Raw genomic sequence first — 114472 nt, forward strand, 5'->3', positions numbered from 1 at the left:
CGGGAAGTCGTAGCGCGCCACCATGTAGGCGAACGGCACGCCCACCAGGATGGTGCAGGTGGTGACCGCCAGGCCCAGCACCAGCGTGTTGCCGAAGGCCTCCAGGTATTGCGAGTCGGCCAGCAGGGCCTTGAAGCCTTCCAGCGAAAAGCCGCCGTCCTGGCCGGTGATGCTGTTGCTGAACAGCACGCCAAGCGGGTACAGCACGAAAAACAGCAACAGCGCCAGGCTGATTGCGGTCAGGATGCCCCAGGGCCACCATTTGATCTTCATGGCGCGGGCGTCCTCAGGCGTTCACGACGCGGCTGTCGGCGGGAATCAGCACCTGCACCGATTCGCCGGGCTGGAACTGCGCCACCATGTTGCCCGCGTGCAGTTCCACGCGAATTTCCGAACCGTTCTGCAGTTCGATGCGGTAGGCGGTCTTGAAGCCCAGGTACTGGCGCCGCAACACCTTGCCGGGCAGCGTGTTGGGTACATAGGGCGCCGGCGCCATCAGCGCCAGTTCTTCGGGCCGGGCGATCAGCACGGCACGGTCGGCCAGGTCGGCGCCGCCCAGGGTGCCGTCAAAGCCCAGTCCGCACAGTTCAAAGCGCACGTGGCCGGCCGGGGCGCCGGCCAGGCCTGCGCGGGCGGGCACCGGGATCACGTTGGCCGAGCCGATGAAGTCCGCCACGTAGGCATTGACGGGTGTGCCGTAAAGCTCTTCCGGCGTGCCCAGCTGGGCGATGTTGCCGCTGTCCATGATGGCGATGCGGTCGGACATGGCCAGCGCTTCTTCCTGGTCGTGCGTGACGAACACGGTGGTGATGCCGGCTTCGCGCACCAGGTCCAGGATGACGTCACGCATTTGCAGGCGCATCTTGGCGTCCAGGTTCGAAAGCGGCTCATCCATCAGCAGCACGCGCGGCCGGATCACCAGGGCGCGCGCCAGCGCCACCCGCTGGCGCTGGCCGCCGCTCATCGCGGCCGGGTAGCGCTCGGCCAAGGCCAGCAGGCCGACCTTGTCCAGCGCTTCGTTGACGCGGCGGGTGGTTTCCGCACGCGCCACGCCGCGGGCTCGCAGGCCATAGGCGACGTTGTCGAAGGCGCTTTTGTCCGGAAACAGCGCGTAGTCCTGGAACACCATGCCGATGTCGCGGCGGTGGGCGGACACGTGAGTGACGTCGTCCTGGTCGAACAGCAGGCGGCCGCCATCGGGCGCGTAGAAGCCGGCAATGCAGCGCAGCAGAGTGGTCTTGCCGCAGCCGCTGGGCCCCAGCAGCGTGTAGAACGCGCCGTCGGGAATGTGCAGCGACAGGTTGCGCAGCACTTGCTGGCCGCCGAAGGTCTTGATGATGCCGTCTACCGTGATGGATGCCATGTGAGGTTCCTGCCTGTGATTGACGGCATCATAGGCAGCCCCATCGCCCGCCACCAGCAGCGTTTTTTAAGGCGAGTCGTTAGATTTTCTAAGAGGTCGGCGGCGCCGCAATCCCCTAGAATGCGGCCAACAGCCACGGCGCTACACAATGCGCCGGGCAAAAAACAGACAGACAAGGGAAAACGTGGGTAACAGCAGCAGAGCCTTGCGCCATCGCGGCGCGCGGGCGGACGTCGCCTGAGATGGCGGGCCAGAGCCTGCCGCCGCTGAAGGCCTTGCGGGTGTTCGAGGCCGCGGCGCGCCTGCGCAGCTTCACTGCGGCGGCCGACGAATTGAGCATCACGCACAGCGCGGTCAGCCAGCAGATCCGTATCCTCGAAGACTACGTGGGCCAGCCGCTGTTCGCGCGCGAGGCCCGCGGGGTGACCTTGCTGCCTTGCGCGCAGGCGTATTTCCCCGAGGTGCAGGCCAGCCTGGAGCGCATCGCCGTGGCGACGGCCAAGCTGCGTTCGCCCAGTTATGGCGGCATGCTGCGCGTCAGCGCCACGCCGTCCCTGACCATGAAATGGCTGATCCCGCGCCTGTCGGCATTCCAGGCGCTGCACCCTGGTGTGGACGTGCAATTGAGCACCCAGGGACGTTCGTTCCTGGACCGCGGCGACGATGCGGGTAGCGACGTGCTGATCCGCCACGGTTACCTGGCGCATCCCGAGATGGCGTGCGTGCATTGCCTGGATGACTTCCACGTGCCCGTGGCGTCGCCGCGCTTCATCGAGCGCAACCGGCTGGCCACGCCCGCCGATTGCCTGCGCCATCCGCTCTTGAAGGTGGCGGGCGGCATGGACCACTGGCCGCGCTGGTTCGCGCTGGCCAAGGTGGATGTGCCGGCGCAATTGCCCGGGCCGGTGTTCGACCATCAGTTCCTGTGCATGCAGGCGGCCATGAATGACCTGGGCATTGCGCTGGCGCCATGGTGCCTGCTGCAGGACGATCTGCAGGCGGACCGGCTGCGGCCCGTGTTTCTCGAACCGCGCCTGCCCAATGCCGGCGTGCATGCGCTGTACCGCCAGGAAGGGCCGGCGGCTGCCGCGGCGCGGCATTTCATTGACTGGCTGGGCCGCGAGGCCGGCCATCCGCTGCCTGGGCAATAGCCTTTCGCACCCCGTTCACCCTCGACCCGACTGATCCAAGGACCGACTTCCATGCAAGCTTTCCCCGACGCCGCCGGCCTGCACTGGCGCGGCATCACGCCGCCGCTTTCGCTGTCCGACTACAAGGTCATTGCGTTCGACATGGACTCGACCCTGATCGCCATCGAGACCCTGGACGAGATGGCCGACCTGATGGGCAAGAAGGCCGAGGTGGCCGCGCTGACCGAAGCGGCCATGCGTGGCGAGATCACCGACTACAAGCAGAGCCTGCGCGAACGCGTGGCGCTGCTGGCGGGCATGCCGCAGGCGGGGCTGGATGAGGTCTACGAACAGCGCCTGCGGCTCAATCCGGGCGTCGAAACCCTGATCGCCGCGTGCAAGGCCGCGGGCCTGTTCTGCCTGCTGGTGACGGGCGGCTTCACCTGCTTCACCGACCGGCTGCGGGTGCGGCTGGGGCTGGACGACGTGCGCGCCAATGTGCTGGAAATCGAAGACGGCCGCCTGACCGGGCGGCTGCTGCCGCAGCCCTGGGGCGACCTGTGCGATGGCGAGGAAAAGCGCCGCAAGCTGCTGGAGGTGTGTGCGGTGCTGGGCGTGGGCCCTGAACAGGCGATTGCGGTAGGTGACGGCGCCAACGACCTGCCGATGCTGCGCACCGCCGGGCTGTCGGTGGCTTACCACGCCAAGCCCGCCGTGCGCCTGCAAGCCAAGGTCGCCATCGACACAGGCGGCCTGGATCAACTGCTGCGTCTGTTCGCCGCAAAATAAGCATTGAAACCGCGCGATCTGCGGATGTAATCTAGCCGCGACCACACGGATTTACGGCGTGACCGCAGCCTGCGCAAGACGGTGTCCGGCATGTTGCCGGCAACGGATTAAAGCTTGCTTCGAAAACGCCGTAAACAGAGAAGGAAGGGCATGCCGTCTTTCCTTGCTCGCTAGCGCGAAGGAAATGCCATGACCATTTCTCGATCCGTCCGTGCGTTGCTTGTCTCGTGTGCCTTGGCCCCCGCTGCCGCGCTGGCGGCGCCGTCCGGCGGCACCATCCACTTCCAGGGCATGATCACCGAGCCGGCCGACTGTCGGGTGCAGGTCGCGGGGCCGCCACAGGCGCCGACACCGCTGGCGCGTTGTCCGGCGCCGGCCGGGCTGGCGGCGGCCAACCATGCTGCCTGGCAGGCGTCCAAGGTGAGCGTCAGCACCCGCACGCTGGTGCTGCGGGCCGATGCCCAGGGCCGGCCGCTGCAATATGGCCAGGTCGTGACGCTGACCTACCAATAGCCAGCCCCATAGCCCGCCCCGGAATGCCCCGCCCACGGACCGTGGGCGGGCACATGCAGGCTCAGGCCGGGATCAAGCCCGCAATCTTGACGTCCGGGTTGACGTCGGCCTGGTAGTCCACGCCCTCGATCTCGAAGCCGAACAGGCGCAGGAATTCCTGCTTGTAGCCGGCGAAATCGGTCAGTTCGTACAGGTTGCCGTCGGTGACCTGGTGCCACAGGGCCTGCACCTGGGCCTGCACGGCCGGGTCCAGTTCCTTGTAGTCGGCGCGCAGGCGGCCTTCGGCATCCAGGATGGGCGCATCGCCGCACAGGCTGTCGCGATACAGGCCGTAGACCTGCTCGATGCAGCCTTCGTGGGTGCCTTGCTGCTTCATTACCTTGAACAACAGCGACAGGTACAGCGGCATCATCGGGATCGCCGAACTGGCCTGCGTCACCACGGCTTTCAGCACCGATACGCGGGCGTCGCCACCACGCGCGGCCAGCTTGGCGCGGATGTCCAGCACCTTCTGGTCCAGGTCTTTCTTGGCCGCGCCGATCGAGCCGTTCCAGTAGATGTCGTGGGTGATCTTTTCACCCAGATAGGTGAAGGCGGTGGTGGTGGCGCCTTCGGCCAGCACGCCGGCCTCGAGCAGCGCGTCGATCCACAGTTGCCAGTCGTCGCCGCCCATCACGGCCACGGTGCCGTCGATCTCGGCCTGGGTGGCCGGTTCCAGCAGCGATTCCTTGATGACTTCCTTATCGGTATCCAGCCCGCGCAGATTCACGGCGTGGCCGATCGGCTTGAGGGTCGAGCTGAAGACTTCGCCGGTCTTGGGGTGCGTGCGGCGCGGCGCGGCCAGGCTGTAGATCACCTGGTCGACCTGGCCCAGGTCGGCCTTGATGGCGGCAATGGTCTGGGCCTTGATGGCGTCGGAAAACGCGTCGCCGTTGATGCTCTTGGCATACAGGCCTTCGGCGCTGGCGAACTTGTCGAAAGCGGCGCTGTTGTACCAGCCCGGCGTGCCGGCCTTGGCCGCGTCGCCGGGCCGCTCGAAGAACACCCCCAGGGTCTGGGCGCCGCACCCGAAGGCCGCGCTGATGCGGGCGGCCAGGCCGTAGCCGGTGGACGCGCCGATCACCAGCACGCGCTTGGGGCCCCCGGCGATCGGACCCTGGGCACGGACGTAGTCGATCTGGTTCTTGACGTTGGCTTCGCAGCCGACGGGATGGGTCGTGACGCAGATGAAGCCGCGCACGCGGGGTTTGATGATCATGAAGACCTCGTTCTGGGAATGCCGGGAAGGCTTGCCGCCCGGCAGGCGGCAAGCGCCGAGCATTGTACGGGAGTGCGGCGGCCCTAGCGGGCGTCGGCGCCGGCTGCGGCCGCCGCCAGGGCTCGGCCACGACGCCATTCGACCAGGCCGATGCCCATGCCGCTGGCGCAGATGATGGCAATGCCCAGCCAGGTCAGCGGGTCGGGGAAGTGGTCCCAGACCAGCCAGCCGACCGTGGTGGCGCTGATGATCTGCAGGTAGATGAAGGGCGCCAGCGTGGACGCCGGGGCGCGGCGGTAGGCGGCGATCTGGAACAGGTGGCCCAGGCCGCCGGTGATGCCGGTGGAAATCAGCAGGGTCCAGTCCAGCGGCGTCAGCGCCTGCAGCACGGGCAGGGCGGGCGGCAGGATGAAGGGCAGGGCCAGCGTCAGGCAGCCGGTGCCCACGGCGCCGCTCCAGATCAGCGAGGTGAAGGGGTCATCGCCCGCCACGCGCCGCGTGGCGATGAACTGGGCGGCAAAGCAACAGGCCGTGATCAGGCCGAAGATCGTGCCTACCGGATGCAGGCCGCCGCCCGGGCGGATCACGATGACCACGCCGATGAAGGCGATGCCGGCCGCGACGAAGCGCGACAGGCGGGCGGGTTCTTTCAGTATCCAGGGGGCCAGCGACAGCACCAGCAGTGGCGCCAGGAAATTGATGGCGGTGGCTTCGGCCTGGGGAATGTAGCTGAGCGTGGTGAAGAACATCAGCGTGGCCAGGAACATCGAGCCGCCGCGCAGGATCTGTTCACGCGGCTTCTTGCTGCGCAACACGCCCACGCCGCGGGTGGGCAGCACCAGCGCCAGCACCAGCACCAGGTGCACGGCATAGCGGAACCACGACAGCACCAGCAGCGGCACCCCGGCATTCATGACCCATTTGCCGCTGGCATCCAGGCACGACAGCGTCCACATCGACGCCACCAGCAGCAGGATGCCGACGAGCGGACCGCTGGCGGCAGGGGCGCCGCGACGCGGGCGACCGGTATCGGCCGGGGACATGGACAGACTCCTTGCGCTAGGGGGCCGCGGGCGGGGCTCCGGGGCGGCTGACATGATACGCTCATCGCGCCGGGGGAAAAGGCTCATGATCGAACTACGCAACATAGAAACATTTTTTTGGGTGGCCACGCTGGGCAGTTTCCGCGCGGCCTCGGACAAGCTCAACACCACGCAGCCGGCGGTGTCGCAACGCATCGCCTCGCTCGAAGCCGACCTGGGCGTGCGGCTGTTCGAACGCGACGCCCGCGGCGTCAAGCTGACGGGCAAGGGCCACGAACTGCTGTCGCACGCCGAGCGCATGCTGCAGGTGCGGCGCGACATGTTTGAAGCGGCCCGCGCGCAGAACGTCATGACCGGCACCGTGCGCATCGGCGTGGCCGAGACCATCGTGCAGACCTGGCTGCCCACGCTGATCGAGCTGGTGCACACCACGTACCCCGCGCTGGTGCTGGAAATCGAGGTCGACACGACCCACGTGCTGCGCTCGCACCTGATGGCCCGGCAGATCGACCTGGCCTTCCTGATGGGGCCGGTGCTCGAGGCGCGGGTCGAAAACCTGCCGCTGTGCACGTATCCGCTGGCCTGGGTCGCCAGCCCGTTGCTCGAACTGGGGCCCGAGCCGCTGACGCTGGAACGCATCGGCCGGCTGCCCGTCATCACCTATCCGTCCAACAGCGCGCCTTACCGCGTGGTGCGCGACATGCTCACCCGCGCAGGCGTCACGTCGCCGCGCATGTATGGCAGCGCATCGATGTCGATGGTGGTGCGCATGACGCAGGACGGCATCGGCACCAGCGTCATCGCGCCGGTATTCCTGGGCAAGGAACTGGCGCGCGGCGAATTGCGCATCCTGCAGGTGGATGCCGATCCGCTGCCCGAACTGAGCTTCACCGCGACCTGGGTGCAAGGCCCGGACAGCCACGCGGTCAGGCTCATTGCACAGATGGCGCAGAAGGTCGCGGCGCAGGCCGGCGACAGCATTCCCGCCTAGGTGTTTTCCCCGAAGGGCGACGCGCGGCCGCTATGAATGGCGGCCGCGGCGCGTTCGCGCCCGGCACCTGGCATTCGCTGCAAAGCCGCATGGCTGCTGGCTTTGCGGCTAGCGGCCAGGGCGGCGGCAACGAGACCCAAGAAATATTTATACCCCCACATCGCAACATACGATTGGACGCTGCACGCCCCTGACGCTGCAATGGCGGCAGATCAGAAAAAGCCTGGATACACAGTGCGGGGGGATCCCATCACTCCTCTGACGTTTCGATTTCTACCCGCGCGCGATCAGGGTAACGGGGACCTGCGCGCGGCAGACCATCCCGCCAGCTAGGAGTTTCAGTCCATGAAGAAGTCACTTGTTTCAGCCGTCGTTGCCGTCGGCCTGCTTGCGGGCGCCGCCCAGGCGCAAGACCTGCCCAAGACCCACCTGAAGGTCGTGGGCGGCCTGTCCAACCTGACCGCCTACAACGATTACGAAAAGCCGTTCTGGACCAAGACCGTGCCGGAACAGTCCAAAGGCCAGGTGACGGCGGACATCAAGGGCTTCAACGAAATGGGCTTGAAGGGCCCGGAACTGCTGCGCCTGATGTCGACGGGCGTGGTCGAGTTCGGCACCGCCACGCTGTCGTACTTCGCCAGCGACAACCCCATCAACGAGGCCATCGACCTGGCGGGCCTGGCGCCCGACGTGCAGACTGCGCGCGCCGTGACCAACGCGTTCGAGCCGGTGTATGCCCGCCTGTACGGTGAAGGCAACAACGTCAAGCTGCTGGGCATTTCCACCTATCCGGCCCAGGTGCTGTTCTGCAACGCCGAGATCAAGGGCCTGGCCGACATCAAGGGCAAGAAGGTGCGCACCAGCAGCCGCACGACGGCCGAGTTCGTCGAGGCGCTGGGTGGCTCCAGCGTCACGATGGCCTTCGGCGAAGTGGTGCCGGCGCTGCAGAACAAGGTGGTCGATTGTGCGATTACCGGTTCGCTGTCGGGCTACTCGGCCAAGTGGTACGAAGTGTCGACCCACCTGGTGGCGTTGCCGATCAACTGGAACCAGCAGATCCACGCCGTCAACCAGAAGGCCTGGGACAAGCTCGATCCCAACGTCCGCACGTTCGTGCAGGCGAGCGTGAAGACGCTGGTCGATCAGATCTGGGATGCCGCGGCGGTGCAGACCCAGGAAGGCTATGACTGCAACACGGGGGCCGCGGCTTGCCCGTTCCCCGTCAAGGGCAAGATGGTGCTGGTGCAGCCTTCGGACGCCGATCAGGCGCTGCTCAAGAAGGTCACGCAGGAAGCCGTGCTGCCCAAGTGGGCCGCCCGCTGCTCGGCGCAATGCGTCAAAGACTTCAACGCCACCGTCGGCAAGACGCTGGGCGTGACGGCGAGCAAGTAAGAGATCCTGCCCATGACCCGATCCGAACACCTGCGCCTGCTGGGCGGACTGCTGCGGCGCGCCGAGACCTTCTCGCGCGCGGCAGTATGGGCGGGCGGGGCGCTGACCATTGCCAGCGTCCTGCTCATTTCCTTTGACGTTCTGGCCCGCAAATTCCTGGGCTTCAACACGGGCGGGGCGGACGAATTGTCCAGCTACGCCTTCGCCATCAGCACGTCATGGGCGTTGGCCTTCGCCACGCTGCAGCGCGCCAATGTGCGCGTGGACGTGCTCTACCAGATGCTGCCGGTGCGCGTGTCCGCACTGCTGGACTGGCTTTCCATGGTGACCCTGGCGGTCTTCATGGTGTTCCTGACGTACTACGCGTTCGAAGTGGTACAGACCTCCTGGGCGCAGAAGTCGGCGGCCAACACGCCGCTGGCCACGCCGTTGTGGATCCCGCAGGGCCTCTGGCTGCTGGGGCTGGGCTGGATGTGCGTGACCGTGGCGTTGATGCTGGCGCGCGCGTCGGCGGCCCTGGTGACGGGCGACCTGGCGCTGGTCAAGGAGATCTGCGGCGTGCGGTCGGCGCAGGAAGAGGCCGACGATGAAGCCGCCGCCGGTGAACGCATGGTCAAGGGAGCCGTCGCATGATCGCCACCGCCCTGACGCTGCTGCTGGTACTGATCGGCCTGTCCATCCCCGTGGGCGCTGCCCTGGGCGTGCTGGGCCTGATGCTGGACCCGCTGTTCTCGATGCTGCCGCTGTCGCGCGCCATCGGCGAAATCTCGTGGAGCACGAACAACGAGTTCCTGCTGGTGGCCATTCCGCTGTTCATCATGCTGGGCGAGGTGCTGCTGCGCGCCGGGTTCGCCGAGCGCATGTATGGCGCGATGAGCCTGTGGCTGTCGTGGCTGCCGGGTGGCCTGATGCACGCCAACATCGGTGCGTCCACGCTGTTCTCGGCCACGTCTGGCTCCAGCGTCGCCACGGCCGCCACCGTGGGCACCGTGGCGATTCCGCAGATCCGCAAGTATGGCTACAACGAACCGCTGTTCCTGGGCAGCCTGGCGGCCGGGGGCACGCTGGGCATCCTGATCCCGCCGTCCATCAACCTGGTGATCTACGGGGTGCTGACCAACTCGTCGGTGCCCAAGCTGTACCTGGCCGGCATCATTCCGGGCCTGGTGATGGCGCTGCTGTTCATGGTCACCGTGGGGATCGCCTGCCTGGCCAAGCCGGCCTGGGGCGGCAAGAAGATCCATGCGACCTGGGGCGAACGCTTTGCCAGCCTGGTCCATCTGGCGCCGCCGCTGGGGATCTTCCTGCTGGTGGTGGGGTCGATCTACGGCGGCCTGGCCACCCCGACCGAGGCCGCGGCCCTGGGCGTGTTGGGCGCCTTGCTGCTGGCCGCCTGGTTCCGCCGCCTGACCTGGGCCATGCTGCGCGAATCGATGGAAGGCACCATGCGCTCGACCGCGATGATCATGCTGATCGTGGTGGCCGCCAGCTTCCTGAACTTCGTCATGTCGGCCACCGGCCTGACCGATGCACTGACCCGCTCCATCACCAGCCTGGGCCTGTCGCCGGGCTGGATGCTGCTGATCGTGATCGTGTTCTACCTGGTGCTGGGCTGCTTCATGGAGACGCTGTCCATGATGATCACGACCATCCCCATCGTGGCGCCCATCATGATCGCGCTGGGCTACGACCCCATCTGGCTGGGCATCATCATCATCATCCTCGTCGAGGCCGCGCTGATCACGCCGCCGGTGGGCCTGAACCTGTTCGTGGTGCAAAGCCTGCGCAAGAGCGGGTCGATGGGCGCGGTGATCGTCGGCAGCCTGCCGTTCGTGCTGGCGATGTTCGTGATGCTGGCGCTGCTGTCGTGGTGGCCGGACCTGGCCTTGTGGCTGCCGCGGGTGTTCGGCTAGCGCCGGCCTCGCATTGCCCGGGGCGCGGCCAGGCGCCGCGCCCGATTCCCTTCCTTTTCCATTCGCAGGATAGTCATGAAAGCCGTATTCCAGATCGACGCCGACACCCCCCGCCAGGTCGCGGTGGATTTCAACACCCTGATCGTGGCCGGCTGGGCTGGACGCGATAGGGCCGCGATCGAGCACCATATCGAAGAACTGGCCGCCATCGGCGTGCCGCGCCCCAGCAGCGTGCCGCTGTACTACCGCATCGCGGATAACCAGCTGACCCAGGGCGAGCGCGTGCAGGCGCTGGGCGGCGACTCGTCGGGCGAAGTCGAGACCTTCGTCTTTGCCGCGGGCGGCGAGATGTACGTCAGCATCGCGTCCGACCACACCGACCGCAAGCTGGAGACGGTCAGCGTGGCCATGTCCAAGCAGGTCTGCGTCAAGCCGGTGGCGGACAAGGCCTGGCGCCTGGCCGACGTGGCCGGCTACTGGGACGAACTGATCATCCGGTCCTGGATCGTCGAGAACGGCGAACAGGTGCTGTACCAGGAAGGCCCGCTGGCCTCGTTACGCACGCCGCAGGAACTGATCGCCGGCTATACCGGCGGGGCCGCCATGCTGCCAGAAGGCGCCGGCATGACCTGCGGCACGGTGGGTGCCATCGGCGGCATCCGCGCCGCGGCCGAGTTCACCATGGAACTGCATGATCCGCGTCGCCAACGCAGCCTGCGCCACCGTTATCATGTCGAAAGCTTGCCCGTGGTGGCCTGACCTGCGGCCATCCTTTTGACAGGTACGGCGCGCCCCGGCGGGGCGCGCCAGCGCTATTTCCATCCGTATTCTTCACGCCGCCCGGCGGCACCTGGAACCTTATGCTTGCGACCCTGAACGACTTGACGGCAGCCCTGAACGACGGCCGCACCACCTCCGTGCAACTGACCGAGGCCGCGCTGGCCCGCGCCGCCGATCCGGCGGGCGAGGGCGCGCGCGCCTTTACCCGCCTGTACGCCGAATCGGCCCTGGCCCAGGCTCGCGCCTCCGACACGCTGCGCGCCGCCGGCATCGTCCGCTCGGCCGTGGAAGGCTTGCCGATCAGCATCAAGGACCTGTTCGACATCGAAGGGGAAACCACGATGGCCGGTTCGGTGGCGCGCGAAGGCGAGCCGGCCGCCGACGCCAACGCCGAAGTGGTGCAACGCCTGATCGCCGCGGGCGCGGTCATCATCGGCCGCACCAACATGACCGAATTCGCCTATTCCGGCCTGGGCATCAACCCGCATTACGGCACCCCGCTGAACCCGTGGGATCGCGCCACCGGCCGCATTCCCGGCGGTTCGTCGTCGGGCGCGGCCGTGTCGGTGGCCGATGGCATGGCCGTGGCCGCCATCGGTTCGGATACCGGCGGCTCGGTGCGCATTCCAGCCGCGCTGTGCGGCCTGACCGGTTTCAAGCCCAGCGCCTGGCGCGTGTCGATGCAAGGCGTGCTGCCGCTGTCGGCCAACCTGGACTCGATCGGCCCCATCGCCGCCAGTGTGCGCTGCTGCGCCGAGCTGGACGCCATCCTGTCGGGCGAGGGCGGCCCGGTGCCCGATGCGCTGCCGCTGCGCGGCCTGCGCCTGGCGGTGCCCAAGACGCTGGCGCTGGACGCCATGGACAAGCACGTGTCCGACACCTTCGCCCGTACCGTGGCCCGCCTGGTCGAGGCCGGCGCGCTGGTCGACGAGATCGCCATCCCTGAATTCGCCGAACTGGCCAACATCAACGCCAAGGGCGGCTTCACGGCCGCCGAGGCCTGGGCCTGGCACCGCGGCCTGATCGAACGCGCCGGCAAGCGCTACGACCCCCGCGTGGTCTCGCGCATCATGCGCGGCAAGGACATGAGCGCGGCCGACTACCTGGACCTGCTCGATGCGCGCGAAGCCTGGGTGGCCGCGGTGGACCGCCGCATCGCCGGCTACGACGCGCTGATCATGCCGACCACGCCCATCGTGGCCCCGCCCGTGGCCGACCTGGCCGCCTCGGACGAAGCCTATTACGCCGCCAACGGCCTGATCCTGCGCAATCCCACCCTGATCAATTTCCTGGATGGCTGCGCGCTGTCGCTGCCGTGCCACGCCGACGGCACGGCGCCGGTGGGCCTGATGCTGGCCGGCAGCAACGGCGCCGACCGCCGCATCCTGGCCATCGGCCAGGCGGTCGAAGACCTGCTGGCCGGACGTTGAGGCCGCGGCGGGGCCCGGGCGGCCCCGCCCACGGCTGGACACGCGCTGGGATACGCGGCAAGCTGGCTGCATGATCGACCTGCGCAATATCGAGACGTTTTTCTGGGTGGCCACGCTGGGCGGTTTCCGCGCGGCCGCCGAAAAGCTCAATGCCACCCAGCCGGCCATTTCCCAGCGCATCGCGTCGCTGGAATCCGATCTGGGCATCCGCCTGTTCGACCGTGACGTGCGCGGCATCAAGCTCACCGGCAAGGGGCGCGAACTGCTGTCCCACGCCGAACGCATGCTGCAGCTGCGGCGCGACATGCAGGAGGCCGCCCGCGCCAAGAGCGTCATGAGCGGCACGCTGCGCCTGGGTGTGTCCGAAACCATCGTGCATACCTGGTTGCCCACCCTGATGGAGTACCTGCACGACGCCTATCCGGCGCTGATGGTCGAGATCCAGGTGGACACCACCACCATGCTCAAGACCCAGCTGGCGTCGCGCCAGATCGACCTGGCGTTCCTGCTGGGCCCCATGGAAGAGCCGCGGGTCGAGAACCTGTACCTGTGCAATTACCCGCTCAGTTGGGTCGCCAGCCCCAAGCTGAAGGTCGGACGCCTGCCCATCAGCCTGAAGCGGCTGGCGCAGTGGCCCGTCATCACGTATTCATCCACCACCGACCCGCACCGCGCGGTGCGCCAGCTGATGCTTCAGGCCGGGGTGGAATCGCCCCGCATGTACGGCAGTTCGGCGCTGAGCGTGATCGTGCGGATGGCGCTGGACGGCATCGGCACGGCCGTCATCGCGCCCGTGATCCTGCAGAAAGAGCTGGTGCAGGGCGAATTGCGGCTGCTGGACGTCAAGGCGCCGGCCTTGCCGCCGCTGCACTACACCGCCTGCTGGATGCAGGGGCCGGACAGCCAGGTGCCGCGTGCAGTGGCCGAAGCCGCGCAGCAGATTGCGCGCGAAGAGGCGCTGCGCCATCCGGCAAAACCCTGATAAGGAATATTGATCGGGGTCTATCGCAACATGTGATTAGACGGTGTGCCCGAGTTCCTGTGCAATGTCCCCATACCAATACTGACGCAAGGGGAATTGACATGGCATTCGATCTGGCAGCCCGCAACAGCATCGAACTGGCGCGCCGCGCCCGGCTCGACGCCCGCAGCGGCAAACTGACCGGACCCACGGCGAACCTTGCGCCGGGGCACGTGCAGGCCAACCTGGCGATCCTGCCGCGCGCGCTGGCGGCCGATTTCCTGCATTTCTGCCAGCGCAATCCCAAGCCTTGCCCCTTGCTGGCCATGTCCGAACCGGGCGACCCTGCCTTGCCTGAACTGGGCCACGACATCGACATCCGCACTGACATCCCGCGATACCGCGTCTGGCAGAACGGCGAACTGGTGGCCGAGCCCACCGATGTGCGTGACATCTGGCGCGACGACCTGGTGTCGTTCCTGATCGGCTGCTCGTTCTCGTTCGAAGAGGCGATGCTGGACAACGGCCTGCCGGTGCGCCACATCGAGCAAGGCTGCAACGTGCCGATGTATCGCACCAGCATCCCGACCCACGCCGCAGGGGCCTTTGGCGGCCCGCTGGTGGTGTCGATGCGCCCGCTCAAGGCCGCCGATGCCATCCGCGCCATCCAGGTGACTTCGCGTTTTCCCTCGGTGCACGGCGCGCCGGTGCATATCGGCGACCCCGCGTTGATCGGGATTGCCGACATCAACCGGCCGGATTATGGTGACGCCGTAGAGATCCGTGCCGGTGAGTTGCCGGTGTTCTGGGCCTGCGGCGTGACGCCCCAATCGGTGGTGGCCGCGGTCAGGCCCGAATTCTGCATCACCCACGCGCCCGGCCACATGCTGGTCACCGATTTGATCAACAGCCGCATGGCCATTCTTTAAGCCGTCCGCAGTACCGGCGCCTGCTATCCGGGCGCGCCAAGCAGCTTTGGTTTTGCCTCCAGAACGATCCATGAAAGGACAAGGGGAAAAGGCGACAAAAGTTCAGGACCCACCGCCTTCCGGCATGCCGGAGGGTGGCGGGTTGCCGCAAGCCCGGAACCGCCGGGCCCGGGGCCGTGCGCCCCGCATATTGCATTGCTTTCACAGTGGGATTTTTCCAGGAGTCTAGTAATGAAGATGAAGCTCATTGCGGGTGTCGCCGCGAGTCTGGCGATGTTGGCTGCCGTGCCGCTTGCGGCCCAGGCGCAGGTCAAGACCGTCAAGATCGGCGCGATCTATCCCTTGTCCGGCGCGCTGGCGTCCACCGGCGCCGAGATCAAGGCGGCCGTGGAATTGGCCGTGGACATCATCAACAACCCGCATCCCGAGCTCGAGGGCATTCCCCTGGCCGCGGGCGCCGGGCTGCCGGCCCTGGGCGGGGCCAAGATCGAAGTGGTGTTCGGCGATTCGCAGGGCAAGCCCGAAGTGGGCCTGGCGGATGCGCAGCGCCTGATCGACCAGGAAAAAGTGGTGGCCCTGACCGGCGCCTACCAATCCGCCGTGACCAAGACGGCCAGCCGCATCGCCGAGCAGCGCGGCATTCCCTACCTGAACGGCGAATCCAGCAGCCCGGACCTGACCGAACGCGGCTACAAGTGGTTCTTCCGCACCTCGCCCAACGACGATACCTTCGTCGAAAACATGATGCAGTTCCTGGACACCATCAAGGACACGCCGACGGCCAAGATCGCCGTGGTGTACGAGAACACCGACTTCGGCGTCAACACGTACAAGGCCGTTGAAAAGTTCGCCAAGCAGTACAAGCGCGAAGTGGTGGCCAACATCGCCTACAGCGCCGGTTCGGCCTCGGTGACCGCCGAAGTGCAGAAGCTGGCCGCGGCCAAGGCTGACGTGGCGATCTTCGCCAGCTACACCTCGGATGCCATGCTGTTCGTGCGCACCATGCGTGAAAGCAAGTACGCGCCGCCCGTGCTGCTGGCCAACGACGCCGGCTTCATCGATTCGCGCTTCGTGCAGGAAGTGGGCCCGCAGGTGCAGGGCGTGCTGACGCGCGACGTGTGGGGCAATGACGTCGCCGCCGCCAAGGCCGGGCTGAAGAAGATCAACGACATGTACAAGGCCAAGACCGGCAAGGACCTGAACGGCAACAACGCCCGTTCGATGCAGGGCGTGCTGGTGCTGGCCGACGCCATCAACCGCGCCGGTTCCACCGATCCGGAAGCGATCCGCAAGGCGCTGGCCGCCACCGACCTGGGCGAGTCGCAAGTGGCCATGCCCTGGGCCGGCGTGAAGTTCGACGACAAGGGCCAGAACACCAAGGGTTCGGGCCTGATCCTGGAACTGAAGGGGTCGTCGTACCAGACGGTATGGCCGGAAAAGTACCGCACCGACAAGACGCTGCCCACGCTGCCGTTCTCCTGGAAGTAATCATCAGCCGTGGCGGGCCGCGGGGGCCCGCCACAGGAGCACTCCATGTTTGAAGCTCTCTCGGCAGGCCTGTTCAACGGCCTGATCTACGCCGCGGTGGCGGTAGGGCTGGCGCTGATATGGGGCATCACCGACGTCATCAACTTCGCCCACGGCGAATTCCTGATGCTCGGCATGTATGCCGCCTATTGGCTCTACACCCTGGGGCATATCGACCCCACGCTGTCCGCGCCGCTGGTGGCCATCATCCTCGCCTTCGTCGGTTTCCTGACCTATGCGCTGATCATCAAGCGGCTGCAGAAAGGCCCGGCCATGGCGGTCATCCTGGCCACCTTCGGGCTGGGCCTGGTGCTGCGCCAGCTGGCCTTCATCGCCTTCAGCCCCGACTACCGCAGCCTGCCCGACACGATGGTGTCCGGCAGCGTGACGCTGGCGGGTATCTCGCTGGGCCGTCCGCAAGTGGTGACCGGCCTGATCGCGCTGGTGGTGATCGTGGCGCTGTTCATCCTGGTGTACCGCACCCGCTGGGGCCATGCCCTGCAGGCGGTCGCCGAAGACCGCCAGGTGGCGGCGCTGGTGGGCATTTCGCCGGACCGGGTCAACGCCCAGGTCTGGATGCTGGGCAGCGCCGCGGTGGGGCTTGCCGGTGCGCTGCTGACCACCTTCTTCTACGTGTTTCCGTCGGTGGGCACGGTGTTCGGCCTGCTGGCATTCGTGGCGGTGTGCATGGGCGGCTTCGGTTCGCTGCCGGGCGCGTTCATCGCGGGCATCCTGATCGGCATCATCGAGGCAATGACGGGCTACTTCGTGGCGCCCGCCTTGAAGACGGTCAGCGTGTTCATCCTGTTCATTCTGGTTCTCTGGTACCGGCCGCGCGGCCTGTTCGGGCGGTGGTGACATGACGACGACACAGAAAATCGATGGCACGTCCTCGGGCGTGCCGAAATGGCCGGTGGCCGTGGCCCTGGGCGTGGCGGTGCTGATGGCGCTGGTGCCCTTGGTGATCACCGACTCGTTCACGCTGCAGGTGCTGCTGCTGGCCATCATGTTCGGCGCGCTGGGCGCATGCTGGAACCTGGTGGGCGGCTTTCTCGGGCGTATTTCCTTCGGCCATAGCGTATTCGTGGGCGTGGGCGGCTATACGACCTTGCTGCTGCTGCACCATCTGAAGCTCACGCCGCTGCTCGGCATTCCGCTGGGCGGCCTGATCAGCGCGGCGCTGGCCTGGCTGGTGGGCGGCCCCACGCTGCGCCTGTCCGGTCATTACTTCGCGATGGCCACCATTGCGCTGCTGCAGATCGGCTTGCTGCTGCTGATCAACTGGGAATGGGCGGGCGGGGCCGTGGGCCTGGAGGCGCCGATCGGCGATGCGGCCTGGATGCTGCTGTTTCGCAGCAAGGTGCCGTACTACCTGATCGCCGTGGGGCTGGCGTTCCTGACGTTCTGCGCGACTTATTTCCTGGTGCATTCCAAGATCGGCTTCTATTGGCGCGCGATCAACGGCGACGAGGCCGCCTCGCGCAGCCTGGGCGTGCCGGCCGACCGCTACAAGATGCTGGCGTTCGTGCTGTCGGCGGGCATGACCGGGGTCTGGGGCGGTTTCTTCGCCATGTATGTGGGCTTCATCGATCCGGAATCGATGTTCAGCCTGACCATGTCGGTGCAGGTGGTGCTCGTGGCCATTCTGGGCGGCGTGGGCACGCTGGTCGGTCCGTGGCTGGGCGCGGCGGTGCTGTTGCCGTTATCGGAAGGCACGCGCGTGCTGTGGGGCAGTTCGGGCCTGGGCCTGGACCTGCTGATTTTCGGGCTGGCGATTCTGCTCGTCACCCTGTTCCTGCCAGGCGGTCTGGTGACATTGAGGAGGCGCCGTGGCTCTGCTGGACGTTAAGGACCTGACCAAGCGCTTCGGCGGCCTGGTCGCCAACAAGGACATCTCGCTGTCGGTCGAGGCGGGCGAGATCGTCGCCATCATCGGCCCCAACGGGGCGGGCAAGAGCACGCTGTTCAACGGCCTGGTGGGCCATCACGAGCCCACCTCGGGCAGCGTGACGTTCGGCGGCGAATCCATGATCGGTCGGCGGCCCGAGCAGGTTGCGGCCATGGGGCTGGTGCGCACTTACCAGATCCCGCGCAGCTTCGGCCAGATGACGGTGCTGGAAAACGCCATGGTCGGCGCGCTGCTGCGCCATCCGCGGCTGCCCGATGCGCGCCGCGCCTCGGCCAAGGTGCTGCAACTGGTCGGCCTGGCCGACCGCGCCAACACGCTGGCTGCCGAACTGAACGTGGCGGGGCAGAAGCGGGTGGAACTGGCGCGCGCCCTGGCGACCGAGCCGCGCATGCTGCTGCTGGACGAAGTGGCGGGCGGCCTGAACCCGGCCGAAGCCATTGCGCTGGCGGAGATCCTGCGCGGCATTCATGCTGCCGGGGTCACGCTCATCATCGTCGAGCACGTGCTGGAAGTGGTGATGCGGCTGGCCCAGCGGGTGCTGGTGCTGAACTTCGGCCAGATGATTGCCGAAGGCGCGCCGCAGGACATCGTGCGCAATCCCGCCGTGATCGAAGCCTATCTGGGGAGAAAGCACCGTGCCTGAAGTGATGTTGAAGGTAGAGAACCTGAGCGTGGCCTATGGCGGCGTGCAGGCCGTGCGCGGCGTGTCCCTGGAAGTGCGCCCGGGCGAGATCGCCGCGCTGCTGGGCGCCAATGGCGCGGGCAAGTCCAGCACGCTGCTGGCCATCATCGGCTCGGTCAAGCCCAAGGAAGGCCGGGTGGTCTTCGAAGGGCGCGACATCACGGGCACCCCGCCGGACCAGTTGGTCAAGCAGGGCATCGCGATGATTCCGGAAGGCGCGCGGGTATTTGCGCGCCAACCGGTCGAGCAGAACCTGCGGCTGGGCGCTTACACCGTGCGCGACGAACGCATCTACCAGGAGCGGCTGGAGAAGGTCTACGCCTTGTTCCCGCGCCTGAAAGAGCGGCGCGAGCAACTGGCGGGCACCATGTCCGGCGGCGAACGGCAGATGCTCGCCATCGGCCGCGCGCTGATGAGCGGCCCGCGGTTGCTGCTGATCGACGAGCCCAGCCTGGGCCTGTCGCCCCTGCTGGTCGAGCAGGTCTTTGACGCCCTGGCCGCGCTGAACCGCGACGATGGCCTGTCGGTGCTGCTGGTCGAGCAGAACATGGCCCAGGCGCTGGAAGTGGCGGCGCGCGCCTACGTGATGCAAAGCGCGCGCATCGCGCTGTCGGGCGATGCGGCCGAGCTGGCGGCGTCTGATGAGGTGCGCCGCGCGTATCTGGGGATGTAGCCGGAATGTGACCCGCAATGCAGCCCGGGTCATGACCGGGGCTGCATTTCGAGCCTGGCCCCAGACGAAAAAAAGCCCATCGCTCACGCGATGGGCTTTTCACTATGCGGCCGGGGGTAGGCCTTGAGTCCGGTGAAGGACTTAGAAAATGTGGCGGATGCCCACGCCCGCACCGATCTGGCTGGTGCGGCCGGCGATTTCGCCGGTGACGGCATCGTTGACCTTGTTGTAGTCGACGGTGCCGTACACCTGGGTGCGCTTGGACAGCGCGTATTCGGCCACGGCCACCAGGGCGTAGCGCTTGCCCTTGTCGCCGTCTTCGACCACGTTCTTGCTTTGGTCGTAGTAGGCGGCGCCGGTGATGGCCCAGCGCGGGGTAGCTTGCCAGGTCACGCCGGCGAAGTAGCCGTTGTCCTTGCGGTCGAGCTGGGCGGTGGTGGTGCCACCCATGACGGCGTTGACCCAACCGGTCTGGTCGCGGCCATTGAAGTAGCCGGCGAAGATCTTGGCGCTTTCGAACTGGTACGAGGCGCTCAGGTTCCAGACTTGCTGGCGCAGGTCGGAATCGGTGCCTTGGTACGTCTTCATGAACGCGCCGCCCAGGCCGAGCTGACCGGCGGTGTAGCGCAGGCTGATGCCCATTTGCTGGCCAGCCTTCTTGTCGTCCCAACGGTCACCGTTGGCCCACGACGCGATCACGGCCAGGTCGCCGATCGTGTTCGAGTAGCGCACGGTGTTGTTGTTGCGCACGCGGCCCATGGCAGCGGGCAGCCACGAGTTTTCGTTGTAGTTACCGACGGTCAGCGGATCGAAGTAGTCCGCCATCAGGTCCTGGATCACCGTGTTTTGCAGACCCAGGGTCAGCGCGCCGATCTTGCCGCCGTCCAGGCCCACGTAGGCCAGGCGGTTGAAGGTCTTGCTGGTGTCGGAACCGCGACCGTTCTGCACGTTGAAGCCTTGCTCCAGGCGGAAGAAGGCGCGGTTGCCGTCGCCCAGGTCTTCCGAGCCGCGCAGGCCCCAGCGGCTGTTCGAGATGGCGCCGTTTTCCATCGAGATGCGGCTGCCGTCCACGCCGGTCGAGCCGGAGCTGGTGTTGACGTAGCGCATGCTGACGTCGGCGATACCGTACAGGGTCACGCTGGTTTCCGCCGAAGCGGCGCCGGCGGCAAGGCCGAGGCCGGCTGCAGCGAGAGAGAGGGTGATGCGTTTCACGAAGGCTTCTCCTAGATGTTTCTGTTCTTAGCGTGAGCCGGGCTTGTGACTCGGCTGGTCGCGCCTGGCGGTTCGCCTGGAGCTGGGCCGTCGCACCGACGCCAGGGTTGGCGCGGGTCCGGAGCGTTGGCCGTTTGTGCGTTCATGCGCCATCTTGGTGCGCAACCAGAACGCCACGGGGATTCTAAAAAAGTTACGGGTTGTGTTGTTGTTTTATCTTTTTGGCGTTTTCCCTGGGTTTACAGAAATCCAAAAAAGACGATTGTTGAAACAATCCTGCGATTGTCCCAAAAAAACCCCGTTGCAAGAACGGGGTTTTGAGGGGGGAGGGAGCGCTTACAGCGTCATGTGCAGGGGCAGCCACGTGGCGATGCCCGGGATGGCATAGAGCAGCAGCACGGCCAGGATCATCAGGAAGAACATCGGCAGCGAGGCCCGCGCGATGTAGGGCAGTTCGCGCCCGCTCATGCCCGACAGCACGAACAGGTTGAAGCCCACCGGCGGGGTGATCTGTGCCATTTCCACAACGAAAACGATGAAGATGCCGAACCAGATCAGGTCGATGCCGGCCGCCTGCACCGTGGGCAGCAGCACGCCCATGGTCAGCACGACAATCGAAATGCCGTCCAGGAAGCAGCCCAGGATGATGAAGAACACCATCAGCGCCATGATCAGCCAGAACTGCGACAGACCCAGTCCGCCGATCCATTCGGCCAGCGCCCGTGGCAGGCCGATGTAGCCCATGGCCAGCGTCAGGAACTGCGCGCCGGCCAGGATCAGCGCGATCATGCAGTACAGCCGGGTGGCGCCCAGCAGCGATTGCATGAAGGTGCTGCGGTTCAGCGACCCCTGCAGCGCCGACAGGATCAGCGCGCCCACCACGCCCACCGCCGCGGCCTCGGTGGCCGTGGCGATGCCGGTGTAGATCGAACCGAGCACGGCGCCGATCAAGAGCATCACGGGAATCAGGTGGCGCGAGCGCGACAGCTTTTCCCACAGCGTCAGGTCGGGGTCTGCCGCCGGCACCTGGCCGGGATTGCGGATTGCCCACCAGGCGATGTAGCCCATGAACAACAGCGCCAGCAGAATGCCCGGCACGATGCCGGCGATGAACAGCTTGGCGATGGACACGTCCGCCGCCACGCCATACACGATCATGATGATCGACGGCGGGATCAGCAGCCCCAGCGTGCCGGCGCCCGACAGCGTGCCCAGGATCTTTTCCTCGGGGTAGCCGCGGCGCGTCAGCTCGGGAATGGTCATCTTGCCGACCGTGGCGCAGGTGGCGGCCGACGACCCCGACACCGCCGCGAAGATCGCGCAGCCGATGACGTTGGTGTGCAGCAGCCGGCCGGGCAGGCGGTTCAGCCACGGCGCCAGCCCCTTGAACAGGTCTTCGGACAGCCGGGTGCGGAACAGGATTTCACCCATCCACAAAAACAAGGGCAGGGCGGTCAGGGTCCAGCTGGACGAGGCGCCCCAGATGGTGACGGCCATGGCGTCGCCGGCCGGGCGGCTGGAGAAGATCTCCATGCCGATCCAGGCGGTGCCCGCCAGCGTCAGGCCGACCCAGACGCCGCAGCCCAGCAGCACGAAGATCGAGACGACCAATAAGGCAATGACGAGAAGTTCATTCATGGGTTTGCTGCGAGGTGGCGGCGGCCAGGCCGCGTGAACGGCGAACCAGCTCATCGAGCAGGGCGACCAGGAACAGGAGCGTGCCCGCGGCCATGCTCAGCTGCGGAATCCACAGCGGCGTGGCGTCGTTGGACGTCGAAATGTCGTTGAACTGCCACGAGTCGTAGGCCAGCTTGACGCTGAAGAACGCGAAGGCGGCGGCCATCAGGCAGCCCATGCCCAGGGCAAACATGTCCAGGCGGCGGCTGCCGACCGGCGACAGCGCGTTCAGGAGCAGCGTCACGCGGATGTGCTCGCCGTGCTTGAACGTGCTGGCCAGCGCCAGGAAACCGGCCGCGGCCATGAAATAACCGGCATAGGCATCCGTGCCGGGGATGTTCAGGCCGAGCTGGCGCGCGATGATCGCGGCCAGCACCGACACCAGTACACCGATCGTGCACAGGCCGGCCAACAGGCCGGCCGCGCCGTAAAGACCATCTAGTAAGCGGCGCATGGCGATATCACTGCTTCCGGTAGGCGTCGACCATGGCCACGCCGTCGGCGCCGGCCTTCTTGAGCCAATCGTCCAGCATGCGCTTGCCGATCACCGACAGGCCTTCCTTGAGCTCGACGGTCGGCTTGATGGTTTCCATGCCATTCTTGGCCAGTTCTTCCTGGTACCACTTGTTCTTTTCCTGCGACAGCTTCCAGCCGCGTTCTTCGGCCTGCGCACCCGCCTTTTTCAGGGCTTCCTGGGTCGCCGGGTCCAGCGCCTCGAAGGCTTTCTTGTTCACGATCACGGCGTTCTTGGGCAGCCAGGCCTGGGTGTCGTAGAACTTCTTGATGTATTCGTACGTCTTGGTGTCGTAGCCGGTCGAAGCCGACGACATGTACGAGTCGATCACGCCGGTGGCCAGGGCCTGCGCCAGTTCCGCTTGCTGCACGGTCACGGGCTGGGCGCCGACCAGTTCGGCGATCTTGGCCGTCACCGGGCTGTAGGCGCGCCACTTCAGGCCCTTCATGTCGCTGATCTGCTTGATGTCCTTGTTGGCGAACACGCCCTGGGGCGGCCAGGCCACCGCGTACAGCAGCGTCATGCCGTGGGCGTTCAGCTTTTTCTCCAGGAACGGCTTCTGCGCCTGGTAGAGCTTGAACGACGCGTCGTAGCCGGTGGCCAGGAAGGGCAGGCCGTCCAGTTCGTAGATCGGGTCTTCGTTGGCGAAGTTGGTCAGCAGGATCTCGCCGATCTGCGCCTGGTTGCCTTGCACCGCGCGCTTGATTTCGGGCGCCTTGTACAGCGAGGCATTGTTGTGCAGCGTGATCTTGAGCTTGCCGTCGGACAGCGTGTCGACGTCCTTGACGAAGGTGGTCAGGTTTTCGACGTGGAAGTTGCTGGCCGGGTAGGCGCTGGGCAGGTCCCACTTGGTCTGGGCCTGGGCGGCCGCGCTGAATGCCAGGGCGAGGCTGCCGGTCAGCAGCGAGAGCTTCTTGAACATGATGGTCCTTCTTTGCAAATGGATGAGGCGGGCCGGGCCCGGCGGGCATTGCGAAAAAAAGAGCGCGGCGCAACATGACGCGTAGCTGAAAGCGCAGCCATTCTATGTTGCCAATCGGTCACAAAGTTCCATGAATCACGCATTTACGGGTAATTCCTAGGACCGTCACGCCGGAATGGTTGAAGCTTGAATCATTGAGACAGGGCGTTGCGCGATGCATCGCAGCGCGCGTTTTTCTTCTAAGATTCCAACGTCGAATCGTGCCGCAGAGGCTTGTGTGAATTTCGTTTTCCGTCGTGATGAGTTGCTGGTCGAAGAAGCGTCCAGCGTATTGCCCGACCTGGACGCCTGTGTCCGGGCGGGCGTGGCGGCCGAAGGGCTGCAACCGGTCTGGGCCGCGCCGGAATCGCCGGCTCGCACGGTCCATGTCGAACCGGGCGTCGAACCGCCGCACGGCTATGCCTTCAAGAAACTGCGTTCGCTGTTCGGCGTATTCGACGACGAACGCATGGCGCTGGCCGGCCGCGCTTACCAGATCGCGGAATGGGCGCGTACGCACCGTTTCTGTGGGGCCTGCGGCACCGCCACGGTGCGTGTGGCCGGCGAGTTCTGCCAGCGTTGCCCGGCCTGCAGCTTTTCGGCCTACCCACGCATTTCGCCCGCGATGATGGTGCTGATCCGCAAGGGCGACAGCATCCTGCTGGCCCGCCACACCACCAACGCGGCGTCGCGCTACACGGCGCTGGCCGGTTTCGTCGAGCCGGGCGAAAGCATCGAGCAGACGGTGCACCGCGAGGTCTACGAAGAAGTGGGCCTGAAGGTCGGCAACCTGAAGTATTTCGGCAGCCAGTCCTGGCCGTTCCCGCATTCGCTGATGGTGGCCTACACCGCCGACTACGTGTCCGGCGACATCCGGGTGCAGGAAGACGAGATCGCCGACGCGCGCTGGTTCGGGCCGGGCGACCCCATGCCTGACATCGCGGCGCGCATCTCGATTGCCGGTTCGCTGATCCGCGCGCACTTGCCCGCCGGTTGGGACGCGACGTAGCGCGCTTGCAGGGCAGGAAAGCGCGTCTGCCGCGCGCTTTCCTCTCAGGGTATTCCCTCGAAACGAGGGATTTTTTGCGTCCCTGATTTATTTTTTATTGATGAAATATAGATAAATTATTAGTATTTCGCACAGATAAACTTGTAGCCCGGCCTCTATGACCTCCACGTTGATTGCCTCGTCGGCCCACCTGGCCGGGGGCAGCGCGCCCGATCTGTCCGAAGTCGAATTCGGCCTGATGATCGCCAGCCACGCCTTTGACCGCTGGACGGTGCGCTGCATGGCGGCCGCGGGCCTGCCGGACCTGACGCCCACCGACGTCATGGTGTTTCACCACGTGTTCCATCGCCAGCGCCCCAAGAAGCTGGCCGACATCTGCTTCACGCTCAACGTCGAAGACACCCACATCGTCAATTACGCGCTCAAGAAGCTGGACCGCCTGGGCGTGGTCAAGGGCGAACGCGCCAGCAAGGAAGTGTTCTACAGCGTCACGCCCGAAGGCGCGGCCATCATCAAGCGCTACGGCGAAATCCGCGAGCAATGCCTGACTGCCGGCCTGGATGCGCCGGGCGGGGGCGGCCTGGAATTCAGCCGCCAGCTGGCGCACACCCTGCGCGCGCTGTCCGGCCTGTATGACCAGGCGGCTCGCGCGGCAACCTCCCTATAACCGATACGCGGGGCCAGCCCCCGCACCTGCAACCCGCCGTGACGCCTGCGCCGCGGCGGCTTCCCGTACCCGAGGATACTTATGAAGTGGCAATTCTGGATTGATCGTGGGGGCACCTTCACCGACATCGTGGCGCGCCGCCCCGATGGTTCGACCACCACCGCGAAGATGCTGTCGGAAAATCCCGAGCAGTACCGCGACGCCGCCGTGGCGGGCATCCGCAAGCTGCTGGGCATCGCGCCCGGGCAGCCGGTACCGACCGAGCAGGTCGAATGCGTGAAGATGGGCACCACCGTGGCCACCAACGCCTTGCTCGAACGCAAGGGCGAACGCACGCTGCTGGTGACTACCCGTGGTTTCCGTGATGGTCTGCGCATCGCTTACCAGAACCGTCCGCGCCTGTTCGACCGCAACGTCGTGCTGCCCGAAATGCTGTACGAAAGCGTGGTCGAGGCCGACGAACGCGTCGCCGCTGACGGCGAAGTGATCCGCGACCTGGACGAAGCCGGCCTGCGCCGCGACATGCAGGCCGCATTCGACAGCGGCATCCGTGCTGTCGCGATCGTGTTCATGCATGCCTGGCATGCCGCCGGACACGAGCAGCGCGCCGCCCGCATCGCCCGCGAGGTGGGCTTTACGCAGGTATCGGCCTCGCACGAGGTCAGCCCGCTGATCAAGTACGTCTCGCGCGGCGACACCACGGTGGTCGACGCCTACCTGTCGCCCATTCTCAAGCGCTACGTGGACCAGGTGGCCGGCGAATTGCCCGGCATCCGCCTGATGTTCATGCAGTCCAGCGGCGGCCTGACCGACGCCCACCGCTTCCGCGGCAAGGACGCGATTCTGTCCGGCCCGGCCGGCGGCATCGTCGGCATGGTCCGCACCAGCGAACAGGCCGGCTTTGACAAGATCATCGGCTTTGACATGGGCGGCACGTCCACCGACGTCTCTCACTACGCGGGCGAATTCGAACGCGAGTTCGAAACCCAGGTGGCCGGCGTGCGTATGCGCGCCCCGATGATGAGCATCCACACCGTGGCAGCCGGCGGCGGCTCGATCCTGCATTTCGACGGCGCGCGCCTGCGCGTCGGCCCGGATTCGGCGGGCGCCAACCCCGGCCCGGCCTGCTACCGCCGCGGCGGTCCGCTGGCCGTGACCGACTGCAACGTGCTGCTCGGCAAGATCCAGCCCGACTTCTTCCCCAAGGTGTTCGGTCCCGAGGCCAACGAGCCGCTGGACCGCGACGCCGTGGCGCAGCGCTTTGCCGCCATGGCCGACGAGGTGCGCGCGGCCACCGGGCGCGACATGTCGCCCGAACAACTGGCCGAAGGCTTCCTGGAAATCGCCGTGGGCAACATGGCCGAGGCCATCAAGCGCATCTCGGTGCAGCGCGGCCACGACGTTACGGAATACGCCCTGACGGTATTCGGCGGCGCGGGCGGGCAGCATGCCTGCCTGGTGGCCGACGCCCTGGGCATGACCACCGTGTTTGCGCATCCGTTGGGCGGGGTGCTGTCCGCTTACGGCATGGGCCTGGCCGACCAGACCGACATGCGCCAGAAGACGGTTGAAAAGGTGCTCGATGCCGACCTGATGCGCGAACTTGCCGGCGAGCTGGACGCGCTGGCCAGTCAGGCCGTGGGCGAACTGCGCCGCCAGCACGTGGCCGACAGCGACATCAGCGTGCAGCGCCGCCTGCACCTGAAGTACCGCGGCACGGATACCGCGCTGGAAGTCGCCTATGGCGACCTGGAGCAGGCCCGCCGCGACTTCGAGGCGGCCTACCGCCAGCGCTATTCCTTCCTGATGCCCAACCGCGAGCTGGTGGTCGAGACCATTTCGGTCGAAGCCACGGGCGGCGGCGAACGCGTCACGGAAACGCCCGCGTCGCGCACCCGCGACAGCGCGCTGGCCGCGCGCCGCACGGTTCGGATGTACAGCGGCGGCGCCTGGCGCGACACGCCCCTGTACGTGCGTGAAGACATGGCGGGCGGCGACGTGGTGGCGGGCCCCGCCATCATTTCCGAGCCCAACCAGACCACGGTCGTCGAACCCGGCTGGCAGGCCGAGCTGACGGCGCAGGATCACTTCGTGATTCGCCGCGTCGAGGCGCGTCCGCAGCGCCGCGCCATCGGCACCCAGGCCGACCCGGTGATGCTGGAGGTCTTCAACAACCTCTTCATGTCGATCGCCGAGCAGATGGGCTACCGCCTCCAGAACACGGCGTACTCGGTCAACATCAAGGAACGCCTGGACTTCTCCTGCGCCATTTTCGACGCCAAGGCACGCCTGATCGCCAACGCGCCGCACATGCCGGTGCACCTGGGGTCCATGGGCGAATCGGTGCGCACGGTCATGAATGCCAACGCTGGCCGCATGCAGCCGGGCGACGCCTACGTGGTCAACGACCCGTACCACGGCGGCACCCACTTGCCGGACGTCACGGTCATCACCCCGGTGTTCGACCGCAAGGGCAGCGATATCCTGTTCTACGTCGGTTCGCGTGGCCACCACGCCGACATCGGCGGCACCACGCCAGGCTCGATGCCGCCGGATTCCAAGACGGTGGAAGACGAAGGCGTGCTGTTCACGAACTTCCAGCTGGTCAAGGGTGGTGAATTCCGCGAACAGGCGGCGCGCGACATCCTGGGCTCGGGCCGCTGGCCGGCGCGCAATCCCGACCAGAACATCGCCGACATGCACGCACAGATCGCCGCCAACGAAAAGGGCGTGCAGGAATTGCTGCGCATGTGCGACCACTTCGGGCTGGACGTGGTGCGGGCCTACATGGGCCACGTGCAGGACAACGCCGAAGAGGCCGTGCGCCGCGTGATTTCGGTGCTCAAGGACGGCAGCTACGAGTACCCGCTGGACAACGGCGCAGTGATCCGGGTGGCCGTGCGGGTGGACAACCAGGCGCGCAGCGCCGTGGTGGACTTCACCGGTACGTCGCCGCAGCTGGACAACAACTTCAACGCCCCGGGCGCCATCGCGGTGGCCGCGGTGCTGTATGTGTTCCGCACCCTGGTCAACGACGACATCCCGCTGAACGACGGTTGCCTCGTGCCGCTGTCGATCATCCTGCCGGAAGGCTCGATGCTGCGTCCGAACCCGCCGGCCTCGGTGGTGGCGGGCAACGTCGAAACGTCCATGTGCATCGTCAACGCGCTGTACGGCGCGCTGGGCGTGCTGGCCTCCAGCCAGGGCACGATGAACAACTTCACCTTCGGCAACGCGCGCCACCAGTACTACGAGACCATCTCGGGCGGTACGGGCGCCGGGCCGGTGAAGATCGACGCCGCGGGTCCGCACGACGAAGGCTTTGCCGGCACGTCCGTGGTGCAGGCCCACATGACCAACTCGCGCCTGACGGACCCCGAAGTGCTGGAGTTCCGTTTTCCGGTGCGGCTGGAATCGTACGAGATCCGCCATGGCTCGGGCGGAGCAGGGCGCTATCGCGGCGGCGACGGCGGCGTGCGCCGCATCCGCTTCCTGGAAGACATGACCGCGGCCATCCTGTCGAACAACCGCCGTTTCGCGCCGTTCGGCCTGGCCGGTGGACAACCCGCCGCCATGGGTCGCAACTACGTCGAGCGGCTGGATGGCTCGATCGAGGAACTGGGTCCGCAGGACAGCGCCCAGTTGCAACCGGGCGACGTGTTCGTGGTGGAAACACCCGGGGGCGGCGGCTACGGCGCCGCCTGATCCCGGACGGTAGCCACCGTCGGCTGCGGACCTTGTCGCCAACGCGATGGGGTCCGCGACAGCCCGATTTCGCTTATGCGGGATCGGGCTTTTTTTTGTCGTCGGGGTCCGTCATGACGTCCAGCGCGATATCGGCGCGCGTCTTGCGGTCGTAGACCCGCAGCGTCACTTCGTCGTCGCGGATCTCGAAAATGGCGGTGGCCAGGGTGTTTTCGTCGTCCGGATCGTCTTTGGCGGTGCGCAGGATGGGCAGGTCGCCGCTGGCGTCGTGCAGCGCCGCCAGCAGCTCGGCGCCGCCGGTGGCCGGCGACCAGCCATCCACAATGCCTTCGATGCGGTTCTGGCGGGTGCGCGAGGAATCCGTGATGATCTGCGCCTGGCCCCGGGTTTCCTGGTGGATCATGTGGTTGGCGTGCCCGTAGCGGGTGCCGATTTCCAGGAACGAGGCGCCGCCCGGCGCGACCTCGGCGCTGAAGATGCGCGGGTCGGCGGCCGACCCCAGTGTATGGTGAAAACCGCCCGAGCGCGGTGCATCGCGCAGCAGCGCGATGGCCTCGTCCAGCGTGGTGCAATCGAGCACCGCCCGCGCCAGCAGCATGCGCGGCACGCCCGGGTGGCGCTGGCGCGTGCGCAGGTTGTTGATGGTCTGCACCAGGCCGGCGCGGTTGGCGGCAAAGGTGTGGCCGGGCAGCGACCCCGGGTAATAGAAGCTGAGGTAACCCGGCGCATCTTCCAGCGCCACGTCCACCAGGTGGCAGCGGCCGTACAGATAGGGGTCGCCGTCTTCGTTGTGGCCGATCCAGCGGGTGCCGTCCGCGGCCTTCAGGGCCACTGACGTGCAGCCGTCGCCGGTGCTGCTGTGCAGCAGGTCGCCGCGGCAATTCCAGAGCAGCACGTCGGCCAGCGGCATGCGCAACCCCTCGGCCAGGCCTTCCAGTTCTTCCCAGATGGCCGGCAGGGCGTCACGCGCGAATTGGCCCAGCTGATCCAGGTAGCGGTGGCCGCGCCAGGGGCGCAGGGCTTCCCAGGTGCCATTCTGTTCCAGATAGGCCGCCATCAGCGGCCGGGCGAGCTTGCCCAGGGCGACGCCGACCTGGCGGCGATTGCCGGCGATGCGTACATATTTGTAGGGCATGGGGATTCTCCGGGTGTCATGCGGATTGTAATTTTTCTAAGCTCTCTGCGGTGGGGACGGATGCGTTAAGATTTGCCGTAAGTTGCTCCGGCGATCCCGGCGTGACCGGCATCATGTCCCAACTACAACCCCGGGTACCAAAGGGTCCCCAAGAGGAGAGTTTCATGATTAAACGCAAAGTCGCCGCCGCCTTGGTCGGCCTGTCCATGGCCATGTTCGGCGCCGCTTCCGGCGCTTACGCCCAAGGCAAGGAATTGGTGGTGGCCACCGATACCGCCTTCGTCCCGTTCGAGTTCAAGCAGGGCAATACCTACGTCGGTTTCGACATCGACCTCTGGGCTGCTGTCGCCAAAGAGCTGAACCTGAAGTACAAGCTCCAGCCGATGGACTTCAACGGCATCATCCCGGGCCTGCAGACCAAGAACATCGACGCCGCGTTGGCCGGTATCACGATCCGCGACGACCGCAAGAAGGTCATCGACTTCTCCGACCCCTACTACGAAAGCGGCCTGGCCATCCTGGTCAGCGACAAGAACAGCGACATCAAGGACGCCAAGTCCCTGGCTGGCAAGACCGTCGCCGTCAAGACCGGCACGGCCACGGTGGACTACCTGAAAGCCCAGGTGCCGGACGCCAAGCTGAAACTGTTCCCCAACATCGATAACGCCTACCTCGAACTGGCCACCGGCCGCGTCGACGCCGCCGTGCACGACACGCCCAACGTCCAGTACTACGCCAACACGGCGGGCAAGGGCCGCGTCAAGGTGGTGGGTTCGCTCAAGAGCGGCGACTTCTACGGCATCGCTTTCCCCAAGGGCAGCGACCTCGTGCCGCAGGTGAACAAGGCGCTGGCCACCCTGAAGGCCAACGGCCAGTACGACGCCATCTACGAGAAGTGGTTCGGCAAGAAGCCCTGATCGTTCAAGCTTGATTGATTCTGCATTCGGGGCCGCCCGGCAGTCTGGGGCCTGGGCGCCACTTCGGTGGCGCCGGGTCCCGGCGGGCGGCCCCGAGCCGTTTGCCGCCCGGCATTTGCTTCATGCCGCGGCGCGGTTGCACGCTATTAAGGGGTAATTGTGGATTTTGACTGGAACGTAGTGACAGAGGCGTTGCCCAACCTGTGGGTGGGCACGCAAATGACCATCAAGATCACCTTCTGGGGCCTGTTCGGCGGCTTCCTGCTGGGCGCGCTATCCGGCGTGACGCGGGCCTACGGGCATCCCATCCTGTCGGGCATTGCGCAGGTGTACGTCGCGGTCATTCGCGGCACGCCGATCGTGGTGCAGGTGATGTTCATCTATTTCGCCTTGCCGCTTCTGGCCAACATCCGGGTGGATGCCGAGTGGGCGGCCATCGTCACGCTCATCATCAATTCCGGCGCCTACATCTCGGAAATCGTGCGCGGCTCGCTGCTGTCCGTGCACAAGGGCTTGAAAGAAGCCGGCCAGGCCATGGGCCTGCCGTTTCACAAGATCCTGTTCCACATCATCGGGCCGGTGGCGTTTCGCCGCATGATTCCGCCGCTGGGCAACCAGTGCATCATCAGCCTGAAGGATTCGTCGCTGTTCATCGTGATCGGCGTCGCGGAACTCACTCGCCAAGGCCAGGAAATCATGGCCGCCAACTTCCGCGCGGTCGAGATCTGGTCCGCGATCGCGATCGTCTATCTGATCCTGACGGGCACGATGGCGCTGGTCCTGCACCTGATTGAAAAGAGGATGCGCATACTATGAGTATGGTTGAATTTCATAACGTCACCAAGAACTTCGGCGAGTCCATGGTGCTCAATGGCATCTCGCTCAATATCGATGCGGGCGAGGTCGTGGTGGTGGTGGGCCCGTCAGGGTCCGGCAAGTCCACCTTCCTGCGCTGCATCAACGTGCTGGAAACCATCAACGACGGCGACCTGCTGGTCGATGGCCTGAGCGTGCTGGGCGATGCCGCGCAAGTGCGCGAGATCCGCCGCGAAGCCGGCATGGTGTTCCAGCAGTTCAATCTGTTCCCGCAGATGACGGCGCTGCAGAACGTCATGTTCGGCCCGGTGCACACGCGCGGCCTGGCGCGCGACGAAGCCCGCGAACTGGCCGAGCAGCTGCTGGCCAAGGTGGGGCTGGCCGAACGCATGAACCACTATCCTGGCGAATTGTCGGGCGGCCAGCAGCAACGCGTGGCCATCGCACGCGCGCTGGCCATCAAGCCCAAGCTGATGCTGTTCGACGAGCCTACCTCGGCGCTTGACCCCGAGCTGCGCCACGAGGTGCTCAAGGTCATGCGCGACCTGGCCGAAGAGGGCATGACCATGGTCGTGGTGACCCACGAAATGGAGTTCGCGCGCAAGGTCGGCAGCCGCCTGATCTTCATCGACGCAGGCAAGATCGCACACGACGGCCCGCCGGCCGAACTGCTGGACAATCCGCCCAGCCAGCGCCTGAAAGACTTCCTTCAGCACGTGGCCTGAAGGGGCAGAAGCGCCAGACCTTGTCTGGCGCTTCTGTTTGTCGCGTCTTGGCTTGCCCCCGGTTCAACGGCCAGGCAAGGCCACCCCTTCATCCGTCGTCATGATGTCGCCGAAGGTGTCCGCCCGCGCGGCTCGGCGCGGGTTGCATCGCCCGCGCCGGTGCGCGTCAGCCTTTCACGCGGACGATCTTCTGCACTTGCGGCACGTGGCGGATGGCGCGGATGACCTGGGCCAGGTGCTTGCGGCTGTCGACCTGGATGGTCAGGTGCAGGGATACCGTGGACACCGCGTCATCGTGCATCGTGACATGCATGATGTTGGCATCGGCTGCGGTGACTTCCGCGGCCAGCCGTCCCAGCACGCCGCGTTCGTTGCGGGTGACGATGTCCAGGCGGGTTGCCAGGTGCTTGGCGGTGTGGGTGTCCCACGCCACGTTGATCCAGCGTTCCGGTTCGCGCAGCCGCTGGCGCATGGCCACCGGGCAGTCGGCGGTATGCACCACCAGGCCGTGGCCCATGCGCATGCCGGCGATGATCGGGTCGCCGGGCAGGGGGCCGCAGCAGGGGGCCAACTGCACCGCCTGGCCTTCGTTGCCCTGGATCAGGATGGGGGCGCTGCGGGCCGAGGTCAGTTCGTCCACCGCGGCGGCGGTGGTGGCCACCAATTGATGCTCGGGCGCAAAACGCCGCGCCACCACGGCGGCCAGGCGCTTGCCCAGGCCGATGTCGGCCAGGATTTCCTCGCGTGAACTGGCGCCGGTGCTGCGCGCCAGTTTCTGCCAGGCCGGATCGTCGGTGGCCGGCAGCGGCATGTGCAGTTCTTGCAGGGCCTGGCCCAGCAGACGCTCGCCGAAGGCCACGGATTCTTCGTACTTGACCGTGCGCAGGTAGTGGCGGATTTCGGAACGCGCGCGGCCCGTGCGCACGTAGTTCAGCCACTGGGCGTTGGGGCGCGATGCGGGCGAGGTGACGATTTCGACGGTGTCGCCGCTGTTCAGCTCGGTGCGCAGCGGCACGAATTCGCCATTGACCTTGGCCGCCACGGCCTGGTTGCCGATGTCGGTATGGATAGCGTAGGCGAAGTCGACCGGCGTCGCGCCACGCGGCAGCGAGATGATCTTGCCGCGCGGGGTGAACACATAGACCGCGTCGGGGAACAGGTCGACCTTGACGTGTTCGAGGAATTCGCCCGAATCGCCCGTCTGGCTTTGAATGTCCAGCAGCGACTGCAACCACTGATGGGTGCGCTTTTGCAGGTCGTTCAGGGTCAGGTCGGCGCCCTTGTACAGCCAGTGCGACGCCACGCCTTCTTCGGCCACGTGATGCATGTCGCGGGTGCGGAACTGGAATTCCACCGGCGTGCCGTAGGGGCCCACCAGCGTCGTGTGCAGCGACTGGTAGCCGTTGACCTTGGGAATCGCGATGTAGTCCTTGAACTTGCCGGGCACCGGGCGATACAGCTGGTGCAGCGTGCCCAGCGCCAGATAGCATTCGGGCAGCGTGTGCACGATGACCCGGAAGCCATAGATGTCGAGCACGTCGGAGAAGGACTTCTTCTGGTCCACCATCTTGCGATAGACGCCGTACAGCGTCTTTTCGCGGCCGGTGACCTCGGCTTCGATGCCGGCGGCCGGCAGCGCGGCACGCACGGAGTCGGCAATCTTGCCGATGACCTCGCGGCGGTTGCCGCGCGCGGCCAGCACGGCCTTGTACAGCACCTGGTAGCGGTTGGGGTACATGGCCGCAAAGCACAGGTCCTGCAGTTCGCGGAACAGCAGGTTCAGGCCCAGCCGATGGGCGATGGGCGCGTAGATGTCCAGCGTTTCGCGGGCGATGCGGCGCCGCTTTTCAGGGTTGACCGCGTCCAGCGTGCGCATGTTGTGCAGGCGGTCGGCCAGCTTGATGAGAATGACGCGCACGTCGCGCGCCATCGCCAGCAGCATCTTGCGGAAACTTTCGGCCTGTTGTTCGGCCTTGGTGGCGAAGTCCAGGCGGTCCAGCTTGGACAGGCCATCGACCAGCTCGGCGACTTCGGGGCCGAATTTTTCGGCCAGCTCGTGCTTGGCGATGCCCTGGTCTTCCATCACGTCGTGCAGCAGGGCAGCGGACAACGCGTTGACGTCGAGCTTCCAGCCTGCGCAGATTTCGGTGACGGCGATGGGGTGCGAGATGTAGGGCGAACCGCTGGCGCGGAATTGGCCCAGGTGTGCCTGGTCGGCGAAGCGATAGGCTTCGCGAACGCGTTCTACATCTTTCTTGTCGAGATAGCTGCCGATGATTTCGGTCAGCGGCGCCAGCGAAGCGACCGGCGAGGCGGTCGCGTCAGCCGCTTCTTGCGCGGCGACGGATGCTGGCGTGGAGGGATTCTTGTCTTTCTTGCCCGTGCGGCGCCCAAGACGGGAGCCGGCACGTAGCGCGGCAAGCAGACCAGATGAAGCGTACTTCAGCCCGGGAAAAGCCATGCTTGCCGCCCCCCGGAGAGTATCAGGTGGGAACTTTACGCAGCATTTCCACGCCGGTTAGGCCGCCTGCGATTTCGCGCAGCGCAGTGACCGTGGGCTTGTCTTTGCTGTCCAGGCGCGGGGCATGGCCTTGCGCCAGCTCGCGGGCGCGGTACGTGGCGGCCAGCGTGAGCTTGAAACGGTTGGGGATCTGATTCAGACAGTCTTCGACGGTAATGCGAGCCATTAGGACACCTGGTGCTGATGGAGGATAGGGAGAATGCGGATTCGTTTCAGTGCGCGGCCGGGATGCCGAGTTGCGCAAACAATTCAGCGTGGCGGGCGGCCTGAGACGAAAAACGTAGCCGCGCGGCGCTGACGATTTGAGTCAGTTCCGACAAGGCTACGCTAAATTCTTGATTAATAATAACATATTCGCATTCAGGCGCGTGGGCGATTTCGCCCCCCGCGGCCATCAGGCGGCGCGCAATGACTTGCGGGGCATCCTGGCCGCGCGCCTTGAGCCGGCTTTCGAGTTCTTCGATGGACGGCGGCAGCACGAAAATGCCGATCGCGGCCGGAAAACGCTGGCGCACCTGGCGCGCGCCTTGCCAGTCGATTTCGAGCAGGACGTCGCGGCCTTCGCGGGTGGCGGCGTCGATGGGATCACGCGGGGTGCCGTAGAAATTGCCATGCACTTCGGCCCATTCCAGCAGGCGCTGTTCTTCGCGCAATTGCTTGAATTCGTCGGCGCCGATGAAGCGGTATTCGCGGCCGTCTTCTTCGCCGGGGCGCGGGGCGCGGGTCGTGCAGGAGACAGACAGGAGAATGGCGGGATCTTGCGAGAGCAAGGCCTTGACCAGGCTGGACTTGCCGGCGCCGCTGGGTGCGACGACCATGAAGACATTTCCGGGGTTGGCGTGCATGAATATGACGTGCGTGTGATGCTGAGACCCGAAGGATAGCAAATCGCGCGGCGCGGCAGGGGGAAAACCCGCCGCGCCGCGCGATTTTGCGTTGAACGCTGGCGATTATCTGTCGATGATTATTTGGCAGCCGCCTGCACCAGTTTTCCGCCCGGCGCGGGCGAGTCGCTGCCCAGCAGGTGGCCGTTGATTTCCAGGCCGTACAGCGAGTCGTCCGAGTCGTGATACTTGGCCCGGGTCTTGGCGACCGATTCGGTGTAGCGCGGGTCCTGCGGGCGTTCGTGGGCGTTCATGAAATACGCCACGTCCCAGGCTTCCTGGTCGTTCAGCATGCCGGCCTGGCCCAGCGGCATGTTGGCCTTGATGAAGCCGGCGGCGTTGCCGATCTGGTGCATGCCTGCACCCCAGTTGAACGAGTCCGGGCCCCACAGCGCCGGGAAGACCCAATGCGAACCGTTCTTCTGGCCCTGGCCCTTGTCGCCATGGCAGACGGCGCAGTACTGCCCGTAGACCTCGCTGCCGCGCACGTAATCGGCCTTCTGGGCCGGCGCAGGCAGTTTCAGGTAGCCCTGGCCCTTGAGCGCCACGCCGGTCGGCGCCTTGCTGGCCAGCCAGAACATATAGGTCTGCAAGGCGGTCAGCACAGGGTCGTCGGCGGCTGGCGCCTTGCCGTTCATGCTGAAGCGAAAGCAGCCTTGCAGGCGCTCGGCCAGCGTGTTGACGTGGCCATTCTTGGCGCGGTAGGCGGGATACAGCACGTAGGCGGCCCACATCGGCGCGGAATCCGCGCGGCGGCCGGCGTCCAGGTGGCAGCTGGCGCAGTTCAGGTCGTTGCCGACGAACTTGGCGGCGTTCTGCGGCGTGTGCAGGAAGATCTGTTCGCCCTGGCGCACGATCTTGCCGAACTCGCTGTCGGGCAGCGAGGCGGCGGTGGGCGGCGAGAAGGCGGGGCGGGCGTCGGTGACGGGACCGGCGGCGTGGGCAGCGGTGGCGGCGAAGCCGGCGGTCAGAGTCAGCGCAGCGAGCCGGGCGGTGGCGCGGCTGAGTCGGCGGGACATCGAATTCATGGCTTGGCTCCCGCGGCGGGGGTGGCTTGCGCGGCAAGCAGGTCGGCCGCCTTGGGCAGGCCGGCGTAATAGGCGGACACGGCGTCGATCTCGGCGTCGGTCAGGCGGGTGGCGACGGCGGGCATCAGGCCCAGCGGGCCGGGCGGACGCTGACCCTGGCGCCAGGCGCGCAACTGGCCGGCGATGTAGGCGGCAGGCTGGCCGGCCAGGCTGGGAAAGTTGGCGCCCACGCCGATGCCGCCGGGGCCATGGCACTGATTGCACGCGGGCACGTTCTTGTCCCAGGCGCCGCGGTTGGCGAGCCAGGCGCCGGTATCGTCGGCCTTGGCGGGCTGTTGTGCAGTGGCGGCCAGGCGGTCGATGTTCAGCGGCGAAGGCAACTGCGCGTAGTACTGCGCCACGGCCTGGCGCTGGGCGGGGTTCAGCGCCTTGGCCGTGGGCGCCATCACCGGGCTGACGCGCGAGCCATTGGCCATGGCGTCGAGCTGCTCGGCCAGGTAGGCGGCGCCCATGCCCGCCAGCTGCGGAAAACCGGCGACGGCATTGCCTTCGCCCTTGGCGCCATGGCAGGTGACACAGGCGGGCGCGCCGTTGGCGCCCTGGGTGCTGATCTGTTGGCCGTCAGGCGCGCTTTGGGCGCTGGCCAAGGCGCTGGCGCCCAGGGCCAGCGCGCCTACCCAGCGGGCGACGGTACAGGATCGCAGAAAGAAGGGCTGCAAATGGATGGGCAGGGGCCGCAATGGCTGGGGCCATGAAGACAGGGGCCGTGAAGGCATGGAGGAGGTCTCCGTCCGGTTATTGATTTTGGGTAATAAGCTAATTTCCAGAAATTATATAAAAGGTTGTGACAGATCAGGGCATCGCATCGTGATTGATGTGGCGCACGCCGTTTCATTTGCTTGCGTGGCAAGGGCGTCCGACAGGGAACGATGGAACGTTCGCTTGCAGCATGGCCAGATTGATTCGGGTAGCATTTCGCCGATCGATAACAAGGAGAATTCCATGCACACGAACGAGATCGACCCCCCGCGCGTAGCCCTGGTCACGGGCGCTGGCACCGGCATAGGCCGCGCGGTGGCGCTGGAGTTTCTGGCGCAGGGTTATCGCGTGGTGTTGGCGGGCCGCCGGCGCGAACCGCTCGAGGCTACCCGCACGGCAGCGGGCGAAGACGGCGTCAGGGCGTTGGTGGTGCCGACCGATGTGTCCGACGAACAGGCGGTGCGCGAGCTGTTCGATGCCACGCAACGCGAATACGGCCGGCTGGACGTGCTGTTCAACAACGCCGGGCGCGGCGCGCCCGCGATGCCGATCGAAGAACTGCCGGTGGCGCTGTGGCGCGAGGTGGTCGACACCAACCTGACCGGCATGTTCCTGTGCGCCCAGGCCGCGATCCGCGTCATGAAGGCGCAGACGCCGCAGGGCGGCCGCATCATCAACAATGGGTCGATCTCGGCGCATGCGCCGCGTCCGTTCTCGATCGCCTACACGGCCACCAAGCACGCGGTGACGGGCCTGACCAAGTCGATTTCGCTCGATTGCCGTCAGTACCACATCGCTTGCGGCCAGATCGACATCGGCAATGCCGCCACCGAGATGACCGAGCGCATGGCGGCGGGCATCCTGCAGGCCGACGGCAGCACGAAGGTCGAGCCGCGCATGGACGTCGCCCACGTCGCCCAGGCCGTCGCCGCCATGGCCCGCCTGCCGCTGGAAGCCAACGTACAGTTCATGACCATCATGGCCACCAACATGCCGTTCGTGGGGCGTGGCTAGGCAGCCGCCTGGCAAGGCAGCAAAAAAAGCGCCCGCTGGGCGCTTTTTTTATCGGCCGCAAGAAAGCCCGCCCCGCCGCCGGGCCGCCCCAAGGGCGGGCAGCCCCCTCGGGGGGCAGCAAGCACGCAAGGCGTGTGCGGCGTGGGGGCCCTTGCTCTGGGGCCTACATTTATCGGCCGGCGACCATCTGGCCTTGGGCCTGGTCGATGTAGCTGCGCGCGCCGACGTAGCGCTTGGACCAGTACGGGTTCTTCATTTCGTCCACGCGGACCTTGGCGCCGCGGCGCGGGGCGTGCACGAACTTGTTCTGGCCGATGTAGATGCCCACGTGCGAGGTGGTGCCGCGGCCGCGGGTGGCGAAGAACACCAGGTCGCCGGGCTTGAGCTGCTGCTTGTTGGACACCATGTCGCCGTGGGTGCGCTGCTGGCGGGCGGTGCGGGGCAGTTCCAGGCCCGCGATTTCGCGGTACACGAACAGCACCAGGCCGCTGCAGTCGAAGCCTTCGGCGGCGTCGTCGCCGCCCCAGCTATACGGCGTGCCGATGGCGGAGAGGCCGGCCTGCACCACGCGTTCGCGCAGGGTGGGCACGGTGGGTTCGTGTGCCAGGCTCAGGCCGGACAACGAGCCGCGGGCGGCATCGGCGGAAGGAAGGGAAGCCTGGGCAGCGCCAGGTAACCAGGAGAACGTCAGGGCCAGCAGGGGGGCGGACAGGAAGGCGGGGATGCGGAACGAGGCAAATCGTGCTTTTCGCGTGGGCGGCGTCATTACGTCACTTCAAAAATCGGAGTAGGCGGCATGGCTTTGCCCAGGGGGCAAGCCGGCGGAAAGGAGGCAGGTGAGCCTAGGGTCTGCCAACGCGAGCACGGTGCTTTTGCGGTGTTGGCAGGCCTTAGGCCCCACTGACTGCCACGGTATTGTAATGGAATAAAGTTTCATTACATTTGTAGTGCAATGCAGCATTCTGGTGGGGCGGCCGTTACGTTGCCCGGTCGGAAAAAGGTAACGGCCAGCCGTCGAAAATATCGGTGACGGGTTGGGGTGACCGAATCGGGCGGACGCAGCCATCGTCGCGCCCGATCCGTGCCTGGCCTGGCTCGTCAGAAACTGCCGCGCAGCCCGACCATCACCGCGCGGCCGCCCTCGGGGGCGACGTCGCGCAGGACAGACGTGGCGTAGCGGATGGTCTGGTTGGTCAGGTTGATGCCGCGAACATAGGCCTGCCACTGGACCGCCGCGACCTTGAAGCGATAGCCGGCGTTGGCATCCAGGCTGTAGTAGCCGGGGGTGGCGGTGTCGTTGTCGGGGCGGCTGTGCTGGGCGAAGGCCTTGGATACGCTGACGCCGGCGTTGTAGGCGCCGTAGCCGTAATCCAGCGCCACGCGCAGGCGCAGCGGCGGAATGCGCGGCAGCGAGCGGCCGGTGTCGTTGTTGCGCGCCACCGTGTAGTCGCCCGACAGGCCCAGGTCCAGCTTGTGGCCATTGCGCTGCAGGACGCGGGTGCTGCTTTCGGCTTCCAGGCCGTACAGGCGGGCGGACACGCCTTGGTAGCGGGCCTCGGGCAGCGCGCCGTCGTCGCCGGCCGCCACCACGTCGCCATCGTCATTGCGATAGCGGCCGGTATTGATTTCAGCGAGGTAGTTGGAGAAGCGGCTGTAGAACACGCCGATGCTGGCCTTGTCGGCATCCTTCTTGTAGCGCAGCGACAGGTCGCCGGACCAGGCGCGTTCCTTGGCCAGGTTCTGGTCGCCCACCAGGTACTGGCCGGTGGCGGCGTGCGGGCCGTTGGCGTACAGCTCGTAGAAGGTCGGGGCCCGTTCGGTGTAGGCGGCATTGGCCGCCACCGACCAGGCGCTGTCCAGCTTGTAGATGCTGCCCAGCGAGAAGCTGCCGGCCGTGAAGCTGCGGCGGCTGGCGCCGTCGAAGCGTTCATAGCCGCCGCCGGCCGGCGTCAGGCGGGCGTAGTCGGCGCGGGCGCCTGCGCTCAGGGTCAGGCGGTCGTTCACGGCCCATTCTTCCAGCAGGAACAGGGCGGCCGAATCGGTGTCGGTGGTGGGCACCAGGGCTTCGTCGCCCAGCGCCGAGAAGCGCGTCTGGCCCAGTTGCAGGCCCACGACGCCGTGCAGCGGGCCGATGTCGGCATGGCGTGCCTCGATGCGGGCCTCGTAGCCGCGGTTCTTGAAGATGGTGCCCGTTTCGCCGTCTTCGATTTCCTTGTGCTGGTAGTCGGTGTAGGCGAAGTTGAGCTTGACGCTGGTGAACAGGCCATCCAGGTCGCGCAGTTCGCTGGCGAAGCCGAAGCGTTCCTGGTGCATCTTGATGCGCACGTCCGGCTCGGCTACCGAGCCGTAGTCGGAGTCGTAGCCGCTGTAGGACAGGCCGGCATAGCCATGTTCGCCGGTCCAGGACATGCCCAGTGCGCCGCCGCTGGCCTGGCCGTCGCTGTTGGGCAGTTTGCCGCGCGGCTGGTCGCGGTCGGGGTCGTCGATGGCGCGTTGCTGCGACGAACGGGCGTAGCCGGGAATGCGCAGGTCGCCCGTCTTGCGGCTGAAGGCGTCGGCGTGGATGGCGAAGGTGCCGTCGCCGCCTTCGACTTGCACGGCGCCATTGCGGTCGTTGTTGGCGCCGCCGTAGCTGCCGGCCACGTCGCCGTGGATGCCGTCGATGGGTTCGGTGGGAATGCGGTTGTCGATCGTGTTGACGACGCCGCCGATGGCGTTGCCGCCGTAGAGCAGGGCGGCCGGGCCGCGCAGGATCTCGACGCGATTGGTCGACAGCGGGTCTTGCGGCACCGCGTGGTCGAACGACAGCGACGAGGCGTCCAGCGATCCGACGCCGTTGTTCAGGAGGCGGATGCGGTCGCCATCCAGGCCGCGGATGATGGGGCGGCCGACCATCGGGCCGTAGGTGGTGGTCGATACGCCGGGCAGGCCATTCAGCGTTTCACCCAGGTTCGAGCCGCGCCGCAGGTCCAGGTCCAGGCCCTGCACGATGGTGGACGGCGAAGCCAGCGCTTCGCTGCCCAGGGGGTTGGCGGTGATGACGACGGGGGACAGCGTGGGGGTGTCGGGGGCGGCCTGAGCGAGGGCGGCCTGGGGCAGGGCGAGCAGGCAGGCAAGGGCGAGCGGGGTCAGGGTCAGCGAGGCGCGGGCGGATGGCGAGCGGGCCGACGATGAAGCGGTGAAGGCGCGCAGGGACAGGCGCGTTCCCGCGGCGGAAGCAGCAAAAGGCATGGTGGCAATCCTGGGTGCCGGCCAAGAGGGCGGCGGCGGTTGAAATCGGGGCTAGGGGATTTCAAGCCGCGGCGGGCGGGGCGCGGGATTGGAACCAGCTGCCGGCGGCCACGGTGGCGCCGCCCGGCGCCGACGGCGTCGGTGCGATGCGGGGCGCCGTGCCGGCGATGAGCGGAAAGGACGCGGGCAAGGTGGCGTCCAGCAAGTCCCAGATGTGGCAGAGGTCGCAGTGGCCGAGCTTGTCGGCCGTGTGCACGTCGTCTGACACCGGGGCGGACGACGGGTTGGAGGCGGCCCCGGCGAGGGATGCCGCCAGGTTGCCGTGCGCTGGCGGCGCGCCGTTGTCCAGGTGCGTGAGCACGTGGCGCAAGCCGCCCAGCGGCGCCAGCAGCAGGCAGGCGCACAGCCACGTCAGCACGGCCCATCGGGTCAGGTGCTGAGGACTGCCTGGGCGGGGGCGATAGGCCGGCGGCATCGGGGAAGGGGGCAACGGAAACGGAAAAAACGGAATGATATATTGTTTCTATTGCGCTGGCGATGCCGGCTGCGGTGACCACGCGCCGAGAAGCGCGCGAATATGACACTTCATGCGGCCTCGGGGTCGTGCATAATCGTCGGCATCGGCCTCTTCCGGCTTGATTGCCGAGAGCGGCCGCTTAAAACAAGATAGATAAGAAAGCGGAGTAAAGCTCAATGATGAACGCAGTACACCCCCTGTCCTCCATGAACCGGCCCGAGGCGATTCCTTTCGCGCCCTACCATGACGCGGTGGCGGCGGTCGACCGGCTGGTGGAAATCTACGCGCGCAACACGGCCTTCCTGCGGTCGGCGTTTCGTGAAGTCCTGAAGGGCTCCGGCAACGGCCGCGAACGGGCCCGCGCGTATTACCCGGCCATCCGCATCCTCGTCGAAACCTACGACCCCATCGATACCCGTCTGTCGTACGGCCACGTGGCCGAACCCGGCATCTACCAGACCACCATCACCCAGCCGGGGCTGTTTCGCGACTACCTGATCGAGCAGGTGGGCCAATTGCTGCAGAACCATCGCGTGGCGGTCGAGGTGGGCGAATCCGATTCCCCGATCCCGCTGCATTTCGCCTTTCCGGAAGGCGCCTATGTCGAAGGCGAGCACCTGGAAGCGCTCAAGCGCCCCTTGCGCGACCTGTTCGACGTGCCCGATCTGGCCGTCACCGACGATGCCATCGTCAACGGTTCGTGGCGCGGCAAGGAAGGCGAACCCAAGCCGCTGGCGCCCTTCACGGCGCAGCGGGTGGACTATTCGCTGCACCGCCTGCAGCACTACACCGCCACGGCGCCGGGCCACTTCCAGAATTTCGTGCTGTTCACCAACTACCAGTTCTACGTCGACGAGTTCTGCGCCCGCGCACGCGCCCTGATGGCCAGCGGCAACGAAGACTACGAGATGCTGGTCGAACCCGGCAACCGCATCACCCGGCGCGGCGAATCGTCTCCGGCCGACGAAGGCCAGGGCCAGCGGCTGCCGCAGATGCCGGCCTACCACCTGGTGCGCGGCGACCATTCCGGTATCACGCTGGTCAATATCGGCGTGGGGCCGTCCAACGCCAAGACCATCACCGACCACATTGCCGTGCTGCGTCCGCATGCCTGGCTGATGCTGGGCCACTGCGCCGGCCTGCGCGATTCGCAGCGCCTGGGCGATTACGTGCTGGCCCACGGTTACGTTCGCGAAGATCACGTGCTGGATGCCGATCTGCCGACCTGGGTGCCGGTGCCTGCCCTGGCCGAGGTGCAAGTGGCGCTGGAACAAGCGGTGGAAGAAGTCGCGGGCCTGTCGGGCTGGGATCTCAAGCGCATCATGCGCACCGGCACGGTAGCCACCATCGACAACCGCAACTGGGAACTGCGCGACCACCTTGAACTGGTCGAGCGCTTCGCGCAGTCGCGCGCCATCGCGCTGGATATGGAATCGGCCACCATCGCGGCCAACGGTTTCCGCTTCCGCGTGCCTTACGGCACGCTGCTGTGCGTGTCCGACAAGCCGCTGCACGGCGAGCTGAAGCTGCCGGGCATGGCCAGCGCGTTCTATCGCCGGCAGGTCAACCAGCATCTGGAAATTGGCATCCGGGCGCTGGAGCGCCTGCGCGACATGCCGCCCGAACGGCTGCATTCGCGCAAACTGCGTACCTTCATGGAGACGGCGTTCCAATAAGGCGCGCTGCCTTTACCAAGGGGAAAAGCGCTTTCCGAGCGGCCCAAAGGCCTTCGGAAGGCGCTTTTCTTTTGTGGGCGGCCGCGGCGGCATTTCCCTGGGGATTTCGCCGACCGGGGGCAGTTGCGCTATGCTCCGCCGTTGCCGGGAAAACCCGCAGCCCCCGCCACCCGGCCGGCGGGGGGTTTTCGCTCTGAAGGAACACAACTTTGGCATTATCGGAACACGACTCGCGCCCGAGTGGCGGCAAGGCGGCGATACCCGCGCCGTCCGAACTGCGCCGCACCTTGTCGTCGCGCCACCTGACGATGATCGCGGTGGGCGGCTCCATCGGCACGGGCCTGTTCGTGGCCTCGGGCGCCACCATCGCGCAAGCCGGCCCCGGCGGCGCGCTGCTGGGCTACGTGCTGATCGGCGTGATGGTCTATTTTCTGATGACCAGCCTGGGCGAACTGGCCGCCAGCATGCCGGTGTCCGGGTCGTTCTCGACCTATGGCGCGCGCTACGTGGAAGAGGGCTTCGGTTTCGCGCTCGGTTGGAACTATTGGTACAACTGGGCGGTTACGGTGGCGGTGGACCTGGTGGCCGCGCAACTGGTGATGGCGTACTGGTTTCCGGACGTGCCCGGGGTGTACTGGAGCGCACTGTTCCTGGCGATCACCTTCGGCCTGAACGCCTTGTCGGCACGCGGCTTCGGTGAAGCGGAATTCTGGTTCGCCCTGATCAAGGTGGTGGCGGTACTGGCCTTCGTGGCAATGGGCGTGATGATGCTGCTGGGCATCATCCGTGGCGGCGAAAGCGGCGGCGTGGCCAACTGGACGGTGGGCGACGCGCCTTTCGCGGGCGGTTTCGCGGCGCTGATCGGCGTGGCCATGGTGGTGGGCTTCTCGTTCCAGGGCACCGAACTCATCGGCATTGCCGCCGGTGAATCGAAAGACCCCGCCAAGAACCTGCCGCGCGCCGTGCGCCAGGTGTTCTGGCGCATTCTGCTGTTCTATGTGGCGGCGATCCTGGTGATCGGCCTGCTCATTCCCTATACCGACCCGCACTTGCTGCGCAATGAAGTCACCGACATCAGCGTCAGCCCGTTTGCCCTGATCTTCGAGCGCGCCGGCCTCTTGGCCGCAGCCTCGATCATGAACGCCGTGGTGCTGACCTCGGTGCTGTCGGCCGGCAATTCCGGCATGTACGCGGCGACCCGCATGCTCTACAGCCTGGCGCGCGACGGCAAGGCGCCGGCCGTGTTCGGCCGTGTGTCGCGCTCGGGCGTGCCGCTGTGGGCGCTGGTGGCCACCACGGTGGTTGCGGCGCTGTGCTTTTTCACGTTCGTGTTCAGCCCCAAGGCCGTCTACATCTGGCTGCTCAATACCTCGGGCATGACCGGCTTCATTGCCTGGCTGGGCATTGCGATCAGCCACTACCGGTTCCGCCGCGGCTACGTCAAGCAGGGCCGCAACCTGGCCGATCTGCCTTATGTGTCGCCGTTCTTCCCGTTCGGCCCGATCTTCGCGTTCGCGCTGTGCTTGATCATCACGCTGGGCCAGAACTACCAGGCTTTCCTTGAGCAGCGCATCGATTGGGGCGGCGTTGCCGCCACGTACATCGGTATTCCGCTGTTCCTGCTGATCTGGCTGGGCTACCGACTGGCCAAGGGATCGCGCTTCGTGAGCTACAAGGACATGACCTTCCCGGACGCCCGGGCGCGCAGCGCGTACCTGGATTCAGCATTGCGGGGAGAGCCGGCGGCGGGCGTACCGGCTTCGGGCGTACCAGCGGCGGGCGACGCGTCTGGCCGCAATGCCTGAATGAATACCGGCCCAGGAAGGGCCGGTGTCTTGTGAAGGGCGCAGGACGCGCCCGGCCGCATGGTTATTCGATGTTCTGCGCCTGCTCGCGCATCTGTTCGATCAGCAGCTTCAGGTCCATGGCGGCGCGGGTGACTTCCATGCTGCCGGCCTTCGAACCCAACGTATTGGCTTCGCGGTTCATTTCCTGGAACAGGAAGTCCAGGCGCTTGCCGGCGCTGCCGGCATTTTTCTTGCCCGTGGCCTTGCCGCTGCCGTCGGTGAGCAGGTGGCGCAGTTCTTCCAGGTGCGAGCGCAGGCGCGACAGTTCTTCGGCGACGTCGATGCGCAGGGCGAACAGGTTGGCTTCCTGGGACAGGCGTTCGGACAGTTCGGCGCCCGTGATGTGGGTGAAGCCGCCGGGGAAGGCGGATTCGACGCTTTCGCGCAGCTTGGACGCGAGCTTGTCGCGGTGGTCGGCCAGCAATTGGGGCAGGTGGTGCTGGACCAGTTCGACGATGTTCGCGACGCCGTCGGCGCATTCGCGCATCATGCCGGCCAGGCGTTCGCCTTCGCGGGCGCGGCCGTCCTGCAACTGGGTCAGGGCTTCCTGGGCGGCCTGCAGGCAGGCGGCGCCCCAGACTTGCGGGTCGAGCGCGTCGTTGGTGCGCTGGCCGGGCCAGTTGAACAGTTCGACCAGGCGCGGCGCGGCGATGTCGGGCAGCACGCGGCGTGCGGCTTGCAGCTGTTCGGCCAGGGTCTCGAGCCAGGCGGGTTCGAGCTTGGACAGGTCGGTGCTGACGTTACGCGTATAAGACACCCGGATCTCGACCTTGCCGCGCGCCAGTTGGGCGGTCAGCAGTTCGCGCAGCGGCGTCTCGACGTGGCGCAGCTCGTCGGGCAGGCGGAAATAAAGGTCCAGGAAACGGCTGTTGACGCTGCGCAGTTCCAGCGCCAGCGTGCCTTGTTCCAGGTCTGCCCGGGCGTTGCCGAAGGCGGTCATGCTGCGGATCATGGTGTGAGTTTCCTTTTGCTGTTTTGGGGCCGGGCCGCGCCGGTTCCGCCGGCCCGCCGGGGCGGGGGCGGGTATATGCAGCCCGTATATCGCGGCAGGATACTCCAAACGCGCACGCCGCTGGGGCCGGCAGGGCCTGCGGTGACACGCTGCCCGTACAATGCCGCCAATCGAATCTGACTGGAGTCTTGCCCCATGACCACTGCCCCTGCCATCGCCCGCCCGTCGGGCCGCGCCGTCGACGAACTGCGGCCGTTCAGCCTGGAGCGCGGCTTCACGCGCTACGCCGAGGGCTCGGTGCTGGTCAAGGCCGGCAACACCCATGTGCTGTGCACGGCCAGCGTGCTGGAAAAGGTGCCGCCTTTCCTGAAGGGCAAGGGCGAAGGCTGGGTGACGGCCGAATACGGCATGCTGCCGCGCGCCACGCACACGCGCGGCGATCGTGAAGCCGCACGCGGCAAGCAAAGCGGCCGCACCCAGGAAATCCAGCGCCTGATCGGGCGCAGCCTGCGCGCGGTGTTCGACATGCGCGCGCTGGGCGAACGCACGCTGCACCTGGATTGCGACGTCTTGCAGGCCGACGGCGGCACGCGCTGCGCCAGCATCACGGGCGCCTGGGTGGCGGCGGCTGATGCCGTGGCGTTGCTGATGCAGCGCGGCGACCTGGCCGTGAACCCGATCCGTGACGCGGTAGCCGCCGTGTCGGTGGGCCTGGTGGATGGCCGCGCGGTGCTGGACCTGGACTACCAGGAAGACTCGGCCTGCGACGCGGACGTGAACGTCATCATGACGGGCAGCGGCGCGTTCGTCGAAGTGCAGGGCACGGGCGAAGGCGCCACGTTCACGCGCGCCGAGCTGGACGCCATGCTGGCGCTGGCCGAAGGCGGCATCGCCGGGCTGGTGCGCGAACAGCGCGCGGCGCTGGGCGGCTGATGCACGAAGCGGGATGGTGCCCGGGTGGGCGGCCATCCCGTTGAAATATCCGGCGGGTGCCGGCCCGGCATGCCGCCTTCACGACCGGGGCCAGGTTTGCGGTTACGGCAGCAGCGCGCCGATCCGTTCCGCTTTTTCCAGATTCCAGATCGCGCCGATCAGGCCGCGCAGTTCCGCGTCGGTCGCGGCATCGGCGTAACGGCCCAGGCTGAGCGTCTTGGCCTCGATTTCATCGCGCGACAGGGTATTGCCCGGATCGCCCTTGGGTTCGTCGACGCGGCCATGCAGGGTGCGGCCGTCGCGGGTGTGGACGGTGACCTTGCCGATCCAGCGCTGCGGGTAGGCGGCGTCGACCTCGGGGTCCAGTTCCATCGTGACGCGGGCGCGGAAGGCGGCGACCGCGGGGTCGTCCAGCGCGGCGTCGAATTCCGGCAGGCCGGCGCGGCCCTTGCGGGCGATCAGGCCCAACACCGTTCCCATTGAAAACTTGGATTGATGCACCGTGCGTGGGTCGACCACGGGCCCCAGCACGTCGATGGCGCCCTGGTGGACGTGCGCGACCACGCGGTCGATGGCGTCTTCGGTCAGGGGGTTGTCGCGCAGCACCTGTTGCAGGGCGTCGGCTGCCGGATGCGTGTGGCGGCACGAGGCGTGGAACTTGAACGAGGTTTCGGCTAGGGCCCAGCGCGTGCCCAGGCCGTCGGTCAGGCGCGTGGGGTCGGCGTCGCGGGACATGCCGGCGGCCATGCCCTGCGGGCCTTCCAGGATGTGGCGCGCGCCGGTGAAGCCTTCGCGGGCCAGGTAGGCGGCGGCAATGCCGTTGGCGGCGGCGCGGGCGGTGTGCAGTTGCTTGGAATCGGCCGCGTCGCGCAGGAATTCCCACAGGCCGGCGGCCTGGGTGCCGGCCGAGCCCAGCGCATGCAGCATAGCCTCGGGCGACAGGCCCAGCAGGCGGCCGGTGGTGGCCGCGGCGGCCAGGGTGCCGGCGGTGCCGGTGGTGTGGAAGATCTTGTAGTGGGAACGGCCCAGGAATTCACCGACCCGGATGCCGACTTCGTAGCCGGCGACGGCGGCCACCAGCAGGTCGCGGCCCGAGCTGCCCAGCGCCTGGGCCACGGCCAGCGCGGGCGGGAACACCACGGCGGCCGGGTGGAACACCGAGCCGTTATGCACGTCGTCCTGCTCGACCACGTGAGCGGCCGCGGCGTTGACCATGGCGGCGAACACGGGCGAGGTGCGGCGCCGGTTGATCAGGATTTCGCTGGGGCCGTCGGCCGGCCCCATGGCGGCGGCATAGCGGTCCATGGCCAGCACCGGACGGGCAGACGCGCCGGCCAGGATCGAGGCCAGGCAGTCCAGCAGCAGGTCTTCGGCGCGGCGCAGCACCGGGGCGGGAATGTCTTCGAAGCGCAGGTTGGCGGCGAAGGCGGCGAGTTCGGCGCTGAGGTGGGGGGTGTCTTTGGCGGCGGTCATGTCAGAAGGAGCGGGGCAGGCCCAGGATGTGTTCGGCGACGTAGGACAGAATCAGGTTGGTCGAGATCGGCGCGACCTGGTACAGGCGGGTTTCGCGGAATTTGCGTTCGACGTCGTATTCGGTGGCAAAGCCGAAGCCGCCATGGAATTGCAGGCAGGCGTTGGCGGCTTCCCAGGACGCGTCGGCGGCCAGCAGCTTGGCCATGTTGGCCTGGGCGCCGCAGGGCTCGTGGGCGTCGAACAGGCGGCAGGCCTCGTAACGCATCAGGCTGGCCGCTTCGACGTTGATGTGGGCCCGGGCGATGGGGAACTGCACGCCCTGGTTCTGGCCGATGGGGCGGCCGAACACCATGCGTTCCTTGGCGTAGGCGGTGACCTTGTCGACGAACCAGTAGCCGTCGCCGATGCATTCGGCGGCGATCAGGGTGCGTTCGGCGTTCAGGCCGTCCAGGATGTACTTGAAGCCCTTGCCTTCTTCGCCGATGAGGTTGTCGGCCGGGATTTCGAGGTTGTCGAAGAACAGCTCGTTGGTCTCGTGGTTGACCATGTTGGGAATGGGGCGGATCGACATGCCGTGCTTGACGGCGTCATGCAGGTCGACCAGGAAGATGGACATGCCTTCGGACTTGCGCGTCACCTGGTCCAGCGGGGTGGTGCGCGCCAACAGGATCATCAGGTCGGAATGCTGCACGCGCGAGATCCAGACTTTCTGGCCGTTGATGACGTAGCGGTCGCCGCGGCGCACGGCGGTGGTCTTGATCTTGGTGGTGTCGGTGCCGGTGGTGGGCTCGGTGACGCCCATGGATTGCAGGCGCAGTTCGCCCGCGGCGATGCGCGGCAGGTATTCGCGCTTTTGCGCATCGGAACCGTGGCGCAGCAAGGTGCCCATGTTGTACATCTGGCCGTGGCAGGCGCCCGAGTTGCCGCCGCTGCGGTTGATTTCTTCCATGATGACCGAGGCTTCGGTCAGGCCCAGGCCCGAACCGCCGTATTCCTGGGGGATCAGGGCGGCCAGCCAGCCGGCTTCGGTGAGCGCGCGGACGAAGGCGTCGGGGTAGCCGCGTTCTTCGTCGACTTTACGGAAATATTCAGCGGGAAATTGCGCGCAGAGGTCGCGCACGGCTTCGCGGATGTCCTGGTAGGCGTGGGAGGCGTCGGGCATGGATTTGTCGGTGTCTATGAATGAATCGGTACAGCATCGAATGTGCCGCAAGGGGCCGCGCCTGCCAATTCACCATTCATTAATACGGGGTTCCTGTTCGCAAAAGCGCATTTGTGTGACCGCCGTTTGTCATGCGGGGCCGGGGATGTGTCAAGAAATTGCCAAACTGCATCCCCATAATCGGCCCGTTACGCCTATGTGGCGATGCAACAGACGGATGGATATGCGGAAAAATCTCAGGGTGACGACAGCGGTTTCGGCGATTCTCGCGGTGTTTGTGGCGCTGTTTGCGCTGGCGGCGGCGGCCGGGATCGCCGTGCTGCGCGAGAACCGGGCCGATATCGAGGCGCTGGGCCGCGGCAGCATCGAGCGCGCCAGCGACCTGTCGGACATGACCAGCCGCCTGTTCCAGGCGCGCGCCGCGCTGACCGACGCCAAGACGGCCATGGAAGGCGGGCTGGAAGAAGCCCGTGACCAGTCGCTGACCCACGCCGACGCGCTGCTCAAGCAGGCCGCGGCCAGCCTGGCGCGGCTGCGCGCCAATGCGGACACCAGCGAGCAGGGCGCGCCCTTGTTCGACCAGGCGCTGGCGGCCAACGCGGCGTTTGCCGACCAGACGCTGGCGCCGATGTTCAAGGCCATCAAGGGCTGGAACGGCATCGAAGTGAACCGGCTGGTGGACAAGGTGCTGCCGGTGACGGGCGCCGCCTATGTGAAGCAGGCGGATGCCTACCAGGCCTATGCCCGCGAACGGGGGCAGGCCGCGGTGGCCGGCGCCAGCCAGACGATGCAGCGGGTGACGGTGGTGGCCGCGGCCGTGCTGGCCTTCGTGCTGGTGCTGGCGGTGCTGATCCGCCTGGGATTCCGGCGCCGCATCCTGCGGCCGCTGAACGAGGCGGGCGCGCATTTCGACCGCATTGCCGACGGCGACCTGACCGGCAACATCGCGGTGCATGGCGATAACGAGATCGGCGTGCTGTATTCGGCCATGCGCCGGATGCAGACGGGGCTGTCGGCGGCGGTGGCCTCGGTGCGCCACGGCGTCGAGGAAATCCATACCGGGTCGGGCGAGATCGCCGCGGGCGGGGCCGACATGTCGGACCGCACGGCGCGCCAGGCCGGCTCGCTGCAGGAAGCGGCGGCCAACATGACGCAATTGGCGCATACGGTGCAGATGACGGCAGGCAATGCCGACCTGGCCAGCCGGCAGGCGCTCAGCGCCACCCAACTGGCCCAGCGCGGCGGCCAGGCGGTGGAAGAAGTCGTGACCAGCATGCAGGGCATCGCCGACAGCGCGCGCCGCATCGGCGAGATCGTGGGCGTGGTCGACAGCATTGCCTTCCAGACCAACATCCTGGCGCTGAATGCGGCGGTGGAAGCCGCGCGCGCGGGCGAGCAGGGCAAGGGCTTTGCGGTGGTGGCGGGCGAGGTGCGCTCGCTGGCCCAGCGCAGCGCGCAGGCCGCCAAGGAAATCAAGGGCTTGATCGAGGATTCGGCTTCCCGCGTGCAAGTGGGCGTGCGCCAGGTGAACCTGGCCGGCGACACCATGCGCGACATGCTGGCCTCGGTCGACAAGGTGACTCAGATCGTGGCGGAGATCTCCAACGCCACGGCCGAGCAGGCCGCCGGCATCGCGTCGGTCAATGATGCGGTGGCGGACATCGAACGCTCGACCCATGAAAACGCCGCCATGGTCGAGCAGACCGCCGCCGCGGCCGCCGCGCTGGAATTGCAGGCGCAAGGCCTGCAGCGCGCGGTCTCGGTGTTCCAGATCGCCCAGGCGGCGCAGCACGCCGCCGGGCAGGCGTCAGGGAGTGAGCTGCGGCAGGGCGCCGCCGCTGTAGCGCTCGGACACCAGCGACAGGTTCCCATGCTTGACCTTGTGCTTGACATGGGCAGCGGCCGACGCGATGTCCTCCGGGCGGATGCGCTCGCATAGGGAAGGGGTGACGGTCAGCGCGCCGACACCCAGCGTCACGAATGGGAAGAAGCGCGGCACGCCGTAACGGTCTTCGGCTTCGATGCCGCCGTTGCGGCGGCCCTGGTCGTCGTACAGGTCGACGGCGCGTTCATTGAACTCGGCGATGATGCGCTGGATGCGTTCGGTCCAGTCGGGGCTGCGCAGCAGCACCACGAAGTCGTCACCGCCGACGTGGCCCACGAAATCGCGCAGCGGATCGCAGTGGCGCTTGATGACGTCGGCGGTCAGCATGATCATGTCGTCGCCGCGCCAGTAGCCATAGACGTCGTTGAACGGCTTGAAGTTGTTCAGGTCGCCATAGCAGATGGTGAAGTCGGCGGCGTCTTCCAGCAGCGTGGCGATATGGCGGCTGATGGGGATGTTGCCGGGCAGGGACGTCAGCGGGTTGGCATAGCGTGCGGCCTCGATGCGCATTTCGGTCACCGAGCGCACCAGCGTTTCGCCGGTGGCCAGGCCGTCGTAGCGGCCATCGCGGGTGATGATCAGGCCGTCCATCAGGTAGCGCTGGTCTTCCGAGATCAGCACGTGGCTCAATTGGTCGATGGACACGTCCAGGTCCACCAGCACCGGCTCGGCGTTCATGAAGGTCGAGCAGGCGTCGCGGCCGAACAATTCGCGGGTATAGCGCTGGGCGTAATGCTCGGAAAAGTCGCGCCGGTTGATGATGCCGACCGGGCGGTTGTCGCCGTCCACCACGGCCACGGCGTGCAGGCTCTTGTGTTCGATGAAGAGCCGATGCACGTCGTCGTTGGTGTGCTTGGTCAGGAGGGCGGCGGGGGCTTCCACCCGCAGGCTGGCCGCGGTGCCGCCGGCCGAGCGCTGCGACAGCGGAGCCGGCGCGCGCACCCGCAGCGAATCGCGCAGGGGCGGGGTCAGCTCGGTGAGCAGGGCCTCGTCGGGGCGGCCCAGCAGCCAGCCCTGGGCGTAGCGGATTTCCAGGTCGCGCACCACCGCCAGGTCTTCGGCGGTCTCGATGCCTTCGGCCACGATGGCGGTGCCCAGGTACTGCGCCACCTTCAGGATGGCGCGCACCATGTTCTGCTTGCGGTCGTCGTGGCCGATGCCATTGAAGAAGTAGCGGTCGATCTTGACCAGGTCGGGTTGCATCTCGGACCACAGCTGCAGGTTCGAATTGCCCACGCCGTAGTCGTCCAGCGCGATGCGCATGCCGTATTCACGCAGGCAGGCGAAGGCGCTGCCCAGCGTGGCCATGTGTTCGGACAGGGGGTCCTGCTCGGTCAGTTCGACGATGATGTTGGACGGCGCCAGCGTGCAATCCTTGAGCAGGCGCAGCGGCATTTCGTCGCCCCACAGCGTCCAGTAGTGGATCAGCGCCGAGCCCGACAGATTCAGGAACAGCTTGCCCGGCGCCTCGTTCTGGTTGAAGCCCTGGGCGCCGGCCCGGAAGCTGGCCAGTTCCAGCTGCGGATGCAGGCCCTGGCGGCGGGCTTCGGCGAACAGGGCGTCGGGAAAGTGCAGGGCGGTGTCGACCGGGCCGCGGATCAGGCTTTCATGGCCGTAGATGCGGCTGTGGGACAGGTCGATGACGGGTTGGAAGCGCGGGCGCAGCAGCCGTTCGCGCAGAATGCCCGCCAGGCTGACGGACGCGGACGCCGCGCCGCCAGGAATGGGGGGCACACCGGCCGCATACGGCCGGGGCAAAGCTTGAGGTGGGTTCATCGCCGGAGCGTTTGGATACGATCAGTGACAAGATTAGTGATATTGACCATCGAATATTTCTGTGTTGTTGCGGTTACACGTAACAGGCGGTCTGCAATCGCGACCGCGCCCTATACAATTTGGCCCTATGACATCCCCCCATATTCCCGATTCCCTGCGCCGCGTCGTGCTGGCCTCCAACAATGCCGGCAAGCTGCGTGAGTTTTCCGCCCTGTTCGCGCCCCTGGGCATCGAACTGGTGCCGCAGGGCGAACTGGGCGTGCCCGAGGCCGAAGAGCCGCACGTCACCTTTGTCGAAAACGCCCTGACCAAGGCCCGCCATGCCAGCCGCCTGACGGGCCTGCCCGCGCTGGCCGACGATTCCGGCCTGTGCGTGGCCGCGCTGGACGGCGCCCCGGGCGTGTATTCCGCCCGCTACGCCAAGATGCATGGCGGTGAAAAATCCGACCAGGCCAACAACGCGCTGCTGGTGTCCAAGCTGGCGTCGGTGACCGACCGCCGCGCCTGGTACGTCGCGGTGCTGGCCCTGGTGCGCAGCGAAAACGACCCGTGCCCGCTGATCGGCGAAGGCCTGTGGCATGGGGAAATCATCGACCAGCCCGAAGGCGCCAACGGCTTTGGCTACGACCCGCACTTCTACCTGCCCGACCAGGGGCTGACGGCCGCTTCGCTCGATCCCGAGGAAAAGAACGCCATCAGCCACCGCGCCCGCGCCCTGCGCGAACTGCTGGGCAAGATCAGCCAGGCTTGATGCAAGGCGGGCGCGTCCCGCCCAGGAACACCGCATGTCCATCACCATCCCCATCCGCCCCGACACGGGCGCCGCGCGTACGCGCCTGGTCACGCCGGCCGGCGCCACGCTGACCAGCCTGCCGCCCCTGTCGGTCTATGTGCACGTGCCCTGGTGCGTGCGCAAATGCCCGTATTGCGACTTCAATTCGCACGCGGCGCCGGGTGAAATTCCCGAGCGCGCCTATCTGGATGCACTGCGCAGCGACCTGGAGCAGGCGTTGCCGTCCATCTGGGGCCGCCAGGTGGTGTCGGTATTCATCGGCGGGGGCACGCCCAGCCTCTTGTCGGCCGCCGGCCTGGACGAGCTGCTGGCGATGCTGCGCGCCTGTTTGAACATGTGGCCGGACGCCGAAATCACCATGGAAGCCAACCCCGGCACCGCCGAGGCCGATCGCTTTCGCGATTACGCGGCCAGCGGCGTGACCCGGTTTTCGCTGGGTATCCAGAGCTTTGACGACGCCCAGTTGAAGAAGCTGGGCCGCATCCATGATTCGGCCCAGGCCCGCGCCGCCATCGAGATGGCCCAGCGCGCCGCGCCGCGCGTGAACCTGGACATGATGTTTGCCTTGCCGGGCCAGACGCGGGAGGCCTGTGTGGCCGATCTGCGCCAGGCCATCGGCTTTGGCACGGAACACCTGTCGCTCTATCACCTGACGATGGAGCCCAATACGGTGTTCGCCAAGTTTCCGCCCGAAGACCTGCCGGACGACGACACCAGCGCGGCGATGCAGGACGCGGTCGAGGACGAACTGGCCGCCGCCGGGCTGGCCCGCTACGAGGTGTCCGCCTACGCCCGGGCCGGCGCGCGCTGCCGCCACAATATGAATTACTGGGAATTCGGCGACTACCTGGGCCTGGGCCCGGGCGCGCACGGCAAACTGTCGTTCCACGACCGCATCGTGCGCGAGGCGCGGCTGCGCAACCCCGAATCCTGGATGCAGGCCGCCGCGGCCCGCGATGGCAGCCACCTGTCGGAAAACCGCCAGGTGGGCCCGGACGAACTGCCGTTCGAATTCATGCTGAACGCGCTGCGCCTGAAGGACGGCGTGGCCACCACGATGTTCAGCGAACGCACCGGCCTGTCGCTGGCCGCCATTGCGCACCAATTGGAGGCAGCCTCGAAACGGGGCTTGCTGGACGCCGATCCGACCCGCCTGCGGGCCACGCCCCTGGGCTGGCGTTTCCTCAATGACCTGCAGGAAATGTTCCTGTAGCAGTCTGGCACCAAAATGGGGCATTCGTGCCCCATGGTTTGCACCATAATGGTGCTACATTTTTCCCTGACCTGGCCAATCCTCGGGCAATCCCGGGGGTAGAACCTGGCACGCTTATTGCTTCCCTCTTTTATGCCAGTCGAGAGCGGCACAGCCCTCGACCCTTTTATCTAATGGAGATGACATGGCAAGCCCGAAAGACGTCCTGAAACAGATCGCCGATAACGAAGTCAAATTCGTGGATTTCCGCTTTACCGATACGGTTGGCCGTGAGCACCACGTGTCCGTGCCCACCACCGCGATCGACGAAGACAAGCTGGAAAGCGGGCAGGCCTTCGACGGTTCGTCGATTCCGGGCTGGAAGGGCATCGAAGCCTCCGACATGCTGCTCATCCCCGACCTGTCGACCGCCAACCTGGACCCCTTCCGCGAAGAGCCGACGCTGATCCTGTCGTGCGACGTGGTCGAACCGTCCGACCTGAAGGGCTATGACCGCGACCCGCGTTCGCTGGCCAAGCGCGCCGAAGCCTACCTGAAGGCCTCGGGCCTGGGCGACACCGCCTACTTCGGTCCGGAACCCGAATTCTTCGTGTTCGACGGCGTGACCTGGAACACCGACATGTCGGGCACCTTCGTCAAGATCAAGTCCGAAGAAGCCTCGTGGTCGACCGGCCTGGAATTCGAAGGCGGCAACACCGGCCACCGTCCCGCTGTGAAGGGCGGCTACTTCCCCGTGCCCCCGGTCGACTCGTTCCAGGACATGCGTTCGGAAATGTGCCTGCTGATGGAACAGATGGGCGTGCCGGTCGAAGTGCACCACCATGAAGTCGCCGGCGCCGGCCAGCTGGAAATCGGCACCAAGTTCAGCACCCTGGTGCAACGCGCCGACTGGACCCAGATCGTCAAGTACGTCGTGCACAACGTGGCCCATGCCTACGGCAAGACCGCCACCTTCATGCCCAAGCCCATCGTTGGCGACAACGGTTCCGGCATGCACGTGCACCAATCCATCTGGAAGGACGGCCAGAACCTGTTCGCAGGCAACGGCTACGCCGGCCTGTCGGAATTCGCGCTGTACTACATCGGCGGCATCATCAAGCACGCCCGCGCCCTGAACGCCATCACCAACCCGGGCACGAACTCGTACAAGCGTCTGGTTCCGCACTACGAAGCCCCGGTCAAGCTGGCTTACTCGGCCCGCAACCGTTCGGCCTCGATCCGCATTCCGTACGTCGGCAACCCGAAGGGCCGCCGCGTCGAAGCGCGTTTCCCGGACCCCCTGGCCAACCCGTACCTGGCCTTCTCGGCCCTGATGATGGCCGGCCTGGACGGCGTGCAGAACAAGATTCACCCCGGCGATCCCGCCGACAAGAATCTGTACGACCTGCCGCCGGAAGAAGACGCCAAGATCCCGACCGTGTGCTCCTCGCTGGAACAAGCGCTGGAAGCCCTGGACAGCGACCGCGAGTTCCTGACCCGCGGCGGCGTCTTCAGCAACGACATGCTCAACGCCTACATCGACCTGAAGATGGGCGATGTGAACCGTCTGCGCATGACCACGCACCCGGTCGAATTCGACATGTACTACAGCCTCTGATTTCGAGGCAGTAGCTGGGGGAGCGCGATGATGTAGGCAGCCAACCAGGGCCCACACCACGCGCACCGCCAGGTCGCTGACCGATGGCTTGCCCCGTCCGGCTTCGCGCCGGACGGGCAGGGCGCCGCCCTCGGGCGCCGTCTGGGTCCGCGTTCCGATTTCCCCCTGTAGTCATTCGGGTACGTTGAAAAATGAATGTAGAAGCTCTCGATCTGCTTGCCACGTCCGTTTTCCTGGTCAACGAACGCGGGCACATCGAATACGCCAACGCGGCCGCCGAAGACCTGTTCGGCCGCTCGCGCAAGCAACTGTGCGGCCACTCCGCCGCCACCCTGTTCGACAACCCTGAGAATATCCAGTCGTCCATCGACCGCGCCGCGGCCGGCCGATACGCCGACGTGCGCCAGCTGGCGTCGCTGCGCCGCGCCACGGAATCCGTGGAAGTGGCCGTGACCACGGTGGGCCTGAGCGGCCAACGCTGGCCCGCCCTGATCGAAACCCGCGAGATCGAACAGCGCGTGCTGGCCGACCGCAACCATCGCCTGGTCGACGAGATCGAAGCGCACCGCGAATTGCTGCGCAACCTGGCGCATGAAGTCAAGAATCCCCTGGGCGGATTGCGCGGCGCCGCGCAACTGCTGGAAGCCGAGCTGCCCAGCGCGGCCCTGGCCGAATACACCCAGGTCATCATTTCCGAAGCCGACCGCCTGCAGGCGCTGGTGGACCGCCTGAGCGGCCCGCAACGTGTGCCGCTGAACGCGCGGCCGGTCAACATCCATGAAATCTGCGAGCGCGTCTGCGCCCTGATCCAGGCCGAGTTCCGCCACGACGTCACGCTGGTGCGTGACTACGACGCGTCGATGCCCGACCTGAAAGGCGACGCCGCCCGCCTGATGCAGGCCGTGCTCAACGTGGCCCGCAACGCCGCCCAGGAACTGGTCGCGCGGCCGCAAGGCCCCGGCGTCGAACCCGGCGTCGTCACCCTGCGCACCCGCGTGGCGCGCCAAGTCATGCTGGCGCACCGCCAACACCGCCTGGCCCTTGAACTGTCGATCATCGACAACGGCCCGGGCGTGCCCGACCACATCCGCGACCGCATTTTCCATCCGCTGGTCACGGCGCGTGCCGGCGGCACCGGACTGGGCCTGAGCCTGGCCCAGGACTTCGTGCAGCAGCACGGCGGCATCATCGAATTTGAATCCCGACCCGGGCGTACCGAGTTTCGCCTGGTCCTACCGATGGAGCCCGCACACTGATGAAACCCGTATGGATCGTCGACGACGACCAGGCCATCCGCTGGGTCCTCGAAAAGGCCCTGGCCCGCGCCGGTGTCCCCACCCGCAGTTTCTCCCAGTCGGCCGACGTACTCGAGGCCCTGGCCCACGACACGCCCGTTGCGCTGGTGTCCGATATCCGCATGCCTGGCGGCAACGGCCTGGAATTGCTGCGCCAGCTCAAAGAGCGCCATCCCGGCTTGCCGGTCATCGTCATGACCGCCTTTGCCGACCTGGACAGCACCGTTTCCGCCTTCCAGGGCGGGGCCTTCGACTACCTGGCCAAGCCCTTTGACGTCAACGAAGCCGTCGCGCTGATCCAGCGCGCCATGCAGGAATCGGCCCAGCCCGAAAGCCCCGAAGGGCAGGGCGAGGCCCAGAACAACGAGCGCTGGATGATGACCCAATCGTCATCCACCGCCATGCAGGAAGTCTTTCGCGCCATCGGCCGCCTGGCCCAGTCCAAGGTCACCGTCCTCATCACCGGCGAATCCGGCACCGGCAAGGAACTCGTTGCCCGCGCCCTGCACGGCCACGGCGTGCGCGCCAGCGGCCCCTTCGTCGCCCTGAACGCCGCCGCCATCCCGCGCGACCTGCTCGAAGCCGAACTCTTCGGCCACGAGCGCGGCGCCTTCACCGGCGCCAACACCCTGCGCCGCGGCCGCTTCGAAGAAGCCCACGGCGGCACCTTGTTCCTGGATGAAATCGGCGACATGCCGATCGAACTGCAGACCCGCCTGTTGCGCGTCCTGGCCGAAGGCAGCTTCTACCGCGTCGGCGGCGCCCAACCGGTACGCGTCGACGTGCGCATCGTCGCCGCCACCCACCAGCCGCTCGAACAACGCGTCGAACAGGGCCTGTTCCGCGAAGACCTGTTCCACCGCCTGAACGTCATCCGCCTGCGCCTGCCGCCGCTGCGCGAACGCATCGAAGACATCCCCGCGCTCGCCAACCACTTCCTGGCCGCCAGCGCGCGCGCCCTGGGCGTGCCGGTCAAGCGCCTGACGCCCGAAGCGCTGGCCGTCCTGACCAAATTCGACTTCCCCGGCAACGTCCGCCAGCTCGAAAACTTCTGCCACTGGCTCACCGTCATGGCCCCCGGCCAAACGGTGGAACGCGCCGATCTCCCCCCCGAGATCCGCGCCATGGAGCATCCCCCCGCCACCAGCGCCGCGCCCCCCCGCGTCGCCATCGGCGGCAGCATCTCCACCATCGGCACCGTCGTCCAGCACACCGCCCCCGCCCAAGACGACGGGCCCCCGCGCAACTGGCAAGACTCCCTGCTGCGCGACGCCCAATACCGCCTGGAACGCGGCGAACCCGCCGTCATGGCCACGCTGACCCGCCAGTTCGAAAAAATCCTGCTGCAAAGCGCCCTCGACGCCAGCCGAGGCCGCCGAGTAGAAGCCGCCTCCCGCCTGGGCATTGGCCGCAACACCATCACCCGCAAACTGCGCGAACTAGGCATAGAAGACGAGTAACCCAGGTCCGCGCGCAACGCGCGCGGCCCCACTCGCACGCCATGCCGGCGCAAAAAAAGCGCCACAGCAGGGCGCACAAAGCCAATCATCAGCAAGCAAGCGGCAAACGCCACCGCCGCCTACACGCGCAAGCGCCATCCGCTGACGCAAGACACCACGTAAGCCGAGCAAGGCCGCCCGCGCGGCCGGCACGAGGCGGGCCCCGCAAACCGCTCCACACCCCCACTGACCGCGGCCACCACGCCAAGCAAACCGCCCGCCCCAGCACCCGAGGCAAATCCTCATCACGAGCGCTTGGCGGCGTGGGCGGGTGAGGGCGGGGCGTGTAGATGCGCCCGAGGGAATTCGAAGGGAGCCGAAGGCGGACGAGAATGACGAAGGGGCAGTCCGGAGCGAAGGCTCCGGACCGCAATCGTAGCCCCGTCCTCACCCGCCCACGCCGCCAAGCGCGGCTAAAGAAGAACCCCCTCAAGGCAAAAAACTCAACCCCAAGACCCCACCACAGCAACAAAGAAAGCCAAAACCCCACCCAAAGCCACCACAACCCCCACAACTTTGCGCCGCTCCAATTCCGTCCAAAGCAACACCCCCGTCAGACACAACACAATCAACGCCCCCCCCACAGAATCCGACAACAACACCCACCCAACCCCCACCCCATTAGCCCGATGAAAATTCTGCACCACCCCCCACCACCCCGCCACGCTCCGCCGAGCACTAGCCACCCCGCTTGAAGGCCAGAACTCCACCTGCACCTGATACCCCGGCGCCCGAAACAACGCCTGCCACTTCTCCGGCTGGCGCGCCGTCACATCCCCCCAATGCACCTCGTGGGCCGGCTCCTTGCGGATCCGTTCCACCGGCTTGTTCAACTGCAACGCCTCTTGCAGCCACGCCCCCACCGCCGCATCCGTTCGCGGCAGATCCGGCGGCGCCTGCAGCTGCAGCGTCTCCACCACCGGCCCCGGCATATCGATCTTCAGCACTGCCCGGTGGTTCTGCAGAATCCCGCTGGCCCCGAACAGCAGCCCCAGCAACGCCCCCCACAGCCCGAGCCAGCCATGCGCCTTGCGCAACGCCTTCAGGTACACCCCGCGCCGGTTCGGCGGCCGCGGCCGGGCAGCCCCCGCAGGCGATGGCGCGGCCGTCATCGGCCGGCTCACGGGCGCACCTCTTGCCGTTGATCCCTTTCCCTTTGATCCGCTTGCCGCTCCACGCCATGACGTGGCGGCGCTTGCAGCCGCAACGTCGTCAGCGTGAAGCTGTCCGCCGCGAAGTGCCGCTGCGCCTCGCCGCCGCCCGCCGGATACACCTCGGTGTCGTCCATGCTGGGCAGGTACGCGATGCCGCGGTCGACGTCGTAGGCCATGTTGTGGGCCCAGGGGCGGGTGCCGATCGAGGCCACCCGGCGCAGTCCGGCCGGCGTGCTGACGTCGTAGATCGACAGCCGCGCGTCGGCGCCGCTGGGCGCCAGCAGCCAGCCGCGGCGGTCGTCGTAGGCCAGCGCATTGATGTCGCGGCCGGCCGGCGCGCTGGCCAGCACGGCACCGCTTTGCGCATCCAGGCTCAAGAGGCGCGGCGTCGCGCCGCGGCAGGCCACGAACAGGCGCTTGCCGGCGGCGTCGGCCGCCAGTGCGCTGGGGCGCGCGCATTGCGGCGGTTGCCAGACCTGAAGCAAGGCCATGCGGCGCAGGTCAAGGACGGCGATGCGGCCTTCATCCCGCATCGGCAGCGCGATCCGCGCCGGTCCCAGCAACACCGGCGCATCCAGCTTGGCGGCCGGCAGGTCCAGGCTGGCGCGCACGCAGTCGCAGGCCGGGTCCAGCCGATACACCCGTGACACGGCCCCGCGGCGGCCGCTGGTCAACAGCACCTGGCCGCTGGCGGGATCGAACAGTGCATTGTTCAGATTGCCGCTGTCCACCGGCACGCGTTTCAGCACCTGCCGGTCCGACGCGCGTATCACGATGACGCTGCCGTCCATGGCCGCCACATACAGCCGGTCGGCAGCCGGGACGGCCACCGCGGCATTGGCGCCTTCGGTGCCGGGGATGTCCGCCAGCGCTTCGCGGCGGGCCGCGTCCCAGATCGTCAGGCCGTTTTCACGGCGGGCCAGCAGCACGTGCCGGCCGTCTTGCGCCAGCGCGGCAAACCCCCAGCTGTGGCCGCTGCCGGGCAGCACCGTGGCGCTGCGTTCGGCGACGATGGGATCGGCGTCGGCGTGTGCCGTCGCGGCCAGAGCGGCCAGGGTCGCGGCCATCAGGCCGGACGAAGCGCGCCCCAAGAGCCGCGTGACCCGCGAAACGCCGGCATATCGTTGCGGCGCCATGCTTAGAACTCCACCCGGGTCGACAGCACGAACTGACGCGCATCGCCCATGGAAATGAAGTACTGGTTGGCGCTGGACGTGTAGTAGGTGCGGTCGAACAGGTTGTTCACGTTCAGCTGGAACTGCACATTGCGTCCGGCCACGCGCGTGTCGTAGGTGGCGAACGCGTTCATCACCGTATAGGCCGGCAGCTCGAACGAATTGGCCGAATCACCCGGGCGCGTGCCCACGTAGCGCGCGGCGGCGCCCAGGCGCAGGCGGCCTTCGCCGATCTGGCCGGCGTTGTAGACCAGGGCCAGCGACCCGGTGTGCTGAGCCACGTTCCACAGGCGGTTGCCCTGGTACAGCGGGTCGTCGGTGGTGCGGGCATCCAGGTAGGCGTAGCTGGCCATGAAGTCCCAGCGCGCCGACAGCGAACCGCTGACGTCCAGTTCCACGCCGCGCGAACGCGCCGCGCCGCTGGTGCGCCAGTCGGTCAGCTTGGTGACGTCGTTGTATTGCGACACCAGCACATTGCGCTTGCGGATGTCGAACAGCGCCAGCGTGCCGGTCGTCTGCCCCGGCATGTCCCATTTCAGGCCCAGTTCCCACGACTTGGACTGCTCGGGCGCCACGCCCGAATCGATCACGGTGCCGCTGGTGAGCGGGGCGATCGTGGAGGTGGGCTTGAGCGATTCGGTGTAGCTGCCGTACAGCGAGACTTCGGGCGTCCACTTGTAGACCAGGCCGGCGCGCGGCAGCCACTTGCCGCCCTGGATGTCGGTGTTGGTGTTGAACGGGCGGCCGCGGCCGGCCAGTTGTTCGTAGTGCTGGTAACGCAGGCCGCCCACCAGAATCCAGCGATCGGTCAGGTGCAGCGAGTCTTGCAGGAAGAACGAGGTGGCGCGCAGCTTGTCGGTCTGGTCGCTGTCGCTGGCGACCACGGTGTTGCCGGGGTCCTGCAGGCCGTACACGGGGTTGACGTAGCTGAACGGCTTGGACAGGTTCTGGCGGATCAGGTCCGAACGGAAGATCTTGCGGCGTTCGTAGTCGGCGCCGATCTGCACGTCGTTGCGCAGCCCGCCCAGGTCGACCCGGCCGTCGAGATAGCCGATCACGTAGTGGTCGGTGGACAGCGCCCCGCGGGTGCCGTCGTTGCTGCGCTTGAGCGTGCCCGTGGCCGGATCGATGCTGGTCACGCGGACCTGGTTGGCGTCGTAGCGTTCCTGGTTCCAGCTGTAGCCCAGGTGGGCCTTCCAGTTCTCGGTGACGCGCTGGTCGACGGTGACCTGCGCCAGTTCGGTGCTGCCCCACATATTGTTGTAGGGCTCGTCCAGGCGGCGGCGCGAAGGAATGTCCAGCGGTTTGCCGGTGGTGGGGTCCAGCGCGGTGCCGCGATCGAACGGGTATCGGTAGTCGCGGTGTTCGTACGAGGCCACGATCTGCGTATCTTCGCCATACCAGGCCAGCGACGGCGCCACCAGCGTATCGCGGCGCCGGCCGAAGTCGCGCCAGTAGTCTTCGTTCATGGTGTCCACCACCAGGCGGTAGGCCAGGCGCGAGTCGCCGATGGGACCGGTGGAATCCAGCGTGGCGCCCGCGCCGGTGCGGCTGTGGGCGTAGCTGGAACCGGTGACGGTGATGGCGTTGTACGGCGTCAGCAGCGGCCGCTTGCTGACGATGTTGATGACGCCGCCCGGGTCCATGATGCCGTACAGCAGCGAGGCCGGGCCTTTGAGCACTTCGACCGAATCGGCGGCCGCGTTCAGGCCGCGGCCCTGCACCAGCGGCATGCCATTGTGCATGATCGAGCCGTCGCGGTTGGCGCCGAAGCCGCGCTTCATCAGCGTGTCCTGCGTGCCGGCCAGCGTGTTGCCCTGGGTGATGCCGCTGACGTTGGCCAGCGCGTCGTCCAGGTTGCGCGGGCGCTGGTCACGCAGCACCTGGGCAGGCACCACGTTCACGGCCTGCGGCTGGTCCAGCACCGCCAGGGGCGAGCGGCTGACGCCCGCGACCGGTTCCGGCTGGTAGCTGGGGTTGATGACCGAGGCGCCGACCACGGTCACCGCGTCCAGTTGCGCCGTGTCATCCGCCGACGACAGCGGCCGCACGGTGTAGACGTTGTCCGAGCGCCGCTCGGCGCGCAGGCCGGTGCCGTCCAGCAGGCGGCCAAAGCCCTGGTCGATGCTGTAGGGGCCGGACAGGCCCGCGCTCTGCTTGCCGGCCACCAGGCGGCCATCCAGCGACAGCGTCACGCCCGCCTGGCTGGCAAATTGGCTGAGCGCCTGCGACAGGGGGCCAGCGGGCACCTGGAAGCCGGCAGAGACCTGGGCCTGGACCGGCGCGGTAGCCAGGGCGAAAGCCGGGGCGGCCAACGCGGCGGCCAGGGCGCGGACCAGGAGCGGAGAGCGAAGGGTGGGGACGTGCATGGGTTTCCTTGGCGACAGGACGCGCAAAACGCGGCGTACATCTGGCATGCCAAGCGAGATGGCAAAAGGGGAACCGCGATAAGGCGGCTGTTACAAAAAAGAGCCGCGGCGGGTTGCGCTTCAGGGGCCGCCGGGTCCATCGAGGATTCGCCCCGCGATGACAAGCCCCGGTGCTAGGCCGCCTCCAGCCGTATCCATCCTGGCAGGACGCGGTGCGCCCGCACCGGCAGGGTGGATTCCAGGGCGCGCAGGATGCGGTCGGTGTCGGCCAGGGGGAACACGCCCACCAGCGGCAACGGCGCGATGTCGGGCGTACAGGTGACGAAGCCGCGGCGGTAGCGCGCCAATTCGGCGGCAAAGCGGCCCAGCGGCATGCCGTCGGCGACCAATTCGCCACGGGTCCAGGCGTCGCGCGCCGAGTCCAGTGGCTGGGGGGCATCAATGGCGCGGCCGGAAAATGCGGTCCGGGTGCCGGCGGGCACGATGCGGCTGGCAGCGTCGGCGGGCTGGATCTGCACGGCGCCGGCATACACGTCCAGCCAGGCACGGCTGCCATCGCGCAGCACCGCGAAGCGCGTGCCCAGCGCCTGCAATTGGGCATAGCCCACGTCCACGAGGAAAGGGCGCGCGGGCGTGCGGGCATCCGGGTGCGTGTCGATCAGCGTTTCGCCGTCCACCAGCACCACGCGCCGCGCGGTGTCGTCAAAGCGCAGGTTGACGGCGCTGGCGGTGTTCAGCCACAGGCGCGAACCGTCTTCCAGAGTGGCCTGGCGGGTCTGGCCGACGTCGGTGCGCAGGTCAGCCCATTGGCGTCGGGTGGCCGGTTGGGTCCAGGCGGCGGCGCCCAGGCCGCCTGCGCCGGCCAGCAGCATCAGCGTGCGCAGCGCGCGGCGCCGCCCTTGTCCGGCGTGGGTCAGGGCGTCCAGCGCGGGTTGGCCGGCCACCGCTTCGAAACGGGCGCTGATGGCCGTGACGGCATCCCAGGCGCGGCGGTGTTCGGGCGTGGCGGCCAGCCAGGCCTGCCACTGGCGGGTGTCGTCGGCGCTGGCGCGTTCGTCGCCCAGGCGCGCGAACCAGTCGGCCGCGGCTTGCAGCACACGGCGGTCGGGGGCGGCAGACAGCGGCGCGGCCCTCACCAGACGCCGTCCGCGATCAGCAGGCATTGCAGCATCACCTGCGACATATATTTCTTGACCATGCGCTCGGACACCTCCAGGCGCAGGGCGATATCGGCATAGGTGTGGCCGCCCAGTTGCGACAGCAGGAAGGCCTCGCGGGCGCGCGCCGGCAGGCGATGCAGCATGGCGTCGATCTGGAGCAGGGCTTCAAGCACCAGCGCGCGCCGTTCAGGCGATGGCGTGGTGGCTTCGGGGCGCTGGGCCAGCGCTTGCAGATAGGCCTGTTCCAGCTCGCGGCGGCGCCATAGATTGACCACCAGGCCGTGGGCGATGCGGGTCAGGAAGGCGCGGGGCTCGCGCAGGCCCGGCGTGTCGCGGGCCGCCATCAGGCGCACGAAGGTGTCCTGGGCCAGGTCGGCGGCGTCGTGGTCGTCGCGCAGGCGGCGCCGCAGCCATGAAGTCAGCCAGGCGTGATGGGAGCGGTAGAGCGTGTCGACGGCATGCGGAGCCGATAGATCGCCGGGCGGCACGGTAACTCCAGACCTGAAAGAATAATGGGAATGGTTCCTATTATAACTATTCAGGCCGGGAGCGCCATCGTTGAAAACTGGCCTCGGCTTACTTGAACAGCGCGGCGTTCTCTTCCAGCACGGCGTCGGCGCACTGGGCGTCCAGGTTGCCGCCCGGGGCGCCGGCCACGCCGATGGCGCCGATGACGTTGGCACCGGCCTTGATGGGCACGCCGCCGCCCAGCAGGAGGAAGCCGGGGATGTCGGTCAGGTTGGCGGCGCCGGGGTTCTTCTGGGCGTTTTCCATCATGGCCAGCGTCGGCGCCTTGGCCGACGCGGACGTGAAGGCCTTGGCGCGGCTGGCTTCAATGGTGTGCGGGCCGGCGTTGTCGCCGCGCACGAAGGCCTTGAGCAGGCCGGCGCGGTCGACCACCGAGGCGCTGACGTTGTAGCCCTTGGCCTGGCATGCCGCCACAGCGGCGGTGGCCAGCTTCTGCGCGTCGGCGGTCGAGATGTTGCTTTCGCTGAGCACGGCGGCGTGGGCGGCGCCCGTGAAAGCCAGCGTGGAAACCAGTGCGGCGAGCGTGTGGCGGGTCATGTCTGCGTCCTTTTATCGAGTGAAAGTCAGGAGCAGTCAGTGTGGCCAAAAGGGGGAATCGGCGGTATACGCCCGATTACGCTGGCGTCTCCGTAGCGCTACGGAGGGCAGGGCTGATGACGGCCGGGCAAACGGCGTGGTCTGTGCCGCGACGCGGCTAGTCGAGCAGCGTGGCGTACTGGCGGATCAGTTGCGCCAGCGAGTCGGCTTCGAGCTTGGCGAAGACATTGGCGCGGTAGGTTTCGACGGTGCGCGGCGACAGGTCGAATTCGCGCGCGATTTCCTTGTTGCTCAGGCCTTGCACCACGCGTTCGAGCACCTCGCGTTCGCGCGCGGACAGCCGTGCCAGCCGGTCGGCCGCGGCCTGGGTGACGGCCAGGCGTTCACGGCTGGCGATGTGGGTGCGCACGGCGGCCTGCACGGCATCCAGAAAGACGTCGTCGTCCACCGGCTTTTGCAGGAATTCCATGGCGCCGCCCTTGAACGCGCGGCGGCACAGGTCGACGTTGGCGTGGCCGGTCAGCATCACCACGGGCAGGTCGGATGTGTCGGCCAGGCGTGCCAGCACGTCCAGCCCGCTGATGCCGGGCATGCGGATGTCCAGCACCACGCAGCCGATGGTGTGCGGCGACAGGCCGGCCAGGAAAGCCTGCGGATCGGCGTGGCCTTCGCTGCGCAGGCCTACGCTGCGCAGCAGCAGCGCCAGCGCGTCGCGCACCGCGTCGTCATCATCGACCAGGTAGACCAGCGGGGAATGATCGGGGGCGTTCATGTCGGGCCCTTGGCCAATGGCAGGGTCAGGGTGAAGCAGGCGCCCGACGGCTGCAGGTTGTGCGCGGCCAGGCGGCCGTCCATGGCGCCGGCCAGCGTTTCGCACAGCGCCAGGCCCAGGCCCATGCCCTGGGCGCGGGTGGTGTAGAACGGCGTGAACAGGCGGGCCAGCGCGTCGGGGGCAATGCCCGGGCCATTGTCGCTGACCGTGAAGACATAGGCGTCGCCTTCAAGGCGGCCTTGCAGCGTGATGTCGGGCGCGGCGTCGGCGGTCGGGCGGGGCGCGCGGCTGGCGGGATGGGCGGTTGCCATGGCGGTGCCGGCGCCGTCGGGCGCGATGTGCACCAGGGCATCGGCCGCGTTCTGCACCAGGTTGTGCAGGATCTGTTCCAGCGCCACGCGGTCGCCCAAAGGACGCGCGCCCGGGCTGGCGTTGCGCCAGGTCAGGCGGATGCCGTGGCGGGCCAGTTCGGGCTCGCGCAGAAAGCGCAACGAGGCCACCAGCGCGTCCGGGTCCAGCGCTTCGCGCCGGCTGGGCGTGGTGGGTTGCACCAGCGCGCGCATGCGGCTGATGATGTCGGCGGCGCGCTTGGCCTGTTCGGCGCTGGCAAGCAGGGCGCGGCGCACCGACGGGCGTTCGTCTTCGTCGTCCAGCAGGCGTTGCGCGGCGCGGGTCTGGGCCAGGATGGCGGTCAGGGGCTGGTTCAGTTCGTGGGCGATGCCGGCGGCCATTTCGCCCAGCGTGCTCAGGCGCGCCATCGCGGCCAGGCGAGCCTGTTCCTGCTGGCGCCGCGCTTCGGCGCGCGAACGGCGCATGGCCGTCACGCCGGCCACCAGCAGCGCGCTGGTCAGGCCCCACAGCAGCCACGGCAGCCAGGGCCACGACGCGGGCGTGAGCGTGCGCGCGCTGTGCAGCATGAAGGGCTGGCTGGCCGCGCCGAGCGGCTTGGCCAGCACCAACGGCCAGCCCGGGCCGACGGGGTCGGGCTGGCGCGCCAGCAGCGTGAGCGGCGCCTGGCCGATCGCCAGGGTCAGGTTGGCCAGGCCGGCGGGCAGGTCGGCCGGGGCGACCAGGTGGCGCGCATCGACCAGCAGGCTCCAGCTGGACGGCGCCACCAGCCAATAACGGGCCGTGTCCAGCGGCAGCACGACCGGGCGGCCCAGCGTGCGGGCCTGCTCGACGGCGGCGCGCAGACCGGGCGGTTCGTCGGTACTGCCGGCCCAGGCGCCGTCGGGCAGGTAACCCAGCCCCTGCAATTGCGGCATGGCCGGCTGCAGGCTGGGAAACAGGCGTTCGGGGGCAGGGGGGTGCGACAGGGCGGACAGCGTGGCCAGCACGGCTTCGTGCTGCCCGGTTTTCTGGCTGAGCATGCGCTGGGCGATGCTGGTGTCCTGGAAAAAGCGGTCGTATTGGCCGATGTAATCCTGGCGGCCGAGCCAAAGGGCGCCAAGCAGGAACAGCACCAGCCAGTAGAAGAGGGCGCGATGGCGCAAGGGGGGATTCACGCCTGGAATTATGCCCTGCGGAGATTCCGGACCGGAATCCGTAGGGCTACGGAGGGCTGAACACGACGCACCCCCGCGCGGCCCGTCAATGCTCGCAGGGTTGCGCGGAGCGCTCAGGCCGCCAGCCGTGAGCCGATATCCTGGTCCGGCGCGGTCTGCGCCGCGGCCGACACCGTCATCTGGTACAGCGCGGCCACTAGATCGGACTGGGTCACCAGGCCGACCAGCGTGCGGTCTTCGCCCAGCACCGGCACGCAATGCAGATGGTCGGACATCGGCCGCGCCAGTTCGATGGCGGGCAGGCTCGGCGTGGCAAACGGCACTTCGGACCGCATGCAGTCGGCCACCAGCAGGTCGGCCGGCGCGCCGCCAGCCGCCGCCACGGGCGCCGGCCGGCTCTTGCGGGCCAGCACGTCACCCTGTGCCAGCATGCCGGCGTAGTGGCCGGATGAATCCAGCACCGGCAGCCACTGCAGCCGATGCTTGTCGAACAGGCGCACGGCGTAATCCAGCGGGTCTTGCCGCTGCACGGTGACCACGTCGCGCGACATGATGTCGGCGCAACGCACGTCGCCAAAGCGGCGGGTGCTGGCGCGCAGCTCGGCGGCCAGCACGATGTCTTCAAGGTCTTCCTTGCTGATGTCCAGCAGCTCGCCGCGCTGGGCCAGCGCCTGGTCCAGGTCGGCGCGCGAAAAGCCCAGCCGCGCGCTGGGAACGGGGTCGCGGGTGCGGTGGCCGGCGGCCGGCTCGGCGTGGCGGCGTGGATAGTTGCGCTTGAGCAGGCCGTTGAAGACCACGGCGATGCACAGCAGGATGACGGTATTGAGCCCCACCGGCCACAGCACGAAACCGTAGCCCAACGCGGCCACGGGCGGGCCGCCCAGCACGGCGGTCAGCGCCACCGCGCCGCTGGGCGGATGCAGGCAGCGCAGCCAGAACATGGCGCCGATGGCCAGCGCCACGGCCGTGGCGGCGGCAAGGCCGGGGTCGCCGATGAACTGGGCGCAGAACACGCCGATCAGCGCCGACACCAGATTGCCCGCCAGAATGGACCAGGGCTGGGCCAGCGGGCTGGCAGGCGCGGCGAACAGCAGCACGGCGGACGCGCCCATCGGCGCGATGAACCAGGGGCTGGCGACGCCCAACGCATGGCGGCCGACCCATTCGGTGCAGAACAGCCCCACCAGCGCGCCCACGGCGCCATAGAGCTTCTCGCGCCCGTTGACGCCGACCGGCGCTGGTGCGAACGCGCCAAGCCAGCGCTTGATACCCACAGCCAAAACCCTCTCCTTGCCCCCGTGAAATATATCGGGGGACGATAATTTATCACGCGGCGCGGACTGGACGGAGTCAGGTAATGGTCAGGAATTCAGCGCGCGGGCGTGTCGTCGTCGATGCGGGTCAGCAGGCGGGTCAGCAGCGGCCGCATGGCGCGCAGCTCTTCCAGGTGCGAGGCCGACAGGCTTTCCAGGATGCGTTCGGCCTTGGCCGTCAGCACCACTTCCACGCGGCGGCCGTCTTCGGGGTCGGGCTCGCGGCGCACCAGGTCCAGCCGTTCCAGGCGGTTGACCAGTTCAGCCGCTGTGTGGGGCCGGATCAGCAGGCGCTCGGCGATTTCGCCCACGTACAGCCCACGGCGGGCGGGGACGCCGGCGCGGCTGCCCTTGATGGCGAGCAACGCCTGGTGTTGTTGCGGCATCAGGTCCAGGCCGGCGGCGGCGTTTTCGCTGAAGGCGGCGAACTTGCGCAGCGCGTAGCGGAATTCGGCCAGCAATTCGTAGTCGGACGCGGACGGCAGGGCGGGGGGCGGGGATCGTTTCACCGGCCGATTCTAATATATGTCGTGATACGATATATTTGATCTTTCGCAAACGCCGCGCAGAAAACACCTGCGCCGGTTTCCGGGCCCTGCGCCCAATCTCCTGTCCCAAGAACCATGCCTCCCGTTTCCACTTCCGCCCGCGCCGCCTTGCGGCTGGGCGACTTCACCACCGACCGGCGCGTCGTGCTGCTGATGGCGCTGGCCGTGCCGGTGGGCCTGGCCAGCGTGGCCGCCGCCTGGGCGCTGCTGCGCCTGATCGCGCTATGCACCAACCTGGCCTATCACGGCCTGTTCTCGTTTGCCGACCTGCCCATCACGACCGGGCGCCTGGGGGGGGCGTCGGTCGCCATCCCCGTTATCGGCTGCCTCATCATCGGCTTGATGGCGCGTTACGGGTCCGAAAAGATCCGCGGCCACGGCATCCCCGAAGCCATGGAAGCCATCCTGATCGGCAAGAGCCGCATCGCGCCCAAGGTCGCCGTGCTCAAGCCCGTGTCGTCGGCAATATCCATCGGCACCGGCGGCCCGTTCGGCGCCGAAGGGCCCATCATCATGACGGGCGGCGCCATCGGCTCGCTGCTGGCGCAGACCATCCACCTGAACGACGGCGAGCGCAAGACGCTGCTGGTGGCGGGCGCGGCGGCGGGCATGACGGCCATCTTCGCCACGCCGCTGGCGGCCGTGCTGCTGGCGGTGGAGCTGCTGCTGTTCGAATGGAAGCCGCGCAGCTTCCTGCCGGTGGCCACGGCCGCCTTGGTGGCCGCGGTGGCACGCACCTTCGTGTTGGATGGCGGTCCCATCTTCGCCTACACCGGCGCCTTGCCATTCACGCCATGGCACCTGGTGGCGTGCGCCGCCGTGGGCGTGCTGGCCGGCCTGGGGTCGGGCGTGCTGACGTCGCTGGTGTATGCCGCCGAAGACCTGTTCGAAAAGTTGCCCATCCACTGGATGTGGTGGCCGGCCCTGGGCGGCCTGGCCATCGGCATCGGCGGGCTGATCGACCCGGCCGCGCTGGGCGTGGGCTACGACAACATCCGCCACCTGCTGGCGGGCGACCTGACCATGCAGGCGGTGTTGCTGCTGTTGGCGGTCAAGGTGGCGATCTGGGCGATCGCGCTGGGCTCGGGCACGTCGGGCGGGGTACTGGCGCCGCTGCTGATCTTTGGCGGCGCGCTGGGCGCCCTGGCCGCGCCGCTGCTGCCGCAGGCCGATCCGGGCTTCTGGGCGTTGGTGGGCATGGCCGCGATGATGGGCGGCACGATGCGCGCGCCGCTCACGGCCACGCTGTTCGCGGTGGAACTGACCGGCAACCTGGGCGCCTTGCTGCCGGTGCTGGCGGCCTGCGTGTTTGCCTACGGCGTGACGGTCCTGCTGCTGCGCCGGTCGATCCTGACCGAAAAGATCGCGCGCCGCGGCCATCACATCAACCGCGAATATCGGGTCGATCCGTTCGATCTGCTGCGCGCAAGCCAGGTGATGACAAGCCCGGCGCAAACGCTGCCCGACACGCTCACGGTGGCGCAGGCCATCGCGCATTTCACGCACACCCAGCCCGTGCACACCAGCTATCCGGTGGTGGATGCCGACGGCGCGGCGGTGGGCGAAGTGACGCGCGCCGACAGCCTGGCCTGGGCGCTGGACCCGGCCTCGCAGGCGCAGACCTTGGCGCAGGCGCTGCAAGGCCGTGAGTTGGTCTACGGCTATCCGGAAGAACTGGCCAGCCAGATCGCCGACCGCATGGCCCTGTCGGGCGCGGGCCGCGTGCCCATCCTGGATCGCGCCAGCGGACGGGTGCTGGGCATCGTGGGCCGCAAGGACCTGTTCCGCAGCCGTGCGCGGCGGCTGCGCGAAGAAAGCGAACGGGCGGCGTTCTTCCGGCGCACGCCTGCGGTGGCGGGCAAGGGCCAAGGGTGAGCGTGACGTCTCTGTTCGAGATCGTGGCGTAAACGTAATAGGCTTGAGCGGCGACCCAGGCTGTCGCTCAAGCCCGGCAGGCCAGGCCCATCAGGCCGCGCCCGCTTCGCGCAGCGCCCACAAGGCATCGAGCACATGCTGCGTGGCGCGTTCGATCTGGCCGGCCCGATGTGCAATGCCCAGCGGGCGCCACAGCGCCGGACGCAACGGCCGCATGGCGATGCGCGGATCCGGCTGCGGCGCGGTGGCTTCGTGCGGCAGCAGCGTGGCGCCGTAGCCTGCCGCCACCAGGCTCTTGATGGCGTCGTTGTAGTTCAGCTGGATGCGCGGCCGCGGGTTCAGGCCCGCGCCGGCAAACCACTCGCCGGTCTGGCGCGACAGCCGCGTGCTGGCATCGTTGAGAATCAGCGGCCGTTCGCCCAGCCAGGCCGGCGTGATGCGCGCGGGCGCTTTCCAGCCCGCCGGCAGAAACGCCATGATGGGGTCGCGCCGCCACGGCCGCAGCACCAGCCCCGGCACGGGCGGCTGCGGCAGCGCCACCAGGCCGACGTCCAGCGCGCCTTCGTTCAACTGCTGCAAGGTTTCCTGCGAGGTCAGTACCGCCACCTGCACGTCGATGCCGGGATGGTCGCGCCCCAAGGCTTCCAGCGCCTGCGGCAGCAGGTGCGCGATGGCGCCGGTGGACGCACCCAGCCGCACCCGGCCGCCCAGCCCCTGCACCTGCCGCTGCACGTCGTCCAGCGCCTGGTCGGCTTCGGCCAGCAGGCGGCGCGCGCGTTCCAGCAGGGTGTCGCCGATGGGCGTGGGGCGCACCTGGCCGCGCTTGCGCGTGAGCAGCGGGGCGCCGATGCGCGCTTCCAGGTCGGCCACGTGCAGGCTGACCGTGGGCGGGGCCAGGTGCAGCGCGCGGGCGGCGTCGGCGAACGAGCCCAGGTCGGCAATGGCGACCAGGGTGCGCAGGCGGTCCAGGTTGATTTCACGCATGGTGGCGACGTTCAGTAAAGCTGAATTGAATCGTCATGATATTCGACTTTTACTATGCGGCGCATTGGGCAATGATGAGCACGTACCCGGAAGGCTGTGGTCAACAGGCCCGGCTCCGGGCTCTATCGACGACCCGCCGGCCGCGCCGGCATTTCAGGATGGCCACGCTCATGACCCACCCCCTTGTATTCATCGACGGCGACCAGGGCACCACCGGTCTGCAGATTCATGAACGGCTGCAAGGCCGCACCGACCTGCGCCTGGTGACGCTGCCTGCCGCCGACCGCAAGGACCCGCAGCGCCGCGCCGACGCCATCAACGCGGCCGACATCGCCATTCTGTGCCTGCCGGACGAGCCGGCGCGCCAGGCCGTGGCGTCCATCGTCAACCCCGACGTGCGCGTCATCGACGCCAGTTCGGCCCATCGCACCACGGCGGGCTGGGTCTACGGCTTTCCGGAAATGGCTGAGGGCCAGGCCGAGCGCATTGCCCAGGCCAAGCGGGTCAGCAACCCCGGCTGCTATCCCACCGGCGCGATCGCCTTGCTGCGCCCGCTGGTGCAGGCAGGTTTGGTGCCCGCGGACTATCCCTTGGCCGTGCAGGCGGTGTCGGGCTATTCGGGCGGCGGCCGTGCCAGTGTCGACGCCTACGAGGCGCCGGGCGCGGCGGGCGGCCCGGCCTTTCAGGTCTATGGCCTGGGTCTGGCGCACAAGCACACCCCGGAAATCGAGCGCCATGCGGGCTTGAGCCAACGGCCGGTGTTCGTGCCGTCGTACGGTTCGTTCCGCCAGGGCATCGTGCTGACCGTGCCGTTGCAGCTGCGCCTGTTGCCCGCCGGGGTCACGGCGCAGCAGTTGCACGACTGCCTGGCGCGCCATTACGACGGCCAGCCGTACGTGCCGGTGGTGGCGCAGCAAGAGGCCGCCGCGCATACGCAGCTGGATCCGCAGGTGCTCAATGGCACCAATAATCTGCGCCTGGCGGTGTACGGCAACGATGCGCACGGGCAGGTGCTGCTGACGGCGGTGTTCGACAACCTGGGCAAGGGCGCGTCGGGCGCCGCGGTACAGAACCTGGACCTGATGATCCAGGCGATGGCGCTGGCCGAAGCTTGATCGAACCCCCACAGCAGTTTGTCAGGCAATTCCTGCTCAACTGGCGGGATCAATGACGCCACCGGCCCCGACCTTCGGAGCGCACATGAGCCTCGACATCCTGCTGCATCGCACCCCGCCCTAGGTATGGGCGCTGTTCGCCGTGCTGGTGTACCGCGGCATACGCGCGCTGCGTCCGCGCCGCATGTCGGTGGCGCGGACCTTTCTCTTGCCCATCCTGTTCCTGGTCTGGGTGCTGGTATCCATTCACAGTGAAGTCACCGATCTGCAATCGGCCTACGAGGCCTTCGTGGCGGGCGCTGCCGCGGGCGGCGTGATCGGCTGGATGCTGTGGGCGCGCGCCGGCCGCGCCACCTATTACCCGGACACGCAGATGATCGAACGCCCCGGGTCGCCCTTGACCCTGGTGCTGCTGATACTGGCTTTCCTGTCCAAGTTCGCCCTGATGGCGATGCTGGCGCAAGACCACGGGCTGGCTGCGAACGCTGCGTTCTCGGCGGCATTCGGCGGTGTGTCGGGGCTGGTCGACGGCATGTTCTGGGGCGGCACGCTGTCGCAGGTGTGGCACCTGCGGCACCTGGCGCTGGGGATGCCGGTGGCCCCTGTGATCGTCGATGCGCCCGGGCCTGATGACCGGCGCTAGGGCGGTCGATCAGGCAACGGACGCGGCTGGCCGGCGCTAGGCGTCGGCCGGCGCGGCGGGCCGATCCGCCAGCGTGTCCACCACCAGCAGGCGCAGCCAGCGCGTACCCGGATCGCTTTCAAAGCGCGGGTGCCAGTGCACCGTCACGCTCAAGGGCGGCAGGGCCAGCGGCAACGGCCGGATCTCGAAGGCGCTGTCGCGGTTGAACCAGACGGCGGCGCGGTAGGGCAGCGTCACCGTCAGGTCGGTACGGCGCACGATCTCGGCGGCGGCCGAAAAATGCGGCAGCGTCAGGTAGGGCTGGCGATGTAGCCCGGCTTCGCCCAGGACATCATCCAGCAAGCGGTGGGCGCTGGCGCGCGAGGCTACCAGGATGTGGTCCAGCCGCTTGAACTGGCCGCGCGTCAGGCCGGCGGACAGCACCGGATGGCCGCGGCGCCCCATGCAGGCATAGCGCTCGCTGAACAGGTCGGCATGATGCGTATGCCGGCCCAGTCCGGCCAGGTTGCCGATCGCCAGGTCGACTTCGCCCTCTTGCAGGGCCTGGGGCAGGCGTTCCAGCGCAATTTCCACGACTTCGACCTGCAGGCGCGGCGCCCGCGCGTGCACGCGTTCCATCAAGAGCGGCAGGAACACCATTTCGCCGATGTCGGACATCGACAGGCGGAACCGCCGCGTGCTGCGCGCCGGGTCAAAGTGCTGACGCAGGCTGACGGCTTCGGCAAAGCTGTTCATGCCGCGCTCGATCGGGCCGGCCAGCGCAAACGCCACCGGCGTGGGCTGCATGCCGGCCGGCGTGCGCACGAACAAGGGATCATCGAATTTCTCGCGCAGGCGCCCCAGCGCGTAGCTGACGGCGGGCTGCGTCAACTGCAGCCGTTCGGCCGCGCGGGTGACGCTGCGTTCGTGCAGCACTGTCAGGAAAACCCGCATGAGATTCAAATCGAAGTCCACGCTTGCCCTTGATATCAGTGTGATTTATGCAGGAAATAATACCCATAAATTTGACACATAAATAGTTGATTCCTAGACTAATTTTCACGAGCCGGGGCAACGGACCCGCGGCCGCTTTCGACAAGGGGAAGCACGCTTCATGCACGCATTGACATTGCCGTCGCTGCTACGCGACCAGGCCGCCCGCCAGGGCGACCGGCTGTGGGTCCAGGCGCCGGGTGGCGCGTTGCGCTATGGCCACGCGCCGGCCGTGGCGGCCCGCTGGGCGGCGCTATTGGCATCGGCCGGCGTGGCGCGCGGCGACCGCGTCGGCCTCATGGCGGGCAACCGCATCGAATTCCTGTCGGTGGTGCTGGGCTGCGGCTGGCTGGGCGCGGTGGTGGTGCCCATCAATACCGCGTCGCGCGGCATGCAGCTGCGGCACATCCTGGCCAACAGCGGCTGCGTGCTGCTGGTGGCGGATGCCGCGTCCTGTCCCGCGCTGGCGGGCTTGGCGGCCATGGACGGGGCAGGGCAGCACGCCGACGCCCTGGCGCTGCGCCGCATCTGGCTGCTGGACGATGCGGCATTGGCTGCCGCTGGCGAGGCGGCGCAAACACCCGCCGCGCCGGTCGCCGTGGCCGATTTGCCCGCGCCCGCCGAACCCATGCCCGCTTTGCCCGATGTCTTGGCGCCCGCCGCCGACCTGGGGCCGGGCGACATGCTGGCCATCCTGTACACCTCGGGCACCTCGGGCCTGTCCAAGGGCGTGTGCTGCCCGCACGCGCAGTTCCACTGGTGGGGCGTCATCGCCGCGCGCAACCTGGAAATCACGGCCGCCGACGTGCTGCACACCAGCCTGCCGCTGTTCCACACCAATGCGCTCAACGCCTGTTTCCAGGCGCTGGTGACCGGCGCGTCGATCATTTGCGATGCGCGCTTCTCGGTCAGCCGGTACTTCGAGCGGCTGGCGACCACCCAGGCCACCGTGACCTATCTGCTGGGCGCCATGGTGCCCATGCTGCTGGCGCGCGAGGCGTCGGCCGCCGAAAGCGGCCATCGCACCCGTATCGCCTTGGCGCCGGGCGTGCCCGAACGTTTTCATGCCGCATTCACCGGCCGCACCGGCATCGCGCTGCTCGAAGGCTACGGCTCGACCGAAACCAATTTCGCGCTGGGCGGCCCGCTGGCCCAGCAGCGCGCCGGCACGATGGGCCGCGTGGCGCCCGAGTTCGATGCCATCGTTGCCGACGAACACGATGCGCCGCTGCCCGACGGCCAGGCCGGCGAACTGCTGCTGCGCGCGCGCCCGCCGTTCGCCATCGCTACCGGCTACTTCGGCATGGCCGACAAGACAGTCGAGGCCTGGCGCAACCTGTGGTTCCACACCGGTGACCGGGTGGTGCGTGACGCAGACGGCTATTTCCGCTTCCTGGACCGCATGAAAGACGCGATCCGGCGGCGCGGCGAGAACATTTCTTCGTACGAGGTCGAACAAGTGCTGCTGGCGCATCCGTCGGTGGCCGTCGCGGCCGTGTACGCGGTGCGTTCGGAACTCGCCGAAGACGAGGTCATGGCGGCGCTGGTCTACAAGCCCGGCTGCACGCTGGCGCCCGAGGCGTTGCTGGATTTCTGCCAGCCGCGCATGCCGTACTTCGCGGTGCCGCGCTACCTGCGGGTGCTGGACGACCTGCCGCGCACCGAAAACGGCAAGGTCCGCAAATTCCGCCTGCGCGACGACGGCATCACCGCCGACACGTGGGACCGCGACGCCGCCGGCTATCGCGTGACGAGGTAGACCACAACAAGGGGAAACAGCATGACGTTGGCATACCAGGGGTCGGCGCGCAGCGCCGAAGAGCAGGCCCGCAGAAAACGCACGCGCAAGGTGGTGATGGCGTCCGTGGCCGGCAACGCGATGGAGTGGTACGACTTTTTCATCTACGGCACGGCGGCGGCGCTGGTGTTCGGCGAGCTGTTCTTTCCCAAGGGCACCGATCCGCTGCTGGGCACCATGGGCGCCTTCGCAGGCTTCGCGGTGGGTTTCCTCGCGCGGCCGCTGGGCGGCGTGGTGTTCGGCCATATCGGCGACCGCTATGGCCGCAAGCTGGCGCTGGAATGGACGCTGGGCATCATGGGCGCGGCCACCTTCCTGATCGGGCTGTTGCCCACTTATGAACAGGTGGGCCTGTGGGCGCCGGCCGCGATGGTGCTGCTGCGCATCCTGCAGGGCGCGGCGGCGGGCGGCGAATGGGGCGGCGGCGTGCTGCTGATCAGCGAGGCCGTGGGCGGCAAGCGCCGCGGCTATTTCTCGTCGTTCAGCCAGCTGGGCGTGGCGGGCGGCTTCGTGCTGTCGTCGGGCGTCTTCATGCTGGCCCAGCAGCTGCCGCAGGATGATTTCATGAGCTGGGGCTGGCGCCTGCCTTTCTTGCTCAGCGTGCTGATCTTCGGCGTGGGCCTCTACATCCGCAAGCACATTCCGGAAAGCGAGGAATTCGTGCAGGCCACCAAGACCGCCAAGCGCGGCATGCCGGCCGTCGAAGTGTTTCGCCGCTATCCGCGCCAGGTGTTCACGGCGATGGGGCTGCGGGTGGCGGAAAACGGCGGTTCGTATATTTTCCTGGCGTTCGCGCTGGCCTACGGCAAGTTTCTGGGCATTCCCAACGATGTGATGCTGGGCGGCGTCTTGGCGTCCATGTTCATCGAGCTGGGCACGCTGGTGTGGTTCGGCCACCTGTCCGACCGCATCGGGCGGCGCACGGTCTACCTGATCGGCTCGGCCGGGCTGGCGCTGGCGGCGTTTCCGTTCTTCTGGCTGGTGCAGACCAAAGAACCGGTCTGGATCTTCCTGGCGTTCTTCATGGGCAACACTGTGTGCCACGCGGCCATGATCGGCACCCAGCCGGCGTATTTTGCCGAACTGTTCCCGCCCGAAGTCCGCTACACCGGCCTGGCGCTGGGCCACGAACTGGCGTCGGTGTTTGCCGGCGGCCTGTCGCCGCTGATCGCCATGGCGCTGCTGCGCAAGTACGAATCGGCCACGCCGGTGGCGTGGTTCCTGGTCGGCATGGCGGTCATCACCGTCATCACCTTGCTGCTGACGCGTGAACCGCCGCGCGAGGATTCGGCATGAACGGCAAGCCGGCAAGCCCCGGCATTGTCGGCGTGGGTGAAACCCCCGCGCTGCGCCACCCCGGGCCGGATTGCAGCACGGCCGGGCTGATCGCGCAGGCCGTGCGCCTGGCGCTGGACGACGCCGGGCTGCGGCCGGCGGACGTCGACGGCCTGGGCGTGGCCTCGTTCACCTTGCGGCCCGACCGTGCTATCGACCTGGCCTGGCGGCTGGGGCTGACGCTGGGCTGGTGCATGCAGGACGAAATGGGCGGCGCCAGCGCCATCAATATGCTGCGCCACGCCTGGCTGGCCTTGCAGGCGGGGCAGGCGCGCACCATTGTCCTGGCGGCGGGCGACCATTTCACCGGCGCCGATTTCGCGGCGCTGGTGCGCGGCTACAACCGCAGCGCGCAAGACTACCTGAGCCCCTTGGGCAGCGCTGGCCCGAATCCGCTGTTCGCCATGCTGACGCAGCGGCAGATGGCGCAGACCGGTTTGCGGCGCGAAGACTACGGCGCGCTGTGCGTGGCGCAACGTGCGTGGGCGGCCGACAATCCCAACGCCGCCTACCGCCAGCCATTGACGCTGGCGCAATACCTGGACGCGCCGATGGTGGCCGCGCCGCTGGGGCGGATGGACTGCGTGCCGGTCGTCAGCGGCGCCTGCGCGCTGGTGTTGCAGGCGCAGCCCAACGGCGTGCATGTCACGCTGCGGGCCAGCGGGGCGCGCTACAACGGCGACCAGCAGGAAGGCGATGGCCTGGTCACCGGCATCGCCAAATTCGCGCCCGCGCTGTGGGCTGACGCGGGCTTGGGGCCAGGCGACATGGATGTGGTGGGCGTGTACGACGATTACCCGGCGATGGCCGTGGCGCAGTTGTGTGACCTGGGCCTGGCGCCGGCCGGCGACTTGCCGGGCTTCATCGCGCGCTGCATTGCCACCCGCGCGCTGCCGGTCAACACGGCGGGCGGGCAACTGTCGGCGGGGCAGGCGGGCACGGCGGGCGGCATGCACGGCTTGGTGGAAGTGACACGGCAACTGCTCGGCCGGGCCGGCGCGCGGCAGGTGGCTGGCGCGCGCCATGGCGTGGCCACCGGCTATGGCATGGTGCAACTGCGTTATGGCATGTGCGCCAACGCCGCCGTGCTGGCCAGGGAGGACGCATGAGTGTCAAAGTGATGGCGTGCGCGCAATGCGCGCACCGCGTGTATCCGGCCCGGCTTTGGTGCCCGGCCTGCGGGCACGACCAGGCCAACGAGGTGGCGGTGGACGAGGCCGAGCTGCTGGCCTGGACCCGCGTGCCGGAGGCTGGGGACGAAGGCGACCGCGTCATCGCCACCGTCCAGGCTTTGCCGCTGGGGCCGGTGCTGGTCGTGCGGCTGGATGCCCAGGCGGGGCACATTGGACAACGCCTGCGGCTCAAGACAAAGGTCAAGCAAGGCGTGGCCCTGCCGTGGGCCGAGCCGGTTTCCGGATAGCCGTCTGGCGCGGCCCGCGGCGGCGTCTGAATCCGCGCCTGGCGCGGGCCGACGCCCGGCCGCCTACTTCAACGCCGTCAACGCGGCGAGCAGGGCAGGGTCGCTGTTCGCGGGCGCCGATGCCAGCGCCGCGCGCAGGCGTTCAGCCATGTCGGCATTGAAATCGGCCGCGACGTCGGCGCGCAAGGACATCTTTCCCGTGGCGGCGTCTATCAACAATTGCGGCGTCACGCCCGCGCCCTCCAGCCGCGCGCCGTTGGCCCGATGCACGCGCGCACTGGTCACCACCAGCGCGCCCTCGTTCGCGGGCAGCGGCAGCACGGTCTGTATGGTCCCCGCGCCGGCGGTCTTTTCGCCGATCACCAATGCGCGGCCGTGGTCCTGCAATGCCGCGGCCACGATCTCGGCGCCTGCTCCAGTGCGGCGGTCGACGATCACCACCACCGGCACGTCATGCGGCAACAGGCTGTCGCGCGCCACCAGCGCACGTGAATCGGCGGGCGTGCGGCCGTACAGGTTGCCGATCCGCGAACCTTTGCGCAGCATCACGCCGGCCACTTGTTCGGCCACGTCAAGCAGCCCGCCGGCATTGCCGCGCAGGTCCAGCACCAGCCCGCCCAGCCGCGAGCCGGCGCGTGCGGCCGCGGCGTCCAGCGCGGCCCGCAGTTGGCTGTCCGTCTTGCTGTCAAAGGCCGCCAGCGTGACGATGGCCACCGTGCCGTTCATGTCCCAACGCACCGAGGGCGGCGCCTGCACCGGGCCACGCACGGGCTGCACGGTGAGGGCTTGCGCGGCCCCTGGCCGCTGGATGCGCAATGTCGGGCGGGTGCCCGTCGCGCCGCGCAGCAAGGCCACCGCTTCGGGCAGCGGCAGGCCAGCCGTGGGGCGGCCGTCGATGTCGGTCACGACGTCGCCTTGGCGCAGGCCGGCACGTTCGCCAGGCCCGCCGGGCAGGGGCCGCACCACGGTCAAGGCGCCGTTCTGGATCGACAGTTCCAGGCCGACGGACGCGGGCGGCGGCGCCATCTCGGCCGGCGTCGCGACCCGGCTGTAGGCGTCCAGGCTGGCCATCATGCCGCGCAAGGCGGCGTTCAACGCGGCTTCGCGTGGTGCGCCATCAGGGAAACGCAGAATCTCATTGGCCAGGATGTGGCTTTGCGCCGGGATGTCGGTGGCTTGGCCTTCGGCGGCGACGGCCTGGTCGATGGCCGACGGGCGCGATGCGCCGGCCTGGCCGGGCAGGGCTTGCAGCGCGCGCAGGCCGTGCAGCGCCAGCGCGCGCGTATCCACCGGGTCCACGTACTGATTCATCAACTGGGTCAAGGCTGCCGTCAGCGTGCTTTCGACCTGCTCGCGCGGCTGGGCGCTGGCGGGCGCCGCCAACGCGGCCAGGCTGACGGCAAAGAAGGCAATCGCAGTTCGTCGCATGGTGGTTCCCAGGTGCCCAGGCGTCCAGAATCAGGGGGCCACGGCCGGGCGAATGGCGTCCAGCCGCTGTGCCAGCGTGGCGCTGGACAGTTCACCGACCCGCACATCCATCAACCGGCCGTCGGCATCCAGGAAGAGCGTGGCGGGCAGGCCGCGATTGCTCATGGTGCGCGAGGCCTCGCCAGCCGGGTCCAGCAAAGCGTTGGTCAGTGACGGCGCATGCTGATCCAGGTATTGTCGCACCGCGTCGGGCGTTTCGCCCTGGTTCAGGAAGACGAAGTGAATGTCGGGGTTGGCGGCCTGGGCGCGTTCGAAGGCCGGCATCTCGCGGCGGCATGGCGGGCACCAACTGGCCCACAGATTGACCACGGTAGGCTTGCCCTGGAAGGCAGCCAGGGCGGCGGGCTTGCCGTTCAGGTCCTGCAAGGCCACTGCGGTCAGCGCGGGCTGGGGCTGAGGGGTGGGCGCCAGCAGTTGCCCGCCGATCAGCCAGGTGCCGGCGGCCAGGGCCAGCGCGCCCAGCAGCGCCGGCCGGGGCGCCAGCGCCCGCAGCGCCGCGTAGGCCACATAGGCGCAGGCGGCCGCCAGCCCGACCATGCCCGTCCAGCCGCCGTCGCGTATATCCAGCGCCTGGATCGGGTCTTGCAGAATGTGTTCGCGGGTCTGCCACAGGAAACCCAGACGCGCGGCGACCAGGCCGATCAGCAGCGCGCGCCACAGCACCGTGCTGATGTCCGGTGCACGCTTGCCGCCGAACAGGCGCGCGGCCAGCAGGCCGACGGCGCCGGCCACGATCAGCACGGCCAGCTCGGTGGGAAAGACCAGGGGGCCAAGACGGATGGCGGGGCTCATGCGGCGCACTCCGGGCGCGCAGCCGGGCGGCAGGAAAGCGGAAGGAAGCAGCGTCGTGTCATGCGGCAAAGCCTAGCATGGCCGGCAGGGGGCAAAAGGTCATGCCGCAAAGCCCTTGTACGCGAGCGGGGCGTAGCGGTCGGGCCGCCATCCCTTGCGATATGCTTGAGTGTCCCTTTTTTCTGGTCGCCACGCCCATGAAATCGCTGCCCTCGTTGTTACCCCTGATCCAAGCCCCGATGGTCGGTTCGTTCAGCCCCTTGACCGTCGCGGCCTGCCGCGCGGGCGCGCTGGGGTCGTTGGCCTGCGCCGCGCTCAGTGCGGATGCGCTGCGCGAGCAGATCGCCGCCATTCGCGCCGAGACCGACGCGCCGTTCAACCTGAATTTCTTCAGCCACACGCCGCCGCAGCCGGACGAGGCCGCCCAGGCGCGCTGGCGCGACACGCTGGCGCCGTACTACCGCGAAGCCGGGCTGGACCTGTCCGCCGCGGGCAGCGGCCCGGGCCGCGCGCCGTTCGACGACGCCATGTGCCAGGTCGTCGAAGACCTGCGCCCCGCGGTGGTCAGCTTCCATTTCGGGCTGCCGGACGAGGTCCTGCTGGAACGTGTGCGCCGCACGGGCGCCCTGGTGCTGTCGTCCGCCACCACGGTCGAGGAGGCGCGCTGGCTGGACGCCCGCGGGGTGGACGCCATCATCGCCCAAGGGGTCGAGGCCGGCGGCCATCGCGGCATGTTCCTGACCGATGACATCGGCGCGCAGCCCGGCCTGTATGCCTTGCTGCCGCAGGTGGTGGATGCGGTGGGCGTACCCGTGATTGCAGCCGGCGGTATCGCTGACGGACGCGGCATTGCCGCGGCCTTCGCGTTGGGCGCCGCCGCCGCGCAACTGGGTACCGCGTATCTGCTGACGCCGCAGGCGGAACGCTCGGCGATCCACCGCCAGGCGGTGCGCCAGGCGCGCGACGACACCACGCGTTTGACCAATCTGTACACCGGCCGCCCGGCACGCGGCCTGCTGACCCGCTTCATGCTCGAACAAGGGCCGATGAGCGCCGTAGCTCCGGCTTTTCCGCTGGCCACCGGCGCGGTCGACCCGTTGCGCGCAGCCGTCGAAAAGACCGGCAGCGGCGACTTTTCGCTGCTGTGGTCGGGCGAAGCTGCTGCGCTGGCACGCGAAACCGACGCCGAAGCGTTGACTCGCCAACTGTGGGACGACGCGCTGGACTGCGCGGCGGGCCTGCGGGCCGGGATGGCGGCCAGGGCGGGCTGAGCCTGGCCGCCGACGGCCCCTGCGGTGCCGATATGCCGCTTGCCTGAAACACATATTTCCAGGAACGCTAAAATACCGGCTCGCGGCTTCTGTCGATCCGGACGGCGAGCCTCCCGGCATTCTTTATCCCTGCGCCTCGCGCGCCCATAAATATGAAAAAACTGACTGCTGTTCTTCTCGTGTCCGCTACCACGATGCTGACCGCCTGCGGCCCGTCCGACAACGCGCCCGCCACCGCTGGCGCGCAGGCCCCGGCTGCCGCCCGCAAGGTCGTGGTCGGCCTGGACGACAACTTCCCGCCCATGGGTTTCCGTGACGCCAGCAACCAGATCGTCGGCTTTGACATCGACATGGCCAAAGAAGCCAGCAAGCGCCTGGGCATGGAAGTCGAATTCAAGCCCATCGACTGGAGCGCCAAGGAAGCCGAACTGAACGGCAAGCGCGTCGACGTGCTCTGGAACGGCCTGACCATCACCGAAGAACGCAAGAAGAACATCAGCTTCACCGCGCCGTACATGGCCAACCACCAGATCATCATCGTCGGCAATGCCTCGCCCGTGAAGGTCAAGGCCGACCTGGCCGGCAAGGTCGTCGGCGCGCAGGATGGCAGCAGCGCCACCGACGCCATCGCCAAGGACCCGGTCGCCGGCAGCATCAAGGAAGTCAAGAAGTTCGGCGACAACGTCACGGCCCTGATGGACCTGGCCGCCGGCCGCCTGGATGCCATCGTGGTCGACGAAGTGGTGGGCCGCTACCTGATCAGCAAGCGCGCAGGCGAATACCGCGTGCTGGACGAGAACTTCGGCACCGAAGACTACGGCGTCGGCGTGCGCAAGGACGACACCGACCTGCTGGCCAAGCTGGACAAGACGCTGGATTCGATGAAGCAGGACGGCACCGCCGGCCGCATCGCCACCCAGTGGTTCGGCGCCAACATCATCAAGTAATCCCCCTTGAAACGCCCGGGCCGCGCCGCGGTCCGGGCGTTTTGCAGTTCTACGGCGCGAACCTTCCCGCATGGACTATGTAATTTCCCTTCTGGGCCCCCTGGCGCAAGGCGCCAAGGTGACCTTGACGCTGTTCTTCATCACCCTGGCGCTGGCGGTTCCGCTGGGCCTGGTGCTGGCGCTGCTGCGCATCTCGAAATGGACGCTGGTCAGCCGGCTGGTCAATGGCTACATCTGGCTCATGCGCGGCACGCCGCTGATGCTGCAGATGCTGTTCATCTATTTCGCCTTGCCGTTCGTGCCGGTGGTGGGCGTGCGCCTGCCCGATTTCCCGGCGGCTGTCGTGGCGTTTGCGCTGAACTACGCCGCGTACTTCGCCGAGATCTTCCGCGCCGGCATCCAGTCGGTGGACCGGGGCCAGTACGAAGGCAGCAAGGTGCTGGGCATGACCTATCTGCAGACGTTGCGCCGCATCGTGCTGCCGCAGATGGTGCAGCGGGTGCTGCCGCCCATGAGCAACGAAACCATCACCCTGGTCAAGGACACGTCCCTGATCTACGTGCTGGCGCTCAACGACATCCTGCGCACCGCGCGCGGCATCGTGCAGCGCGACTTCACGACCACGCCGTTCCTGGTGGCGGCCGCCTTCTATCTCATCATGACGCTGGTGTTGACGTGGTTCTTCCAGCATATGGAAAAGCGCTATGCCAAATACGACCAGTAATCCGTCCGCGGGCGAGCGCCGCGCCATGATCTCGGCCCGCGGCATCGTCAAATCGTTCGGCGCCAACCGCGTGCTGGACCAGGTGTCGCTGGAATTGGGCAAGGGCGAAGTGGTGGCCGTGATCGGGCCGTCGGGCTCGGGCAAGAGCACCTTCCTGCGCTGCCTGAACCACCTGGAAACCATCGACGAAGGCGCCATCGACGTCGAAGGCGAGGCCCTGGCCAGCGCCGTGCCCGGCGGGCGCAGCCAGTACGCCAGCGACGCCGACGTGCGCCGCATCTGCCGCAAGATGGGCATGGTGTTCCAGTCGTTCAACCTGTTCCCGCACATGACCGTGCTGCAGAACATCATCGAAGCGCCCATGATCGTCAAAGGCATGCCGCGCGCGGCCATCGTGCCCAAGGCCGAGGAGCTGCTGCGCAAGGTCGGCCTGTCGAACAAGCGCGACAACTATCCCACGCGCCTGTCCGGCGGCCAGAAGCAGCGCGTGGCGATTGCCCGCGCGCTGGCGATGGAGCCGGACATCATGCTGTTCGACGAACCGACGTCGGCGCTGGACCCCGAACTGACGGGCGAAGTGCTGCGCACCATGCGCCAGCTGGCCGACGAACACATGACCATGCTGGTCGTGACGCACGAAATGGGGTTCGCCCGCGAAGTCGCGCACCGCGTGATCTTCATGGACGAAGGCCGCATCGTCGAAGAAGCGCCGTCGGCGGAATTCTTCCGCGCGCCGCAGCATCCGCGCAGCCGGGAATTCCTGGCGCACATGCTGTAGGGTGACGGGGCGCGGCGGTCAGCCTCGGCCGCCGCGTCGGGGCACGATCATCGGGCTGCCGGTTTCCGGATCGGGCAGCACCCGGCAATCCAGGTCAAACACCTGTTGCATCGCGGCTTCGGTCACCACCTGCCGCACCTCGCCCTGCGCGGCGATGCGGCCGGACCGCATCATCACCACCCGATCGGCATAGCGGAACGCCAGGTTCAGGTCGTGCAGCACCACCACCAGGGTGCGGCCGGCCTGGTGCAGGCGCGCACACAATTCCAGCAGGTCGATCTGGTGGCGGATGTCCAGAAACGTGGTGGGTTCGTCCAGCAGCATGATGCCCGCATCCTGCGCCAGCACCAGCGCCAGCCAGGCGCGTTGGCGCTGGCCGCCCGACAGGGTGTGCACGGGATGGTCGGCCAGGTCCGTCAGGTCGGTATCGGCCAGCGCGGCATCCACGGCGCGGGCATCGGTCGGCGACCACTGCCGCAGCAAGGTCTGGTGCGGATAGCGGCCGCGCGCCACCAGGTCGCGCACGCTGATCATTTCGGGGGCCACCGGGTTCTGCGGCAGATAGGCCAGGCGCCGGGCCACCGCCTTGCGGCGCAGCGTGGCCAGGTTGGCGCCGTCCAGCCACGCCTGGCCCCGGGTGGGCGCCAGTGCGCCGCCCAGCACCCGCAGCAAGGTGGACTTGCCGCAGCCGTTGGGTCCCACCACCGCCGTGAACGCGCCGGGTTCGACGGCCAGCGACAGGCCTTGCAGCACGGCGGTATCGCCATACGCCAGATCCACATTCTGCAGTTGCAGCGCGGAGGCGCCGGGGAAAGTGTCGTTCACGTCGAAGCCTTGCGCCATTCAAGCACCAGCAGGAAAGCCAGATAAACGCCGCCGATGCCGGCGGTCAGGACGCCCACGGGCAGGCCGTTGGGGCCGGCGGCGCGGGTCAGAAGGTCAGCCGCGGCCAGCAGCACCGCGCCCGTCAGGGCGGCCAACAGCGGCTGCGGGCCGCTGGCGCGTACACAGCGGCGCGCGATCTGCGGCGCGGCCAGGGCGATGAACGCGATGGGGCCGGCCACCGTCACCGCGGCCGCGGCGGCCAGCACGGCCACCAGCGTCGCGGCCAGGCGGCTGCGTGCAGGCGATGCACCCAGCGCCTGCGCCAGGTCATCGCCCATCTCCAGCAGGCGCAGCCGGGCGCACAGGGCCAGGCCCAGCGGCAGCAACACGGCGCAGGCCACGCTGATCAGCGCCACGTCGTGCCAGGTCTTGCCCGCCAGGTTGCCGTTCAACCAGGTGGCCGCCATATAGGCCTGTTCGCGTCGCAGGTTCGATAGCCCGTATTGCACGAACGCAAAGGCGACCGCGCCCACCGCGATGCCGGCGATGACCATGCGCTGCGGCGCGGCAAAGCCCGCGCCCGACCCGAACCAGACGCCGGCGGTGGCCAGCAGCGCGCCGGTCGCGGCGCCCCAGGCCACCGGCATCAGGCCGGGCCACACCATGGCCACGGCCACCGCGCCCGCAGAGGCGCCCGCGGTCAGCCCGATGACGTCGGGGCTGCCCAGCGGATTGCGGGTGAGGCTTTGGAACAGCGCGCCCGACAGGCCCAGCGCGGCCCCGGCCCCCAACGCCGACAAGGCGCGCGGCAAGCGCACGGTATGCACCAGCCATTGCTCCACCGCGCTGCCGCCGCCCAGCAGCGCCTGCCACAGGGTGGCCCAAGGCAGGCCGGGGTCGCCCGTGCGCAGGGTGGCGGCGAGCAGGGCGGCCGCCATGACCAGCAAGATTGCGCCATAGACCAGCGCGCGCGGTGTCAGCGGCCAGGCCAGCCAGGACCCGGCGCGCAGCATGGGCGCAGGCGGACGAACCGGGGCCGGGGGATGCCGTGTCATGCCAGGCTCCGGCCACGGCTGCGCAGCGCGGCCAGCAGGAAGGGCGCGCCGATGAAGGCCACGACCACGCCCGTCAACAGTTCCGCCGGGGCGCGCAGCAGCCGCGCCAGGATGTCCGCCACCAGCATCAGCAGCGGCCCCAGCACCACGCAATAGGCCAGCAGCCAGCGCAGGTCCGGGCCGGCGTAGCGGCGTGCAATGTGCGGCACGGCCAGGCCGACGAAGGCAATCGGGCCGGCCGCGGCCGTGGCCGCGGCGGCCAGGATGGCCACGCACAAGAGTCCCAGCAGGCGATACAGTCCGGCGCGCAAGCCCAACGCCTGCGCCAGCGCCTGGCCCAGGGCCAGCAGATTGAGCGGCCGCGCCAAGGCGGCGGCCAGCAGCAGGCCGGCGCCGATATAGGGCGCGGCGCGCAGGGCGGCGTCCAGGCTTTGGCCGGCCAGCGACCCCACCGCCCAGAAACGGTAGGCATCGAAGATGTCGCTGCGCAGCAGCGCCACGGCCTGCACATAGGCGAACAGCACGGCATTGACGGCAGCCCCGGCCAGGATCAGCCGTACCGGTTGCAGGCCGCGCCCGCCGGCGCCGATCAGATACACCGCGCCCGCAGCGGCCAGTGCGCCGGGCAGGGCGGCCCAGAAAGGGTGGGCGGGCAGGCCGCCCGCCATCAAGGCCACCGTCACGATCGAGGCCGCCGCGCCCGCGTTCACGCCCAGCAGGCCCGGCTCGGCCAGCGGGTTGCGGGTCAGTGCCTGGATCAGCGCGCCGGCCACGGCCAGCGCCGCGCCGGTCAGCAAGGCCAGCAGGGTGCGGGGAATGCGCGAGGCCACCACCAGCGCGGCATAGCTGTCGTCGGGCCGCACCAGGGCCTGCCAGACGGCGCCGGCCGACAGCCCGCGCGAGCCCAGCCACAGGCTGGCCAGCGCGGCCGCGGCCAGCCCGATACAGGCGGCCAGCAGCACCGGCGCGCGCAGGCGCGACGCCGGCCGTGGCGATGCCGGTGGGGCGGACCGCGGCGCCGCCGATGCCGGCAGGTGCGGGCCGCGCGTCATTGGCCGGCCCGGCCGGCCTGCGCGTGCTGCGCCGCCTGCGCCAACTGCGGCGCCAGCCGGTCCAGCATCCAGGCCACCGCCAGCGGCGTGCCGGATGACGACGCCATCACCAATGCCGGATCGCTCAACGCCACATAGGCGCCGCGGCGCACGGCGGGAATCGAGGCATACAGCGGCAAGGCGGCGGTGCGGTCGCGTTCTTCAGGCGTGTAGAACCACGACACCAGGATGTCGGCGTCGCCGAGCGCATCGGCGTGCTCGAACCCCAGGTAATGCGCAAAGTGGCCCGCGCTGGCGCGCAGGGTGCGCACCGAGGGTGCCAGCGTCAGCCCCATCGCGCTCAGCGTGTCCACGCGCGGGTCGCCGGCCACGTAGGCGGCGAAATTGCCCGAACCCAGGTCGGCGCGCACGTAGGCAAAGGTCTTGCCCGCCAGCTCGGGATACTGGCGGGCCGCCTGCGCCAGGGCGTCGTGGATGCGGGCCTTGAGCGCATCCGCTTCGGCGCGTTTGCCCAGCGCGGTGGCGATCAGGTCGATCTGCGTGTCCACCGGCGTCAGGAAAGGCTGGTCGGGGTAGGCCACCACCGGCACCAGCCGCGACAACTGCGCATAGGCCTCGCGGCTCACGCCCGAAAACGGCGCCAGCACCACGTCGGGCCGCAGGGCGATGATCTTTTCGATATCCAGCTCGGGATAGACCGTGATGCGTTCGGGCAGCGGTTGCCCTTGGGCCTGGATGGCCGCGCGCACCCAGGGCCAGTAATGGTCGGCATCGCCGCCCCAGTCGGCCCGGCTGGTGCCGACCGGCACCACGCCCAGCGCCAGCGCCAGGTCGTCGGCGCCCAACCCCAGCGTCACCACGCGTCGCGGCGGCGCGGCAATCACGGCCTGGCCCAGGGCGCTGTCGATCGTGACGGGAAAGCCGGTTGTGCGGGCCTCGGACGAAACCGATCCCGCGGGCGGCGCCCGATCGCACCCCGCAAGCCCCAGCACCAACGCCGCGGCAAGAGCCGCGGCGCCCCGGCGCCATGGCGCCGTATTCACCAGATTCAAACGCATCGTGCCGCTGTGCTCCTTGGCGTATCTGTCTCTCGCATCAATACTGCGCGCGCACCGTCAGCATGACGTTGCGGGGCGCCCCGTACCAGCCCTGGCTGAAGAAGCCGATCTGGTCGTAGTACTTCTTGTCGAAGACGTTGTTCAGGTTCAGCGTGGCCGATACCTGCTTGGAAAAATCGAAGCGCGTCATCAGGTTGACCAGCGCGTAGCTGCCTTGTTCGACGTCCACATTGCCGCGCGGGCTGGCCGCGGACTGGAACATGCGGCTTTGCCAGTCGATGCCGCCGCCCACCGTCAGGCGGTGCAGGTCGCCCGGCAACCGGTAGGTCGTGTACAGCTTGAACAGGCTGCGCGGATGGCTGGTGTTGATCGGCTTGCCGTCGGCGTCCTTGGCGGTGAAGTGGGTGTAACTGGCGCCGATGTTCCAGCCGGCCGCGAGCTGGCCGTTGGTTTCCAGTTCGAAGCCTTCGACCTTGGCCCCGCTGACCGCGCGGTACGCCTGCGTGCCCGGCATGCCGATCACGGATTCGCCGGGGATGGCCTGGGCCAGATTGTTCTGGCGGGTCTGGTACAGCGACACTGCGGCGTTCAACAGGCCGTCCAGATAGGCGGCCTTGAGGCCGATTTCATAGCTCTTGCCGTCGATGGGCGGCAGGATCGAACCGCTGGGCGTGCGCGCGTTCTGCGGCTGGAAGATCTCGGTATAGCTGGCGTAGGCCGTGTAGGTGCTGTTGATGTCGTAGATCAGGCCGGCGTAGGGCGTGAACTGGTCGTTGATCTTGTATTCGCGCTTGCTGCCGAAGTAGGTCTGGTTGGTTTCCCAGTTGCTCCAGCGCCCGCCCACGATCAGGTGCAGCGGATCGGCCAGCGAAAAGCGACCCACCGCGTAGGCGCCGGTCTGCTTGACCCGCATGTCGTCGGCCGCCGTCTTGGTGCTGGACCAGGTCGGCTCGGCGATATGGTCCAGGCGCCAGTCGAAGTAGCTGCCGATGGCCGGCTTGGCGCCCGTCATCAGGTACTGGCCGATGTTGCTGTGGTCGTTCACGCTCATCCAGCCCAGCGCCAGCTCGTGCTTGCGACCCAGCAGCTGGAACGGGCCCGACACCGTCAGGTGGATGTCGTCGCGCGAGCGGTCGCCGTCGTAGTTGTTGAACGAACTGGTCATGCCGGCGCCGGTCACGCGGTTGGGGTAGCCGCCGCGGTACAGCTGCTTCATGCGGTATTCGCCCTCGTTGTGGCTGTAGGCGGCGCGCACCTTCCAGTCGTTGGCGAAGCGGTGCGTCAGGTCCACGAAGGTGGTCGTGGTTTCGGTATCGATGCGGGCCCACGGCGTGTTGTTGGACGCCGAGCGGTTGAAATCGGTGCGCGAGCCGTCGCTGTAGAACAGCGGAAAGCCGCTGCCGAAGCCGTTGCTGAGGTTGCGCTGGTATTCCACGCCGGCCGTCAGCACGGTGTCGGGCGTCAGGTCGGCGCTGACCACGCCGTAGAAGGTGCGCTTGCGCGAATCCAGGAAGCTCACGTAGCTGTCGCCCTGGCTGTAGGCGGCCACGAAGCGCGAGCGGATGCGGCCGTTCTCGGTAATGGGCAACGACAGGTCCAGGTCGCCGCGGATGTTGTCCCAGCTGCCCGCGCTGGCGCTGCCTGACAGCGCGAATTCGTGCAGCGGCTTCTTGCGGATGAAGTTCACCGCGGCCGACGGGTTGCCCGAGCCGGTCATCAGGCCGGTAGCGCCGCGCACGATCTCGACCCGGTCGTAGATGGCCGCGTCCATGTCGGTCGCGCCGTAGTTCCACTGGCTCAGGATGGGCGTATTCAGTCCGTCGAACTGGAAATTGTCGATCGAGAAGCCGCGCGACGAGAACGACAGCCGGTTGCTGTCGCTGCGCGTGACTGAGATGCCGGGCGCGCTGGCCAGGATCGAGCCGGTATCCTGCAAGCCCTGGTCTTCGATCTGCTGGCGCGTCACCACGCTGACCGATTGCGGGGTTTCGCGGGGCGACAGGGTCAGGCCGGTGGCCGTGTTCATCGCGTCGGTGTTATAGGCATGCGTGCCTTCGGTGGTGCCGGCAATGCCGGCGCCGCTGACGGTCACGGCGGGCAGCTGGGCCACGCCGGATGACGATTCGGAAGACGACGAAGCCGGTGCGCCCGCGCTTTGGGCGCTGGCTTGTTGATGGGTCAGGGCGGAGCAGAACAAAGCCGTCTGGATCGCGTAGACAAGAGGACGCACCCGGCGCAAACGGGCGGCGGGCGAGGGCAGAACGGACGGCATGAGGGCGAGCTCCAGCGGAAATGTTTGGTAATGAGAATTATTGATTTTTACCGCTCCGCTTTTGTATGCCGGACGATGCGATGCATATGGCAAACGCCGCCGGCCTATCCCGCCTGCGCTTTGGTCAGCGCCATGTCGCATCGATGCAGCCAGGCCCAGCCCGCCGCGCTGGCCGCCACGCAGGCCAGCATCGCCACCGCCAGCCGCAACGGCTGGCCATAGACCAGCGGCACGCACCAGCCGCTGACCACCGAAAAGGTCAGCATCTGCAGAAAGCCCAGCACCGACGCCGCCGTGCCGGACAGGTCGGGCACCCGCGCCAGGATGCGCAGGGTCATCGCCGGCACCGACATCGCCAGCCCGCAGGTGAATACGCCCGGCAGCAGCACCGCCCAGGGCAGGCGCGGCGTGTCCACGGCGGCCACGTACAGCACGTTGGCCAGGCAGCTGCCGCCCATCAGCAGGTAGGCCAGCAGCGTGATGCGCGAATCGGGCCACTTGCCGGCCTTGCGCGCTGCGAACAGGGCGCCGGCCATGGCGCCCACCACCAGGGGCACGAACAGGTAGGCGAAATCCGTTTCCGGCAGCCCCAGCACGTTGGCGATGAAGTCGGGCGCCGCGCCGATCAGAAAGCCCTGGGCCGCGAACAGCAGGCTGAAGGCCAGGCCCAGCGACATATAGCGCCGCTCGCCCAGCACCCGGGCGTAGTTGGCGCCCAGCGTGCGCCAGGCCAGCGGCTGGCGCTGCGCGGGCGGCAGCGTTTCGGGCAGGCGCCGCGCGCACAGCAGCCAGGCCGCGCCCGCCAGCGCCGTCAGCAGCAGGAAGATCGACCGCCAGCCCTGGTGCGCCGCCAGGTAGCCGCCGATGATGGGCGCCAGCGCGGGCGACAGGTTGAACACCAGGATCAGGTACGACATTGCCCGGCGCGCCGGCACCCCGTCGTAACAGTCGCGGATGATGGCCTGGCCCACCACGATGCCGGCACCGGCCGACAGCCCCTGCACGGCGCGCCCGGCCAGCAGCCAGCCGAAGCTGGGCGCCAGCGCCGCCATCAGCGCGCCGCAGATGTACACCCCCAGCGCCGTCAGCACGATGCGCCGCCGGCCCAGGGAATCGGACAGCGTGCCGTGCAGCAGCAGCATGGACGCATAGCAGGCCATGTAGACCCCCAGCGTCAGCTGCACGGTTTCCTGGGACACGGAGAATTCCCGGCCCAGCGCCCCGAAGGCGGGCAGGTAGGCGTCGATGGTGGCGGGCGCGACGCAGGCCAAGAGGCCCAGCATCAGCACCATGACGGGAAAAGACGGCGGGGATTCGGGGCGCGGCACGACGGCATCCATGGCGGGGGCCTCCCGGAATGGGAAGCTCTGCCGCATGGTCGCCTGCCCGGCGTCCGGCAATGAATGGGCAACGCCGCAAGAGCAATGGGCAGCGCCGTAAGGCGCCACCGGGCCGGGTGACTTGTCTGCCGCCAGACCCGCTGACCGACCCGCCCACGGCCGGGCCGCTCAGTTCAGCTCGCTGGGCGCAATGCCGTAGCGTTCGCGGAACGCCGTGGCGAAGTTGGTGGCGTGGCGGTAGCCCACGAAATGCGCCGCCTGCTGCACGCTGCAGCCCTGGGCCAATTGTTCGCGCGCCACTTCCAGCCGGCGTTCGCGCAGCCAGTTGAACACCGACCGCTGGTAGGTGGCCTGGAACTTGGCGCGCAAGGTGCTGGGGCTCATGCAGGCCAGCCGCGCCAGGTCGTCCAGCGTGTGTTCTTCGCCAGGCGCGTTGTGCAGGCGTTCCCGCACCCGCTCCAGCAACAGGCGGTCGCGTTCGGACACGGCGCTCTCAGCAGCCGCGCCGGGTTCCAGCGACGCCAGGGCATGGGCCAGCAGCTGCGTCGCCACGCCTTCGCGCAGCATGTTCTGCAGCGGCCCGTCCCAGGCGCAGTCCAGCAGGTGTTCGATGGCCTGCAGCAGGTGGCCCTGCACCTGCCAGCGGCGCAGCCGCAGGGCGGGCGAGCGCAGCGCCTTCCAGATCATTTCGCTGGTCTGGTCATCGCCCGCGCCGTCGGGGTCCGACAGCGACAGATTGACGCTGCGCAGGCGCTGGCCAGCTTCGTGGATGCCGGTCATGGCGACGGTATCGCCATACAGCGCGCTGACGCCGCCATGCGCGGCCAGGCGAACTTCGTCGTGGTGATCGATGCGGGTGCGGGCGTGGCCCTGCAGCATGACGATGGCCGAAAACCGCGGCGACATCATCGACGTGGCTTCGTAGTGCTGGTGCACGCGCACGTCGGACAGCACCAGGGTCAGACCCGGGCGGATGGCGCACTTCTCGACGCGGCCCTCGGCAATGCAGAGGTGGTCGGGGTCGCCGCGCACCGCACGGTCCAGCTGCGGCAACCGGTAGCGGAAACCGCTCTGGTCGCCCATGCGGTTGAAGTCGGCGACGGTGAATTGGGCGGGGGAGGCAGATGGGTTCAAGATCGTCACTCGCGTTACGGGATGAGCCCTTGGCGGTGCGGAAACCACCGCCAAATGTGCAAATGAGAATAACATATATTCGCATTGTTGCCGGCAATTTCCCACCCCGTTCCGCCACCGTTTTACGGGGCGTCGCCTCTTTCCCTGTCCAAGTTCAAGGCGCCGCGCAGTCGCCCAGCTGATCCCCCATGATGTCGCGGTACCACTCGTGAAAGTGCTGCATGCCGTCTTCCATCGGCGACTGGTACGGTCCGCTTTCCGACACGCCGCGGCGTAGCAGCGCCAGCCGGCCGGCGTCCATGCGTTCGCCGATCTCGTCGTCCTCGATGGCGGTTTCCATGTAGGCGGCGCGCTGGGCTTCGACGAACTCGCGTTCGAACAGTGCAATGTCTTCCGGGTAATAGAATTCGGCGATGTTGATGGTTTCCTGCGGGCTCTTGGGGTAGAGGGTCGACAGCACCAGCACGTGCGGGTACAGCTCGATCATGTGGGTGGGAAAGTAGGTGACCCAGATGGCGCCGAAATCGGGCGCCGAGCCGCCGCGGTAGCGCATCAGCGTGTCGTGCCAGTCGGCATAGACGTCCGACCCCGGCTTTTCCAGCGCGTCGTGCACGCCCACGCGTTGCAGGCTGTACTGCTGGCCGAATTCCCAGCTGAGGTCATCGCAGGTCACGAAGCGCCCCAGGCCGGGGTGGAACGGACCCACGTGGTAGTCCTCCAGGTACACCTCGATGAAGGTCTTCCAGTTGTAGTTGCACTGGTGCACCTCGACGTGGTCCAGCACGTAGTCCGAAAAATCGAACTCGGGCCGGGTGAACAGGCTGCCCAGGTCGCGCTGCGGGTCGCGCGGGCCTTCGAACAGCAGGCCGTGGCAGTTCTTCAGTGGAAAGCGCGGCAGGTTCAGGCACGGCGTGCTGGGAAACAGCGGCGCGCCCAGGATCTGCCCCTGGTTGTCGTAGGTCCAGCGGTGCAGCGGGCAGACGATGTTGCCCCCGGTGGCCGACAGGTTGCCCGCCGGGTTGGCCGGGCCGGTCACCGCGCCCGTCTCGCCGCCCAGGATCAGCGCCTGGCGGTGGCGGCACACGTTGGACACCAGTTCCACGCCGTGCGCATTGCGCACCAGCACCCGGCCGCCTTCCTCGTTGGGCAGGCGGCGCCAGTCGCCCGGCTCGGGCACGCCTTTCTCGTGGCCCACGTACAGGGCCGACTGCTTGAATATCATTTCCTGTTCGCGGGCGAACAGGGCTTCGTCGAAATAGGCCCGAACGTGCAGCGGGCTCAACGCCTGCTGCACGTGCTCCAGGCGGCCAATGTCCGTCATATCCGACTCCTTGTGCCGTCGCGCAAGGCCCGGGCCGCCCCTCAGGCGGGCACGGCGCTCTCGGCGTCGATCCGGGCGATGCGTTCGGCAAGATCCAATTTGGGGCAGGTGCTGCAATAGTCGCCGTCGCGCCTGCGGAAGTAGTGGCAGCAGACCTGCCGGTCAACAGCGATGACCGGCAGCGATGCGCGCTCGTAGGTCAGGTAGCCGCTGCGTCCGTCGATGCCCAACAGGCCCAGCCAATGGGCGGCCTGTTCCTGGGCCCAGGCATTGGCCGCGGCGCAGTCGCCCTGGCGCGCGGCCAGCAGGGCGTACAGTACACAATCGGCCTGCATGCTCTCGGCGGCGCGCGGACTGACCCGCAGCACCTGGGTCAGCTCGCGATAGAAGGTGGCGCAGATGTTGCGCAACTGCGCGGCGGCGGCCTGCATGCGTTCGAGCAGGCTGCCGCGCAGCGGTTCATGGGGGTCCAGCGTGTAGCCGATGACAAAGCCGTCGGGCGGCACCGGCTGGTTCATGCTGGACAGGTCGGGCACGATCGGGCTGCGATGCGCGGCGAACACGCTCAGGTACACCGGCTGCCAGATCAGCAGCCCCCAGCAGCGCAGCGCCAGGTAGTGCGGGCCGGCTTCGGGGTAGCGGCGCTGCCAGCAGTCGCGCAGTTGCGCGATCAGCGCCCCGTTGTCGGCGCCCGGGCGGATGCCCGGGGCCGTCGCCGGCGCGACCTGGCCCGACAGCCCGGGCACCAGGCGGTCGGTCAGGTCCAGCAGATCGTCCAGGTCGCGGTTCACGCAAGCGCCCGCGCGGTGTCGGCCACGCCCTGGCCTAGCCACTCGGGCCGGTAGGGGGCGATGGGGTTGGCCAGGTTGGGCGCCATCTGGAAGCTGCCGATGGGGTCGGCCAGGTTGACCATCTGCAGGTTGTTGGCCAACTGCAGGCGGTTCAGGCACGAATGGATCATCTCGGGCGCGAACAGATCGTACTGGCGGTACTTGTCCCGCAATTCGGGGTGCGCTTCCTGGTAGGCGATCACGCGGCCGGCCACCAGCTTCCAGAAGGCGTCCTCCTGCATCACGCCGCTGTCGGCCAGCACCTGCGACAAGTGGCGGAAATAGCCTTCGAACACGTCCACGAAGATGGTCAGAAGCTTGAATTCCTCGGGCACGTCGGCGGCCAGGCGGCGCGCGTTCTCGGGCAGCACGGCGTTCGGGTTCAGGATCGACGATTCCTCGGCGATGTCCTTCATGAAGGCGCGCACCGGCACGTGGTCTTCGATCACCAGGATCACGTTTTCGCCGTGCGGCATGAACACCAGGTCGTGCGCATAGAAGCAATGCACCAGCGGCGTCAGGTAGGCGTCCACATAGCGTTCCAGCCACGTGGTGGCGTCCAGGCCCGAAGCGCGGATCAGCGCCGGCAGCAGGGCGCGGCCGTCCGGGTCCACGTGCAGCAGCGCCGCCATGGTCATCAGGCGCTGCTCCGGCCCGATCAATTCCGTGGGGTTCTCGCGCCACAGCGCCGAAAACATCTTCTTGTACGGCGTATCCACCGAAATGGCCGCTTCGTAGTAGTAATTGCGAAAGCCCAGCGACGCCGCTTCACGCAGGATGGTGAAGCCGTTCTCGCGCAACCACGGGTCGGACGCGATCAGGCCGTGCAGGTATTCGTTGATGGCGGGCGTGCCCGACATGTAATACGGCGATAGCCCGCGCATGAAGCCCATGTTCAGGATCGACAGCGACGTCTTCACGTAGTGCTTGCCCGGCTGGCTGATGTTGAAGAAGGTACGGATGGACTGCTGCGCCAGGTATTCGTCGTCGCCATAGCCCAGGCACACGATCTTGCGCGTGGCCACATAGGGCGCGAACGCCAGCGACAGCTTGTTGAACCACTGCCACGGGTGCGACGGCATGAAGAAGTAATCGGCCGGGTCCAGCCCCTGGTCGCGCAGCGCCTGGGTGTAGCGGGCCACGGTGGCCGCGCCCAGCTCGTCTTGCAGCAGGCTGTCGTAGTCCATCGTCGACAGGCACGCGAAATGCGCGTTGTCTTTGTGCACCGCCAGCCACATCACGCGGATCGGGCTGGCGCATTCGGGCGCATAGACGTGATAGTCCTCGGCGTCAAAGCCCAGGCGGCCGTTGTTGGCCACGAAGCTGGGGTGGCCTTCGATCATCGACGTTTCGATGGCCTGGTAGTCGGCCAGCGCCAGTTCGGCTGCGGGCAGCGCCGCGCGGGTGTGCTTGTAGGCGCTGCCATGCAGCGTGCTGGTGATCTCGTCCAGGTAGATCGGCAGGCGGTCTTCGGGCATGCCGAGCTTGTCGCGGATTTCGATCACGAACTGCAACGCGTCCAGCGGCGCGGGCGTGCCGGCCATGGTCTTGCTGATCGACTCGGCCGGAATGCGCCAGTGGCGCATCGCCATCAGCTGGGCATCGAACTGGTATTCGGCGTGGCCATCGGCCAGCACCAGACGGTAGCGGTCAAAGCCGGGTGCGTCTGACGGCCCCAGGCGTTCGGGTTCCAGCAGCCATTCGTGGGCGTATTCCGAAATGGCCTTCTTCACCAGCAGGCGGTTCGCTTTTTCCCAGACCTCGGGGGCGAGGTGGCTGGCGATCTGGGCGGGGTGGGGCAGGGTGCTCATACGGTGGACTCCTGGAGTTGGGCCTGTTCAAACTGTTGCCGGGTGCAGAAGGCGATGCTGGCGGTCTTCTCGCGAAAACGCGCCTGGCCGGCGTACACAAAACCCATGGCCAGGTTCAGCGCATGGATCTTGCTGTTGTTGCTGTCGGGTTCGACCACCACGCGGCGGGCTTGCAGGCGCTCGAACATGAAGCGCATCACAAAGGCCAGCACGTTGCGGCTGAAGTGGGGAATGCGGACTTGCGGCGGGCCGATGAAGATGTGCATGCCCAGGTCGCCTTCGCGCACCGGGTAGTGCTCACCCACCTGGTCGTGCGCCGGGTCGTAGCACTCCACCAGAAACGTCGGGCGTCCCTCGTGGCTGCCCAGCCAGGCGCCGGCATGGCCGCTGCCCTGCAGCGCTTCGTAGAATTCGCGCACCTGCGCGTCGGAGAATTCCTGCATCGACCAGAAGCGGGCGTAGTCCATCGAGAACCATTGGCGCAGCAGGGCGGCGTCCTTGGCCGGGTCCAGCGGGCGCAGCGCCAGGCCCTGGCCTTCCGCGTAGTGGCTGCGCGCCTGGCGGTCGATTTCGCCAAGAAAGGCGGATGTCATGGTGATCATGGCGGCTCCGGAGTCAGACGGTGGCGGCGCGATGCCCGTCCAGCATGGGCATCAGTTCGGGGGCGACGTTGCCGCGGCAGGCGGGTGCGGCTTGCGGCGCGCGGTGGCCCAGTACGCCATTGGCGGGCGGACGGAATTCCTGCAAGGCCGTGCGCGGTTCAATCGCGTAGTGCTCGTGGCCCGTCAGCTCGCGCAGGATCTGCGAATTGCGATAGCAGCAGAATCCCAGGTCGGGGTTGGTCACGCCGTGGCTGAGCAGGCCGCTGTTCTGTACGAAGATCTCGTTGCCGCCGTGGTCGATCGTGTAGTTGCGCGCGATCTGGTAGCCGCCGTCTTCGGCCCACGCAATGCGATCGTGGATCGGGTTGACGCACGCGGGAATGCTGCGGGCGTAGCCGGTGGCCAGCACCAGCCCGTCGGTCGCATGCGAAAACGGCTGGCCGGTGTCGACGTGGCGAAATTCCAGCTGGTAGCGGCCGCTGGCGCGGTCGTGGCGGCTGGCGCGCAGCTCGGCATTGGTCAAGAGCGTGTAGCGCCTGTCGCCGTTGTGGATCTTCTCGTCCAGCAAGTCGTAGATCTGGTTGATCAGCGACGCGTTGATGCCCTTGTACAAGCTGCTCTGCTCGGCCAGGATCTCGCGGCGGCGCGCCTCGGGCAGGTCATAGAAATAATTGGTGTAGTCCGGCGAGATCAGTTCCAGCGTGAGCTTGGTGTTCTCCATCTGGAAGAACCGCGGCGACCGCGTGATCCACGCCAGGCTGTAGTCGTGTTCGTCGCTGTCGCGCAGCAGATCATGAAACACCTCGGCCGCGCTCTGGCCGCTGCCGATCACGGTGATCGATGCGCGCCGCTGCAGCTGGGCCTTGTGGCGCAGGTAGTCGGCGCTATGGATGTACGGCGCCTCGCGCCGGTCGCAGCAGTTCGGCAGCACGGGGTGCGAGCCCAGCCCCAGCACCAGCTTGCGGCAGCGGACCATGAAGCGTTCGCCATTGACCGCATGCTGGCCGGTCACCAGGTAGGTGTCGGTTTCCGGGTCGTGCAGCACGCTTTGCACGTCGCTATTGAAGCGCAGGTTGGGCAGGCGGGCCGCCACCCATTTGCAGTAGCGGTTGTATTCGGCGCGCGTCAGGTAGTGGTTCTCGCGCATGTAGTACGAATAGATGCGGCCGGTCTGCTTGCAGTAGTTCAGGTAGCTGTATTCGCTGCGCGGATCGGCCAGGCTGACCAGGTCCGCCAGAAACGGATTCTGCAGGGTCGACGCCTCGATCAGCATGCCCGGATGCCAGTCGAAGCCCGGCTTCTTGTCCAGGAACAGGGCGCGCACGCCGGGCAGCGGCGCCGACAGGCACGCCAGGCTGAGATTGAAGGGGCCTAGGCCGATCGCGACAAAGTCATAGATTTCACGGTTCATGGTGGTTACGCCTTTTTGCGGAGTCTCTCGTTGCACGGACGATGCCCGGGGCAGGGCATACTCGGAACAGGGCCGGCTAATCAGGCGGAACGGGACGCGACCGACTCGTTGGGCCGTCGGTCCACTGCAAGCACAAAGCATTTCCATCGCCGGTATTGCATGAATTGAACATCTGTTTAGGTATGATTTTCATTTGCAATATAGACACTCTAGCAAATGGTTTTTGGGTGTGATGCATCGCCCGCGCCATGCAGGCGGCGCTCATATGCAGGGTGGCAAAGCGCATAGGGACACGGTCGGCGGGCATATGGTTATGCGGTGAAAACGACCACGCACCAAGACAGGGCAACGTGCGCGAGTGCCGCATCGACCTGCGCGGGTTATGCTTGCCGCCATGTCAGATAAACGTCCCGTGCTCAGGCTGCGCGGTGTCTACAGCGAGCGCTTGTCGCCCGTCAGCCTGGATCTCGCGGCGGGCGAATGCGCCGCCATCTCCGGCCCTTCGGGGTCGGGCAAATCGCTGCTGTTGCGCCAGGTCGCCGACCTGGACCCGGGCCACGGCGAAATCGAGCTCGACGGCGCGCCGCGCTCGGGCATGCGCGGCTACCAATGGCGCCGGCAGGTGATCTACTGTCAGGCCGAGGCCGGCTGGTGGGACGACTACGTCGCCCCGCATTTCACCGACCGCGCACGGGCCGCCGAGCTGCTGCAACGCATGGGCCTGGCTGCCGAGAAAATGGACGCGCTGGTGCAGGAACTGTCCACCGGCGAACGCCAACGGGCCGCCCTGGCGCGCGCCCTGTCGCTGTCGCCGCGCGCGCTGCTGCTGGACGAACCCACCGCCGCGCTCGATCCTGCCGCCACCGAATGGGTGGAAACCGAATTGCGCCGCTATCTCGATGGCGGCGCGGCCATCCTGATGGTCACGCACAACCCCGACCAGGCCCGGCGCATGGCCCGTCGCGGCTGGCGCATGGAGCAGGGCAAGCTGGAGCCGCTATGGACGTGATCAAACTGCAGGCCACCGACCTGATCATTGCCTCGCTGCTGGTGGTGCTGTCGGCCGGCATTTCGTTTGCGCTGCGCCTGAACCTGCAAAAGCAGGTGCTGTGGGCGGCGCTGCGCACCGTGGTGCAGTTGCTGCTGGTGGGCCACATCCTGCGTATCGTGTTCGCGCACGCGGCGCCCTGGCTGACCGCGTTGGTGGTGGCCGTGATGATGGCGCTGGCCGCCCGCGAGGTCGCCGCCCGGCCCAAGGCGCGCCTGGCCGGCCACGGCAACGGTTACGTGGGCGCCATGGCCGTCGTCGCCACCACCGTCATCACCGCACTCTTCATCCTGTCGACCGCGCTGCGGCCCGAGCCCTGGTACGACCCCCGCTACACCATCGCGCTGGTCGGCATCGTGCTGGGCAGCGTGCTCAACGCCGCCAGCCTGGCGCTGGACGGCGTGCTGTCAGGCGTGCGCCGCGAAAAGCTCGCCATCGAGGCGCGCCTGTCCTTGGGCGCCACCGCGCACCAGGCCTTCGCCTCGCTGCTGCGCGAATCCGTGCGCCGCGGCATCGTGCCCAGCATCAACCAGATGTCGGCGGCCGGCATCATCACGCTGCCCGGCATCATGACCGGCCAGATCATCGCCGGCATGGACCCCATCGACGCCGCCAAGTACCAGATCCTGCTGATGTTCCTGCTGTGCGGCGCCAGCGGCATGGCCGCCATGGGCGCGGCCTACGGCGCCATGCGGCGCCTGACGGATGAGCGCGGCCGGCTGCGGCTGGACCGCCTGAACGCGGACAATTGAACGCCTGGGCAGGTCGGATCGGCCGCCGGGCGCAATCGCATCGCGGCTCGGATGCCGCGGGGCACGGCCTGGCGGCATTGTTGGCCGATTTGATGAAATATCAACGGGGCATCCCGCATAATGCGCCCTTGATATCAACGCCGGCCCCGCCGGCCCCCGCACAGGAATCCGAATGAGTATTACCGAGATGTTCGCCTGGCTCACCAGCGAACAGGGCCTGATGGCCCTCTTGGCGCAGAACTGGGTGCTGGGCACCTGCATCATCGCCGCCATCATCTTCATCGAGACCGGCTTCGTGGTCATGCCGTTCCTGCCCGGTGATTCACTGCTGTTCGCCGCCGGCGCCTTCCTGGGCCTCGCTGGCATCGACCCCATCGTTTCCATCGCCGCCATCACCGCGGCCGCCATTGCGGGCGACGCGCTCAACTACGCCATCGCCTCATCGAGGTGGGGCCAGAAACTGGCCCACAGTCGATGGGTCAAGCCCGACCACCTGGAACGCGCGCGGTCCTACTTCGCCCGCTACGGCGCCATGACCATCACCGTGGCGCGTTTCGTGCCCATCGTGCGCACCGTGGCCCCGTTCGTGGCCGGCCTCTCGCAGATGCCGCGCCGCACGTTCTTTGCCTACAACATCATCGGCGGCATCGTCTGGGTCGGCTCGATGATCCTGGCCGGCTACTGGCTGGGTTCCATCGCCTGGGTCCGCACCAACCTGCACTGGGTATCCGTCATCATCATCGGGCTGTCCTTGATTCCGGTGGTGTGGCAGTGGCTGCATCTGCGTCGGGCGCGCAAGCTGGCGCAGCAGTCGTAAAGGTCAGGCCGGCCTTTCAGTCATGGCGCTGAGCCGGTCAGTCTGCCTGGACATCCAGATCGCGCAGCAGCCGTTCCAGATTGCGCTCGCCAGCCTTGGTCTGCGCGCCGGCTCGCAGGCCGCCACGAATCAGCTTTTCCGCGGCGGCAAGCGCAAACAGTTCTGCCCAGGCTTCATGTTCGCGGTGCAAGCCTGATCGCAGATCCGTGGGCGGAATGGCCTTTTTCGCGGCAGCGATGACGCCCGGCGGCAGTGCCGCGATATTGCGGGCCATCCGGCGCACAAAGCCTTCCAGTTCGTCCGCCGGCAGGGCGCGGTTCACCCAGCCATAGCGCTCGGCCGTCTGCGCATCGACCAGGTCGGCGCCCAGAATCACTTCAAGAGCACGCCCGCGCGTCATGCGCTGTGACAGGTATTGCGTGGCGCCGCCGCCAGGGATGATGCCCATCAAGGCCTCGCATTGCGCCAGGCCCGCCCGGCCGATGGCCGCGAACGTCATGTCGGCGGCCGCCACGAATTCCGCGCCACCGCCACGCGCCAGGCCTTCGAGCTTGACGATCGTGACTTGCGGTTGCGCGCGGATCATTTCGCCCAACGCCTGGAACGGGTTCAAGCCATCCGGCGCGTCTTTGGCGATTTCGTCGAAGGCATGGGGCTCGTCGATCAGCGTCATGTCCACGTGCGCGATGAAGAACTCGGGATCGGCGCTTTGAAACACGATCACGCGCGTGTGGGGGTCATCGCGCGTTGCCGTGAGAAAGCGGCGCAGGTCGTGCATCAGCGCGACATCCAGCACGTTGACGGGGGGATTGTCGAGCGTGACGGTCGCTACGCCGTGGTCACGCGCGATGTGAAGCCTGGAATACGTCGAATGGTTCATGAGACACCTTGATAGGGATTGCGCGGCCAGGGTTTCCCGGCCTGTGCGATCATGGTATCTATTGCATACCTAGTGTCAATTACGCACTTAGAGCATCCCAAGTATGCCGGAACATACCTATGCACGCTGATCTCGACCCCGTCTATCGCGCCGATTGCCCCAGCCGCGCCATCCTCGACCAAATCGCCGACAAATGGTCGATGCTGGTCTTGATGGTGCTGCGCGAACCGCGTCGCTTCAACGCCATCAAGCGGCGTCTGGACGGCATTACCCAACGCGTGCTGACGCAAACCCTGCGCAAGCTCGAACGCAACGGCATGGTGACGCGCACCGTGATCGATGGAAAAACGCTTGGGGTCGAGTACGCCTTGACGCCCCTGGGCAAGTCGCTCGAAGCGCCGTTCGCTGCGCTGTACGGCTGGACGGTCGACAACATGGACGCCATCCAGGCCTGCCAGGCGCGTTACGATCAGCAGTGACGGTGCCGCGTGCCGCTGCGGCGTCAAAGGCTGTGGCTTTGCAGCCAGCCGCGGATCGCGTCGATGTGCTCTGCCTTGCATTCCTGCGGCAGCCAGTGTCCGGCGGGCAGCGAGGTCACCGTCAGGTCTGCGCAGGCTGCGCGCATGGGGTCGCCTTGGCGATTGCCGGTGATGCTGCAGATCGGGTCGAAATCGCCATTGATGAACAGCACCGGCTGCATGAGCCGGCCGCCTTCGGGCGCGCCGAGCGCATAAGCGATGTTGGCCGCGTCGTTCAGATACCAGGCGCAGGCGGCCCGAAAGCCGCGACGCCTGAACTGCTTCACCAGCACGTCGAAGTCCGCCGGCGGCCAGATCGCGGGGTCCGCCTGGGTCGACGGCGCGCGATGGGTGGCGCCGAAGCGGCCGCCGTTGCGCGTCACGAGCGCGTTCGGCGACACCTTGCCAACGCCATCCGGGTTCCCCGATCGAAAGATCGATGCCAGCGAGGCGCCATGATCCGCATCCAGGTCGGCGACGGCCGCGCGGAAATGGGTCGTGTAATAGCGGAAGTAATCCCATTGGCCGTCGGGGTACGAGGCCGCCGGATAAATCGTCCGGTCGATCAGCGGAACCAGCGTGGGCAGGGCAAATCCATCGGGTTGGTATGCCAGCGAGGTCAGCACCACGCCGCGACTGCGCTCGGGCTGATGCGCAGACAGCGCCGCGGCCACGGCGCTGCCCCAGTCGTGCCCGACCCATATCGCAGGCCTGCCGCCCAGGTGGTCGTGCAGCTCGACCAGGTCTGCCACCACGGCCTCGACGGTGTAGTCGTCGTTGGCCTCAGGCGCGAATGACTCGCCATAGCCGCGCAGATCCGGCGCGACGCAGTGCCAGCCTTCGGCGGCAAAGGCCGTCAACTGGGCGCGCCACATCAAGCCGGTGCACGGCCAGCCGTGCAGGAACACCATCAGCGGCCCGTCGGTCGGCCCACTTTCCAGGTAATGCGTTTGCTGACGCGGCGTGCTGAACCTGCGCGATACCAGCGTGGGGCGATGGGCGTGCGTCATGGGCGAATTCTCCGGTTGAACTCAGCGGTTTGCGAAAGGGGGCCGGGCGGCTTTCGGTCGATCATCAGCGCGACCCCCGCCAGGGCGATGCTGCCTGACACCACCTTCACGAGCGTCAAGGGTTCATGCAGCAGCAGGGCAGACAGCAGCAGGGCGATCACCGGTGCGGCATAGTTGAACGTATTGGCCAGTGTCGTCGACACTTGGGCGTTGAGCGTCAGGAACACGGCGTAGCCGATCAGCGTGCTTGCCACGACCAGAAAGGCCAGCGCGGCCCAGGCCGGCGGCGGCACCGCTGCCAGATGCGTCGTGGCGGCGATGCCGGACACGGCGACGATCAGGCCCAGCACGGCGGAGGCCGCTGTCAATTGGGTCGCCAGGTTGATCAACGGATCGCGGGGCAGCGAGATCCGCGGTGCAAGCAGCGAGCCGGCCGCCCAGGATGCCGTTCCCATCAGCGCAAGCAGGGCGCCCACCGGCCGGAAAGTGCCGCTGGCCGCGGATGTCCCGCCCATCAGCGCAAGGCCGGCAAAGCCGACGCCGACGCCGGCAAGCTGGCGGCCTGTCAGCGGCTGACGCAGCAGCGCCCACGAGAACAGCGCCAGAAAGAGCGGCGCAGACGAGCCAAAAACCGCGGCCACGCCGGCCGGCAAGAAATGCGTGCCCCAGATCGTGAGCGCCTGGCTGGCCACCAGCATCGTGACGCCGATGAGCGCGGCGCCAGCCAGCTCGGACACCGATGCGGGCGAGCGCCGCCAGCGTGCCAGCGCAAAGGGCAAGACCACCAGCGCCGCAAGCGAGAAACGCAGCGTTGCCACCATGAGCGGATGCAGGGCGTTGCCCGCGACCTTGAATGCCAGGAAATTGGCGCCGTTGTAGAACCATTGATAGCCGACGGCAAGCGTGACCCAGGCGCGATTGCGGCTCCAGCCGGTATGCATCGTGGATGTTGCGGTCACTGGGGGGCCTCCTGAGGCGCGATGGGTCGGTGATGTCTGACATGCTAGAGGGCGGCGCATTATCTGAATAATGCTTGGGTTCTATGAAAGTTATCCGAATTCTGCATAACGACGTTATGCTTGATCTGCCTGTGTGGCAGGCCCAACCCCAACTTGCAGAGGCGCCCGTGGAATCCCGTCTTATCGAGTTCTTCCTGCGCGTTGCCGAACTCGGCAGCATCAACAAGGCTGCGGCTGACCTGCGGCTTTCCCAGCCGGCGCTGTCGCGTCATATCGCCTTGCTCGAGCACCAACTTCGCGCCAAGCTCTTTACGCGGACCCGGGGCGGCGTGCAGTTGACCGAGGCCGGTACGCTATTGGTCGAGCGCGCCAGGCCGATTCTGCGCCAGTGGACGTCGCTGATCGATCAGGTGGGCGACCGGGCGGCTGGCCAGCTGTCGATAGGCATTGCGCCGTCGTGGCGCCACTTGTTCACGTCGCACTTCGTGGCGCGACTGGTTGCGCAATATCCGGGTGTGCGCCTGCGTGTTCACGAGGGCGTGAGCCACGAGCTGCGAGAAGCGATGCACTCCGGCATGCTCGACCTGGCCATCGTGCCGTTCGAGGGCTCGCCGCCTCAGGGCTATGTCCACACCCCGCTGGTTCGAGAACCGCTCATACTTGTAGGGGCAAAGGAAGAGGGCTTGCGGCCTGACAAGCCGGTGCCGTTGTCGCGTCTGCAGCATCGCAAATTGGCCTTGGCGGGAAAGCAGAACGTCATCCGGTCGACCATCGAGCGCTCGATGGCCCGTCGCAACCTTGAATTCAACATCCTGTTCGAACTCGATGCGATGCATCTTTCCATGGATCTGGCGCGTCAAGGCATCGCGGACACCGTGACGCCATGCTGTGCAGTCAGCGGCAACGCGTATTGGGAAGACGCCATTTCATGGAGCCCGATCCGCGGCGCCTACATGACGTGGGCGCTCTGTGAAAACGTGGCGCGGTCCCATTCGCAAGCGGTACGCGAAGGTCAGCGGCTGGTGCTCGAACGCGTTGATGAAATCATCGACAGCACAGTCTGGCGCGGCGCGCAGCGCCTGCAATAGGGGGAACTTGCACAAAAAAAACCGGCGGCCCCGCAAGGGACCGCCGGCTTTGTCGCGTCCGGGCCTGGAGGCCCGGGGCAGGGCTTAGCCGATGTCGGCCAGCACCTGGTTCAGCGTGGCGCTGGGGCGCATGGCGCGGCTGGCCTTGTCTTCGTTCGGCTGGTAGTAGCCGCCGATGTCGACCGGCTGGCCTTGGGCCGCCTTCAGTTCTTCCAGGATCTTGGCTTCGTTCTTGACGAAAGCAGCCGCGGCCGGGGCGAACAGCTTGGCCAGGGCGGCGTCTTCGTTCTGGTCGGCCAGGGCTTGGGCCCAGTACGTGGCCAGGTAGAAGTGGCTGCCGCGGTTGTCCAGGCCGCCGACCTTGCGGTCGGGCGACTTGTTTTCGTCCAGGAACTTGGCGGTGGCCAGGTCGAGCGTGCTGCCCAGCACTTGGGCGCGGGCGTTGTTGTACGCGCGGCCCAGGTGATCCAGCGAGGCGGCCAGCGCCATGAATTCGCCCAGCGAATCCCAGCGCAGGAAGCCTTCTTCCAGGAACTGCTGCACGTGCTTGGGCGCCGAACCGCCGGCACCCGTTTCGAACAGGCCGCCGCCGGCGACCAGCGGCACGATCGACAGCATCTTGGCGCTGGTGCCCAGTTCCATGATGGGGAACAGGTCGGTCAGGTAGTCGCGCAGCACGTTGCCGGTGACCGAGATGGTGTCCAGGCCTTCGCGGATGCGCTTGACCGAGAACTTGGTGGCTTCGACCGGGTCGAGAATGCGCAGGTCCAGGCCGTTGGTGTCGTGGTCGTTCAGGTACTGCTTGACCTTGGCGATGACCTGGGCGTCGTGGGCGCGGTTTTCGTCCAGCCAGAACACGGCCGGCGTCTTGCTGACGCGGGCGCGGGTGACGGCCAGCTTGACCCAATCCTGGATCGCGGCGTCCTTGGTCTGGCACATGCGCCAGAGGTCGCCGGCTTCCACGGCTTGTTCCAGCAGGACCTTGCCCGACGCGTCGGTGACGCGCACGGTGCCGGCGGCCGGCACGATGAAGGTCTTGTTGTGCGAACCGTATTCTTCAGCGGCCTGGGCCATCAGGCCGACGTTGGGCACGCTGCCCATCGTGACCGGATTGAAGGCGCCGTTCTTCTTGCAGTCTTCGATGACGGCCTGGTAGACACCGGCGTAGCTGCGGTCGGGAATGACGGCCTTGGTGTCTTGCAGCTTGCCTTCGGCGTTCCACATCTTGCCCGAGTCGCGGATCATGGCGGGCATGGACGCGTCGACGATGACGTCGCTGGGCACGTGCAGGTTGGTGATGCCCTTGTCGGAATTCACCATGGCCAGCTGCGGCAGCGTCTTGTAGGCGGCGTCGATGTCGGCGGTGATCGCGGCTTGCTGGTCAGCGGGCAGCGACTGGATCTTGGCGTACAGGTCGCCAATGCCGTTGTTGGGATCGAAGCCGACCGACTTCAGGACGGCGGCGTGCTTGGCCAGCACGTCTTTGTAGAACACGGACACCACGTGGCCGAAGATGACGGGGTCCGAGACCTTCATCATGGTGGCCTTCAGGTGCACCGAGAACAGCACGCCCTGGGCGCGCGCGTCGTCGATCTGGGCCTGCAGGAAAGCCTTGAGCTTGGCGGTCGACAGCACGGCGGCGTCGATGATCTCGCCGGCCTTGACGGGGGTCTTTTCCTTGAGCACGGTCTGGGTGCCGTCGGCAGCGACCAGGGTGATCTTGACGTCACCGGCGTCGGCAATCAGGGCCGATTTTTCGGTGCCGTAGAAATCGCCGCCGTCCATGTGGGCCACGTGCGACTTCGAATCTGCCGTCCAGGCGCCCATCTTGTGCGGGTGCTTGCGGGCGTAGTTCTTGACCGACAGCGGCGCGCGGCGGTCGGAGTTGCCTTCGCGCAGCACGGGGTTCACGGCGCTGCCCTTGACCTTGTCGTAGCGGGACTTGACGTCACGCTCGGTGTCGTTGGCCGGGGCGTCCGGGTAGTCGGGCAGCTTGTAGCCTTGTTCCTGCAGTTCCTTGATGGCCGCCTTCAGCTGGGGCATCGAGGCGCTGATGTTAGGCAGCTTGATGATGTTGGCTTCCGGCGTGACGGCCAGGGCGCCCAGCTCGGCCAGGGCGTCGCCCAGCTTCTGGCTGTCGTCCAGGTAGTCCGGGAACAGGGCGATGATGCGGCCTGCCAAAGAGATGTCGCGGGTCTCGACCGTGATACCAGCGGACTTCGCGAAGGTCTGGACGATGGGCAGCAGCGAACGGGTTGCAAGCGCCGGAGCTTCGTCGGTGAGGGTATAGATAATCTTCGGAGTAAGAGACATGATCCTTGAATCTGTTCGGCTGTGGCGCTAGGCGCAAACCCGAACATGCTATGCGGCGTCAGCCGGTAGATGTTGTCGAGAGTGGGTTCGTATGGGCTGATGAAAGCCGCGCTGTCGCCAGCCCGGCCTTGATCAGCCCAACATGGCGCCGTCCGTCCTTTTTTGTGAGCCCAAAGCGGGGCCACCCGGTAGGTACGACTGCCACGAACCGAACATTGTAATACCGCGCCCCGCCTGCCGTGCACAGAAATAGGCGCCAAACGCCCGAAGGGCGGTCGAACGGGCGGGGTTTTTCGTCGAAAGACCACATTTTGCACCCAGGAATGGCGCCAAATCGCATCAATCTGCTGGCTTCGGCGTGCAAGTATTGGCTAATATTCGGCATCTGCCGGCGTCCAGGCGCGCGGCAGGCACGTGCGGGGCGCCGGATGACGATGGGCGTTGTACAGCCCCGGCGCGAGGGAGAGGCAATGCGGTTTGGCAACCTGATGTTCGATCCGATGTTCCGCTACGCCAGCCGTAACGATGGCAAGACGATTCACTTCACCCCGGTCGAAAGCGCGGCGCTGTCCCTCCTGACCGCCCACGCGGGCCAGATCCTGCCGCGCCATCGCCTGTTGGACGCCACGCAGCGTGGCGAAGTCGATGCGCTGGAACGCAGCGTCGACCTGCTGGTGAACCGCCTGCGCACCAAACTGGGCGACTCGGCCCGCACCCCGCGTTTCATTGCGACCAGCTACGGCGAAGGCTACAGCTGGATCGCCGCGTCCGCGCCCGAACCCGGTGAAGACGTCTACGTGGCCATCGGCCCGGCCGCTGGCCCCGAGGCCTTACGCATCGAGCCGCGCGTACGGGCCTTCCTGGACGACCTGGCTGACGCCTTGCGTGCGCGCCTGCCTTCTGAGCGCGGCGTGCGATTGCTGGCGCCCAAGGCGGGCGAGGGCGCCGATGCGCCGTATCGCGTCGAGGTCGGGCTGCGCCAGGATGCGGCCGGCGTGCATTGCGCCGTGGTGCTGCGCGCGGCCTCCAGCGGCGCGGCGCTGCGGGCCGAACGCTGGACCATCGCGCCCGACGACCTGGCCGGCGCCGCCCGCACGGCCGCCACGGCCTTTGCCGCGGCCATCAAAAGCGAAATCTGGCGCCACCTGGCCACCGCGGGCGGCCTGGCCGGCCCCACCGACGAACCCATCGAACTGCGGCTGCATCGCGCCGCGGTCTTGCTGTCGCGCACGCCGCAGACCTGGCTGGAATCCGAGGCCGAACTGCAAAAGTTGCGCGCCGAAGATCCGGACGATCCCCAGACCGCGCTGATGTGGGCCTCGCACCTGTATGCCCGCCTTGTGCTGGACCTGGCCAGCGACCCCGCCCAGCTCGAACCGCAGATCGAGGCGCTGGTGTTCCAGGCATTGCCGCACGCCCGCGGCAACCCCATGCTGGCGCTGGCCGCGGCCAAGCTGCTGTGCTTCGTCAGCCGCGACCACCTGGAACTGGCCGAGGCCCTGGCCGAAGACGCCTTCGCGCAAAGCACGGCCTTCGCGTCGGCCTTTGCCGTGCTGGGCCAGTTGCGTCTGAACCGTGGCCGCCTGCCGGAAGCCATCGATTACTTCGACCAGGGCATCGAGCTGGCCGAACCCGGTTCGGAATTCCAGGTGTTCCTGATGGTGCTCAAGTGCACCACGCTGCTGGCGCTGGACGACCGCCAGGCCTGCCTGGCGGCCTGCGAAACGCTGTATCGCACCAAGCCGCTGACGCGCATGCAGATGGGGCTGTTCCTGACGTCGCCCGACGAGGTGTTGCCCGACGACCTGCGCCAGATCCTGCTGTCGCTGGACGCGGGCCTCTTGCGCCGGCTGCTGCTGCATTTCGATTACCTGTTCGTGCGGCGCGTGCCGGATGCGGCCGGGCGAAAGAACATGTTCCGGGGCGTGCTGACGCAGCTGGCGCAGCACCGGCCGCTGGATGACCTGCCGGCGCCGGTGCGGGTGTATGCCGAGGGCGGCGTGGGCGAAGGCCTGTAGCGCAAAGGGCTGGCCGGCCGCGATTTGACAAAGCGCCGAGGTTGGAGGAAGCTTCACCCCCATGACTTCCCGCGCCGTCCGCATTTCGCTGATTATTACCATCATTCCGAGAATGGTGGGTTAGCGCACGACCGTAGTCAGTCAAACGAACCCGCCCCACGAGGCGGGTTTTTTGTTGCCGCCTCTGCCGGGTTTCCCCGTTTCCCCTGCCGCAGAGATCCGCCATGCAACAACCGCAAGCCGCCACCGCCACAGACACCGACACTTTCGCCCAGGGCCATGCCGCGCCCATGGAATACCTGCGCCAGATCCTGACTGCGCGGGTCTACGACATTGCCCGCGAGACCGAACTGGACCCCGCGCTGGGCCTGTCGCGGCGCCTGGGCAACCGCGTGTCGTTCAAGCGCGAAGACAACCAGCCGGTGTTTTCCTTCAAGGTGCGCGGCGCCTACAACAAGATGCGCAACACGCCGCAAGCG

General features: G+C 67.4%; 100 protein-coding genes and 1 pseudogene (2 of these 101 cut by a window edge). 50 read left to right on the forward strand and 51 right to left on the reverse strand.

All coding sequences use genetic code 11. From position 1 onward, the window contains the following. Both U858_RS0106970 and U858_RS0106975 read right to left on the reverse strand, forming a co-directional pair. Window positions 1-273, reverse strand: partial view of an iron ABC transporter permease gene (locus U858_RS0106970; protein WP_025136450.1) — the start only. The gene continues 1374 nt to the left of window position 1, outside the view; the window shows 273 of its 1647 coding nt (coding positions 1-273); it begins with the start codon at window positions 271-273; its stop codon lies beyond the left edge, outside the window. A 13-nt stretch (window positions 274-286) separates the two neighbouring features. Next, window positions 287-1363: an ABC transporter ATP-binding protein gene (locus U858_RS0106975; RefSeq protein ID WP_025136451.1), complete on the reverse strand. Its 1077-nt coding sequence runs from the start codon at window positions 1361-1363 to the stop codon at window positions 287-289. A gap of 242 nt (window positions 1364-1605) precedes the next feature. Between U858_RS0106975 and U858_RS0106980 the strand changes: the two genes are divergently transcribed. From U858_RS0106980 to U858_RS0106990, 3 genes are all read left to right on the forward strand, one after another. Then, the gene (locus U858_RS0106980; protein WP_025136452.1) at window positions 1606-2514 is read left to right on the forward strand and encodes a LysR substrate-binding domain-containing protein; all 909 of its coding nucleotides are present in this window, start codon (window positions 1606-1608) and stop codon (window positions 2512-2514) included. A gap of 51 nt (window positions 2515-2565) precedes the next feature. Continuing rightward, complete coding sequence (gene serB, locus U858_RS0106985) at window positions 2566-3282, forward strand: phosphoserine phosphatase SerB (RefSeq protein ID WP_025136453.1); 717 nt, start codon at window positions 2566-2568, stop codon at window positions 3280-3282. Window positions 3283-3471: 189 nt separating this feature from the next. Continuing rightward, window positions 3472-3795, forward strand: a complete 324-nt coding sequence (locus U858_RS0106990; RefSeq protein WP_157838783.1) for a hypothetical protein — start codon at window positions 3472-3474, stop codon at window positions 3793-3795. Window positions 3796-3856: 61 nt separating this feature from the next. Here the strand turns inward: U858_RS0106990 and fabV are convergent, their stop codons facing one another. Both fabV and U858_RS0107000 read right to left on the reverse strand, forming a co-directional pair. Next, the gene (gene fabV, locus U858_RS0106995; protein WP_025136455.1) at window positions 3857-5053 is read right to left on the reverse strand and encodes an enoyl-ACP reductase FabV; all 1197 of its coding nucleotides are present in this window, start codon (window positions 5051-5053) and stop codon (window positions 3857-3859) included. Between the two features lie 83 nt (window positions 5054-5136). Next, window positions 5137-6096, reverse strand: coding sequence for a DMT family transporter (locus tag U858_RS0107000; RefSeq protein ID WP_025136456.1), 960 nt, complete (start codon window positions 6094-6096; stop codon window positions 5137-5139). An 85-nt stretch (window positions 6097-6181) separates the two neighbouring features. Between U858_RS0107000 and U858_RS0107005 the strand changes: the two genes are divergently transcribed. The 13 genes from U858_RS0107005 (at window position 6182) to U858_RS0107065 (ending at window position 19283) form a co-directional block, all read left to right on the forward strand. Next, window positions 6182-7087, forward strand: a complete 906-nt coding sequence (locus tag U858_RS0107005; RefSeq protein ID WP_025136457.1) for a LysR family transcriptional regulator — start codon at window positions 6182-6184, stop codon at window positions 7085-7087. Between the two features lie 345 nt (window positions 7088-7432). Beyond that, the gene (locus U858_RS0107010) at window positions 7433-8479 is read left to right on the forward strand and encodes a TRAP transporter substrate-binding protein (protein ID WP_025136458.1); all 1047 of its coding nucleotides are present in this window, start codon (window positions 7433-7435) and stop codon (window positions 8477-8479) included. 12 nt (window positions 8480-8491) lie between these two features. Further along, window positions 8492-9112: a TRAP transporter small permease subunit gene (locus U858_RS0107015; protein WP_025136459.1), complete on the forward strand. Its 621-nt coding sequence runs from the start codon at window positions 8492-8494 to the stop codon at window positions 9110-9112. Continuing rightward, on the forward strand, window positions 9109-10392 hold the full coding sequence (locus tag U858_RS0107020) for a TRAP transporter large permease (RefSeq protein WP_025136460.1): 1284 nt from the start codon (window positions 9109-9111) through the stop codon (window positions 10390-10392). Before U858_RS0107015 ends, U858_RS0107020 begins: the two co-directional genes overlap by 4 nt. Before the next feature lie 75 nt (window positions 10393-10467). Next, window positions 10468-11151, forward strand: coding sequence for a DUF2848 domain-containing protein (locus U858_RS0107025; protein ID WP_025136461.1), 684 nt, complete (start codon window positions 10468-10470; stop codon window positions 11149-11151). 101 nt (window positions 11152-11252) lie between these two features. Beyond that, window positions 11253-12602 (forward strand): amidase, encoded by a 1350-nt coding sequence (locus tag U858_RS0107030; RefSeq protein ID WP_025136462.1) that lies wholly within the window; start codon window positions 11253-11255, stop codon window positions 12600-12602. Between the two features lie 70 nt (window positions 12603-12672). Then, on the forward strand, window positions 12673-13584 hold the full coding sequence (locus U858_RS0107035; RefSeq protein WP_025136463.1) for a LysR family transcriptional regulator: 912 nt from the start codon (window positions 12673-12675) through the stop codon (window positions 13582-13584). A 101-nt stretch (window positions 13585-13685) separates the two neighbouring features. Next, on the forward strand, window positions 13686-14492 hold the full coding sequence (locus U858_RS0107040; RefSeq protein WP_025136464.1) for a putative hydro-lyase: 807 nt from the start codon (window positions 13686-13688) through the stop codon (window positions 14490-14492). Window positions 14493-14723: 231 nt separating this feature from the next. After that, window positions 14724-15980: an ABC transporter substrate-binding protein gene (locus tag U858_RS0107045; RefSeq protein WP_025136465.1), complete on the forward strand. Its 1257-nt coding sequence runs from the start codon at window positions 14724-14726 to the stop codon at window positions 15978-15980. 45 nt (window positions 15981-16025) lie between these two features. Beyond that, window positions 16026-16877, forward strand: a complete 852-nt coding sequence (locus U858_RS0107050; RefSeq protein ID WP_025136466.1) for a branched-chain amino acid ABC transporter permease — start codon at window positions 16026-16028, stop codon at window positions 16875-16877. Window position 16878: 1 nt separating this feature from the next. Next, window positions 16879-17868 (forward strand): branched-chain amino acid ABC transporter permease, encoded by a 990-nt coding sequence (locus U858_RS0107055; protein ID WP_025136467.1) that lies wholly within the window; start codon window positions 16879-16881, stop codon window positions 17866-17868. Continuing rightward, a complete protein-coding gene (locus U858_RS0107060) occupies window positions 17849-18571 on the forward strand; it encodes an ABC transporter ATP-binding protein (protein WP_025136468.1) in 723 nt (240 codons plus the stop codon). The genes U858_RS0107055 and U858_RS0107060 overlap by 20 nt, the downstream gene beginning before the upstream one ends. A 4-nt stretch (window positions 18572-18575) precedes the next feature. Continuing rightward, window positions 18576-19283 carry an ABC transporter ATP-binding protein gene (locus tag U858_RS0107065; protein WP_025136469.1) on the forward strand — a complete coding sequence of 236 codons (708 nt, stop codon included), beginning with the start codon at window positions 18576-18578 and terminating at the stop codon, window positions 19281-19283. Between the two features lie 141 nt (window positions 19284-19424). Here the strand turns inward: U858_RS0107065 and U858_RS0107070 are convergent, their stop codons facing one another. From U858_RS0107070 to U858_RS0107085, 4 genes are all read right to left on the reverse strand, one after another. Beyond that, the gene (locus U858_RS0107070) at window positions 19425-20495 is read right to left on the reverse strand and encodes a porin (RefSeq protein ID WP_025136470.1); all 1071 of its coding nucleotides are present in this window, start codon (window positions 20493-20495) and stop codon (window positions 19425-19427) included. Between the two features lie 336 nt (window positions 20496-20831). After that, window positions 20832-22133 (reverse strand): TRAP transporter large permease, encoded by a 1302-nt coding sequence (locus tag U858_RS0107075; RefSeq protein ID WP_025136471.1) that lies wholly within the window; start codon window positions 22131-22133, stop codon window positions 20832-20834. Beyond that, a complete protein-coding gene (locus U858_RS0107080) occupies window positions 22126-22626 on the reverse strand; it encodes a TRAP transporter small permease (protein WP_025136472.1) in 501 nt (166 codons plus the stop codon). Before U858_RS0107080 ends, U858_RS0107075 begins: the two co-directional genes overlap by 8 nt. Window positions 22627-22633: 7 nt before the next feature. Continuing rightward, window positions 22634-23608 carry a TRAP transporter substrate-binding protein gene (locus U858_RS0107085; RefSeq protein WP_025136473.1) on the reverse strand — a complete coding sequence of 325 codons (975 nt, stop codon included), beginning with the start codon at window positions 23606-23608 and terminating at the stop codon, window positions 22634-22636. 277 nt (window positions 23609-23885) lie between these two features. Between U858_RS0107085 and nudC the strand changes: the two genes are divergently transcribed. From nudC to U858_RS0107100, 3 genes are all read left to right on the forward strand, one after another. Continuing rightward, on the forward strand, window positions 23886-24656 hold the full coding sequence (nudC, locus tag U858_RS0107090; RefSeq protein ID WP_025136474.1) for an NAD(+) diphosphatase: 771 nt from the start codon (window positions 23886-23888) through the stop codon (window positions 24654-24656). Window positions 24657-24813: 157 nt separating this feature from the next. Then, on the forward strand, window positions 24814-25323 hold the full coding sequence (locus U858_RS0107095; RefSeq protein WP_006388202.1) for a winged helix DNA-binding protein: 510 nt from the start codon (window positions 24814-24816) through the stop codon (window positions 25321-25323). An 81-nt stretch (window positions 25324-25404) separates the two neighbouring features. Beyond that, entirely contained in the window at window positions 25405-29028 is a 3624-nt protein-coding gene (locus tag U858_RS0107100; protein WP_025136475.1) for a hydantoinase B/oxoprolinase family protein, read from the forward strand. Between the two features lie 73 nt (window positions 29029-29101). On the opposite strand, the gene U858_RS0107105 is transcribed toward U858_RS0107100, so the two are convergent. Beyond that, on the reverse strand, window positions 29102-30163 hold the full coding sequence (locus U858_RS0107105) for a C45 family peptidase (RefSeq protein ID WP_025136476.1): 1062 nt from the start codon (window positions 30161-30163) through the stop codon (window positions 29102-29104). 164 nt (window positions 30164-30327) lie between these two features. Between U858_RS0107105 and glnH the strand changes: the two genes are divergently transcribed. The 3 genes from glnH (at window position 30328) to glnQ (ending at window position 32621) form a co-directional block, all read left to right on the forward strand. Further along, a complete protein-coding gene (gene glnH, locus U858_RS0107110; protein WP_025136477.1) occupies window positions 30328-31080 on the forward strand; it encodes a glutamine ABC transporter substrate-binding protein GlnH in 753 nt (250 codons plus the stop codon). Between the two features lie 159 nt (window positions 31081-31239). Continuing rightward, window positions 31240-31896, forward strand: coding sequence for a glutamine ABC transporter permease GlnP (gene glnP / locus U858_RS0107115; protein ID WP_025136478.1), 657 nt, complete (start codon window positions 31240-31242; stop codon window positions 31894-31896). After that, window positions 31893-32621 carry a glutamine ABC transporter ATP-binding protein GlnQ gene (gene glnQ, locus U858_RS0107120; RefSeq protein WP_025136479.1) on the forward strand — a complete coding sequence of 243 codons (729 nt, stop codon included), beginning with the start codon at window positions 31893-31895 and terminating at the stop codon, window positions 32619-32621. The genes glnP and glnQ overlap by 4 nt, the downstream gene beginning before the upstream one ends. Before the next feature lie 166 nt (window positions 32622-32787). On the opposite strand, the gene U858_RS0107125 is transcribed toward glnQ, so the two are convergent. The 5 genes from U858_RS0107125 to U858_RS0107145 form a co-directional block, all read right to left on the reverse strand. After that, on the reverse strand, window positions 32788-35082 hold the full coding sequence (locus U858_RS0107125; protein ID WP_025136480.1) for a bifunctional (p)ppGpp synthetase/guanosine-3',5'-bis(diphosphate) 3'-pyrophosphohydrolase: 2295 nt from the start codon (window positions 35080-35082) through the stop codon (window positions 32788-32790). A 22-nt stretch (window positions 35083-35104) separates the two neighbouring features. Beyond that, window positions 35105-35308 carry a DNA-directed RNA polymerase subunit omega gene (gene rpoZ, locus U858_RS0107130; protein ID WP_006219679.1) on the reverse strand — a complete coding sequence of 68 codons (204 nt, stop codon included), beginning with the start codon at window positions 35306-35308 and terminating at the stop codon, window positions 35105-35107. Between the two features lie 46 nt (window positions 35309-35354). Continuing rightward, window positions 35355-35987, reverse strand: a complete 633-nt coding sequence (gene gmk, locus U858_RS0107135) for a guanylate kinase (RefSeq protein ID WP_025136481.1) — start codon at window positions 35985-35987, stop codon at window positions 35355-35357. A 119-nt stretch (window positions 35988-36106) separates the two neighbouring features. Next, window positions 36107-37045 (reverse strand): c-type cytochrome, encoded by a 939-nt coding sequence (locus tag U858_RS0107140; protein WP_369797645.1) that lies wholly within the window; start codon window positions 37043-37045, stop codon window positions 36107-36109. Between the two features lie 5 nt (window positions 37046-37050). Beyond that, entirely contained in the window at window positions 37051-37773 is a 723-nt protein-coding gene (locus U858_RS0107145) for a c-type cytochrome (protein ID WP_025136483.1), read from the reverse strand. Between the two features lie 283 nt (window positions 37774-38056). Between U858_RS0107145 and U858_RS0107150 the strand changes: the two genes are divergently transcribed. Next, window positions 38057-38827, forward strand: coding sequence for an SDR family oxidoreductase (locus tag U858_RS0107150; RefSeq protein ID WP_025136484.1), 771 nt, complete (start codon window positions 38057-38059; stop codon window positions 38825-38827). Window positions 38828-38996: 169 nt separating this feature from the next. Here the strand turns inward: U858_RS0107150 and U858_RS0107155 are convergent, their stop codons facing one another. The 3 genes from U858_RS0107155 to U858_RS0107165 all read right to left on the reverse strand — a co-directional run bounded on the left by U858_RS0107155 (window position 38997) and on the right by U858_RS0107165 (window position 42476). Continuing rightward, entirely contained in the window at window positions 38997-39593 is a 597-nt protein-coding gene (locus U858_RS0107155) for a C40 family peptidase (RefSeq protein WP_025136485.1), read from the reverse strand. Window positions 39594-39925: 332 nt separating this feature from the next. Then, on the reverse strand, window positions 39926-42058 hold the full coding sequence (locus tag U858_RS0107160) for a TonB-dependent receptor (protein WP_025136486.1): 2133 nt from the start codon (window positions 42056-42058) through the stop codon (window positions 39926-39928). A 61-nt stretch (window positions 42059-42119) separates the two neighbouring features. Beyond that, window positions 42120-42476: a hypothetical protein gene (locus U858_RS0107165; protein WP_232786504.1), complete on the reverse strand. Its 357-nt coding sequence runs from the start codon at window positions 42474-42476 to the stop codon at window positions 42120-42122. A 305-nt stretch (window positions 42477-42781) separates the two neighbouring features. Between U858_RS0107165 and U858_RS0107170 the strand changes: the two genes are divergently transcribed. Both U858_RS0107170 and U858_RS0107175 read left to right on the forward strand, forming a co-directional pair. Beyond that, a complete protein-coding gene (locus U858_RS0107170) occupies window positions 42782-44251 on the forward strand; it encodes an AMP nucleosidase (protein WP_369797646.1) in 1470 nt (489 codons plus the stop codon). A 209-nt stretch (window positions 44252-44460) separates the two neighbouring features. Beyond that, complete coding sequence (locus U858_RS0107175; RefSeq protein ID WP_025136489.1) at window positions 44461-46056, forward strand: amino acid permease; 1596 nt, start codon at window positions 44461-44463, stop codon at window positions 46054-46056. A 64-nt stretch (window positions 46057-46120) separates the two neighbouring features. On the opposite strand, the gene U858_RS0107180 is transcribed toward U858_RS0107175, so the two are convergent. Then, on the reverse strand, window positions 46121-47050 hold the full coding sequence (locus tag U858_RS0107180) for a YicC/YloC family endoribonuclease (RefSeq protein ID WP_025136490.1): 930 nt from the start codon (window positions 47048-47050) through the stop codon (window positions 46121-46123). Between the two features lie 195 nt (window positions 47051-47245). Here U858_RS0107180 and rph point away from each other — a divergent pair, with 195 nt between their 5' ends. Continuing rightward, on the forward strand, window positions 47246-47983 hold the full coding sequence (gene rph, locus U858_RS0107185) for a ribonuclease PH (protein WP_025136491.1): 738 nt from the start codon (window positions 47246-47248) through the stop codon (window positions 47981-47983). 102 nt (window positions 47984-48085) lie between these two features. Here the strand turns inward: rph and U858_RS0107190 are convergent, their stop codons facing one another. Then, a complete protein-coding gene (locus U858_RS0107190; protein ID WP_025136492.1) occupies window positions 48086-49456 on the reverse strand; it encodes an MmgE/PrpD family protein in 1371 nt (456 codons plus the stop codon). A 1-nt stretch (window position 49457) separates the two neighbouring features. Beyond that, complete coding sequence (locus U858_RS0107195) at window positions 49458-50618, reverse strand: acyl-CoA dehydrogenase family protein (RefSeq protein WP_025136493.1); 1161 nt, start codon at window positions 50616-50618, stop codon at window positions 49458-49460. Window positions 50619-50841: 223 nt separating this feature from the next. Between U858_RS0107195 and U858_RS34705 the strand changes: the two are divergent. Then, a pseudogene (locus U858_RS34705) lies at window positions 50842-52275 on the forward strand (methyl-accepting chemotaxis protein); the annotation flags it as partial. 150 nt (window positions 52276-52425) lie between these two features. On the opposite strand, the gene U858_RS0107205 reads toward U858_RS34705, so the two are convergent. Then, window positions 52426-54279: an EAL domain-containing protein gene (locus U858_RS0107205; protein ID WP_343038580.1), complete on the reverse strand. Its 1854-nt coding sequence runs from the start codon at window positions 54277-54279 to the stop codon at window positions 52426-52428. Window positions 54280-54406: 127 nt separating this feature from the next. On the opposite strand from U858_RS0107205, the gene rdgB reads away from it, so the two are divergent. The 5 genes from rdgB to ntrC all read left to right on the forward strand — a co-directional run bounded on the left by rdgB (window position 54407) and on the right by ntrC (window position 60637). After that, entirely contained in the window at window positions 54407-55030 is a 624-nt protein-coding gene (gene rdgB, locus U858_RS0107210) for an RdgB/HAM1 family non-canonical purine NTP pyrophosphatase (RefSeq protein ID WP_025136496.1), read from the forward strand. 34 nt (window positions 55031-55064) lie between these two features. Next, window positions 55065-56285: a radical SAM family heme chaperone HemW gene (hemW, locus tag U858_RS0107215; RefSeq protein WP_025136497.1), complete on the forward strand. Its 1221-nt coding sequence runs from the start codon at window positions 55065-55067 to the stop codon at window positions 56283-56285. 184 nt (window positions 56286-56469) lie between these two features. Continuing rightward, window positions 56470-57882, forward strand: a complete 1413-nt coding sequence (gene glnA / locus U858_RS0107220) for a type I glutamate--ammonia ligase (protein ID WP_025136498.1) — start codon at window positions 56470-56472, stop codon at window positions 57880-57882. Between the two features lie 191 nt (window positions 57883-58073). Beyond that, the gene (gene glnL / locus U858_RS0107225; protein ID WP_025136499.1) at window positions 58074-59138 is read left to right on the forward strand and encodes a nitrogen regulation protein NR(II); all 1065 of its coding nucleotides are present in this window, start codon (window positions 58074-58076) and stop codon (window positions 59136-59138) included. Further along, window positions 59138-60637, forward strand: a complete 1500-nt coding sequence (gene ntrC, locus U858_RS0107230; RefSeq protein ID WP_025136500.1) for a nitrogen regulation protein NR(I) — start codon at window positions 59138-59140, stop codon at window positions 60635-60637. Before glnL ends, ntrC begins: the two co-directional genes overlap by 1 nt. 482 nt (window positions 60638-61119) lie before the next feature. On the opposite strand, the gene U858_RS0107235 is transcribed toward ntrC, so the two are convergent. The 10 genes from U858_RS0107235 to U858_RS0107280 all read right to left on the reverse strand — a co-directional run bounded on the left by U858_RS0107235 (window position 61120) and on the right by U858_RS0107280 (window position 71698). Beyond that, window positions 61120-61728: a PepSY-associated TM helix domain-containing protein gene (locus U858_RS0107235; protein ID WP_232786506.1), complete on the reverse strand. Its 609-nt coding sequence runs from the start codon at window positions 61726-61728 to the stop codon at window positions 61120-61122. Window positions 61729-61796: 68 nt separating this feature from the next. Continuing rightward, window positions 61797-62966, reverse strand: coding sequence for a YncE family protein (locus tag U858_RS0107240; protein ID WP_025136502.1), 1170 nt, complete (start codon window positions 62964-62966; stop codon window positions 61797-61799). Window positions 62967-62968: 2 nt separating this feature from the next. Continuing rightward, window positions 62969-65374, reverse strand: coding sequence for a TonB-dependent receptor (locus U858_RS0107245; protein ID WP_025136503.1), 2406 nt, complete (start codon window positions 65372-65374; stop codon window positions 62969-62971). A gap of 173 nt (window positions 65375-65547) precedes the next feature. Continuing rightward, the gene (locus tag U858_RS0107250) at window positions 65548-66537 is read right to left on the reverse strand and encodes a FecR domain-containing protein (protein ID WP_029953623.1); all 990 of its coding nucleotides are present in this window, start codon (window positions 66535-66537) and stop codon (window positions 65548-65550) included. Then, window positions 66507-67022 (reverse strand): sigma-70 family RNA polymerase sigma factor, encoded by a 516-nt coding sequence (locus U858_RS0107255; protein ID WP_025136505.1) that lies wholly within the window; start codon window positions 67020-67022, stop codon window positions 66507-66509. The genes U858_RS0107250 and U858_RS0107255 overlap by 31 nt, the downstream gene beginning before the upstream one ends. Window positions 67023-67110: 88 nt before the next feature. Continuing rightward, on the reverse strand, window positions 67111-67599 hold the full coding sequence (locus tag U858_RS0107260; RefSeq protein ID WP_025136506.1) for a heme-binding protein: 489 nt from the start codon (window positions 67597-67599) through the stop codon (window positions 67111-67113). Window positions 67600-67756: 157 nt separating this feature from the next. Next, window positions 67757-68371: a response regulator transcription factor gene (locus tag U858_RS0107265; RefSeq protein WP_025136507.1), complete on the reverse strand. Its 615-nt coding sequence runs from the start codon at window positions 68369-68371 to the stop codon at window positions 67757-67759. Then, window positions 68368-69876: a sensor histidine kinase gene (locus U858_RS0107270; RefSeq protein ID WP_025136508.1), complete on the reverse strand. Its 1509-nt coding sequence runs from the start codon at window positions 69874-69876 to the stop codon at window positions 68368-68370. Before U858_RS0107270 ends, U858_RS0107265 begins: the two co-directional genes overlap by 4 nt. A gap of 113 nt (window positions 69877-69989) precedes the next feature. Beyond that, window positions 69990-71156 (reverse strand): HPP family protein, encoded by a 1167-nt coding sequence (locus tag U858_RS0107275; RefSeq protein ID WP_025136509.1) that lies wholly within the window; start codon window positions 71154-71156, stop codon window positions 69990-69992. 89 nt (window positions 71157-71245) lie between these two features. After that, window positions 71246-71698, reverse strand: a complete 453-nt coding sequence (locus tag U858_RS0107280; RefSeq protein ID WP_025136510.1) for a MarR family winged helix-turn-helix transcriptional regulator — start codon at window positions 71696-71698, stop codon at window positions 71246-71248. A gap of 114 nt (window positions 71699-71812) precedes the next feature. Between U858_RS0107280 and U858_RS0107285 the strand changes: the two genes are divergently transcribed. After that, the gene (locus U858_RS0107285; protein ID WP_025136511.1) at window positions 71813-73612 is read left to right on the forward strand and encodes a chloride channel protein; all 1800 of its coding nucleotides are present in this window, start codon (window positions 71813-71815) and stop codon (window positions 73610-73612) included. Window positions 73613-73702: 90 nt separating this feature from the next. On the opposite strand, the gene U858_RS0107290 is transcribed toward U858_RS0107285, so the two are convergent. Continuing rightward, entirely contained in the window at window positions 73703-74596 is an 894-nt protein-coding gene (locus U858_RS0107290; protein ID WP_025136512.1) for a LysR family transcriptional regulator, read from the reverse strand. Window positions 74597-74766: 170 nt separating this feature from the next. Between U858_RS0107290 and argC the strand changes: the two genes are divergently transcribed. Further along, window positions 74767-75711 (forward strand): N-acetyl-gamma-glutamyl-phosphate reductase, encoded by a 945-nt coding sequence (gene argC, locus U858_RS0107295; RefSeq protein ID WP_025136513.1) that lies wholly within the window; start codon window positions 74767-74769, stop codon window positions 75709-75711. A 133-nt stretch (window positions 75712-75844) separates the two neighbouring features. After that, on the forward strand, window positions 75845-76354 hold the full coding sequence (locus U858_RS33620; RefSeq protein ID WP_369797647.1) for a DUF6622 family protein: 510 nt from the start codon (window positions 75845-75847) through the stop codon (window positions 76352-76354). Window positions 76355-76390: 36 nt separating this feature from the next. Here U858_RS33620 and U858_RS0107305 read toward each other — a convergent pair whose 3' ends face one another. Next, complete coding sequence (locus U858_RS0107305) at window positions 76391-77287, reverse strand: LysR family transcriptional regulator (RefSeq protein ID WP_051593535.1); 897 nt, start codon at window positions 77285-77287, stop codon at window positions 76391-76393. 160 nt (window positions 77288-77447) lie between these two features. Between U858_RS0107305 and U858_RS0107310 the strand changes: the two genes are divergently transcribed. Genes U858_RS0107310 through U858_RS0107325 form a run of 4 tightly spaced genes read left to right on the forward strand, consistent with a single transcriptional unit; the run spans window position 77448 to window position 81879 of the window. Beyond that, window positions 77448-79085: an ATP-dependent acyl-CoA ligase gene (locus U858_RS0107310; protein ID WP_025136515.1), complete on the forward strand. Its 1638-nt coding sequence runs from the start codon at window positions 77448-77450 to the stop codon at window positions 79083-79085. A 21-nt stretch (window positions 79086-79106) separates the two neighbouring features. After that, window positions 79107-80420 carry an MFS transporter gene (locus tag U858_RS0107315; protein ID WP_025136516.1) on the forward strand — a complete coding sequence of 438 codons (1314 nt, stop codon included), beginning with the start codon at window positions 79107-79109 and terminating at the stop codon, window positions 80418-80420. Then, the gene (locus U858_RS0107320) at window positions 80417-81568 is read left to right on the forward strand and encodes a thiolase family protein (protein WP_025136517.1); all 1152 of its coding nucleotides are present in this window, start codon (window positions 80417-80419) and stop codon (window positions 81566-81568) included. Before U858_RS0107315 ends, U858_RS0107320 begins: the two co-directional genes overlap by 4 nt. Continuing rightward, window positions 81565-81879, forward strand: a complete 315-nt coding sequence (locus U858_RS0107325; RefSeq protein WP_025136518.1) for a zinc ribbon domain-containing protein — start codon at window positions 81565-81567, stop codon at window positions 81877-81879. Before U858_RS0107320 ends, U858_RS0107325 begins: the two co-directional genes overlap by 4 nt. Window positions 81880-81942: 63 nt before the next feature. On the opposite strand, the gene U858_RS34210 is transcribed toward U858_RS0107325, so the two are convergent. Further along, window positions 81943-83307 carry a S41 family peptidase gene (locus U858_RS34210; RefSeq protein WP_025136519.1) on the reverse strand — a complete coding sequence of 455 codons (1365 nt, stop codon included), beginning with the start codon at window positions 83305-83307 and terminating at the stop codon, window positions 81943-81945. A gap of 30 nt (window positions 83308-83337) precedes the next feature. Further along, complete coding sequence (locus U858_RS0107335) at window positions 83338-84159, reverse strand: TlpA disulfide reductase family protein (RefSeq protein ID WP_025136520.1); 822 nt, start codon at window positions 84157-84159, stop codon at window positions 83338-83340. Window positions 84160-84356: 197 nt separating this feature from the next. On the opposite strand from U858_RS0107335, the gene U858_RS0107340 reads away from it, so the two are divergent. From U858_RS0107340 to U858_RS0107355, 4 genes are all read left to right on the forward strand, one after another. Further along, window positions 84357-85430: a nitronate monooxygenase family protein gene (locus U858_RS0107340; protein WP_025136521.1), complete on the forward strand. Its 1074-nt coding sequence runs from the start codon at window positions 84357-84359 to the stop codon at window positions 85428-85430. Between the two features lie 152 nt (window positions 85431-85582). Continuing rightward, window positions 85583-86377 (forward strand): amino acid ABC transporter substrate-binding protein, encoded by a 795-nt coding sequence (locus U858_RS0107345; RefSeq protein ID WP_025136522.1) that lies wholly within the window; start codon window positions 85583-85585, stop codon window positions 86375-86377. A 70-nt stretch (window positions 86378-86447) separates the two neighbouring features. Continuing rightward, the gene (locus tag U858_RS0107350; RefSeq protein ID WP_025136523.1) at window positions 86448-87101 is read left to right on the forward strand and encodes an amino acid ABC transporter permease; all 654 of its coding nucleotides are present in this window, start codon (window positions 86448-86450) and stop codon (window positions 87099-87101) included. A gap of 25 nt (window positions 87102-87126) precedes the next feature. Beyond that, the gene (locus U858_RS0107355) at window positions 87127-87879 is read left to right on the forward strand and encodes an amino acid ABC transporter ATP-binding protein (RefSeq protein ID WP_025136524.1); all 753 of its coding nucleotides are present in this window, start codon (window positions 87127-87129) and stop codon (window positions 87877-87879) included. A gap of 18 nt (window positions 87880-87897) precedes the next feature. Here U858_RS0107355 and U858_RS0107360 read toward each other — a convergent pair whose 3' ends face one another. The 12 genes from U858_RS0107360 to U858_RS0107415 all read right to left on the reverse strand — a co-directional run bounded on the left by U858_RS0107360 (window position 87898) and on the right by U858_RS0107415 (window position 102590). Continuing rightward, the gene (locus U858_RS0107360) at window positions 87898-88722 is read right to left on the reverse strand and encodes an ABC transporter ATP-binding protein (RefSeq protein ID WP_025136525.1); all 825 of its coding nucleotides are present in this window, start codon (window positions 88720-88722) and stop codon (window positions 87898-87900) included. Further along, the gene (locus U858_RS0107365; RefSeq protein WP_025136526.1) at window positions 88701-89759 is read right to left on the reverse strand and encodes an iron chelate uptake ABC transporter family permease subunit; all 1059 of its coding nucleotides are present in this window, start codon (window positions 89757-89759) and stop codon (window positions 88701-88703) included. The genes U858_RS0107360 and U858_RS0107365 overlap by 22 nt, the downstream gene beginning before the upstream one ends. Next, entirely contained in the window at window positions 89756-90811 is a 1056-nt protein-coding gene (locus tag U858_RS0107370; protein WP_025136527.1) for an iron ABC transporter permease, read from the reverse strand. Before U858_RS0107370 ends, U858_RS0107365 begins: the two co-directional genes overlap by 4 nt. Beyond that, window positions 90808-91869, reverse strand: a complete 1062-nt coding sequence (locus U858_RS0107375) for an iron-siderophore ABC transporter substrate-binding protein (RefSeq protein ID WP_025136528.1) — start codon at window positions 91867-91869, stop codon at window positions 90808-90810. The genes U858_RS0107370 and U858_RS0107375 overlap by 4 nt, the downstream gene beginning before the upstream one ends. A gap of 37 nt (window positions 91870-91906) precedes the next feature. After that, complete coding sequence (locus U858_RS0107380) at window positions 91907-94129, reverse strand: TonB-dependent siderophore receptor (protein WP_081821566.1); 2223 nt, start codon at window positions 94127-94129, stop codon at window positions 91907-91909. 116 nt (window positions 94130-94245) lie between these two features. Then, window positions 94246-95469, reverse strand: a complete 1224-nt coding sequence (locus U858_RS0107385) for a multidrug effflux MFS transporter (RefSeq protein WP_025136530.1) — start codon at window positions 95467-95469, stop codon at window positions 94246-94248. A 180-nt stretch (window positions 95470-95649) separates the two neighbouring features. Next, window positions 95650-96564: an AraC family transcriptional regulator gene (locus U858_RS0107390; RefSeq protein WP_025136531.1), complete on the reverse strand. Its 915-nt coding sequence runs from the start codon at window positions 96562-96564 to the stop codon at window positions 95650-95652. A 205-nt stretch (window positions 96565-96769) separates the two neighbouring features. Then, window positions 96770-97936: an aromatic ring-hydroxylating dioxygenase subunit alpha gene (locus U858_RS0107395; RefSeq protein ID WP_025136532.1), complete on the reverse strand. Its 1167-nt coding sequence runs from the start codon at window positions 97934-97936 to the stop codon at window positions 96770-96772. A 41-nt stretch (window positions 97937-97977) separates the two neighbouring features. Then, on the reverse strand, window positions 97978-98727 hold the full coding sequence (locus tag U858_RS0107400; RefSeq protein WP_025136533.1) for a siderophore ferric iron reductase: 750 nt from the start codon (window positions 98725-98727) through the stop codon (window positions 97978-97980). After that, window positions 98724-100577, reverse strand: a complete 1854-nt coding sequence (locus tag U858_RS0107405; RefSeq protein ID WP_025136534.1) for an IucA/IucC family siderophore biosynthesis protein — start codon at window positions 100575-100577, stop codon at window positions 98724-98726. Before U858_RS0107405 ends, U858_RS0107400 begins: the two co-directional genes overlap by 4 nt. After that, window positions 100574-101179: a GNAT family N-acetyltransferase gene (locus tag U858_RS0107410; RefSeq protein ID WP_025136535.1), complete on the reverse strand. Its 606-nt coding sequence runs from the start codon at window positions 101177-101179 to the stop codon at window positions 100574-100576. Before U858_RS0107410 ends, U858_RS0107405 begins: the two co-directional genes overlap by 4 nt. A 13-nt stretch (window positions 101180-101192) precedes the next feature. Further along, window positions 101193-102590, reverse strand: coding sequence for a lysine N(6)-hydroxylase/L-ornithine N(5)-oxygenase family protein (locus U858_RS0107415; RefSeq protein WP_025136536.1), 1398 nt, complete (start codon window positions 102588-102590; stop codon window positions 101193-101195). A gap of 394 nt (window positions 102591-102984) precedes the next feature. Between U858_RS0107415 and U858_RS0107420 the strand changes: the two genes are divergently transcribed. The 3 genes from U858_RS0107420 to U858_RS0107430 all read left to right on the forward strand — a co-directional run bounded on the left by U858_RS0107420 (window position 102985) and on the right by U858_RS0107430 (window position 105207). After that, window positions 102985-103599 carry an ATP-binding cassette domain-containing protein gene (locus tag U858_RS0107420; protein WP_232786507.1) on the forward strand — a complete coding sequence of 205 codons (615 nt, stop codon included), beginning with the start codon at window positions 102985-102987 and terminating at the stop codon, window positions 103597-103599. Continuing rightward, the gene (gene fetB / locus U858_RS0107425) at window positions 103590-104390 is read left to right on the forward strand and encodes an iron export ABC transporter permease subunit FetB (protein WP_025136538.1); all 801 of its coding nucleotides are present in this window, start codon (window positions 103590-103592) and stop codon (window positions 104388-104390) included. Before U858_RS0107420 ends, fetB begins: the two co-directional genes overlap by 10 nt. Window positions 104391-104562: 172 nt before the next feature. Beyond that, window positions 104563-105207 carry a VTT domain-containing protein gene (locus U858_RS0107430; protein WP_025136539.1) on the forward strand — a complete coding sequence of 215 codons (645 nt, stop codon included), beginning with the start codon at window positions 104563-104565 and terminating at the stop codon, window positions 105205-105207. 37 nt (window positions 105208-105244) lie between these two features. On the opposite strand, the gene U858_RS0107435 is transcribed toward U858_RS0107430, so the two are convergent. After that, window positions 105245-106087, reverse strand: coding sequence for an enoyl-CoA hydratase/isomerase family protein (locus U858_RS0107435; RefSeq protein WP_025136540.1), 843 nt, complete (start codon window positions 106085-106087; stop codon window positions 105245-105247). Between the two features lie 119 nt (window positions 106088-106206). Between U858_RS0107435 and U858_RS0107440 the strand changes: the two genes are divergently transcribed. Further along, a complete protein-coding gene (locus U858_RS0107440) occupies window positions 106207-106566 on the forward strand; it encodes a helix-turn-helix domain-containing protein (protein WP_029953631.1) in 360 nt (119 codons plus the stop codon). Between the two features lie 23 nt (window positions 106567-106589). Here the strand turns inward: U858_RS0107440 and U858_RS0107445 are convergent, their stop codons facing one another. Together U858_RS0107445 and U858_RS0107450 are read right to left on the reverse strand one after the other, a co-directional pair. Next, window positions 106590-107615 carry an alpha/beta fold hydrolase gene (locus U858_RS0107445; RefSeq protein WP_029953633.1) on the reverse strand — a complete coding sequence of 342 codons (1026 nt, stop codon included), beginning with the start codon at window positions 107613-107615 and terminating at the stop codon, window positions 106590-106592. Beyond that, window positions 107612-108574 carry a DMT family transporter gene (locus tag U858_RS0107450; protein ID WP_198529705.1) on the reverse strand — a complete coding sequence of 321 codons (963 nt, stop codon included), beginning with the start codon at window positions 108572-108574 and terminating at the stop codon, window positions 107612-107614. The genes U858_RS0107445 and U858_RS0107450 overlap by 4 nt, the downstream gene beginning before the upstream one ends. 167 nt (window positions 108575-108741) lie before the next feature. Between U858_RS0107450 and U858_RS0107455 the strand changes: the two genes are divergently transcribed. Next, window positions 108742-109662, forward strand: a complete 921-nt coding sequence (locus U858_RS0107455) for a LysR family transcriptional regulator (protein ID WP_025136543.1) — start codon at window positions 108742-108744, stop codon at window positions 109660-109662. A gap of 84 nt (window positions 109663-109746) precedes the next feature. On the opposite strand, the gene U858_RS0107460 is transcribed toward U858_RS0107455, so the two are convergent. Next, entirely contained in the window at window positions 109747-111975 is a 2229-nt protein-coding gene (locus U858_RS0107460) for an NADP-dependent isocitrate dehydrogenase (RefSeq protein WP_025136544.1), read from the reverse strand. A gap of 470 nt (window positions 111976-112445) precedes the next feature. Here U858_RS0107460 and U858_RS0107465 point away from each other — a divergent pair, with 470 nt between their 5' ends. Together U858_RS0107465 and ilvA are read left to right on the forward strand one after the other, a co-directional pair. Continuing rightward, window positions 112446-113993, forward strand: coding sequence for a helix-turn-helix domain-containing protein (locus tag U858_RS0107465; protein ID WP_025136545.1), 1548 nt, complete (start codon window positions 112446-112448; stop codon window positions 113991-113993). Window positions 113994-114217: 224 nt separating this feature from the next. After that, window positions 114218-114472 carry the start of a threonine ammonia-lyase, biosynthetic gene (gene ilvA / locus U858_RS0107470; RefSeq protein ID WP_025136546.1) on the forward strand. It continues 1326 nt past the right edge of the window, so the window shows 255 of its 1581 coding nt (coding positions 1-255); it begins with the start codon at window positions 114218-114220; the stop codon falls past the right edge of the window.

Source organism: Achromobacter sp. DH1f, assembly GCF_000633435.1.
Classification (GTDB): Bacteria; Pseudomonadota; Gammaproteobacteria; order Burkholderiales; family Burkholderiaceae_B; genus Achromobacter; species Achromobacter deleyi.

What these genes read in the sequence shown, in the direction of transcription:
- U858_RS0106975 (WP_025136451.1), bottom strand. Translation starts at nt 1,363, where the DNA reads ATGGCATCCATCACGGTAGACGGCATCATCAAGACCTTCGGCGGCCAG.
- U858_RS0106980 (WP_025136452.1), top strand. Translation starts at nt 1,606, where the DNA reads ATGGCGGGCCAGAGCCTGCCGCCGCTGAAGGCCTTGCGGGTGTTCGAG.
- serB (WP_025136453.1), top strand. Translation starts at nt 2,566, where the DNA reads ATGCAAGCTTTCCCCGACGCCGCCGGCCTGCACTGGCGCGGCATCACG.
- U858_RS0106990 (WP_157838783.1), top strand. Translation starts at nt 3,472, where the DNA reads ATGACCATTTCTCGATCCGTCCGTGCGTTGCTTGTCTCGTGTGCCTTG.
- fabV (WP_025136455.1), bottom strand. Translation starts at nt 5,053, where the DNA reads ATGATCATCAAACCCCGCGTGCGCGGCTTCATCTGCGTCACGACCCAT.
- U858_RS0107000 (WP_025136456.1), bottom strand. Translation starts at nt 6,096, where the DNA reads ATGTCCCCGGCCGATACCGGTCGCCCGCGTCGCGGCGCCCCTGCCGCC.
- U858_RS0107005 (WP_025136457.1), top strand. Translation starts at nt 6,182, where the DNA reads ATGATCGAACTACGCAACATAGAAACATTTTTTTGGGTGGCCACGCTG.
- U858_RS0107010 (WP_025136458.1), top strand. Translation starts at nt 7,433, where the DNA reads ATGAAGAAGTCACTTGTTTCAGCCGTCGTTGCCGTCGGCCTGCTTGCG.
- U858_RS0107015 (WP_025136459.1), top strand. Translation starts at nt 8,492, where the DNA reads ATGACCCGATCCGAACACCTGCGCCTGCTGGGCGGACTGCTGCGGCGC.
- U858_RS0107020 (WP_025136460.1), top strand. Translation starts at nt 9,109, where the DNA reads ATGATCGCCACCGCCCTGACGCTGCTGCTGGTACTGATCGGCCTGTCC.
- U858_RS0107025 (WP_025136461.1), top strand. Translation starts at nt 10,468, where the DNA reads ATGAAAGCCGTATTCCAGATCGACGCCGACACCCCCCGCCAGGTCGCG.
- U858_RS0107030 (WP_025136462.1), top strand. Translation starts at nt 11,253, where the DNA reads ATGCTTGCGACCCTGAACGACTTGACGGCAGCCCTGAACGACGGCCGC.
- U858_RS0107035 (WP_025136463.1), top strand. Translation starts at nt 12,673, where the DNA reads ATGATCGACCTGCGCAATATCGAGACGTTTTTCTGGGTGGCCACGCTG.
- U858_RS0107040 (WP_025136464.1), top strand. Translation starts at nt 13,686, where the DNA reads ATGGCATTCGATCTGGCAGCCCGCAACAGCATCGAACTGGCGCGCCGC.
- U858_RS0107045 (WP_025136465.1), top strand. Translation starts at nt 14,724, where the DNA reads ATGAAGATGAAGCTCATTGCGGGTGTCGCCGCGAGTCTGGCGATGTTG.
- U858_RS0107050 (WP_025136466.1), top strand. Translation starts at nt 16,026, where the DNA reads ATGTTTGAAGCTCTCTCGGCAGGCCTGTTCAACGGCCTGATCTACGCC.
- U858_RS0107055 (WP_025136467.1), top strand. Translation starts at nt 16,879, where the DNA reads ATGACGACGACACAGAAAATCGATGGCACGTCCTCGGGCGTGCCGAAA.
- U858_RS0107065 (WP_025136469.1), top strand. Translation starts at nt 18,576, where the DNA reads ATGTTGAAGGTAGAGAACCTGAGCGTGGCCTATGGCGGCGTGCAGGCC.
- U858_RS0107075 (WP_025136471.1), bottom strand. Translation starts at nt 22,133, where the DNA reads ATGAATGAACTTCTCGTCATTGCCTTATTGGTCGTCTCGATCTTCGTG.
- U858_RS0107080 (WP_025136472.1), bottom strand. Translation starts at nt 22,626, where the DNA reads ATGCGCCGCTTACTAGATGGTCTTTACGGCGCGGCCGGCCTGTTGGCC.
- U858_RS0107085 (WP_025136473.1), bottom strand. Translation starts at nt 23,608, where the DNA reads ATGTTCAAGAAGCTCTCGCTGCTGACCGGCAGCCTCGCCCTGGCATTC.
- U858_RS0107095 (WP_006388202.1), top strand. Translation starts at nt 24,814, where the DNA reads ATGACCTCCACGTTGATTGCCTCGTCGGCCCACCTGGCCGGGGGCAGC.
- U858_RS0107100 (WP_025136475.1), top strand. Translation starts at nt 25,405, where the DNA reads ATGAAGTGGCAATTCTGGATTGATCGTGGGGGCACCTTCACCGACATC.
- U858_RS0107105 (WP_025136476.1), bottom strand. Translation starts at nt 30,163, where the DNA reads ATGCCCTACAAATATGTACGCATCGCCGGCAATCGCCGCCAGGTCGGC.
- glnH (WP_025136477.1), top strand. Translation starts at nt 30,328, where the DNA reads ATGATTAAACGCAAAGTCGCCGCCGCCTTGGTCGGCCTGTCCATGGCC.
- glnQ (WP_025136479.1), top strand. Translation starts at nt 31,893, where the DNA reads ATGAGTATGGTTGAATTTCATAACGTCACCAAGAACTTCGGCGAGTCC.
- U858_RS0107125 (WP_025136480.1), bottom strand. Translation starts at nt 35,082, where the DNA reads ATGGCTTTTCCCGGGCTGAAGTACGCTTCATCTGGTCTGCTTGCCGCG.
- rpoZ (WP_006219679.1), bottom strand. Translation starts at nt 35,308, where the DNA reads ATGGCTCGCATTACCGTCGAAGACTGTCTGAATCAGATCCCCAACCGT.
- gmk (WP_025136481.1), bottom strand. Translation starts at nt 35,987, where the DNA reads ATGCACGCCAACCCCGGAAATGTCTTCATGGTCGTCGCACCCAGCGGC.
- U858_RS0107140 (WP_369797645.1), bottom strand. Translation starts at nt 37,045, where the DNA reads ATGTCCCGCCGACTCAGCCGCGCCACCGCCCGGCTCGCTGCGCTGACT.
- U858_RS0107150 (WP_025136484.1), top strand. Translation starts at nt 38,057, where the DNA reads ATGCACACGAACGAGATCGACCCCCCGCGCGTAGCCCTGGTCACGGGC.
- U858_RS0107155 (WP_025136485.1), bottom strand. Translation starts at nt 39,593, where the DNA reads ATGACGCCGCCCACGCGAAAAGCACGATTTGCCTCGTTCCGCATCCCC.
- U858_RS0107160 (WP_025136486.1), bottom strand. Translation starts at nt 42,058, where the DNA reads ATGCCTTTTGCTGCTTCCGCCGCGGGAACGCGCCTGTCCCTGCGCGCC.
- U858_RS0107170 (WP_369797646.1), top strand. Translation starts at nt 42,782, where the DNA reads ATGAACCGGCCCGAGGCGATTCCTTTCGCGCCCTACCATGACGCGGTG.
- U858_RS0107180 (WP_025136490.1), bottom strand. Translation starts at nt 47,050, where the DNA reads ATGATCCGCAGCATGACCGCCTTCGGCAACGCCCGGGCAGACCTGGAA.
- rph (WP_025136491.1), top strand. Translation starts at nt 47,246, where the DNA reads ATGACCACTGCCCCTGCCATCGCCCGCCCGTCGGGCCGCGCCGTCGAC.
- U858_RS0107190 (WP_025136492.1), bottom strand. Translation starts at nt 49,456, where the DNA reads ATGACCGCCGCCAAAGACACCCCCCACCTCAGCGCCGAACTCGCCGCC.
- U858_RS0107195 (WP_025136493.1), bottom strand. Translation starts at nt 50,618, where the DNA reads ATGCCCGACGCCTCCCACGCCTACCAGGACATCCGCGAAGCCGTGCGC.
- U858_RS0107205 (WP_343038580.1), bottom strand. Translation starts at nt 54,279, where the DNA reads ATGAACCCACCTCAAGCTTTGCCCCGGCCGTATGCGGCCGGTGTGCCC.
- rdgB (WP_025136496.1), top strand. Translation starts at nt 54,407, where the DNA reads ATGACATCCCCCCATATTCCCGATTCCCTGCGCCGCGTCGTGCTGGCC.
- hemW (WP_025136497.1), top strand. Translation starts at nt 55,065, where the DNA reads ATGTCCATCACCATCCCCATCCGCCCCGACACGGGCGCCGCGCGTACG.
- glnA (WP_025136498.1), top strand. Translation starts at nt 56,470, where the DNA reads ATGGCAAGCCCGAAAGACGTCCTGAAACAGATCGCCGATAACGAAGTC.
- glnL (WP_025136499.1), top strand. Translation starts at nt 58,074, where the DNA reads ATGAATGTAGAAGCTCTCGATCTGCTTGCCACGTCCGTTTTCCTGGTC.
- ntrC (WP_025136500.1), top strand. Translation starts at nt 59,138, where the DNA reads ATGAAACCCGTATGGATCGTCGACGACGACCAGGCCATCCGCTGGGTC.
- U858_RS0107240 (WP_025136502.1), bottom strand. Translation starts at nt 62,966, where the DNA reads ATGGCGCCGCAACGATATGCCGGCGTTTCGCGGGTCACGCGGCTCTTG.
- U858_RS0107245 (WP_025136503.1), bottom strand. Translation starts at nt 65,374, where the DNA reads ATGCACGTCCCCACCCTTCGCTCTCCGCTCCTGGTCCGCGCCCTGGCC.
- U858_RS0107250 (WP_029953623.1), bottom strand. Translation starts at nt 66,537, where the DNA reads ATGCCTGCTGATCGCGGACGGCGTCTGGTGAGGGCCGCGCCGCTGTCT.
- U858_RS0107260 (WP_025136506.1), bottom strand. Translation starts at nt 67,599, where the DNA reads ATGACCCGCCACACGCTCGCCGCACTGGTTTCCACGCTGGCTTTCACG.
- U858_RS0107265 (WP_025136507.1), bottom strand. Translation starts at nt 68,371, where the DNA reads ATGAACGCCCCCGATCATTCCCCGCTGGTCTACCTGGTCGATGATGAC.
- U858_RS0107285 (WP_025136511.1), top strand. Translation starts at nt 71,813, where the DNA reads ATGCCTCCCGTTTCCACTTCCGCCCGCGCCGCCTTGCGGCTGGGCGAC.
- U858_RS0107290 (WP_025136512.1), bottom strand. Translation starts at nt 74,596, where the DNA reads ATGCGTGAAATCAACCTGGACCGCCTGCGCACCCTGGTCGCCATTGCC.
- argC (WP_025136513.1), top strand. Translation starts at nt 74,767, where the DNA reads ATGACCCACCCCCTTGTATTCATCGACGGCGACCAGGGCACCACCGGT.
- U858_RS0107305 (WP_051593535.1), bottom strand. Translation starts at nt 77,287, where the DNA reads ATGCGGGTTTTCCTGACAGTGCTGCACGAACGCAGCGTCACCCGCGCG.
- U858_RS0107310 (WP_025136515.1), top strand. Translation starts at nt 77,448, where the DNA reads ATGCACGCATTGACATTGCCGTCGCTGCTACGCGACCAGGCCGCCCGC.
- U858_RS0107315 (WP_025136516.1), top strand. Translation starts at nt 79,107, where the DNA reads ATGACGTTGGCATACCAGGGGTCGGCGCGCAGCGCCGAAGAGCAGGCC.
- U858_RS0107320 (WP_025136517.1), top strand. Translation starts at nt 80,417, where the DNA reads ATGAACGGCAAGCCGGCAAGCCCCGGCATTGTCGGCGTGGGTGAAACC.
- U858_RS0107325 (WP_025136518.1), top strand. Translation starts at nt 81,565, where the DNA reads ATGAGTGTCAAAGTGATGGCGTGCGCGCAATGCGCGCACCGCGTGTAT.
- U858_RS34210 (WP_025136519.1), bottom strand. Translation starts at nt 83,307, where the DNA reads ATGCGACGAACTGCGATTGCCTTCTTTGCCGTCAGCCTGGCCGCGTTG.
- U858_RS0107335 (WP_025136520.1), bottom strand. Translation starts at nt 84,159, where the DNA reads ATGAGCCCCGCCATCCGTCTTGGCCCCCTGGTCTTTCCCACCGAGCTG.
- U858_RS0107340 (WP_025136521.1), top strand. Translation starts at nt 84,357, where the DNA reads ATGAAATCGCTGCCCTCGTTGTTACCCCTGATCCAAGCCCCGATGGTC.
- U858_RS0107345 (WP_025136522.1), top strand. Translation starts at nt 85,583, where the DNA reads ATGAAAAAACTGACTGCTGTTCTTCTCGTGTCCGCTACCACGATGCTG.
- U858_RS0107350 (WP_025136523.1), top strand. Translation starts at nt 86,448, where the DNA reads ATGGACTATGTAATTTCCCTTCTGGGCCCCCTGGCGCAAGGCGCCAAG.
- U858_RS0107355 (WP_025136524.1), top strand. Translation starts at nt 87,127, where the DNA reads ATGATCTCGGCCCGCGGCATCGTCAAATCGTTCGGCGCCAACCGCGTG.
- U858_RS0107360 (WP_025136525.1), bottom strand. Translation starts at nt 88,722, where the DNA reads ATGGCGCAAGGCTTCGACGTGAACGACACTTTCCCCGGCGCCTCCGCG.
- U858_RS0107365 (WP_025136526.1), bottom strand. Translation starts at nt 89,759, where the DNA reads ATGACACGGCATCCCCCGGCCCCGGTTCGTCCGCCTGCGCCCATGCTG.
- U858_RS0107370 (WP_025136527.1), bottom strand. Translation starts at nt 90,811, where the DNA reads ATGACGCGCGGCCCGCACCTGCCGGCATCGGCGGCGCCGCGGTCCGCC.
- U858_RS0107375 (WP_025136528.1), bottom strand. Translation starts at nt 91,869, where the DNA reads ATGCGTTTGAATCTGGTGAATACGGCGCCATGGCGCCGGGGCGCCGCG.
- U858_RS0107390 (WP_025136531.1), bottom strand. Translation starts at nt 96,564, where the DNA reads ATGGGCGACCAGAGCGGTTTCCGCTACCGGTTGCCGCAGCTGGACCGT.
- U858_RS0107395 (WP_025136532.1), bottom strand. Translation starts at nt 97,936, where the DNA reads ATGACGGACATTGGCCGCCTGGAGCACGTGCAGCAGGCGTTGAGCCCG.
- U858_RS0107405 (WP_025136534.1), bottom strand. Translation starts at nt 100,577, where the DNA reads ATGAGCACCCTGCCCCACCCCGCCCAGATCGCCAGCCACCTCGCCCCC.
- U858_RS0107410 (WP_025136535.1), bottom strand. Translation starts at nt 101,179, where the DNA reads ATGATCACCATGACATCCGCCTTTCTTGGCGAAATCGACCGCCAGGCG.
- U858_RS0107415 (WP_025136536.1), bottom strand. Translation starts at nt 102,590, where the DNA reads ATGAACCGTGAAATCTATGACTTTGTCGCGATCGGCCTAGGCCCCTTC.
- U858_RS0107420 (WP_232786507.1), top strand. Translation starts at nt 102,985, where the DNA reads ATGTCAGATAAACGTCCCGTGCTCAGGCTGCGCGGTGTCTACAGCGAG.
- fetB (WP_025136538.1), top strand. Translation starts at nt 103,590, where the DNA reads ATGGACGTGATCAAACTGCAGGCCACCGACCTGATCATTGCCTCGCTG.
- U858_RS0107430 (WP_025136539.1), top strand. Translation starts at nt 104,563, where the DNA reads ATGAGTATTACCGAGATGTTCGCCTGGCTCACCAGCGAACAGGGCCTG.
- U858_RS0107435 (WP_025136540.1), bottom strand. Translation starts at nt 106,087, where the DNA reads ATGAACCATTCGACGTATTCCAGGCTTCACATCGCGCGTGACCACGGC.
- U858_RS0107440 (WP_029953631.1), top strand. Translation starts at nt 106,207, where the DNA reads ATGCACGCTGATCTCGACCCCGTCTATCGCGCCGATTGCCCCAGCCGC.
- U858_RS0107445 (WP_029953633.1), bottom strand. Translation starts at nt 107,615, where the DNA reads ATGACGCACGCCCATCGCCCCACGCTGGTATCGCGCAGGTTCAGCACG.
- U858_RS0107460 (WP_025136544.1), bottom strand. Translation starts at nt 111,975, where the DNA reads ATGTCTCTTACTCCGAAGATTATCTATACCCTCACCGACGAAGCTCCG.
- U858_RS0107465 (WP_025136545.1), top strand. Translation starts at nt 112,446, where the DNA reads ATGCGGTTTGGCAACCTGATGTTCGATCCGATGTTCCGCTACGCCAGC.